88 protein-coding genes and 1 pseudogene are annotated in these 112,327 nt (G+C 59.5%); 58 read left to right on the top strand and 31 right to left on the bottom strand.

Annotated elements, in window-relative coordinates; all coding sequences use genetic code 11:
- The 3 genes from Q0J85_RS03595 to Q0J85_RS03585 form a co-directional block, all read left to right on the top strand.
- On the top strand, positions 1-1,114 hold a 1,114-nt coding region (locus Q0J85_RS03595; RefSeq protein ID WP_294478309.1), incomplete at its 5' end, for a DUF1559 domain-containing protein.
- 9 nt (positions 1,115-1,123) lie between these two features.
- Positions 1,124-4,360 (top strand): hypothetical protein, encoded by a 3,237-nt coding sequence (locus Q0J85_RS03590; RefSeq protein WP_294478308.1) that lies wholly within the window; start codon positions 1,124-1,126, stop codon positions 4,358-4,360.
- A 129-nt stretch (positions 4,361-4,489) separates the two neighbouring features.
- The gene (locus Q0J85_RS03585) at positions 4,490-5,338 is read left to right on the top strand and encodes a discoidin domain-containing protein (RefSeq protein ID WP_294478307.1); all 849 of its coding nucleotides are present in this window, start codon (positions 4,490-4,492) and stop codon (positions 5,336-5,338) included.
- Between the two features lie 59 nt (positions 5,339-5,397).
- Here the strand turns inward: Q0J85_RS03585 and Q0J85_RS03580 are convergent, their stop codons facing one another.
- Entirely contained in the window at positions 5,398-6,678 is a 1,281-nt protein-coding gene (locus Q0J85_RS03580; protein WP_294478306.1) for an FAD-dependent oxidoreductase, read from the bottom strand.
- A 138-nt stretch (positions 6,679-6,816) separates the two neighbouring features.
- On the opposite strand from Q0J85_RS03580, the gene Q0J85_RS03575 reads away from it, so the two are divergent.
- Entirely contained in the window at positions 6,817-7,713 is an 897-nt protein-coding gene (locus tag Q0J85_RS03575; protein WP_294478305.1) for an AraC family transcriptional regulator, read from the top strand.
- A gap of 14 nt (positions 7,714-7,727) precedes the next feature.
- On the opposite strand, the gene Q0J85_RS03570 is transcribed toward Q0J85_RS03575, so the two are convergent.
- The 3 genes from Q0J85_RS03570 to Q0J85_RS03560 all read right to left on the bottom strand — a co-directional run bounded on the left by Q0J85_RS03570 (position 7,728) and on the right by Q0J85_RS03560 (position 13,408).
- Positions 7,728-9,365 carry an ABC transporter substrate-binding protein gene (locus Q0J85_RS03570; RefSeq protein WP_294478303.1) on the bottom strand — a complete coding sequence of 546 codons (1,638 nt, stop codon included), beginning with the start codon at positions 9,363-9,365 and terminating at the stop codon, positions 7,728-7,730.
- A gap of 312 nt (positions 9,366-9,677) precedes the next feature.
- Positions 9,678-10,379: a type II secretion system protein gene (locus Q0J85_RS03565; protein ID WP_294478302.1), complete on the bottom strand. Its 702-nt coding sequence runs from the start codon at positions 10,377-10,379 to the stop codon at positions 9,678-9,680.
- A gap of 212 nt (positions 10,380-10,591) precedes the next feature.
- Positions 10,592-13,408: a hypothetical protein gene (locus tag Q0J85_RS03560; protein WP_294478301.1), complete on the bottom strand. Its 2,817-nt coding sequence runs from the start codon at positions 13,406-13,408 to the stop codon at positions 10,592-10,594.
- A gap of 273 nt (positions 13,409-13,681) precedes the next feature.
- Here Q0J85_RS03560 and Q0J85_RS03555 point away from each other — a divergent pair, with 273 nt between their 5' ends.
- The 8 genes from Q0J85_RS03555 (at position 13,682) to Q0J85_RS03520 (ending at position 25,130) form a co-directional block, all read left to right on the top strand.
- A complete protein-coding gene (locus Q0J85_RS03555; protein WP_294478300.1) occupies positions 13,682-14,590 on the top strand; it encodes a helix-turn-helix domain-containing protein in 909 nt (302 codons plus the stop codon).
- A 143-nt stretch (positions 14,591-14,733) separates the two neighbouring features.
- Positions 14,734-15,771: an ABC transporter ATP-binding protein gene (locus tag Q0J85_RS03550; protein WP_294478299.1), complete on the top strand. Its 1,038-nt coding sequence runs from the start codon at positions 14,734-14,736 to the stop codon at positions 15,769-15,771.
- 13 nt (positions 15,772-15,784) lie between these two features.
- A complete protein-coding gene (locus tag Q0J85_RS03545) occupies positions 15,785-17,368 on the top strand; it encodes an extracellular solute-binding protein (protein ID WP_294478297.1) in 1,584 nt (527 codons plus the stop codon).
- Positions 17,369-19,039: an iron ABC transporter permease gene (locus tag Q0J85_RS03540; protein WP_294478295.1), complete on the top strand. Its 1,671-nt coding sequence runs from the start codon at positions 17,369-17,371 to the stop codon at positions 19,037-19,039. It begins immediately after the preceding gene.
- A gap of 46 nt (positions 19,040-19,085) precedes the next feature.
- Complete coding sequence (locus Q0J85_RS03535) at positions 19,086-22,157, top strand: glycosyl hydrolase (RefSeq protein WP_294478292.1); 3,072 nt, start codon at positions 19,086-19,088, stop codon at positions 22,155-22,157.
- A 3-nt stretch (positions 22,158-22,160) separates the two neighbouring features.
- The gene (locus Q0J85_RS03530; RefSeq protein ID WP_294478290.1) at positions 22,161-22,982 is read left to right on the top strand and encodes a helix-turn-helix domain-containing protein; all 822 of its coding nucleotides are present in this window, start codon (positions 22,161-22,163) and stop codon (positions 22,980-22,982) included.
- A gap of 226 nt (positions 22,983-23,208) precedes the next feature.
- Entirely contained in the window at positions 23,209-24,705 is a 1,497-nt protein-coding gene (locus Q0J85_RS03525; RefSeq protein WP_294478289.1) for a hypothetical protein, read from the top strand.
- Positions 24,702-25,130 (top strand): hypothetical protein, encoded by a 429-nt coding sequence (locus tag Q0J85_RS03520; RefSeq protein WP_294478288.1) that lies wholly within the window; start codon positions 24,702-24,704, stop codon positions 25,128-25,130. The genes Q0J85_RS03525 and Q0J85_RS03520 overlap by 4 nt, the downstream gene beginning before the upstream one ends.
- A 25-nt stretch (positions 25,131-25,155) precedes the next feature.
- Here the strand turns inward: Q0J85_RS03520 and Q0J85_RS03515 are convergent, their stop codons facing one another.
- Both Q0J85_RS03515 and Q0J85_RS03510 read right to left on the bottom strand, forming a co-directional pair.
- Complete coding sequence (locus tag Q0J85_RS03515; RefSeq protein ID WP_294478287.1) at positions 25,156-25,740, bottom strand: L-threonylcarbamoyladenylate synthase; 585 nt, start codon at positions 25,738-25,740, stop codon at positions 25,156-25,158.
- Positions 25,737-27,359, bottom strand: coding sequence for a sodium:solute symporter family protein (locus Q0J85_RS03510; RefSeq protein WP_294478284.1), 1,623 nt, complete (start codon positions 27,357-27,359; stop codon positions 25,737-25,739). Before Q0J85_RS03510 ends, Q0J85_RS03515 begins: the two co-directional genes overlap by 4 nt.
- A gap of 194 nt (positions 27,360-27,553) precedes the next feature.
- On the opposite strand from Q0J85_RS03510, the gene ispH reads away from it, so the two are divergent.
- A complete protein-coding gene (gene ispH / locus Q0J85_RS03505; protein WP_294478282.1) occupies positions 27,554-28,483 on the top strand; it encodes a 4-hydroxy-3-methylbut-2-enyl diphosphate reductase in 930 nt (309 codons plus the stop codon).
- Complete coding sequence (locus Q0J85_RS03500) at positions 28,480-29,058, top strand: hypothetical protein (RefSeq protein ID WP_294478279.1); 579 nt, start codon at positions 28,480-28,482, stop codon at positions 29,056-29,058. Before ispH ends, Q0J85_RS03500 begins: the two co-directional genes overlap by 4 nt.
- A 19-nt stretch (positions 29,059-29,077) precedes the next feature.
- On the opposite strand, the gene Q0J85_RS03495 is transcribed toward Q0J85_RS03500, so the two are convergent.
- Positions 29,078-30,406 (bottom strand): ADP-ribosylglycohydrolase family protein, encoded by a 1,329-nt coding sequence (locus Q0J85_RS03495; RefSeq protein ID WP_294478278.1) that lies wholly within the window; start codon positions 30,404-30,406, stop codon positions 29,078-29,080.
- A gap of 111 nt (positions 30,407-30,517) precedes the next feature.
- Here Q0J85_RS03495 and Q0J85_RS03490 point away from each other — a divergent pair, with 111 nt between their 5' ends.
- Positions 30,518-31,387, top strand: coding sequence for an AraC family transcriptional regulator (locus tag Q0J85_RS03490; RefSeq protein WP_294478276.1), 870 nt, complete (start codon positions 30,518-30,520; stop codon positions 31,385-31,387).
- A 73-nt stretch (positions 31,388-31,460) separates the two neighbouring features.
- The gene (locus Q0J85_RS03485) at positions 31,461-32,960 is read left to right on the top strand and encodes a carbon starvation protein A (protein ID WP_294478275.1); all 1,500 of its coding nucleotides are present in this window, start codon (positions 31,461-31,463) and stop codon (positions 32,958-32,960) included.
- A 54-nt stretch (positions 32,961-33,014) separates the two neighbouring features.
- Here Q0J85_RS03485 and Q0J85_RS03480 read toward each other — a convergent pair whose 3' ends face one another.
- On the bottom strand, positions 33,015-33,854 hold the full coding sequence (locus tag Q0J85_RS03480; protein ID WP_294478273.1) for a TIM barrel protein: 840 nt from the start codon (positions 33,852-33,854) through the stop codon (positions 33,015-33,017).
- 194 nt (positions 33,855-34,048) lie between these two features.
- On the opposite strand from Q0J85_RS03480, the gene Q0J85_RS03475 reads away from it, so the two are divergent.
- The 7 genes and pseudogenes from Q0J85_RS03475 to prfB all read left to right on the top strand — a co-directional run bounded on the left by Q0J85_RS03475 (position 34,049) and on the right by prfB (position 42,382).
- Complete coding sequence (locus tag Q0J85_RS03475; protein ID WP_294478271.1) at positions 34,049-35,341, top strand: homoserine dehydrogenase; 1,293 nt, start codon at positions 34,049-34,051, stop codon at positions 35,339-35,341.
- 22 nt (positions 35,342-35,363) lie between these two features.
- The gene (locus Q0J85_RS03470; RefSeq protein WP_294478270.1) at positions 35,364-36,773 is read left to right on the top strand and encodes an aspartate kinase; all 1,410 of its coding nucleotides are present in this window, start codon (positions 35,364-35,366) and stop codon (positions 36,771-36,773) included.
- A 4-nt stretch (positions 36,774-36,777) separates the two neighbouring features.
- A complete protein-coding gene (gene zupT, locus Q0J85_RS03465; protein ID WP_294478269.1) occupies positions 36,778-37,596 on the top strand; it encodes a zinc transporter ZupT in 819 nt (272 codons plus the stop codon).
- A gap of 38 nt (positions 37,597-37,634) precedes the next feature.
- Positions 37,635-39,362 carry a proline--tRNA ligase gene (locus tag Q0J85_RS03460; protein ID WP_294478268.1) on the top strand — a complete coding sequence of 576 codons (1,728 nt, stop codon included), beginning with the start codon at positions 37,635-37,637 and terminating at the stop codon, positions 39,360-39,362.
- Between the two features lie 111 nt (positions 39,363-39,473).
- Entirely contained in the window at positions 39,474-40,679 is a 1,206-nt protein-coding gene (locus Q0J85_RS03455) for a hypothetical protein (RefSeq protein ID WP_294478267.1), read from the top strand.
- An 18-nt stretch (positions 40,680-40,697) separates the two neighbouring features.
- Positions 40,698-41,261, top strand: a pseudogene (gene nifU, locus Q0J85_RS03450) (Fe-S cluster assembly protein NifU); the annotation flags it as partial.
- Positions 41,262-41,290: 29 nt separating this feature from the next.
- Entirely contained in the window at positions 41,291-42,382 is a 1,092-nt protein-coding gene (gene prfB, locus Q0J85_RS03445; protein ID WP_294478312.1) for a peptide chain release factor 2, read from the top strand.
- 99 nt (positions 42,383-42,481) lie between these two features.
- Here prfB and Q0J85_RS03440 read toward each other — a convergent pair whose 3' ends face one another.
- Positions 42,482-42,865: a hypothetical protein gene (locus tag Q0J85_RS03440; RefSeq protein ID WP_294478265.1), complete on the bottom strand. Its 384-nt coding sequence runs from the start codon at positions 42,863-42,865 to the stop codon at positions 42,482-42,484.
- Positions 42,866-43,067: 202 nt separating this feature from the next.
- Between Q0J85_RS03440 and Q0J85_RS03435 the strand changes: the two genes are divergently transcribed.
- Together Q0J85_RS03435 and Q0J85_RS03430 are read left to right on the top strand one after the other, a co-directional pair.
- A complete protein-coding gene (locus Q0J85_RS03435) occupies positions 43,068-44,216 on the top strand; it encodes an aldo/keto reductase (RefSeq protein ID WP_294478264.1) in 1,149 nt (382 codons plus the stop codon).
- A gap of 5 nt (positions 44,217-44,221) precedes the next feature.
- Complete coding sequence (locus tag Q0J85_RS03430) at positions 44,222-46,213, top strand: hypothetical protein (protein WP_294478263.1); 1,992 nt, start codon at positions 44,222-44,224, stop codon at positions 46,211-46,213.
- A gap of 78 nt (positions 46,214-46,291) precedes the next feature.
- On the opposite strand, the gene Q0J85_RS03425 is transcribed toward Q0J85_RS03430, so the two are convergent.
- From Q0J85_RS03425 to Q0J85_RS03410, 4 genes are read right to left on the bottom strand one after another with little or no spacing between them, the layout of a single operon-like run.
- Positions 46,292-48,322: a 2Fe-2S iron-sulfur cluster binding domain-containing protein gene (locus tag Q0J85_RS03425; protein WP_294478262.1), complete on the bottom strand. Its 2,031-nt coding sequence runs from the start codon at positions 48,320-48,322 to the stop codon at positions 46,292-46,294.
- A 33-nt stretch (positions 48,323-48,355) separates the two neighbouring features.
- The gene (locus Q0J85_RS03420) at positions 48,356-50,266 is read right to left on the bottom strand and encodes an NADH-quinone oxidoreductase subunit NuoF (RefSeq protein ID WP_294478261.1); all 1,911 of its coding nucleotides are present in this window, start codon (positions 50,264-50,266) and stop codon (positions 48,356-48,358) included.
- 26 nt (positions 50,267-50,292) lie between these two features.
- Entirely contained in the window at positions 50,293-50,814 is a 522-nt protein-coding gene (locus Q0J85_RS03415; RefSeq protein ID WP_294478260.1) for an NAD(P)H-dependent oxidoreductase subunit E, read from the bottom strand.
- A 58-nt stretch (positions 50,815-50,872) separates the two neighbouring features.
- Positions 50,873-51,526, bottom strand: a complete 654-nt coding sequence (locus tag Q0J85_RS03410; protein WP_294478259.1) for a redox-sensing transcriptional repressor Rex — start codon at positions 51,524-51,526, stop codon at positions 50,873-50,875.
- Positions 51,527-52,121: 595 nt separating this feature from the next.
- On the opposite strand from Q0J85_RS03410, the gene rpmF reads away from it, so the two are divergent.
- From rpmF to Q0J85_RS03395, 3 genes are read left to right on the top strand one after another with little or no spacing between them, the layout of a single operon-like run.
- Complete coding sequence (gene rpmF / locus Q0J85_RS03405) at positions 52,122-52,301, top strand: 50S ribosomal protein L32 (protein WP_294478258.1); 180 nt, start codon at positions 52,122-52,124, stop codon at positions 52,299-52,301.
- A gap of 33 nt (positions 52,302-52,334) precedes the next feature.
- On the top strand, positions 52,335-53,384 hold the full coding sequence (plsX, locus tag Q0J85_RS03400) for a phosphate acyltransferase PlsX (RefSeq protein ID WP_294478257.1): 1,050 nt from the start codon (positions 52,335-52,337) through the stop codon (positions 53,382-53,384).
- 58 nt (positions 53,385-53,442) lie between these two features.
- Entirely contained in the window at positions 53,443-54,432 is a 990-nt protein-coding gene (locus tag Q0J85_RS03395; RefSeq protein WP_294478254.1) for a beta-ketoacyl-ACP synthase III, read from the top strand.
- 78 nt (positions 54,433-54,510) lie between these two features.
- On the opposite strand, the gene Q0J85_RS03390 is transcribed toward Q0J85_RS03395, so the two are convergent.
- On the bottom strand, positions 54,511-56,556 hold the full coding sequence (locus tag Q0J85_RS03390) for a hypothetical protein (protein WP_294478252.1): 2,046 nt from the start codon (positions 56,554-56,556) through the stop codon (positions 54,511-54,513).
- A 174-nt stretch (positions 56,557-56,730) separates the two neighbouring features.
- On the opposite strand from Q0J85_RS03390, the gene Q0J85_RS03385 reads away from it, so the two are divergent.
- Together Q0J85_RS03385 and Q0J85_RS03380 are read left to right on the top strand one after the other, a co-directional pair.
- The gene (locus Q0J85_RS03385; RefSeq protein WP_294478251.1) at positions 56,731-57,006 is read left to right on the top strand and encodes a hypothetical protein; all 276 of its coding nucleotides are present in this window, start codon (positions 56,731-56,733) and stop codon (positions 57,004-57,006) included.
- The gene (locus Q0J85_RS03380; RefSeq protein ID WP_294478250.1) at positions 56,990-57,862 is read left to right on the top strand and encodes a radical SAM protein; all 873 of its coding nucleotides are present in this window, start codon (positions 56,990-56,992) and stop codon (positions 57,860-57,862) included. The genes Q0J85_RS03385 and Q0J85_RS03380 overlap by 17 nt, the downstream gene beginning before the upstream one ends.
- A 6-nt stretch (positions 57,863-57,868) precedes the next feature.
- On the opposite strand, the gene Q0J85_RS03375 is transcribed toward Q0J85_RS03380, so the two are convergent.
- From Q0J85_RS03375 to Q0J85_RS03360, 4 genes are all read right to left on the bottom strand, one after another.
- Positions 57,869-59,218, bottom strand: coding sequence for a hypothetical protein (locus Q0J85_RS03375; protein ID WP_294478248.1), 1,350 nt, complete (start codon positions 59,216-59,218; stop codon positions 57,869-57,871).
- Positions 59,215-61,785: a DUF2339 domain-containing protein gene (locus Q0J85_RS03370; RefSeq protein ID WP_294478246.1), complete on the bottom strand. Its 2,571-nt coding sequence runs from the start codon at positions 61,783-61,785 to the stop codon at positions 59,215-59,217. Before Q0J85_RS03370 ends, Q0J85_RS03375 begins: the two co-directional genes overlap by 4 nt.
- A gap of 112 nt (positions 61,786-61,897) precedes the next feature.
- On the bottom strand, positions 61,898-62,620 hold the full coding sequence (gene radC, locus Q0J85_RS03365; protein WP_294478244.1) for a DNA repair protein RadC: 723 nt from the start codon (positions 62,618-62,620) through the stop codon (positions 61,898-61,900).
- Entirely contained in the window at positions 62,605-63,816 is a 1,212-nt protein-coding gene (locus Q0J85_RS03360; RefSeq protein WP_294478242.1) for a class I SAM-dependent RNA methyltransferase, read from the bottom strand. Before Q0J85_RS03360 ends, radC begins: the two co-directional genes overlap by 16 nt.
- 177 nt (positions 63,817-63,993) lie before the next feature.
- Here Q0J85_RS03360 and Q0J85_RS03355 point away from each other — a divergent pair, with 177 nt between their 5' ends.
- The 4 genes from Q0J85_RS03355 to Q0J85_RS03340 are packed head-to-tail and all read left to right on the top strand — an operon-like array spanning position 63,994 to position 69,260.
- Entirely contained in the window at positions 63,994-65,115 is a 1,122-nt protein-coding gene (locus Q0J85_RS03355; RefSeq protein ID WP_294478240.1) for a DegT/DnrJ/EryC1/StrS aminotransferase family protein, read from the top strand.
- A 9-nt stretch (positions 65,116-65,124) separates the two neighbouring features.
- Positions 65,125-67,170, top strand: a complete 2,046-nt coding sequence (locus tag Q0J85_RS03350) for an ABC transporter ATP-binding protein (protein ID WP_294478238.1) — start codon at positions 65,125-65,127, stop codon at positions 67,168-67,170.
- Positions 67,160-68,446, top strand: a complete 1,287-nt coding sequence (locus tag Q0J85_RS03345; RefSeq protein WP_294478236.1) for a Mur ligase domain-containing protein — start codon at positions 67,160-67,162, stop codon at positions 68,444-68,446. Before Q0J85_RS03350 ends, Q0J85_RS03345 begins: the two co-directional genes overlap by 11 nt.
- Positions 68,436-69,260 (top strand): MBL fold metallo-hydrolase, encoded by an 825-nt coding sequence (locus tag Q0J85_RS03340; protein WP_294478234.1) that lies wholly within the window; start codon positions 68,436-68,438, stop codon positions 69,258-69,260. Before Q0J85_RS03345 ends, Q0J85_RS03340 begins: the two co-directional genes overlap by 11 nt.
- On the opposite strand, the gene Q0J85_RS03335 is transcribed toward Q0J85_RS03340, so the two are convergent.
- From Q0J85_RS03335 to Q0J85_RS03320, 4 genes are all read right to left on the bottom strand, one after another.
- Positions 69,236-69,358: a hypothetical protein gene (locus Q0J85_RS03335; protein WP_294478233.1), complete on the bottom strand. Its 123-nt coding sequence runs from the start codon at positions 69,356-69,358 to the stop codon at positions 69,236-69,238. The genes Q0J85_RS03340 and Q0J85_RS03335 overlap by 25 nt on opposite strands.
- A gap of 178 nt (positions 69,359-69,536) precedes the next feature.
- Positions 69,537-71,087, bottom strand: coding sequence for a basic amino acid/polyamine antiporter (locus Q0J85_RS03330; RefSeq protein ID WP_294478232.1), 1,551 nt, complete (start codon positions 71,085-71,087; stop codon positions 69,537-69,539).
- Between the two features lie 60 nt (positions 71,088-71,147).
- Positions 71,148-72,827 (bottom strand): hypothetical protein, encoded by a 1,680-nt coding sequence (locus Q0J85_RS03325; RefSeq protein ID WP_294478231.1) that lies wholly within the window; start codon positions 72,825-72,827, stop codon positions 71,148-71,150.
- 13 nt (positions 72,828-72,840) lie between these two features.
- Positions 72,841-74,274, bottom strand: a complete 1,434-nt coding sequence (locus tag Q0J85_RS03320; protein WP_294478230.1) for a hypothetical protein — start codon at positions 74,272-74,274, stop codon at positions 72,841-72,843.
- A 72-nt stretch (positions 74,275-74,346) separates the two neighbouring features.
- Here Q0J85_RS03320 and Q0J85_RS03315 point away from each other — a divergent pair, with 72 nt between their 5' ends.
- Positions 74,347-74,670, top strand: a complete 324-nt coding sequence (locus Q0J85_RS03315; protein WP_294478229.1) for a hypothetical protein — start codon at positions 74,347-74,349, stop codon at positions 74,668-74,670.
- 52 nt (positions 74,671-74,722) lie between these two features.
- Positions 74,723-75,499 (top strand): tyrosine-protein phosphatase, encoded by a 777-nt coding sequence (locus tag Q0J85_RS03310; RefSeq protein ID WP_294478228.1) that lies wholly within the window; start codon positions 74,723-74,725, stop codon positions 75,497-75,499.
- Between the two features lie 12 nt (positions 75,500-75,511).
- Here Q0J85_RS03310 and Q0J85_RS03305 read toward each other — a convergent pair whose 3' ends face one another.
- Positions 75,512-76,267, bottom strand: coding sequence for a helix-turn-helix domain-containing protein (locus tag Q0J85_RS03305; RefSeq protein ID WP_294478227.1), 756 nt, complete (start codon positions 76,265-76,267; stop codon positions 75,512-75,514).
- Positions 76,268-76,452: 185 nt separating this feature from the next.
- Here Q0J85_RS03305 and Q0J85_RS03300 point away from each other — a divergent pair, with 185 nt between their 5' ends.
- The 12 genes from Q0J85_RS03300 to Q0J85_RS03245 all read left to right on the top strand — a co-directional run bounded on the left by Q0J85_RS03300 (position 76,453) and on the right by Q0J85_RS03245 (position 89,135).
- On the top strand, positions 76,453-77,160 hold the full coding sequence (locus Q0J85_RS03300) for an SDR family oxidoreductase (protein ID WP_294478226.1): 708 nt from the start codon (positions 76,453-76,455) through the stop codon (positions 77,158-77,160).
- A gap of 14 nt (positions 77,161-77,174) precedes the next feature.
- Positions 77,175-78,197, top strand: a complete 1,023-nt coding sequence (locus tag Q0J85_RS03295) for an alcohol dehydrogenase catalytic domain-containing protein (protein WP_294478225.1) — start codon at positions 77,175-77,177, stop codon at positions 78,195-78,197.
- Between the two features lie 4 nt (positions 78,198-78,201).
- The gene (locus tag Q0J85_RS03290; protein WP_367274591.1) at positions 78,202-78,963 is read left to right on the top strand and encodes an SDR family oxidoreductase; all 762 of its coding nucleotides are present in this window, start codon (positions 78,202-78,204) and stop codon (positions 78,961-78,963) included.
- Between the two features lie 5 nt (positions 78,964-78,968).
- The gene (locus Q0J85_RS03285) at positions 78,969-80,021 is read left to right on the top strand and encodes a glycoside hydrolase family 88 protein (protein ID WP_294478223.1); all 1,053 of its coding nucleotides are present in this window, start codon (positions 78,969-78,971) and stop codon (positions 80,019-80,021) included.
- Positions 80,022-80,038: 17 nt separating this feature from the next.
- A complete protein-coding gene (locus Q0J85_RS03280) occupies positions 80,039-80,701 on the top strand; it encodes an RraA family protein (RefSeq protein ID WP_294478222.1) in 663 nt (220 codons plus the stop codon).
- A gap of 3 nt (positions 80,702-80,704) precedes the next feature.
- On the top strand, positions 80,705-82,726 hold the full coding sequence (locus Q0J85_RS03275) for a heparinase II/III family protein (protein ID WP_294478221.1): 2,022 nt from the start codon (positions 80,705-80,707) through the stop codon (positions 82,724-82,726).
- On the top strand, positions 82,723-83,898 hold the full coding sequence (locus Q0J85_RS03270) for a hypothetical protein (protein ID WP_294478220.1): 1,176 nt from the start codon (positions 82,723-82,725) through the stop codon (positions 83,896-83,898). Before Q0J85_RS03275 ends, Q0J85_RS03270 begins: the two co-directional genes overlap by 4 nt.
- Positions 83,895-84,476: an acyltransferase gene (locus tag Q0J85_RS03265; RefSeq protein ID WP_294478219.1), complete on the top strand. Its 582-nt coding sequence runs from the start codon at positions 83,895-83,897 to the stop codon at positions 84,474-84,476. The genes Q0J85_RS03270 and Q0J85_RS03265 overlap by 4 nt, the downstream gene beginning before the upstream one ends.
- An 80-nt stretch (positions 84,477-84,556) precedes the next feature.
- Positions 84,557-86,428, top strand: coding sequence for a right-handed parallel beta-helix repeat-containing protein (locus Q0J85_RS03260; protein ID WP_294478217.1), 1,872 nt, complete (start codon positions 84,557-84,559; stop codon positions 86,426-86,428).
- Between the two features lie 14 nt (positions 86,429-86,442).
- Positions 86,443-87,213 (top strand): AraC family transcriptional regulator, encoded by a 771-nt coding sequence (locus tag Q0J85_RS03255; RefSeq protein ID WP_294478215.1) that lies wholly within the window; start codon positions 86,443-86,445, stop codon positions 87,211-87,213.
- Between the two features lie 99 nt (positions 87,214-87,312).
- Positions 87,313-88,389, top strand: a complete 1,077-nt coding sequence (locus Q0J85_RS03250) for a Gfo/Idh/MocA family oxidoreductase (RefSeq protein ID WP_294478213.1) — start codon at positions 87,313-87,315, stop codon at positions 88,387-88,389.
- Positions 88,390-88,391: 2 nt separating this feature from the next.
- The gene (locus tag Q0J85_RS03245; protein WP_294478211.1) at positions 88,392-89,135 is read left to right on the top strand and encodes a sugar phosphate isomerase/epimerase; all 744 of its coding nucleotides are present in this window, start codon (positions 88,392-88,394) and stop codon (positions 89,133-89,135) included.
- Positions 89,136-89,609: 474 nt separating this feature from the next.
- On the opposite strand, the gene Q0J85_RS03240 is transcribed toward Q0J85_RS03245, so the two are convergent.
- Positions 89,610-90,461 carry an AraC family transcriptional regulator gene (locus Q0J85_RS03240; protein WP_294478209.1) on the bottom strand — a complete coding sequence of 284 codons (852 nt, stop codon included), beginning with the start codon at positions 90,459-90,461 and terminating at the stop codon, positions 89,610-89,612.
- Positions 90,462-90,541: 80 nt separating this feature from the next.
- Here Q0J85_RS03240 and Q0J85_RS03235 point away from each other — a divergent pair, with 80 nt between their 5' ends.
- The 5 genes from Q0J85_RS03235 (at position 90,542) to Q0J85_RS03220 (ending at position 95,567) form a co-directional block, all read left to right on the top strand.
- Positions 90,542-91,309, top strand: coding sequence for an SDR family NAD(P)-dependent oxidoreductase (locus Q0J85_RS03235; protein WP_294478207.1), 768 nt, complete (start codon positions 90,542-90,544; stop codon positions 91,307-91,309).
- A 19-nt stretch (positions 91,310-91,328) separates the two neighbouring features.
- Positions 91,329-93,575, top strand: a complete 2,247-nt coding sequence (locus Q0J85_RS03230; protein WP_294478206.1) for a pyruvate formate lyase family protein — start codon at positions 91,329-91,331, stop codon at positions 93,573-93,575.
- Positions 93,576-93,578: 3 nt separating this feature from the next.
- Positions 93,579-94,496, top strand: coding sequence for a glycyl-radical enzyme activating protein (locus tag Q0J85_RS03225; protein WP_116885713.1), 918 nt, complete (start codon positions 93,579-93,581; stop codon positions 94,494-94,496).
- Positions 94,497-94,527: 31 nt separating this feature from the next.
- Entirely contained in the window at positions 94,528-94,725 is a 198-nt protein-coding gene (locus tag Q0J85_RS15425) for a transposase domain-containing protein (protein ID WP_367274590.1), read from the top strand.
- 170 nt (positions 94,726-94,895) lie between these two features.
- On the top strand, positions 94,896-95,567 hold the full coding sequence (locus Q0J85_RS03220; protein WP_294478204.1) for a hypothetical protein: 672 nt from the start codon (positions 94,896-94,898) through the stop codon (positions 95,565-95,567).
- Positions 95,568-95,641: 74 nt separating this feature from the next.
- Here Q0J85_RS03220 and Q0J85_RS03215 read toward each other — a convergent pair whose 3' ends face one another.
- From Q0J85_RS03215 to Q0J85_RS03190, 6 genes are all read right to left on the bottom strand, one after another.
- Positions 95,642-96,217: a SagB/ThcOx family dehydrogenase gene (locus Q0J85_RS03215; protein ID WP_294478202.1), complete on the bottom strand. Its 576-nt coding sequence runs from the start codon at positions 96,215-96,217 to the stop codon at positions 95,642-95,644.
- Positions 96,218-96,306: 89 nt separating this feature from the next.
- Positions 96,307-96,564 (bottom strand): hypothetical protein, encoded by a 258-nt coding sequence (locus tag Q0J85_RS03210; RefSeq protein ID WP_294478199.1) that lies wholly within the window; start codon positions 96,562-96,564, stop codon positions 96,307-96,309.
- Positions 96,565-96,839: 275 nt separating this feature from the next.
- Positions 96,840-98,633: a glycoside hydrolase family 36 protein gene (locus Q0J85_RS03205; protein ID WP_294478198.1), complete on the bottom strand. Its 1,794-nt coding sequence runs from the start codon at positions 98,631-98,633 to the stop codon at positions 96,840-96,842.
- A gap of 192 nt (positions 98,634-98,825) precedes the next feature.
- Positions 98,826-102,284 carry a beta-galactosidase gene (locus tag Q0J85_RS03200; RefSeq protein WP_294478196.1) on the bottom strand — a complete coding sequence of 1,153 codons (3,459 nt, stop codon included), beginning with the start codon at positions 102,282-102,284 and terminating at the stop codon, positions 98,826-98,828.
- A gap of 122 nt (positions 102,285-102,406) precedes the next feature.
- Positions 102,407-103,123 (bottom strand): prepilin-type N-terminal cleavage/methylation domain-containing protein, encoded by a 717-nt coding sequence (locus tag Q0J85_RS03195; RefSeq protein WP_294478194.1) that lies wholly within the window; start codon positions 103,121-103,123, stop codon positions 102,407-102,409.
- A gap of 126 nt (positions 103,124-103,249) precedes the next feature.
- Positions 103,250-104,251, bottom strand: coding sequence for a LacI family DNA-binding transcriptional regulator (locus Q0J85_RS03190; protein ID WP_294478192.1), 1,002 nt, complete (start codon positions 104,249-104,251; stop codon positions 103,250-103,252).
- A gap of 292 nt (positions 104,252-104,543) precedes the next feature.
- On the opposite strand from Q0J85_RS03190, the gene Q0J85_RS03185 reads away from it, so the two are divergent.
- From Q0J85_RS03185 to Q0J85_RS03175, 3 genes are all read left to right on the top strand, one after another.
- Positions 104,544-106,853 (top strand): glycoside hydrolase family 95 protein, encoded by a 2,310-nt coding sequence (locus tag Q0J85_RS03185; RefSeq protein ID WP_294478191.1) that lies wholly within the window; start codon positions 104,544-104,546, stop codon positions 106,851-106,853.
- A gap of 80 nt (positions 106,854-106,933) precedes the next feature.
- Complete coding sequence (locus Q0J85_RS03180) at positions 106,934-107,824, top strand: EamA family transporter (RefSeq protein ID WP_294478190.1); 891 nt, start codon at positions 106,934-106,936, stop codon at positions 107,822-107,824.
- Between the two features lie 69 nt (positions 107,825-107,893).
- On the top strand, positions 107,894-109,840 hold the full coding sequence (locus Q0J85_RS03175) for an acetylxylan esterase (RefSeq protein ID WP_294478189.1): 1,947 nt from the start codon (positions 107,894-107,896) through the stop codon (positions 109,838-109,840).
- 66 nt (positions 109,841-109,906) lie between these two features.
- On the opposite strand, the gene Q0J85_RS03170 is transcribed toward Q0J85_RS03175, so the two are convergent.
- Positions 109,907-110,650, bottom strand: a complete 744-nt coding sequence (locus Q0J85_RS03170; RefSeq protein WP_294478174.1) for a TrmB family transcriptional regulator — start codon at positions 110,648-110,650, stop codon at positions 109,907-109,909.
- Between the two features lie 193 nt (positions 110,651-110,843).
- Here Q0J85_RS03170 and Q0J85_RS03165 point away from each other — a divergent pair, with 193 nt between their 5' ends.
- Positions 110,844-111,746, top strand: a complete 903-nt coding sequence (locus Q0J85_RS03165) for a hypothetical protein (RefSeq protein ID WP_294478173.1) — start codon at positions 110,844-110,846, stop codon at positions 111,744-111,746.
- An 88-nt stretch (positions 111,747-111,834) separates the two neighbouring features.
- Positions 111,835-112,203 carry a hypothetical protein gene (locus Q0J85_RS03160; RefSeq protein WP_294478171.1) on the top strand — a complete coding sequence of 123 codons (369 nt, stop codon included), beginning with the start codon at positions 111,835-111,837 and terminating at the stop codon, positions 112,201-112,203.
- Positions 112,204-112,327: the final 124 nt, after the last annotated feature.

The raw sequence follows: 112,327 nt of genomic DNA, 5'->3' as shown, positions 1-112,327 counted from the left end.
GCCCGGCAGTACAAGAGAGGGGTTCGGGGGAGAGAAAGCGGCTCGTAAGAGCGCGTCTCTCCCCGTACCGACCATCCCTCAAACAACCAATCAGCCGATCATCGCCGCGCAACAGAGTCTCCGCTCGGCAAGCGGCGAAGTGGAGCAAAAACGCGAATGGGTCTTTCCGCAGAAAAGCGGGAAGAGCCGTTCGCGTTTTTGCGGCTCTTTCTCCCCGTGCCGGCCGACCGCAGCCGAGTCCGACTCCGACCCGTACACGGCACCGGCACCTTGCCGGACGCAGGGGGTGCGGGGGGCGGCGGACACGCCCCCTGCCTCCCACGGCCACGCAACGCTCAAAGCCCACGGCCAGGCGGAGAGAAAAGCCCACGGCCAGGCGGAGAGAAAAGCCCACGGCCAGGCGGAGAGAAAAGCCCGCGGCTCTGTGACGAAAAAGGCGGCATTTACGCTCATCGAGCTCCTCGTGGTGATTGCGATCATCGCGATTCTGGCGGCGATGCTGCTGCCGGCGCTTTCGCAGGCCCGGGAGCGGGCGAGAGGGGCAAACTGCCGGAGCAATCAGAAACAGATCGGAACCGGGCTGACATTTTACACGTCGACCTGCAACGATCACATCACCTATTCCGGCCGCTCGTCGACTCACTGGGCGTGGACGGTGCAGCTGGCTCCGTTCGTCGGCTACACGACGAACACGAGCGGAGCCATTGACGACCTGAACTCGAAGAAAAAGGTGTACCATTGTCCGTCGAGCACGCAGGAGGCGTATGTGGCGGGGGATGATCTTCAGCGGTACGGCCAGTCGAACAGTTATGCGCAGAACAGCAGTCTGGACATCACCTATTTTTCCGGTGACACGTCGCTGGACGGTTACGGCCGCAAGATCACGACGATCAAATCGCCCTCGCAGGCGGGTTATCTGCTTGAATCGACGGCGGCGCCGACGCCGTGGTTCTGTTTTGAGTTTCCGGACTGGGCACAGCTGGTGCACAACGGCAGCATGAACATTCTCTATCTCGACGGGCACGTGGATTCCGCGAACCGCGCGGAATGGGCGAAGCTCTCCTACATCGATGTATGGGTCAAGGAACTTTACCCGTTCTGGTCGCATTACTGAGGGGAACGCATGAAAATCATTAAACTGTTTTACGCGCTGCTGCTCGGCGCCGCAACAGCAGCCCCGGCGGCGGAATATGCCGGGCGGGAGCATCTGAACGAGTGGACTTTTCAGCAGGAAGCCAACGGCAGGAAACAGGATGGAGTCCTGATTCTCACTTCGGCGGATTCAAAACTTACGCCTCTGGCGAGCGCGGGAGGAATCCGGCTGCAGAACGGCCGGACTTACATTCTCACCGCACAGGTGAAAGGGTCGCCGGGAAGCAGCTTCCGCGTCTACGTTGAAAATCCGAAAAAGTGGGAAAACAAACTCATCGGCCCGGTCACCGGCGATGGAGAATGGGGGGAGATTCGCGGTTCATTCACTTTTCACGACGTGGAAGAGGCTCCCTCGCATCTGGTCTTTCAGCTGCTCGGCCCGGGGACGGCCGAACTGCGTTCGCTGACGATCGAGCCCGTGCCGCCGGAAAAACCGGGGGAGCCGCGGGAATATCTCGGGGAAACGGTCTCGCCGGACTGGAACATCCAGCCCGCCGGCAAAGGCCGGATCCGGGATGGGCGGCTGCCCCTGACAGCTCCGGGAACAGCCGTGCTCGGCGAGCTCAAAACGAAAGATATGCAGCCGTATGAATGCGTCGTCCGGGTGCGCAGCACTCCCGGGACACATTACCGGATCTATGTCGAGAACGCCTCGAACGGAGTCTGGCAGAACGCCATGATCGCGGAGGCGGATGGAGCGGAGGGGCCGGCCCGCCGATTCCGGGCGAATTTCGCATTCCGCAAGCCGGAAGCGCCCTCCTATCTCGCCTGCCAGCTGACCGGGACCGGAGAACTGACACTCGAAAGCGTGCAGCTGACCGAGCTCGAACCGGTGAAACCGGGCAATCTCCGGAACGGGAATTTCGCGCGCGGTTCGGCGTCGTGGGATCTCGAGGAGGCGGGCACGGTCCGGGACGGAGAACTGCACGTATCCGTGCCGGAGGCGGGGACGGTCCGCCGGGTCCGCCAGTACGCGATCCCGGTCGAATCCTCGAAACGTTACTGCATCTCCTACCGCGTGCGCGGAACGGGGAAAGGTGATGCGAACGGATTTCACTGGTTCCGGGTTTATCCGGAGGGGGTTCCCGCGGGCGGCTCCGAAAAGCAGTTTCAAAGCTGCATGAATTATCCGCAGAACAAAAGCATCGAATTTGTCGCACCGCCCCGGGTTTCGACCGTGACGCTCGCGATTGAGACGCGCGGACCGGCAGAGGTCGCGTATTCCGACTTCAAGCTGGTGGAGGTGCGCGAGCAACTTGAACCGGGGTCGATCCGCCTGGACCTGCCGTTCGCCTACCGGAACGGGATTTTCGCGACCACGCCGGATCGGGAGATCTCCGGGACAATCGAGGTCAACCACCCCGAGGCGGCCGGCTGGACGCTGACGGCCGACGGGAAATCCGTTCCGCTCGATGACAGGGGACGATTCCGTTTCACGCCCCCGGGGAAGCCGCATTTTGAACTCGAGCTGACGCTCTTCAACAAGGCGGGACAGGTGATCGGGAGAAGTATGAAAACCCTGCGGGTATACCCGCACCGCCCGAACGAGGTCACGTTCACCCGCGAGGGATACCTCGTCGTCGGAGGGAAACGGTTCTTCCCGATCGGCCACACGGAGACGACCGGACGAGGCGGTTACGACTTCGAGTTCCGGGAGTTTGCCGCCGCCGGATTCAACACGGTCGCCATGCAGACGACGCCGGAGATTCTCGACACCGCACAGAAGTACGGAATCCGGATTCTGCGTTCGCTCCCGCTCGCAATCGGCGGAGAAACGCCGGAACAGCGTACCGCAATGCGCGCGCTGCTGCGGCGTGACATCGAGGAACAGAGCTCCCACCCGGCGCTGCTCGGCTACTTCGGAGCGGACGAGCCGGCCTGGGTCGGGATTCCGTTCGAGGGACTCCATGAAGTGTACGAGCTCGTGCGCGCCACCGATCCGTGGCATCCGTCGTGGATCAACGAAGCGCCGGTGGTGACGAATCTGCGCGATCTGCGGCGCTATTCTCAGGCGGCGGACATCGGCGGAATCGACATCTATCCGGTGCCGGAGGGGGGAGCGCACGGTTCGCTCGAGGAGGATCGCGGACTTTCGGCGGTGGGGAAATACACTGACATCTACCGCGAAGTCGTCGAACATCGCAAACCGGTCTGGATGGTGCTACAGGCGTTCGCCTGGGGACAGTGTCACAATCCGGATCTGCCGCCGGAAGAGGCGGTCTATCCGACCTGGGAGCAGAGCCGTTTCATGGCCTACAACGCGATCACGCACGGAGCGACCGGGATCATCTATCACTATCTGCCGTACGCGAAAGTGCTGGGGGAAAAGTTCTGGCGCGATCTGCGCCGGGTCACGCGCGAACTTCATTACGCCTCGGAAATCATCACGGCCGACACGGTCGCAGATACGCCGATCCGGACCGGAAGTCCATCGATCCGCTTCCTGCACAAGCAGATTGCGGGCGAAGATTATCTGATCGTCGTCAACGAGGGGACGACTCCCGTCACGGCGGAATTCTCACACTTCCCGGTCCGGACGGCGGAGCTGCATGTGCTGCTCGAGGATGACCGGAAGATCCCCGTGCGGGATGGAGTTTTCCGGCTCGACCTGCCGGCGCGCGGAGTGGCGCTGCTCTCGCGCCGCCCGTTCGCACCGCGGGAAACGATCTACGCGGAGGAGGGAATGCGCCTCTACAACGCACCCGCCGAAGAGGATCCGGTCAGTGCGCTGCTGAAACAGGGGAGCTGGATCTGGCGCCGTTGCGGGAAGCCGGCCGGGTCCCGCAGCTTTTTCCGGCGCACATTCGACGGCCGGGGAGTCGCCCGGGCGGAACTTTATGTCACGGCGGACGACTTCTACCGGTTCTCGCTGAACGGGAGAGCGGCCGGAAGCGACATGCCGGGGGAGTATCTGCGCAGCGGCTGGAGCTCGATCGAACGCTATGACCTCACCCCTCGCCTGAAAGCCGGAGAGAATCAGCTCGAATTCGAGGCATGGGACGGCGGCGCGGTGCCGTGCGGATTCCATGCCGTGCTGAAACTCACGATGCAGGACGGCAGCGAACGCATTGACGGAAGTTCCGCCGTATGGGAATCCGCCGCGAAGTCGACCGGTCCTTACGGGCCGTCCACCGTCATCGCCCCGTTCGGAGATCCCCCGTGGGGACGTCGACTCATCGTGCAGGAGGGGAAAATGCCGGAGGAATGACTCCCGTGATCCCGGAGCGAAGCGGGGTAAAAGAGGAAAATGAAACACTTTTTACTTCGGTTCTCTTGACAAAAAAGGAAAAATTCATTATATTGAATGAAGACACAAAGATCTGGGAAAGGAAGTATCATGAACAATATGGTCTATCTATTTCTGGCCTTGGCTCTCACCGCGACTTGCGGAAGTTATGTGAACGCCGCGGAGAATCTTGCAATCGGAGCGAAAGCGACTGCCAGTTCCGTGGAAAGAGGGGACTGCTCTGCGACCAACGCCATCGACGGCCGCGGCAACACCCGCTGGTCCTCGAAGCGCGGCGACAACGAGTGGCTTCTGGTGGATCTCGGCTCACCGAAGACCGTCGCGCAGATCCAGCTTGACTGGGAGGCTGCCGCAGGCAAGGAGTATTCGATTCAGTTTTCCAACGACGGGCAGAACTTCACGGACGTCTATACTGTGACCGACGGCAAACCCGGCGCCCGGGAATACATCCGCATCAAACCGCAGGAGACCCGTTATATCCGGCTTCTCGGGAAGAAACGGGCGACCCGCTACGGCTATTCGCTCTGGGAGATGAAAGTCTTCGCCGAACATGACAGCCTGGTCTACGGCGCCACAGTCACAGCGAGTTCCACCCAGGGAAATTACAAGCCCCAGAACGTGATCGACGGCCGGGACACCACCCGCTGGTCTTCAAACCGCAACGACAATGAATGGATCATGCTCGACCTCGGAGAGGATAAGAGCATCGGCAAAATCGTACTGAAGTGGGAAGAGGCCGCCGGCAAGGAGTACTCCGTCCAGGTCTCGTCGGACGGAGAGAACTTCACGGAAGTGTTCCGCAAGACCGACGGAAAGAAAAAAGCGACCGAGACGATCGTCATCGATCCGGTGACCGCGCGATTCGTCCGCATTCAAGGCATCAAGCGTGCGAGTACCTACGGCTATTCGCTCTGGGAAGTCGAGCTCTATTCCAAATAGAAAGTGTCGCCAGAGGAGGGCGTCGGAATTCCGGCGCCCTTTTTTTCTGCCGGGCGACGTTACAGAGCCGCTTTCACCTGCGCATACGGGACGAGGGCTGCGGGGAGATTCTCCCGGGCGGCGAGAGCGGCGAGGACGCCGGCGGCTTCGCCGAGCGGCACCATGTTCCCGGTGACGCGGTAGCTCGCGTGCGCAAAGAAATCCCCGCTGATGCAGCGCCCGGTGAAAACCAGATTCGGAACATCCGCGCTGATGAGCGCACGCAGCGGAATCTCATACGGCTGAACCTTGTACGGATAGCGGTCGAATCCGCGCTCGAACGACGGGGTCAGGGCGTGGACATCGATTCCGGCGGCCACCCTGCAGACGGCGTCGGGCTGACTCCGCCCGGAAATCAGATCCTGCAGGGAGATCCGGTAAAGCCCCTTGAGCCGCCTCCCCTCCCGCACGCCGATCCGTTCGGACGTCGCGGCGATGGTGAGCTGTTTCCAGGCCGGGCCGCTGCGCCGGAGCGCCTCGACCTGGCGATGAATCTCGCGCCGTGCGCACATCACGGCGCCGGTCAGATCGTCCGCGTCGCTGCCGGATACGCCGCATTCGTGGTTCGCCATCAGCAGAAACAGCTCCCCGGAGAGCGCGAAGAGCGACGCATCGTGATAACTGGGTTCGGCGCCGTTCGCGGTCAGCAGATCGTGCAGGTTGCCGACCGCCTGCGCCCGCGGCGTATAGCCGTTGACAAAAGGTGCGATCTCGGCAAGGCGGACTCCCGTAAGCAAAGCGAACATCGACATCGGCTGAAGAAGCCCCCGTTCCGGGTCGCCCGCCTCAAACGAACAGCCCGCCAGAGCGCCGAGGTTGCCGTCGCCGGTCGCATCGACGAACACTTTTCCCCGCCATGCCTCCCGCCCGGACGCGGATTCAGTAATCACGCCCGCGAGCGCTCCGTCCGGCCTGCGGAGAACGCCCGCGGCCATCGTGTAAAGCCGCACTTTGACACCCGCCGCCCGGCAGAGCTCCTCGAGCAGCAGCTTCATCGACTCCGGCTCAAATGCGAACGACCCGGAACAGGGAGGAGATCCCGCCGGACCGCGTTTCGCCAGTTCCGTCTTGAGCTCGGAAAGCAGCGAGCTTTCCGGCTTCCGATGATCGATGATCCAGCCGAGCAGTCCGGCCGTCCACATGCCGCCGAGGCAGCCGTTCTGCTCGATCAGCACCGTTTTCGCGCCGAGCCGGGCGGCGCGGAGCACGGCCGACACCCCGGAGGGGCCGCTTCCGCAGACAATGACATCATACTCCCCCCGCACGGGAATCCGCCGGGAACTCTCCTGGACATACTCCATACCACCTCCGTTTTCGCCGTCTGTTCCGGAGCCGCAGCGGGCTCCGTCATGCCGGGAAACAGCATAGACCCGAATCCGGAGTTTGACAATTTCAAAAACGGTTATATTTTTATCTGAAAACGCTGAAATGGTGAAATTATGGAATTTTTCAAGCTTCCGGACGATCCGGGCCGTCTTTCGCGTGCGGAACGGATTCTGCGCGCGATCGAAGCGCGCTGTGCCATCTCACTGACCATACACGACCGGCAGGGGAAACTGCGCGGTCCGGACGGCGCTCCGCTCCTGCCGGGGCGTCATCTGCACCCGCACGAGTGCTGCGCGCGCGGCCGCTATCAGCTTCCGCACTGGAATACGCAGTGCGTCCGGGAGTGTCTGACCGAGACGGAGTCCCGCCTTGCGACGGACCCGGTTCCTCATCTGAAAACCTGCTGGAAGACGCTCACCGAACTCGTCGTGCCGATCGTCCGCGGCGGCGTCTGCCAGCTGACGATATTTGCCGGAGTGTTCCGCTCGGCGGAGGAGGCGCCGGAGGAGCTGCCGGAGTGGTTCCGGGCGCGATACCGGACCCTGCCGGCGCCGGATCCGGAGGAGCTCGCCGAACTGGCGGAACTGCTGCGCGCGGCAGGATTGACTCTTCTGGAGGAGGCCGAACTCCGGCCGCGGTGTCCGGCGGGACGCGACCGGAGGCTCAACACGATTGCGGACTATATCCGCAGACACGCCCACGAGAAGATTTCACTGAAAACGCTCGGAGCAGAGCTCTGCCTCTCCCCCTCCCGCGCGGGACATCTGATCCGGGAGCTCTGCGGTCGGACGTTTCGCGAACTTCTGGAGGAGGAGCGCATGCTCCGCGCGAGAACCCTGCTGCTCGGCAGCGATCACAAACTCGCGAAGATCGCGGAATCGACCGGTTATCCGAACGAGTTCTATTTCAGCAGGGTGTTCACCCGGTACTGGGGGATCACGCCGGGACGTTTCCGGAGTCATTTTTCCCAGCCTCCGGGCGGAGTTCCCCTGTCCGTTTCCCGGGAGTGAAGCGTTTTCCTCTTCTATTCTCCCCGGGGACTCGGTTCTTCGAGCATTCCCCGGTCGTGATAATACTTTCGATAAAACGGATTTCTGATCCATTCGGCCGGGATCTTCTTCCCCTCTTTCTTGCAGGCATCGATCTTCTGCTGCAGCGCCCAATCTTCCTCCCACGCTTTCCGCATCGCGGGATTCGCCTGTTTCGAGATTTCGATCTCGCTGTTGTAGCGTGTTTCGATGTATTCGAGCGTCTCATCCAGCGAAGAGCGGTCGTTGAAGTAACGGTTGATGCCGTTTTGAAGCCAGTTCGTCGAACCGGTCTTGACGTAGGGGCTGAAGTATTTCGGCAATCCGATTGTGCAGGCCAGGGAGAATTCCCGTTCGCTGCTGTCATGCTCGTTCGGTCGCGTCAGAGCGATCTCTTTTATTTCGGAGCTCACTACAGTCGGATTCGGCGGCAGCCCGTCGGAGTTCTCCACGATGTACTGATTGTAAGCCTTGCTCGCCAGAAACTGGAGAAACAGTTTCGTCAGTTCCGGATGCCTGCTGCCGCGATAAGGCATCGCCGCACGAACCGAAAGCGGTTGATTCTTGTACTCATACATCGGCAGCTGACTCAAGCTGAACTGGATCGTCATGTTCCGGGCCGCCTGCACCTCGCGAAACCGGATCAGGCAATATCTGCCCATGACGACCATCGCATACCTGCCGGAGATGAAATTCGACAAGTCGCCGCCGCCGAAACCGGAATCGACATTCATCGAAGCGACGTCCGCGGCACTCGGCGCGATCCGATCCACAAAGGTCCATTTATGGAAGAGGCGGATCGCGTCTTTGAGCGCATCGTTGTTCGCAATACAGCGGGTCATGGTTTCGTTGTAGACGTCAAACCCGCGGCTGCGGGAGATGCACACCGCCATCGCCACACCCCAGGAGCTGTCCAGCGTCTGCAGAAAAAAATACTCCTGCCGCGGAAGTCCCTCGTTCGCTTTCCGGACGTATTGCTTCCCCATCTTCTCGAACTCTTCCGGAGTCCACTCCAGCGGCGGCCGGTCAAATCCGAATTTCTTCAGGGTGGACAGATTGATCCACAATGCGTCACAGGCGCTGTTGCAGGGATACGCATACTGCCTGCCGTCCATGCCGCATAAGAGCCTGGCCACGCCGGGATAGGTGTTCTCGAGTCCGTAACCGTTCTTTTCCGCATCTTCGGTGATGTCCATCGCCACGCCGAGCTGGGAGTAGCCGAGCACCTCGCCGGTGTCGAACACATCGCCGGCCATACCGGAAACCGCCTGGATGAGCGTACTCTGGTTGTTGGCCGTTTCAAGCTGCACATCGCCGTTCGGCTTCGGCGAGCCGGGCTTGACATAATGGGGATCACCGGGCTTGAGCGGGGCCCCGGCCGGGCCGTACGCCTCGTTCAAAGCGGCAGCCTCCTCTTCCGTGTAGGTCATCACGTTTCCCTGCGCATCCCTCAACACATGGCCGTTCTTCACGAGCCACTCCCGGAACAGCATGATCTGCTCTTCCCGTTGCGGATTCGGGTCGGTCCGCCAGGTGATGACCGGGACTTCCGCAACCCGGTCGCGGCTTGTGAACATCGTGTAGAATGATGCGGCCACAAGCAACAGCAGAATCGTGATGAACAACTTTTTCATTTATGCAGGGTCTCGTTGATTTGTTTTGAGTGACGTCCACTGGAACTGCGCGGCCGGTATTCCGGGTTTCGCTCCCTCCCCCCGGAAACCCGGCGCGGCGCTGTGAAGTGGCGGGATGCCGTCTGACACTCCACCGTCAAACGGCATCATCTTTCCTGATTCCGGCGTCCTGCGGATCATCGCGATCGACAATCCGGCCGGGAGAGAGGCCGGGCACGGGCGGCGGGGAAGGCAAACTGCGTTGAGACAGAATTCGCAGCAGCTCCACTCCCCCTGCCGCGGCGGCAAATCAGGTCGTTCAACCGCACCGCGTCACTCAGTGATGAAGTTGAGGATATCGGTGTGATAGGTTTCCTTGAGTTTGCCGATGGAGGCGGCGGAAGCGTGGCCGTCCCCCCAGGCGATCGTCACATTGTCGCCGTGAATCATCGCGGGACAGCCGCCCCACGACCCGCTGGTGATGTTTCCCCACAGCGGATAGACCTGATAGTGCATCTCGGAATGGCTGGCCGGAATCCGGTTGTCCAGCAGGAAAACGAAGTTCGACGGCTGCATCGCTTTCGACAGATTCATGCAGAAATACCCGTTGGAATAGGAGTATCCCGCGGTCCTGCCGCTGTCGTAATTCACCCCGCCGATCACCCGGAAAGCGTTGTAGTTTACGCCATACCCTCCCCAGCAGAGATAGGGGAAACCGTCCGCATCATAATTGGTCGCATTGTGCTTCTTGTAGGTCGAAGTCGGGCAGTAGAAGGAATCCCAGTCCCCGATCAGCCCCGCCGAATAAAGCACGTTCAGATAACCAAATCCATTTGAACTGCGCGACATGATGATGGTGTTGTACTCACCGTAATAGAGCTGAACCGCGGTCATGGACTGCTTGATGTTGTTCAAACAGGCGCTTCCCTTGGCACGTTTGCGCGCCTGATTCAACGCCGGCAGCAGCATCGAGGCGAGAATTGCGATGATCGCAATTACAACGAGGAGCTCGATCAAGGTAAAATGTTTTTTCATGGTGGCACTCCTTTTTTTCTGTCCGGTCACTTTTTTTCTTTGAACCGGCTGTGTTGTCCTGAGTGAATTTGCTTCTTCCCGGGGGAAGTCGGCGGGGCTTCCCCGGTTTCCGCCGCCGGGCCAGAGGACACCGCCCCCGGGTCCGTCCCCCCGGGAAGCGCCCCGGGTTCTCGGTTCCGACGGATTGTAATTTCGGGATCACAACAACTCCATTATTTCAATTCCTGATAAAGTTTCAGATCGTCAAGCCAGAGAAAACTCCCCTCGTTTTCGCCCTCCAGATCGATCATGCAGATGATCCTGTTGGTCTCTTCGGGTATGATCTCGGCGGGCAGGGTTTCACTCCACTCCTGCCAGGTGCCGGAGAGGGGCAGCTCGATGTTCTGCGCAGCCGGGAATTTGATCGGGCTGTTGGCGACCGGATTGCCGGTTCCGGCAGCGATCCAGGTTCCCAACCAGCGGTTGCCGTGACAGAACGCGATCGAAAAACGCAGCGAATCCCCCTTGACGAGTTTCCCTTTGAACCGGGCGGAGAAGTGCAGATCCGCGTTCCGCTTGACTTTCCGCAGGGAGTAAAAACGGGCTCGGGCGTGAAAAGGTCCGGTGAACTTCACGGCTCCCGGCGCGGCGGCCCCCTCTTTCCCGTCGATTTCGCAGGGGCTGAACCACTCGAAATTCACTTCCGCAAGGTTTCCACCGTCAAATCCTCCATCGCGGATGTAATGCCGCTCTCCAACCGCGACGAAGAGCAGCGATTCGCCCGTCTCGCCGTCCGGGGTGCGGAATGCGAGTTTCAACATGCCGGAACCGCGCGTCTCCCCGGCTTTCAGCCGGATGACGCAGCGCGCCTCTTCCCGGACCAGAACGGCCTGAGCCGGAAAACCGTCGCCCGGCAGAAGCCGCACTTCCGATCCGGCGGGCAGATTCAGTGCGATCTCCCGCTCTCCGCCGAACGCGAGCTCCACATCGTTCACCGGCAGAACCGCCGCCGCCCGGCGTTCCCGCATGGAACGCGCCCGGGCGCTCCGGGCATTTTCCGCCATGCGGCTGCTGCCGATGAGATAGACGGGATCTTCCCCGAATTCAATCTGGAGTTCCTCCGCCCGCCCGGACGAGAGAGGATTGCCGAAGAGATCGAAGAGCGCGATCTCCTCCTCCGGCGCGCAGCCGAACGCGGTCGCCGGAACTTTTTCCGCCCGGAGACTCCACACGATCGCCCCCGGCCCGGAGAAAGAAACCTGCCGCAACGTACCAGACGGCTCCACATATCCGAGACACTCCCCGCCGTCGAGCAGCCGGGCGAACGCCGCCAGAGCCGCATAGGAGAGTTTCGGCTGAAAACCGAGATAACAGATCCCGTTGGCGGTATCCCACCGGGCATTTTTCTCATAGGCGTCCCGGGCATCGTAACTGCAGAACCAGAACACTTTCCCCTCACGGCCGCCAAACGCAAGGCACTGCGCGTAATTCATGGCCACGGCGCGGGCCTGCCACGCCTCTGTCGCCTTGTTTTTTCCGGAAAACTCCGGCATATCATCATGGCCGCCGGTTCCGAGTTCGTTGAACCACTGCGGTTTCCCCAGAAAACCGTAACGATCCAGAATCCGCTGCCGGGCCATTTCGCCGCCGGTGAAACCGGAAGCCGCGGCATAGGAGTGCAGAGTGACGACATCAGTCCACTGTGCGACCCCGGCCTTTCCCCCCTCCTCCAGCCAGCCCATCTCGCAGTTGGAGTGGGAAAGCGTATGAATCCGGATCGCCGGGTCGATCGCCTTGAGTGTCTCGTAAGAACGGCGCACGAGTTCCGCATAATATTTCCCCGTGAGTTCGGGGTTGTGATTGGCCATCAGGTCGGGTTCGTTGTGGACCTCGTACTCCCGGATGCGCCCCCGGTAGCGGGTTGCGAGCATCTTCAGCCACGCTTCGTACTGCCGGAATCCCTCCTCGTCAAGGACGCCCGTATCCACATGCTTTCCGAGGTATTTCGGAATGCCGTAGAGGATGTACGCATAGTTCTGATGGTGCGCCTCAAGGCGGCGCATCATCCGGTCGAGCGGTTCGAGGTGATACTCACCCGGCCGCGGAGACTGCCGGTTCCAGGAGTTTTCCCAGTGCAGCCAGGGGCGGACCCAGCGGATTCCAGCGCGGGCGAACATCGGCAGCTGATAGGTCCAGTAGGGAACCTGCTGCTGAAAGACGTTTATCCCCATGAAAGAGCGGTCGGGATCGAGCTCTTTCGGCTCCGGAATCCGCATGATGCGCAGCGTGTCGCTCCTGTCGCCGCAGCGGGCGTCGACCTGAAAACCGCCGAAACGGTCGATCGGAAGAACAATCCTCGTTTCCGGCGCCGCCGAGGGCGGCAGCGTCCGCACCAGGAGCGGTTTGCCGGTATGATAATCTTTCACCGACAACTCAAGCTGCGGAATTGGGACGCCGAACGAAACGATCCGAAGTTCGACCGGCTCCTTTTCCGTAAAAATCGATCCGACCCGGTCGGTCTCGAGTTTGAAGAGGCCGTTTCCATCGGATTGCAGCAGCAGGGAGCGGGATTGATCGGCCTGCTTCAGGTAGAGTGCCGCAACGACCGGTCCGGTGCCGTCGCCGACGTTGCCGAGTTCGATATCGGTCATCTCGCCGACGATTCTCCCCTGGTCGCGCCGGAGCGTCAGTTTCGCGGAGAGCACCCCCGCCTTGCGGATCGTCCAGCGGAATTCATCGCCGGTGGACTCCGGTTCGAGTGTCAGAAGTTCGCTGTGCGCGTTCTCCCCGGGGAATTCCGAATGATCGAGCAGAATCTCCAGTTGCGTCCCGGCCTCAAGCCGTGCGCCCGGAGCGGCAAAAGCCACCGGTCCGGGATGCTTGAGCTCATCGCCGAGAGCGTAAACGAACACCCATTTCCCCCGCAGGGAATCGAGCAACTCCACGAGCAGCGGTTGATTCGGACGCGGCAGATCCGCCGGAACCGGTGCGGCGAAAATCCGCACCGCGGCCAGAAGCGCGCCGATCATGACTGGAATTCTGAAATTCATATTTTTCCTCTCCTGTTCTTATCTGTTCTCTTTTTCCGACGGCCGGGAAGGCACGATCAAAGTCAACCGTAAATCTGCGACAACGCTGATTTTGATCGGTCAATTCCGGATTTCATCGAGAAATCCCGGATTTTTCCGGACCCCGATCCTCACACTCTCGCAGTCTCTCAATATAAATTATAGCAAAATAAAAGGTCATTTCCTTGAAAAAACTGACAAAAACAGGTATTTTTACGACACTAAAAGAATTCTAACAGAGAAACGGGGCTGAAAATGGGACGGGATGAATTGCGTTCGCGCATTCACATGCGCATTCCGATGTTCATGCACTTTGCGGCTGACGGGCCCGGGGTCTGGCTCGGATCGCGCAAATATTTCAGCCGGGAGGAGCTCGTGCATGAGCACGACTTCTATGAACTGGTGCTGGTCCGCTCCGGCTTCGGAATTCACGTGACGGAACGCGGAGAGTACCCGATCATCCACGGGAACGTCTTCCTGGTCGGGCCGGGCAGTGCGCACAGTTACCGGGACATGAACCATCTCGAGATCATCAACGTGCTCTATGTGCCTGAACGGCTGCAGTTCAATATGCTCGACCTGCGGAAAGATCCGGGCTACCGGGCGCTGTTCGGCGAACAGACCGACTGCAGCCGGAAATTCGCGGAGGGACTGATGCTCAATCCGAATCAGATGGCCGTGGCGGAGCGGATTCTCGAAGAGCTCAAGAGCGAACAGTATCAGCAGTATCCGGGCTGGATGTTCGCGATGAACACCGGATTCATGCAGTTCGTGCTGCTGCTGAGCCGGGCGGCGGCCGTCGAGAACGGCATGGAAGTTCCTTTCGCCCGCATCGGTCACGTCCTCGACTACATCAACCATCACGATATCGAGACGCTCCAGATCGCGGAGATCGCAAACGGCTGCGGCATTTCGGTCCGGACTCTGGAACGGCTGTTCGTACAGGCTCTGCACTGCACTCCGGTGGCTTATCTGATGGAGAGACGCCTGCTCCGCGGGGCGGAACTGCTGCTCTCGACTGACAACACGATCTCGGAGATCGCACTCGTCTGCGGATTCTGTGACGGCAACCACTTCAGCAAGATGTTCAACCGCAAATTCGCCATGCCCCCGAGCGAATATCGCCGGAAATTCGCCGGCAGACACAGCAGTTCCCGACTCTGAACGGATGGACGAATGCGGAAAACGGCGGAATCAACTGGATTTTTCCGCTTTTGTCGGGTATATTGTAAGAACGTGTGTGACAAACCAAACAATGCGCCGTTCCGGGACATCCGGACGGACGGCGCACGTCGGAAATCTGAATCATGACCAGTGTGGAAATCAGAGGGATCACGAAATCCTACCAGCCCGGAGTCCCCGTGCTGAAACCGCTCGATCTCATCGTGAATCCGGGCGAGCTGTTCTTTCTGCTCGGCCCCTCGGGCTGCGGCAAGTCGACCCTGCTGCGCATCCTCGCCGGACTCGTCGAGCCGGACGCGGGATCGATCCGGTTCAACGGCACCGAGATCACGAAACTTCCGCCCGAAAAACGGCGCGCGGCGATGGTGTTCCAGAACTATGCGCTCTGGCCGCACCTCTCCGTTTACGAGAACGTCGCGTTCGGCCTGCGCGCCGCAGGGGAGAAAAAATCCGATATCGACCGCGAAGTCAAAGCCGCGCTCGAACTCGTCCGAATGGCGGAATATGCCGACCGCAGAATTCCGTCACTCTCCGGCGGCCAGCAGCAGCGCATCGCGCTCGCGCGGGCACTCGCGGTGAAACCCGCACTGCTGCTGCTCGACGAACCGCTCTCGAACCTCGACGCCCGGCTGCGCGACACCATGCGCCGCGAGATCCGCCGCATCTGCAAGGAGCGGCAGCTCACCGCGATCTACGTCACGCACGACCGTCAGGAGGCGCTCAGCATGGCCGACCGGCTCGCGGTCATGGATCAGGGAGTCATCCGCCAGATCGATACGCCCGAAAAAGCCTACAGCGCTCCGGTCGAAAAGTTCGTCGCCTCATTTCTCGGGGACGCGAACTTCATCGAGGGGGAGCTCGACTCCTCCGGAGCGTGGCAGACGCCGTTCGGCGTTCTCGCGTGCGACGGCTCCGCCGGGAAACCGGCGGGAACGCTCTGCGCAATGATCCGCCCGGAACGCATCCGCATCAGCACCGAACCGGGGAAGAACACCATCCCCGCCGTGCTCGTCAACCGGAGCTTCACCGGAGAGAGCTGCGAATGGGAGTTCGAGGCCGCGGGCCGGAAGATCGTCGTTACGGAGAGCGCCCCGCCCGGGCGGAAGCTCGGCGAGACATTCCAGCTCGTCCTGCCGCCGGATCAGTTGATCGTTTTGCAGTGAGGAACAGCGGAATATGATCCGGAAAATTCTGACAGCCGCGTTGCCGCTTCTCGTGCTGCTGGCGATTCCGTTCTTCCTGCGCCCGAAGCAGGAGGCCGGAGCGAAAAGTTCCGGCCCGGCCGACAAGCTCGTCATCATCTCCGCCCACAACGAATCGATCCGCCACGAATACGAGCAGGCGTTCCGCAAGTTCTATCGGGAAAAAACCGGCCGGGAGATCGAGCTCGACTTCCGCTCCCCCGGGGGGTCGTCCGATATCGTGAAGTACATCGCCGATCGCTTTGAGGCGGAATTCCGACGCGAATTCGAGTCCGATCCCGCCAACGGCGAGTGGAACGACGAAATCGCCGGGCGGTTCGCCGAACCCGGCGTCGAAAACGATCCCGACGCCCCCGCGGAGGTGAAGAAAGCGCGCCGGCTCTTCCTCAACTCGAACGTCGGGATCGGAATCGACCTCATGGCGGGCGGCGGCACTTTCGATATGCAGCGCCATGCGAAGCGGGGTTTTGCGGTCGACGGCGGCGCGCAGAAGCGTCACCCCGAATACTTCAAACCGGAGATCATCCCCCAGAGTTTCGGCGGGGACGAACTCTACGACAAACAGGGACGCTACTACGGCGTCGTGCTCTCGACTTTCGGCATCTGTTACAACAAGGACCGGGTTGCGGAACTCAAAGACCCGACTCCGCCGAAACGGTGGGCCGACCTCGGAGAACCGCGCTTCTTCAACACGATCTCCCTCGCGGATCCGTCGAAATCAGGCTCGGCCAACAAATGCTTCGAGGTGCTGATCCAGCAGTGCATGGCCGACTCCGGCAGCCCGGAAAAAGGGTGGGAAGAGGGGTTGAACACCATCAAGCGCATCTTCGGCAATGCGCGCAACCTCACCGACTCCGCGGGCAAGATCCCGCGCGACGTCGCCGCCGGGAACGCCGCGGCCGGAATGGCGATCGACACCTACGGCTTCACCGAAAAGGAGTGGAACGAACTCCAGTTCGACGGCAAACCGCATTTCTTCTACGTCGCCCCCGAGGGAGGCACCGCCGTCTCCGCCGATCCGGTGCAGATGCTGCGCGGCGCGCCGCACCGCGAGGCGGCCGAACTCTTCATCGATTTTCTGCTGAGCCCCGAGGGGCAGAAGCTCCACGCATTCAAGGTCGGTGCGCCGGGGGGACCGGAGAAGCACGCCTTGCGCCGCCCGCCGATCCGGCGCGACCTCTACAAGCCGGAGTATCGGAAATACCGTTCCGATCCGGACTACAATCCGTATGAGTCGGGTGCGAGTTTCGTCTACCGCCCGGAGCTCACCGGGCCCTATTACAGTCTGCTGCGCATTCTGATCCGCTGCATCGCGCTCGATCCGCAGCCGGAGCTGCAGCGCGCATGGAAAGCGATCATCGACGCGGGCGGGCCGGAAAAAGTGCCGCAGGCGATGGCGGCGTTCAACCGCCTCCCGTTCCCCTACTCCGAAATCGCCGCAGAGAATGCGAAACTGCACGGGAGCGCAGTCGAAGTCGCGGCGCTCTGCCGCAAATGGAGCGATTCCGCCCGGGAGAACTACCTCGAGGCCGAACGGCTCGCTCTGGAGGGCAAATAAATGGGAAACCGTCTGATACAATATCTGCTGCTCGCGCTGGTCATCGTGTTTCTCGGAGCATTTCTGCTTGCGCCGATCTTCACGGTGGTTGAAGTGGGTCTCGACTGGCGGCTGCTCGCGGAGGTGTTCAGCAACTACATCTACCGCGAGGGGTTGCTCAACAGCTTCAAGATCGCCGTGGTGACGACGTTTCTGGTCTTTCTGATCGCGTTTCCGCTCGCGCTGGTCTACAACCGCTATGAATTCCCGGGGAAAGGGTTGTCCCATCTGCTCGTGATGATTCCGATGATCCTGCCGCCGTTCGTCGGGGCGCTCGGATTTCAGCAGATTCTCGGTCATTACGGAGTGGTCAACCGGCTGCTGGCATACTGCGGGATTCCGGCGGTCGACTTTCTCGGCGGGCCGGGGAGATTCTGGTCGGTCTGCCTCATTGAGGCGCTGCACCTCTATCCGATCCTCTATTTGAATCTGGTGACGGCGCTCGGCAATCTCGACCCGGCGCTCGACGAGGCGGCCCGGAATCTCGGGGCGTCGCGGTGGACGCGGTTCCGCCGGATCACATTCCCGCTCATGAAGCCGGGCATCCTCGCGGGGGGCAGCATCGTGCTGGTCTGGAGCTTCACGGAGCTCGGCACGCCGCTGATGTTCGGATACAACCGCGTGACCGCCGTGCAGATCTTCAACGGGATCATGGAGCTCGAGAGCAATCCGGTTCCCTACGCGCTCGTGGTGGTCATGCTTTTCTTCGCGGCGGCGATGTATCTTGCCGGGAAGTTCGCGCTCGGGAAATCCGCGCTCAATGCGACGGTGAAAGGGACCGCCGGAGCCGGGACCGTCCGCCCCGCCGGATGGCGGAAATTCGGACCGACCGCCCTCTTTGCGCTCGTGACGTTCGTGGCGGCGCTGCCGCACATCGCGCTGGTGCTGACGGCGTTCTCGCTCCGCTGGTACAACACGGTTCTGCCGCGCCATTTCACACTGCTGCACTTTGAAAACGCGTTGTCGAACAAGATCGTGCTGCCGAGCATCGTGAACAGTTTGAACTACTCGCTCCTTGCGATGGCCATTGCGGTTGCGGCGGGGGTGCTGGTTTCGCTCGCGGCGGTGCGCTGGAAACTGCGCGGGAGCATGATCGCGGATCTGCTTGCGATGCTGCCGCTGGCGGTGCCGGGAATCATCATCGCGTTCGGCTACCTCGGGATGTCCGTGAAGTTCGGGTTTGCGGCGGCCTATTTCAATCCGGTCGAGAATCCGTTTCTGCTGCTCGGAATCGCCTATGCGGTGCGGCGGCTGCCGTATGTCGTGCGTTCGGTCTCGGCGGGACTCGAGCAGACGCCGGAAGAGCTCGAGAACGCCGCGCGCAGCTTCGGAGCGACCGCGTTCGCGACGTTGCGGAAGATCACCCTGCCGCTGGTGTTCGCGAACGTGATCGTCGGAGCGCTCTTCGCGTTCAGTTTCTCGATGCTGGAGGTTTCGGACTCGCTGATTCTCGCACAGAAAGCGGAGTTCTATCCGATTACGCGCGCGATCTACGATCTCTCGCAGATCCTCGGCTCCGGCCCGTTCATCGCGTGTGCGTTCGGGGTCTGGGCGATGCTGTTCCTCGCGGCGGCGCTGGCCGCGGCGGGCACGCTGCTCGGAAATAAGATCGGCACCATCTTCAAACTTTGATCAGTTATGCGGATAAGAAAATCCATCATATAAAGGAATCATTCAAATGGCGATCACCAATCTCGATTTGAACAACCCGCCGGCGGAGTACCGCCCAATCCCATTCTGGAGCTGGAACGACAAGCTCGAACCCGAAGAACTGCGCCGCCAGGTGCGTGAGATGAAAGCGGCCGGACTCGGCGGATTCTTCATGCACGCACGCGGCGGACTCCGCACGGCATACCTCTCCGACGAATGGATGGAGTGCGTGAGAACCTGCCTCGACGAAGCGGGAAAATGCGGCATCTCCGGCTGGCTCTACGACGAAAACGGCTGGCCGAGCGGATTCGGCGGCGGCCTCGTGAACGGACTCGGCGTGAAGTATCAGCAGAAATATCTGCGTTATGAATTTCTCGACGCGGCCGACCTCGAGGCGGAAGAGCGCACGAACACGATCTCCTGGTACGATGCCGCGACGCTCGAACTGCTCGGCGAAACCCTGCCGCCCGGAACGACCGGAAAACTGCTGCGCTGCTACTATGAGGTCAATCCCTACTACGTCGACAACCTCGATCCGAAAGTTGTGCGGGAATTTCTCAAGGTCACGCACCAGCACTACTACGAAAGCCTGCCGGAAGAGCTGCTCGCACACCTGAAAGGGATCTTCACGGATGAGCCGCAGCTCTCCCGCAAGGGACTGCTCTGGTCGTTCGTACTCGAGGAGGAGTACTGGAAAGCGTATCACTGCGAACTCCTGAAAGAGCTGCCGATGCTGTTCCTCGGCACGGCGGAGAGCGATGCGGTGCGGATCCGGTTCTGGAGTCTCGTCGCCCGTCTCTTCTCGGAGAACTTCATGAAGCAGATCCGCGACTGGTGCGACGAAAAGGGGTGGCTGCTGACCGGACACCACGTGCTTGAAGAGACCTGCCAGGCGCAGATTTCGAGCAACGGCTCGATCATGACGCAGTATCAGCACTACCATATTCCGGGCATGGATCACCTCGGGCGGACGGAGCCGTCGCCCGTGGCGATGGTTCAGCTTGTCTCATCGGCGATGCAGTTCGGGCAGAAACAGATTCTCTCGGAGAGCTTCGCGCTTTCGGGCTGGAACATCAACTTCTTCGGGCTGCGGTGGATGTTCCAGCAGCAGTTCGCGCACGGAGTGAATCTCGTCTGCCCGCATCTCTCGAGCTACACGCTGCGCGGGCTGCGCAAGCGCGACTATCCGGCCTCGCTCTTCGTACACCAGCCGTGGTGGAACGACTACAGGAGCGTGAACGACTACTTCGCCCGCACCGGGATGCTGCTCGCGGAGGGGAAAGCCACGACGGAAGTTCTCGTGCTGCACCCGCTCTCGTCGGCCTGGTGCCACTACACCGGCGACGAATCGAATCCGGCACTGAAACACTACACCGACACGTTGACACGCCTGACCGTCGCACTCGACGCGCACCAGATCGCCCATCACTACGCCGATGAACAGATCGTCGCGGCGAACGGCAGCTTTGAAAAGGGCAGAATCCGGATCGGGCTTCAGAGTTACGACTTCGTTCTCATCCCGCAGATCGCGAACCTCTCAAAGCCGATGCTCGAACTGCTGCGCCAATTTGCCGCGGCGGGCGGGCGGATTCTCACGGTCCGCAACCGGCTCGAACCCGGGAAGCTCACGATCGACGGGGAACCGGCTTCGGCGGAGGTCCGGAACTTCTACCGCTCGCTCCCCGCGTTCGATTCCGAAGCGGCCGCCGCTGACGCAGCTGCGGCGGAACTCGCGGGACGCCGCACGATCGCGACCGAAAACGGTGCGCCCGCCACGCAGATCCTGAGCACGTTCCGCGATCTCGCTGATCTCGACGGCCGCCCGGGGCGTTTCTTCTTTGTGGCGAACAAGGCGTACAACCAGCCGTGCCGCGTGCATCTCGAGCTGCCGCGCAACGGCGGACGGCAGGTGGAACTCATCGATCCGGCGACGGGGAGTTTCTCGATTCTGTCGGGGGTGCATCGGCACGGTGAATATTTGAGTTTCGATTACGCTTTCGCACCCGGAGCGGCGGCGATGTTCTTCGTCGCGGGGCATCCGGCGAAACACGCGCCGTCGGTCACGGTGGAAGATCCGTTCCAGGCTCCCGCAAAGAAGCTGCTCTCGAGCGAATTCACGCTTGCTGCCCTGCCGGAGAACATTCTCACGCTCGACCGCTGCCGCTACCGGGTCGACAACGGCGGCTGGATCCGCGATGACGTGAGCGTGATTCAGGGGCGGCTGCTCGCGCTGAAACGCGACTGCGAACTCGAGATCGAATATGATTTCGACCTCGACGATGATTTCGACCTCGCGACGCCGCTCTCGATCGCGGTCGAGACGCCGGAACTCTTCACGTTCGCGCTGAATGAAGTGCCGTTTGCGGCACAGGTTTCAGGGTATCTCTTCGACCGTGCGTTCGAGCGCATCGCCCTGCCGGGGAATCTCAAAACAGGGCGAAACGTCATCTGCATGAAGATGCACTATCATCAGGACGAGGAGGTCTACGCCCGGCTTCAGCGCGCACTCAAATTTGAAACCGAGTACAACATGCTGACCTACGACACGGAAGTCGAGAGCATCTATCTGTGCGGAAACTTCACCTGCCGTCACACGGGGCGGGTCGAACCGCTTCTGCGCGGAGCGGAGCGGCTGCACGGAACATTCTCGCTCGGCCCGGGAGCGGTGGGGAAGAGCATCCACGCGGACGATCTCGTGACGGCGGGATATCCGTTCTTCGCGGGGAAAGCCGTACTGCGCCGGGAGTTTGAACTGACTGCGAACGAGGCGGAATCGATCCGGCTGCTGCGTTTCGTGCCGATCGGGGCGAACTCGTACCGGATTCGCATAAACGGTGACGAGGCGGGCTTCTGGAGTTACGGTTTTGCGGCATTCCGGATCGATCAGCTGATTCACGCGGGCCGGAACACGCTCGAAGTCGAGCTCGTCACCTCTCTGCGCAACATGCTCGGCCCCCATCACCTCGCCGAGGGGGAAAGTTACGCGGTCAACACGCTTTCGTTCAACCGCGAAGCCAACCCGATCGGCTGGCCGGCACCGGTCTACCATCCGGGCTACTGCATGGTGAAACTCGGCATCGCGGACGTGGAACTGGTCTGATCCATGGATGAGGGGAACGGCAGACTCGAAGAGGCGCTCGCGGCGCTGGAGCGGGAACTCGCGCTGCCCGTGACCGTCATCGACAATGCATTCTTCCTGAATCGGAAGAACATCTTCGAGCACAACCGCCGCAGCCACCGCAAGAATCCCGCCTGCGAGGCGGGATTCTGCGAGCGCTGCGTGCGCCACTGCCGTTACGCGATGAACAGCCGCTGCGGCCGGGAGTCCCGGCCGTTCCTCGCGGTCTGCTGGAAAGGGCTCGCCCAGATCGTCGCTCCGCTGCGGCACGGAAACATCCACTACGGGATGCTCTACCTCGGGCTGTGGCGCGCCGGAGAACCGGAAAAAGGCACGGAAGCGGAACTGCCGCCGGAGTTCTTCCGCAGCAGAGACGAACTCGCACCGCCGCCGGAACGGCTGCCGGAACTGCTGCCCCTCGCCCGACTCTGTGCCGACGGGCTCGTGATGCACCTGCTCCGGACGCGGCTGCTCGACACCGTCCCGGACGAACGCGGAGCCCGCATCGCGGCGTTTCTGCGCGAACGCTGCGCCGGGCCGATCGGGCTCGATGATCTCGCAACCGAGCTCGGGCTCTCGCGTTCCCGCACGAGTTTTGCGGTAAAAAAGCTTTTCGGGGAGAGTTTCTCCCGGCGGCTGCAGGCCGAGAGAGTCGAGCGCGCGCAACACTATCTGGCCGGAAGCAGAGCGAATCTCCGCCGGATCGCGGAGGAGTGCGGATTCAGTGACGAATTTCATCTCAGCCGCGTATTCAAGGAGCACACCGGTCTCACGCCGAGTGAATTCCGCCGCCGCCATCAGCAGTGATCCGCAAAAAATTCTCCACGCCGCTTTTCCCGGGAGAAAGCGCCGCTCGCTCATAACGGCGAACACCGTCCACACGTTGACTCCGCCGCACAGGGGACGGGGATTGTTCCGACCGGCTGCGGAGAAACGGGTTTTCCGGATTTTTCCGGAGCGGAGACTTGCTTTCCGGAGGGAATCGCATTATACTGATAAGAGACCGCGTTTTTTGCGGCTGCAGGAGGTGTCCATGATCCGAAGCATTCCAGTAGCGCTGTTCCTCATCCTCGCCCTGCCGATGGCTGCCGCCGCGGCTCCGGGCGAGGAGTCGGCGACGCTTACGATTGAACCGCGGAAGACGATCCGCGTCTTCGACGATGCCCTCCTCGGGGTGAACGACTCGTGGCCGGAATTGACCGGACTGAACCGATTGACCGGGCCGGCTCCACTGCTGCGTCCGAAGTGCGGGACCATCGGCATCGTGGCGTCACAGATGCGCCCGACGCTGTTCCGCATGGCAGGAGTCGACTCGCAATTTCTCGACTGGAAGAAAAATCCCGGCTCCGGATACGCCGTCTCCGCCCGGGCCGGAACTTCGCGGGTCGGGTTGCTCCGCCACCTCGCCTCCATCCGGCGGCAGAACCCGGATGCCGGGTACATCTGGACGGTCAACATGGTGCGGAACACCCCGGAAGATGCGCGCGATCTGGCGGAATTCCTGGCCGGCGGCTCCGATACGCTGTGGGGGAAACTGCGAATCGATCTGGGATGCCCCGAGCCGATGCCCCCCGCCATTTGGGAGCTCGGCGACGAACTCGATTACAATTACAGCCGATTCGGGTCGGCCTCCGCCTGCGCCCGCGAGTGTCAGCGTTACATCTTCGCGATCCGGAGCGTGATTCCGGACGCGCGGTTCGCCGTTCCCGCCGTCACGGCCCCGTGGACGGAGCGGTCAAAAGGGAAACTTCCGGAATTCAACCGGCTTTTGCTCGATGCACTGGCCGGGGAGATCGACTTTCTCTCGTTCCACCCGTATCTGCGCGACCTGCCGCCGGCCGTTGCCGAGCCGTACTTCGATCTCCTCGCCCGGGAGATCGCCGACTCCCGGAATCCGGGAATCCGGCTGCTCGTGACGGAACCGGCTCTGCCGCTATCCGGAACGTCCGGGAATTTGCAGGCACGCCGACTCCGGAGCGAGTCGCTCGCCGGCTGCCTCGAGGAGGCGGAGTGGTTTCTCTTTCTCCTGAATCGTCCGGAGGTGGGTGCGGCGACGCTCTTCCATCTTCCGCCGGGAATCCGGGGGATGACCGCAACGGCCGGAGCACTCCCGTATGAGACGGGGACCGCAAAACTCTACCGTTTTCTGCGGAGAATTCCCCCTGACTCGGAACTTCTGCGCAGTACGCTCTCGGGCGATGCCGCCACATTCGGCCGCGGGCAGACGCTGGGTGCGGCCGCGCTGAAATCCCCGGACGGGAAAGAACTCTATTTGCTGTTCAACAATCTCTCTCCGGACACTGCCCGGCCGACCGTCCTCCGGTTTCTCCGGGAACGGGAGTGGCAGCTGGAGAGCGCAGTCTGTCTCTCCGCACCGGAACTCGCCAGCCGCAACACGGAGACAGAACAGCCCATTGCAGAAACAGTTCTCCCGACGGCTCCCGGCGAGCCGCTTTCAAAATTGACGATTCCGCCGAAAAGCCTCGTACTTGCAACCCTGAAGCGAATGACAAAGGAGGAAGGCAAATGAAACTGTTCGCCAAAAACGCCATGATCGTCGTATTCTGTCTGGCCGTCTGCGCTGCGTTCGGACAGGAGAACTCCACCCGGCGCGACAGCACCGGACGCACCGTCGGCAGGTCGACCACCAACGGCAACCGTACCACTTATTTCGACGGCTCCGGGCGCGTTTCCGGGAGATCCACCACAAATGGGAACAACACCACCTATTACGACTCCTCCGGAAGAGTCTCCGGCAGAGCCATCACGAACGGAAACACCACCACCTATTACGACTCCTCCGGGAAAGTCTCCGGCAGATCCACCACGAACGGGAACACCACCACCTATTACGACTCCTCCGGAAGAGTCTCCGGCAGATCCACCACGAACGGCAGCACCACCCGCTATGTCGACAAATCCGGACGCTCCAGAGGCAGCAAAACCACCCGTTGAAACGGATCACACAGGAGGAGACCGTTCAGATCCGCAGCGCCCCCTGGCGCAGCACTTTCGGAGTCGCGCCGGTCGCGTCAACCACAGTGGAAGCGAGCGCGTCCGGAGCGATCGGACCGCCGTCAACCGCGAGCGGCAGTTCTCCGGAGAGTTCCGCGAGTGCGGCCTGAACCGTCAAGGCGTTCGGATGCCCCGAGTGATTCGCGCTCGTTTGCGCGAGCGGGCAGTTCATCCGGCGCAGCAGCGCGAGCATGAACGGATGATCCGGCACCCGGAATCCAACCGTCCCGCCGTTGCGCAGAGGCGCGATGATCGTGATGGGGCCCGGGCAATGTTTGACCGCAAGCTCCGCGGGCAGCCCCTCAAGAAGCACCCCGCAATCGGCGAGCCGGCGCCACTCCGCGACGAACCAGCCGAGCGGCTTCGTCGCGTCGCGGTCTTTCAGGTCGTAGATCCGCTGACGCGCCGCCGCGTCGTCCGCCCGGCAGACGAGCCCGTAAACCGTTTCCGTCGGCACAAGCACAACCGCGCCGGGACGGGAGAGCGCCTCGCATGCGGCGTCGACCGCCGCTTCAAGCCCGGCTGCTGCCAGATCGAGAACCGGTGTCATTCCTCCTCCTCATCCGGCTGATCGAGCACCCAGTGCGGAACCCGCTCCCCGATGTAACAGCAGGTGAACGCCACCGCACCCGCGATGAATCCGTAAACCGCTCCGACCGTCAAACTCCGGTCGAGATCGGAATTCATCAGCTCCGTGAAACTCATGCCCGAGCCGCTCGAATCGACAAACACGTAGGCGAGCCACACGCCGGTCGAAACCGCCATCGCCGCCCAGGCCGCGTTTTTGCTCGCTTTCGGGACGTAAAGCGCCGTCACAACCGGGATGAAGATCACCACGAGCTGCGACGCCCAGCTGTTGATCATCAGACTGTAGATGCTTTTGACCCCCCACGCGAGCAGAAGCGCGATAAAGGTCAGGAACACAGTCGCGAACCGGGTCATCAAAAGCAGCTTCTGGTCGCTGAGGCGCGGCCAGATCGAACCGATCACATTGTTGCAGAGCAGCGAGGAACCCGCCAGAAGTGAACTGTCCGCCGAACTCATGATCGCCGAAATCAGCGCGGCAAGGAAAATCGTCAGAACAATCGGATGCAGTTTCCCGAGAATGATGATCGCCATCTGCGGCAGGACCTGGTTCGACAGCGTCTCGGAGTCCTCCGAAGTCGCGATGCCGTATTTCGCCAGCACCGTGCGCGCCGCAAATCCGATCGTGATCGGCACGAGACCGATCGCCGCATAGAAGAATCCGGACATGACCGCGCTCGACACCGCGATCTTTTCGTTGCGGCTCGCGAGCGACCGCTGAATCAGATCCTGGCCGACCATGCAGCCCAGACCCATGACGATCCAGCTGCCGATGTAGTAGACGTAATCCGAAAAGACGAACGGCAGCACTTCTCCCGTTTCGGGGTCGACCGCGTGCTTCATACCGAGCGAAAGATCCGCCGCACTCAGCCGAGAGGTCATTTCGTTCCAGCCGCCCGCCTCAAAGACCGCGCCGGGAACGATGATGAACAGTCCGATGACGATCAGTGAAACCTGTACTACATCGGTCAGCGTCACAGCCCACATGCCGCCGGCATAGGTGTAGATCAGAACCACCCCGGCGCCGATGAGCGTCCCCCAGGTTGCGTCCATTCCGGTGAGAATATGCAGGATCGTACCGATTCCGAGCATCTGCGCGCCGAGCCAGCCGATGTAGACCGGAATCATCCAGAGCGAGGCGTAAACTCCCGCCCATTTTCCGTAGCGCCGTTCGATGATGTCGGTGACGGTCAAACACTTGAGCCGCCGCAGAAGCCCGACGATGAAAATACCCGCGAGCACAAGGCTGATCGACGCCCCGAAAGGATCGGCCAGAACTCCGCCGATGCCGTCCTGATAGACGGTCGCCGCAACCCCCATGCTCGACCCGGCGCCGAACCAGGTTGCCAGAAGTGTCGCGGTCGCCATCCAGAGCGGCAGTCGCCGCCCCGCAACCAGGAAGTCGTTCATCCCCTTGACCCGCCGGCTGCACCAGAAGCCGATGCCGACCAGCACCGAGAGGTAGATGATGATCCCGACCCACAGAGTCACTTTCGTGCCCTGAGAGAGCATGGAGCTTCCCGCTCCGCTGCTTTCCGCCGCTGCTTCGACCAGAGGAAGCGCCTCACCGAAAAAATGGAACATCTTTTCCGTCCTGTTTTTGAAAAAGTTCAAAAAAAACGCCCGGGTGGAAACGCAACGGCGTTCCGCCTGATACGGTACAGCGATATAAACTACTCGACACCGATGGATAATTCAATCTCACAACTGCAAAAAAACATTTTTTTTCGCAGTTCCGCCCGCTTGAAAAAATCCGGAAAACGGAGTATGATAGAGCCATGAATCAGGAAAAACGTGTTTTTCTCGCCTCTCCGCATGGAATGTGCGCAGGGGTTCGCCGGGCTCTTGAGACCGTCGAGATGGTTCTCGACCGTTTCGGGCCGCCGGTTTACGTGCTGCATGAAATCGTGCACAACAATTTTATCGTGAATGATCTGCAGCAACGCGGCGTTCGTTTTGCGGAAACCTTGGAAGAAGTTCCTCCCGGGGCGGTGCTGCTGTTCAGCGCGCACGGGGTCTCCGCAGCCGTCGAGGAGCAGGCGCGCAGCCGGAATCTGCGGATCGTCGACGTAACCTGCCCGCTCGTGAAACGTCTGCATCACTGCGCCGGAAAAGCTCGCGACGTTCTCATTCTGATCGGCCACCGCGGCCACCCGGAAGTGGAAGGCACCGTCGGCAGATCAGGAGCAAAATACACGTTCGTGGTCGGCAGCACGGCGGAGGCGGAGGCCCTGACGCCGCTCCCCCCCGGCAGCCGCATCGAACTCCTCGCCCAGACCACGCTGAACACCGAGGAGGTCGGCCGAATCGAGGCGAAACTGCGCGAGCGTTATCCGCAGCTCGAATCCGCGGCAACGGTCTGTTACGCGACCACCAACCGCCAGAGAGCCGTACGCGCTCTGGCTGGCAAGTGCGAAGTCATTCTGATTATCGGCTCCCCGCGCAGCTCGAACTCCAACCGGCTGCGGGAAGTCGCGGAACAGGCGGGGGTGAAAGCATTCCTGATCGAGAACGCCGGAGAGATCCCGGCGGAAATCATCGCGAAAACCGCGACGATCGGAGTCAGCGCCGGCGCAAGCGCCCCGGAATCGCTCGTCGAGGGCGTGCTGGAGCGTCTCCGCGCCGCAGGCTTCCGGGTAGAAAACGAGAACTGTGCCGCCGACGAGAGTACGGCATTTTCCATCCCCCCGATACCGGAGAAATCATGAAACACATCCCAACGATGCTGCTGGCGATCCTGCTCCTCTCCATGCTGCTTTCAGGTTGCGACAACCAGGAGACCCGTGGAGAAGCCCGCATCACAGTGAATTACGAAATCGACCGCAAATTCCAGTGGTCTCCGGAAGAAAACAGATTTTCCGGAATCATTCTCGTCCGGGACAATGCGACCACCCGGGGCGTGCCGCTCTCCTCCAACTCCTACGGCATCATGTTCGAGCTCAGTCCGGGGGAGAGAACCACGATCGTCACGAAATCTTCCGAAGAGGGAGGTTACTACAACGAAGAGTTTGCCGGTCTGCCGTTTCAGTTGCCGCATCTGATGGCCCGGCAGTCGCCCGACACGTTCCAGGAGCTTTTCGACTGGGACGTCCGCGCCGCATGCGAAGTGGAGCTCTCCCCGGAGCCGATCGACGGTCGATATTACCTCATCTTCAGCTGCTACGACGTTCAGGCGACCTGGCTGTTCAGCACGAGTTTTGAACTGTTCCACGATCGGCCGATCCGGGACGAGCAGTTCGTTCCGTTCTCCGCGGGCACTCAGGAGTTCGACCGGCTCCGCTGATCTTGCGGAACGACGCAGCTCACCGGTTGCGGATTTGTTTCCAGACGGCGAGCGTCCGCTCTGCAAGTTTCCGCATGCGGCAAGTCCCCTCCCCGATAAACTGCGGCTCCACCGTGTCATTCTGCCGCTCCGCCAGACGGCTGACCGGATTCAGAATACCGGTGATCGAACCCGCGGTCGCTCCGTTGCAGTCCGTGTCGGCCCCGCCCATCACTGCGAGAGCCGTGTTGCGGTCGATCGTCGAATCCCCGTAGAAGAGTGCCATCAGCACAATCAGCAGATTATTGATCGAGTGAACCCACGAAAGCGTCCCGTAATGCCGGTCGATCTTCTCCATGAAGGACTCCCAGTCCGCGCACTCTTTTCGCCATTCGAGAGCACGCCGGACCGCTTCGGCAATGCGGCAGTTCGCCGGAATTTCCGAGAGACCGATCTCGACGAGCCGCACCGGATCACTCTCGACGAAAGCGGCGCTGATGAGGGCGGCGACGAACATCTCCGAATAAATTCCGTTTTTCACGTGCGTCCAGCTGCCGTCCCGGTAGGCGAACTCCGCCGCGAGTTCCGGATTCCCCGCCGCGGCGTAGCCCCAGAAATCGGCGCGGATCGCCGCGCCGATCCACTCCCGGTACGGATTGTTGTGCCGCCGGGTGAATTCGGGAGTCGCGATGCTCGGGGCATACCCGCTGCACCGCGGGTGAAGCATATTGTAGTTCAAAATCGCCTGAGTCTCCGCCGTGCAGATCGCGTTGTAGGGGAGATGGCTGTTCCAGCAGTTCGCAATGTCGTCCCAGCGGAAATCCGCCCCTTTCTTCTCCATCACGCGCAGTCCGATGAGTGTGTAGTGAATATCATCGTCCGGCTCCATGCAGCGGATATTCTCCCGCTGCGAAGCGGGAGCCCAGAGCCTGGAGTCGCCGCCGCGGAAGAAGTCATTGAGCTCCCACTCGCCCCGGGCAATCAGGAGCGTGCGGATCCAGTCGCGCGTTTTCCCCTCAACCGGCCTGCCGAGGGCACAGCCCACGCAGCGGCCGCGCCAGGCACCGTGGAACCGTTCGAGCATCTCGCCGTCGGAGAGATTCAGAGAGAGAACGCGCGGTCCCGCCGGACGCAGCCGACGGATCTCATCGAGCTCATCGGGTTCCTCATACGGCCACTCCGGCCGCATCGGCAGCCCGGTCAGCTGTGCGGCGACCTCTTCGATCCGCGCCGCCCACGGCTCCTTTTCCGCCACAAGCGTCTCCACTTCTTTGCGGAGAGAGTCCGGAACCACGCGACCTTCCTGCTCAAGTTGAATGAGTTCCTCCCGCAGAAGTTCCAACGGGGTCTGCCAGCCTGAAATCAACATTCTACGATCTCCTTCTTGTTTTCCCGGTCTGTGTTCTTGTCTTTCTCCCGGTCTCGATTTATAGTATAATGGGCGATCACGATTTAAACCAGATAAAAAAGAGCAAAAACCATGCAGAATCGACCAAATTATGCGATTCAATTTCTGTCGCAGGCACCGGGGGGAACATTTCCGCTGAGCATCCATGATCATCCGCGTCATCCGGCCCGGGAGATCGACTACCTGCACCGCCACGACTGCCTAGAACTGGGCCTCTGCCTTGAGGGAGAGGGTGTTTTCGTGGTGGAGGGTAAAATCATGAATTTCCGCCGGGGAGACTACTCCGTGATCGACCCGACGGAGGCGCATCTTGCCACGAGCGCCGCCGGGACAACTTCGCACTGGGTGTGGTACTATCTCGATTTCGAACGGATACTGCTGCCGCATTTTCCGGATCTGGACCTTCGCTTTCTCCCGGCGCTCCGGGGGGCGGGATTCCGAAACATCCGGGACGGCGGAACCGATCCGCGCGGCAGCCGACTGCTCGAAGAGCTGTTCCGGGCCGAAGAACAGGAGGAACAATGCGCACTGGTGCTGCTGCTGGCGCTCCATTTCAGAAAACAGTTCGGGGAAACCGTTCCGCATCTCCACCCGGAACGGAACGCCGGCGAATTTGAACGGGTGGCCCCCGCGATCGCCTATTTCAGCCGGAACTGCGCAGGGACGGCCACCGTAACGGCCGCCGCGCGGCTCTGCTGCATGAGCCTGACGAACTTCCGCAGAGTGTTCCGGCGCGAACTCGGGAGCTCCCCGCAGGAGTATTTGAACAAGCTGCGCATCGGCATGGCGCTGGCCGAACTGCGCAGCGGCCGATCCTCGATTTCAGAGGTCGCCGCACGCTGCGGATTCCCCTCGCTTTCATGCTTCAACCGTCAATTCCGGAAGCAGCAGGGATGCACACCGCGGGAGTTCCGCCTCGATTCCGGAAAACGCAAACAATAACTTGCATTGGAACGGAATTCGAAGTATATTAATGAGTTTCGTTCAGAACAAGTCTCAAATCGAGGGGGTTATCATGCTGCTGTTTCTGATCGGGATGGCGATACTCGTCATCGGCTACTTCACCTATGGAAGACTCGTTGAAAAGATTCTCGGTCCGGACGATCGCCCGACCCCCTGCCAGACCTGCTGCGACGGCGTTGATTACGTCCGGCTTCCGCACTGGAAGAACATGCTCATCCAGCTGCTGAACATCGCCGGCGTCGGTCCCGTGATCGGCGTGATCCTCGGGATCAAGTTCGGAGCAATCGCATTCCTCATCATCCCGATCGGCAACATCATCGGCGGCTCGGTGCACGACTTCGTCGGCGGCATGATGTCTCTGCGCCACAACGGGGCGAACCTCCCGGCGCTGATCCGGATGAACACCGGGAAGGCTTTCTACTGGATCTTCTCGGCATTCATGATCCTCCTGCTGCTGCTTGTGGTGGCGGTGTTCATCAACATTCCGGCGAAACTCATCGACGGCTTCTGGCCGGAGAGCACCTATCTCTGGTACATCGTCGGGCTGATCTTCCTCTACTACATCGCCGCGACGCTCTTTCCGGTGGACAAGATCATCGGCTTGATCTACCCGTTCTTCGGGGCGCTGCTGATTCTCGGGACGTTCGCGATCTTCGCGGTACTGATGTACCACGTCTGCAAAAATCCGTCGCTGCTGCAGGAGTCTGAGGCATTCCGGGCCGGGATGCTGACCCCCGCCAACAACAGCCCGATCCTGCCGATGCTGTTCGTCACGATCGCCTGCGGGATTCTCTCCGGTTTCCATGCGACCCAGTCGCCGATCATCGCCCGCACGATGGCGCACGAAAATCAGGCGAAGTCCAGCTACTATGGAATGATGGTCCTCGAGGGCGTGATCGGCATGATCTGGGCCGCCGCGGGACTCGCGATCTACAATCTCTTCCCGGAACTCATGAAAATTGACGCGACCACGGTTCTCTCGAAAATCACGACCCATTTCCTCGGCTCCTGGGTCGGAGCGCTCACGGTCATCAGCGTGGTGATTCTCGCAATCACTTCGGGCGACACGGCAATGCGGAGTCTGCGGCTGAGTCTCGCGGAGATGTTCAACATCCCCCAGAAACCGATTCTGAACCGTTTTCTGCTCTGCGTGCCGCTCATCGTGATCGTCACTCTGCTGCTCTGGTGGTCGAATCAGAGTGTGGAGACTTTCAACCAGCTCTGGGTCTACTTCGCGTGGGGCAATCAGGTGCTCGCGAGCTGCACCTTGACCGCGGGCACGGTCTGGCTGTTCCGCCACGGCAAACCGGGATGGATCACGGCGGTTCCGGGTGCGTTCATGACCTTTATCGTCACGACCTACATTCTCTGGATCTCGCCGGCGCACGGCGGGCCGCTCGGCAAACCGCCGGTCGGATGCGGTCTGGAGCTCCGTACCGCCTACATTCTGGCGATTCTCTTCTGCCTGGTGACGACCGGCTGGAGCATCTGGTACGGACGTAAACTGAACCGGATTGAACATCCGGCGACGATTGCGGAAGAGACGAAGTAACCATCCGCACGACATCAGGACCTCCGGGGGATGACTCCCGGAGGTTTCGTTTTTTCAGAATCCGGATGCGGGATACGCGACCCGGCAGGCGCGTTTGTACGCTTCGGTGAGATATTCGATGGAGGACAATTTTCCGTAGCAGTCGTTCTCGTGGCGGTCCGGCTTGCTTTTCCGGTTCAGTTCGAAGGTGAAAGCACCGTCGTAACCGCAGCGATTGAGACGCGCCGCAATCGCCTTCCAGTCGGCGACGCCGTCGAACGGCAGCAGATGCAGATCGTCGAGCCATGTGATCCGCCCGTCGAAATCGCGGATTCCGAGGTTGTCGTTCAGATGGGTGCAGACCAGATGTTTTCCATAAAGCGCAAGCAGATCGCGACTGCGGTTGTAACACATTTCGTGCCCCGAATCCCAGCAAAATCCGACACAGCCGTATGCGTCGGCCAGCGGCATGAGAGCGGCCAGGTACTCCTCTCCCTCAGTGTTTTCAAGCGCCAGCGTGACGCCGAGACGCTCCGCTTCGCGCGCGATCCGCTCGAAATTCGCGACACCACGCTCATTCGGAGTGTGATCCTCAAAACCGATGAAGGCGTGCGCAACCATGATCGGGACCTCCTGTTCGGAGCAGGTGCGCAGACATGCGAGCAACTCCGCGACGGCGGCCTCGGCGCCATCGCCCTCCTTCCACATGTCGGCGGCCCGAAGAAAAGGAGCGTGGATCGACTGATAAAAAAGTCCGAGCCGGTCGGCGAGTTTCCGCCACGCGCCGATCGGAGCATCGGGCGACCACTCGGTAAAAAAGCCGTCGAATCCCGCCTGCCCGATCGATTCGATCAGTTCGGTTTCCGTACCGCCGAATTCCACATTGACGCCGAGACAGAGTTTTCGCTTGTACATAAAATCCCCCCGTGATGTTTTCCATTCCTGCCGATCCGTGTAAAAGATACATCTGCCCGCCCGTAAGTCAAGGCGGAAGAGCGGATTTTCACCAAAAAGCCGGGAGGATGTATTTACAAAACAGCTTCGGAGTGCTATATTGTCGTTTTGACGTAAGTTTGCTGTAAACATCTCACAGGACGAGGAAACAGAACGTGAAAGAAGTCAAAGTCGCAATCATCGGATTCGGCACGGTCGGAGCCGGAGTCGCGGAGAATATTCTGAAAAACGGCGAAGTGATCGCCAAACGCACCGGCGTGAAGCTCGTTCTGACCCGCATCGCCGATCTCGACATCACGACCGACCGGGGTGTCGCCGTGCCGAAAGAACTGCTGACCACCAATGCCGCCGAGGCGATCGAATCGGCCGACATCGTGGTCGAGCTCATCGGCGGAACCACCATCGCGAAGAAGTTCATTCTCGACGCGATCAAAGCGGGGAAACATGTCGTCACTGCGAACAAGGCGCTGCTTGCAATGCACGGGGAAGAGATCTTCGACGCGGCGGAAAAAGCCGGTGTCGACGTCTGCTACGAAGCGAGCGTGGCGGGCGGCATTCCGATCATCAAGGCGTTGCGCGAAGGGCTCGTCTCAAACCGGATCAACCGCATCTACGGGATCATGAACGGAACGTGCAACTACATCCTGACCCGGATGGAAAACGAGGGCGCCGACTTCGATACGGTTCTGGCCGACGCGCAGAAACTCGGGTATGCAGAGGCGAATCCGTCGCTTGACATCGACGGCTTCGACACCGCGCACAAGACCTCGATCCTTGCATCGCTGGCATTCGGGCGCTGGTTCGGGATGGATCCGGTTCACGTGGAGGGAATCCGCGGACTTGAGCTCGCCGACCTGCAGTATGCCGATGAACTCGGCTACCGGATCAAACTGCTTGCGATCATCAAGCTGATTGACGGCAAAGTGCAGATGCGCGTCCATCCGACGCTGATTCCGAAGAGCACACTTCTGGCCGGAATCTCCGATGTGTTCAACGGGGTGATGGTCGAGGGTGACACGGTCGGCCAGACGCTCTTCTACGGGCGGGGAGCGGGACGCAGCGCGACCGCGAGTGCCGTCGTTGCGGATATCACCGATGTGGCGTTGAACATCGTCAACGGTTCGGTGCGGCGGATTCCGGCATTCCGTCCGGGCGAGCAGTTCGACGAAGTCGTATCGATCGACGAGGCCGCGTCACGCTACTATCTGCGTTTCATGGTCAAGGACTGCCCCGGCGTCCTTGCGTCGATCACGCAGATTCTCGCGGAGAAATCGATCAGCATCTCGAGTCTGATCCAGCATGAACGGCGCGACGCCGACGGCGTGGTTCCGCTCGTGATCCTGACCCACAAGGCTGTTGAAAAGGAGATCCGAAGCGCGCTCGGCGAGATCGACACGCTTTCGATCAACCACTCCCCGGTCAAACTCATGCGCATCGAAGACATCTAAGCTACAGGAATTCATTCAGGAAATGGGACAGCATACCGTAGAAAAGATCGGCGGGACCTCGATGACCCGCTTCGGCGAGCTCATGGATAACATCCTGATCGGCAACCGCAAGGGAGATGAGCTCTACAATCGCATCTTCGTGGTTTCCGCTTACGGCGGCATTACGAATCTGCTGTTGGAAAATAAGAAAACCGCCGCCCCGGGAATCTATGCGAGTTTCGCGGCGGGCGACCGCATCTGGGAGAACAAACTCGAAGAGACCCGCAACACGATGATCAAATTGAACCGCTCGTTCGAGGAGCTCGGGCTCGATCAGACCGCGGCGGACGACTTCGTGAACGAACGCATGGACGGCGTGAAGAACTGTCTGCGCCACCTCATGCAGCTGCGCAGCTTCGGCCACTTCCACCGGGAGGATTATCTTCCGGCGGCGCGCGAACTTCTGAGCTCGATCGGGGAAGCGCACAGCGCATTCAATTCGACGCTGATTCTGCGCGAACGCGGCGTGAACGCGGTGTTCGTCGACCTCTCCGGCTGGCGCGATCAGGATACCGGCTCGATGGAGGAGACCATTATGAGTCATCTTGCGGGGCTCGACTTCGCGAGCTGCATGCCGATCGTGACCGGCTATGCGAAATGCAAAGAGGGCGTCATGGCCAAGTTCGACCGCGGCTACAGTGAAATCACGTTCAGCAAGCTCGCAGTCGTCACCGGTGCGCGCGAGGGGATCATCCACAAGGAGTTCCATCTGTCGACCGGTGATCCGAAACTGATCGGTCAGGACAAAGTCCGCACGATCGGCCACACGAACTACGACATCGCCGACCAGCTCGCGGATATGGCCATGGAGGCGATTCATCCGAAAGCGTCGAAAGCGATGGAGCTCGCGGGGATTCCGATCCGCGTGGCGAATGCGTTCGATCCGGGCAATCCCGGCACGCTGATTTCGCGCGACTATGTTTCACCGACGCCGCGCGTGGACATGATCTGCGGACGCCGCGACGTGCTCGCGATCGAAGTATTCGATCCTGAAATGGTCGGCGAACCCGGATACGACTACAATGTGCTCGCGAGTTTCGCGAGAAACAAGATCAGCTATATCGCCAAAAACACAAATGCGAATACGATCACCCATTTCGTCTCCGAAAAGGCGAAAGGGATCGACCAGTGCCTGAAAGAGCTCAAGGAGCAGTTCCACGGTGCGCGGGTTTCGACGCGGGAAGTTGCGATCGTCAGCGTGATCGGCACGAACATGAAGATTCCGGGTTTTCTGCACCGCGCGGCGAAAGCGCTCGCCGAGGAGCACATCAACGTGCTTGCGCTCGATCAGTGCATCCGGCAGGTGAACATGCAGTTCATCATCGACCGCAACGATTTTGAAAACGCTCAGAAAGCGCTGCACCGCGAACTTGTGGAGAACGAACGGAAGTAACCCCATGGAGCTGCTGCCGGGATCGGAATCGGTATGGGGCGCATTGCTCCTGACCACGCTGGCCGGAGCGGCCACCGCGGCCGGGGCCGGTGCGGCTTTTTTCACCCGGCGCACCAACACGAGATTTCTGTCGGTGGCGCTCGGACTCTCCGGCGGGGTGATGATCTACATCTCGTTCGTTGAACTTCTGGCGGGGGCGAATGGGTCGCTGCGCGAAGCGTTCGGCGGGAGAACGGGAGCGCTCGCGGCGATGGCGGCGTTTTTCGGCGGCATGCTGCTGGCGGGAATCATCGACCGGCTCGTGCCGGAACCGGTGAATCCGCATGAGACGAAATCGCTCGAAGAGATGAACGGCCAGGCTCCGCCCGACAGTGCGAAACTGCACCGGGCGGGCATCCGCTTCGCGGCGGCGATCGCGATCCACAAATTTCCGGAGGGTCTCGCGGTCTTTGCGGCGAGTTTGAGCGGAATCGAACTCGGGATTCCGGTTGCGCTCGCGATGGCGCTGCACAATATTCCGGAGGGAATTGCGGTGTCGGTGCCGGTTTACTTCGCGACCGGCAGCCGGGCGAAAGCGTTCTGGTATGCGAGTTTGACCGGGCTGGCGGATCCGGCCGGGGCGTTGATCGGGTATCTTGTGCTTGCGCCTTTTCTGACGGACGTGCTGCTTCAGATCATTTACGCGGCGGTGGCGGGCGTCATGGTGTTCGTGACTTTCGACGGACTTCTGCCGATGGCGCACAAATATGGGGAAGAGCACTGGTCGCTCTACGGACTCGTGGCCGGCATGTTCCTGATGGCCGCGGGCCTCGCGATTATTTGAGAAAAAACAACCTTTGCGGAAGGATTGAAATTATGAGAATGAGTCAACTGGTGGGGCGTCGGATCAAGGAGGATCCGAAAGACGCCAAGACGGTCAGTCACAAATTCCTGATCCGGGGAGGATACGTGCGCCCGGTTTCTGCCGGAATCTATTCGCTGCTGCCGGTCGGCAAACGGATCGTCGCGAAAATCGAAGCGATCATCCGCGAGGAGATGGACCGGATTGACGGGCAGGAGGTTCTGATGCCGGTCGTGCTGCCCGCGGAGCTCTGGCAGGAGTCGGGGCGCTATGAGTCAGTCGGGGCGGAGCTGCTGCGGTTCAAAGACCGCAACGACAAGCCGATGCTGCTGGCGATGACGCACGAGGAGGCGATCACCCATCTCGTCCGCACCGAGATCAACAGCTACAAGCAGCTGCCGGTCATGCTCTACCAGATCCAGACCAAATATCGCGACGAGGCGCGCCCTCGCGCGGGCCTGATCCGCGTGCGCGAATTCACGATGAAAGATGCGTACAGCTTCCACACCGACCAGGCCGATCTCGAGCAGTATTACGTCCGCTGTCACGAGGCCTACGTCCGGATTTTCCGCCGCCTCGGCATGAAGAACGTCCTCTCGATCGAGGCGAATTCCGGCATGATGGGCGGAAAAGTATCCCATGAATTCATGGCGATCTGCGACTGCGGCGAGGATACGGTCATCACGAACTCCGACAACTCCTACCGGGCGAACCGCGAGATCGCGGTCGCGGCGTGGAAGTTCGACAAGGGCGAGCCGCTGCCGCTGGAGAAAGTGCACACCCCCGGGATGAAAACGATCGAAGAGGTGGCGGGTTTCCTCGGCGTCGGCGCGGAGAACACCGGCAAGGCGGTATTCTATCAGGACGCGCACACGGGCGAACTCATCTTCGTGCTGATCCGCGGCGACTTCGAGGTGAACGAGACGAAGCTCGGCAACGCAGTGAAAGTTCCGGAGCTGAAATTTGCGGATGACGCGGCGATTCTGGCGGCCGGTGCGGTACCGGGCTTCGCGAGCCCGGTCGGAATCGACGGGAAAAAAGTGCGGATCGTGGTCGACCGTTCCGCGGCGGAGTCCGGCAACCTCGTGGTCGGCGCGAATGAGACCGACTATCACTACCGGAATTTCAACTTCGACCGCGATATGGCCGGAATCGACTTCATTGTGACGGACATCGCGACTGTGCGTGAGGGGGATCCCTGCCCGCTGACCGGCGAGCCGCTGATCTTCTCGCGCGGGATCGAGGTCGGCAACATTTTCCAGCTCGGAACGAAGTACACCGAAGCGATGCACTGCGACTATCTCGACCGCGACGGCAAGTCGCATCCGATGGTGATGGGCTGCTACGGAATCGGCGTCGGCCGCGCGATGGCGGCCGTGATCGAGCAGTCGAACGACGACTACGGTCCGATCTGGCCGCTGTCGATCGCGCCGTATCAGGTGGAGATCTGCGCGCTGAATCCGGAGAAGAACGGCGTCGGCGACGTATGTGAAAAGCTTTACGCTGATCTGCAGGCCGCCGGCGTCGAAGTTCTGTACGACGATCGCGGCGAAAAGGCCGGTTCGATGTTCAGCGACGCGGACCTGCTCGGAATTCCATTCCGGATCGTGGTTTCGCCGAAGACGCTCGCTGAGAACCAGGTTGAATTCAAGATCCGCGGCAGCCGCGATGCAGAACGTGTCGCCGTCGATGCCGTCGCGGAGCTTCTGAAGCGGAAAATCGAGGCGGAGATGGAGAAATACCGCTGAGACGCGAAAGAAAACGCCCGGGAGTGCTTGAAAACCTCCCGGAAAAATCATATATTGTTGAAACCGGCTGACCGGCCGGAAGAAACTTTGAACCGTAGAAAGAGAGAGCGGATGAACGGCAGAATGGGGAAATGGTTCGGAGCGATGCTGCTCCTCATCGCCGCCTGCGGGGTGCATGCGGTCGAGGGGAAACTCGTCGCCACGCTCTCCCGGAATCAGGAGGATCAGTGGGATCACATTCTTCCGAACCGGCCGCCGCACATATCGACCGTCAACCGCGTAGTGCCGGGCCAGCCGTTTTCGATCTGTCTGTACCTCAGTGATTTCGCACTCAAAGACGGGACGGCCGACGTGACGGTCGATCTCGAGCAGGTGGATCCGGACGGGACGAGAAAGACACTCGGGAAAGATCTTGCCGCCTGGCGGGGAAAAAGCGACGGGAAAGGGGTGTTTCTCTCGACCATCAAGCTCAAGGCGGTGATGGAAGAGAAAGATCGACCCGGGGAATACCGGATGATCGCCCGGCTTCGTGACCGCAGCGACGGTTCGGAGAAACTCCTGGAGTGTTCCTGGCTGCTGACGGCATTGCCGAAACAGTTTCCGGCAGTCAATTTCAAACAGTGCAATGAGGTATTGACCAACTACTACCGCTCGCCGCAGCCGGAGCTGCTGCCGGGAGTGCTCGAGTGCTGTCTGCGGGAGCGGCCGGGGCTGAATGAAAAGACGCTGTCGCTCTATTACGGGCTCGGGCTGCTGTTCCGGATGAATCCTCAGCTGCACGGGGAACTGCTCCGGATTGCGGCGGAGCAGCAGACGGAGGAGAACCGCCGGGCCGTCGCCGCGGTGATCCACTTTCTGGGAAAGGAGACGGAGGAGAAACTGCGGCCGGAACTCGACGCGGAAACGCGCCGGGAGCTCGACGGACTCGCGTCATTGCCTCAGGAAATTCCCGGAGAGATCCGAAATGCCGGCGAACTCGACCAGTTGTGGTTTGCGTTTTTCGCCACGGGCAACGTGGAGCCGATCCGCCGCCTGGTCGGAGAGTTGAACCGTCCCGGTGAGATGCTCACGCCCGATGAGTTCAGGGCGAAAAAGGAAAAGGGCGGGACAACGCCCGGCGATTTGCCGAAACTGATGAATTTTCTGATCTGCGCGGCCGCCAACTGGTCGCTCAGCTCCAACGCGAAACAGCATCCGCTGGTGAGGTATTACCTTGAAGCGATGCTGGCGCGGGGGGAAATCAAACATCCGCGTTCCGCCGGTCTGGTCGGAAAGATGCTGCGGAACGCATCGACACCGGAGAAATCCGGAAAATAGAAGAGAGGGTACTGTATCATGTGGAACTATACTGATAAAGTGATGGATCACTTTCTGAATCCCCGCAACGTCGGGGAGGTCGAAAATCCCGATGGCGTCGGCGAAGTCGGCAATGCCGCCTGCGGCGACGCCCTGAAACTGACGTTCAAACTCGATGATCAGGGGCGCATCGCCGACGTGAAGTTCAAAACGTTCGGCTGTGCGAGCGCGATCGCTTCGAGTTCCGCCCTGACCGAACTGGTCAAGGGCATGACGCTCGAAGAGGCGGAAAAGGTCACGAATCAGCAGATCGCCGATATGCTCGGCGGACTGCCCGAGGCGAAGATGCACTGCTCGGTCATGGGCATGGAAGCGCTTCAGAAAGCGATCAGCAACTACCGCGGCGAGGCGAGCCCATTTGAGAAAGACGCCGCCGACCATGAAGGCCGGATCGTCTGCAAGTGCTTCGGCGTGACCGATGTGAAAATCCTGAAAGTCGCGAAAGAGAACCAGCTCCACAAGGCCGAGGATGTGACGCACTACTGCAAGGCGGGCGGTGCCTGCGGTGCCTGTCTCGACGACATCCAGCATCTGCTGGACGATATGTGGAAACTGGAGGCCGCCAAGAAATGATGAGCATCGACGAACTGCGTCAGGCCGAGGGAGAACTCAAGGGGCGGATGAGCCATCTGCACGATTTTCTGCGCATCGACGAGCGCAAAGCGGAGATGGCCGAGCTGGAGAAGATCATGTCGGCGCCCGACTTCTGGAATGACAAGGAGTCCGCGCAGAACACGGTCGGAAAACTCTCCGCCTGCCGGAATCTGCTCGAGCCCTACCGGAAACTCGAGTCGGAGGTCGAGGATTACTCGGTCTCCGTCGAACTTGCCGGGGAGGACGAGGAGTTTCTCAAGGAGGCGGAGATCACCTACCGGCGGCTGCTCAAATCGCTTGACCGCATGGAGATTATGAGCTTTCTCTCGGGCAAGTTCGACCGCAACAACCTCTATTTTTCGGTTCACGCCGGAGCGGGCGGCACGGAGTCGTGCGACTGGGCGAACATGCTTCTGCGCATGTACCGCCGCTACTTCGAGCGGCGCGGCTGGAAGGATGAGGTCATCGATCTCCAGCCGGGCGAAGAAGCCGGCGTGAAGAGCGCAACGCTGCACGTCACCGGGGATTTTGCCTACGGCTACATGAAGGGGGAAAAAGGGGTGCACCGGCTTGTGCGCATCTCACCGTTCGACAGCAACGCGCGGCGGCACACGAGTTTCGTCTCGGTCGACGTGTTCCCCGAACTCGATGACGACATCGAAATCGAGATCGACGAAACTCAGCTGCGCATCGACACCTACCGCTCCAGCGGCGCGGGCGGCCAGCACGTCAATACGACCGACTCTGCGATCCGCATCACCCACCTGCCGACCGGAATCGTGGTCTGCTGCCAGAATGAACGCTCTCAGCATAAGAATCGCGCCACTGCGATGAAAATGCTGAAAGCCAAACTCTACGAATACGAAGAGGAGAAGCGGCGCAACGAAGCCGACGCAATCCGTGGCGAAAAGGTCGAAAACGGCTGGGGCAGCCAGATCCGCAGCTATGTGCTGCAGCCTTATCAGATGGTCAAGGATCTGCGCACCGAGGTCGAAACCAGCGATACCGCGGGCGTGCTCGACGGCGAGATCGATGAATTCATCGAAGCGTACCTGAAAGCGAAAAAGTAAGGTGGATTCCTCTTACAGAATCCACCGCGACAGAGCCGCACGGGGCGGCGAAATCGCCTGACCGGACAGCCCGGGAAACCGGGCTGTCCGCGTGAAAACTCACTGAATCCGGGCGAGCTGGAGTTCTTCGAGCGTAACTTTGCGGCCGACCTGTTCGGAGATTGCTCTCTCGATCGATTCCCGATCCATCCGGTCGATATGGACGGCGACCATCTCCGAATGTTCCTGCGTTTCGACGGCAGAACGTTTCTGCACCTCGGATTTGGAGAAGTAAATCGTGTTGTTGCTGAAATCGATGATCAGAGCAACCGCTCCGGGGACGATCCCGAAGAACAGGCCGCAGCAGTCCAGAATCAGGACGACCGGATCAACCTCGGTTGATGGAGTGGCATCTCTCCGCTCCGGATGAAACAGCGTTCCGCAGCCGGAAAACACGAACGCGACGACCCCGACCAGAATCAGGGTGATGGATTTCTTCAACATTTCCTACCTCCCATCGTTGAAAAAAATACGAACCATTCCCCGACATGGGAAACAGTCGCCACAGTTTCATATATTCACGCCGGCCAGAAAATCAAGCTTTCCGAAAAAATTTCGGAAACTCGTTTTTTCCGTCGGAAAAAACTTGCACTCCGGGCAAAATGCGGTTATACTTCTCCGACGCAAAATATGGAGAACAATTATCATGCAATACCGCAAATTCGGCAACACCGGTTTTGAAATTTCCGCGCTCGGCTTCGGAGCGATGCGGCTGCCGGTGGCGAACATGCCTTTCGACGGCCCGGAACCCGATCTCGAACCGGCCATCGATCTGCTCTGCCGCGGGTTCGAGGCCGGAATCAACTACGTCGACACCGCCTACTTCTATCTGAACGGCTGGAGCGAAATCGCGGTCGGCCGCGCCCTCAAACGCAACCACTGGCGCGACAAGGTCCACCTCTCGACCAAACTGCCGCTCGGGAATATGAAATGTGCAGACGACTTCTTCCGCATTCTCGAACACCAGCTGCGCAAACTCGACACCGATCACATCGATTTCTATCACCTGCACGGGATCGGGGAATCCGCACTCGGCGGCCCGATCCGGGAATACCGGATCTTTGAACAGGCGGCAAAGGCGCGCGACCGCGGCATGATCCGCCATTTGAGCTTCTCGTTTCACGACCGGCCCGAGGCGATGAAAACTCTGATCGACACGGGGGAATTCTCTTCTGTGCTCTTTCAGTACAATTTGCTCGATACCGCCAATGAGGAGATGATCGCCTACGCGGCGGAAAAAGGACTCGGAACGGTGGCAATGGGACCCGTCGGCGGCGGCAGGCTCGCGTTCGCCGGCGGAGTTTTCGAGGACGCACTCGGCGGCAAGTTCACGACGCCGGAACTCGCGCTGCGGTTCGTACTGTCAAACCCGCACCTCAACTGCGCGCTCTCCGGAATGGGCAGTCGCGCGATGGTCGACGCCAATACGCGCGTCGCCTCCTCCGCCGCCCCCCTCTCGAAAGAGGAACTTGAAGCTCTCGCCAAAGTCCGGGAAAGATGCGCCGAACTGCGCAACGTCTACTGCACCGGATGCAACTACTGCGGCCCGGTCTGCCCGAAACATGTCGCCATTCCGGCGGTGCTCGAGGCCCTGATCTACGATCGCGTCTATGGATTCCACGAGCACGCCCGGGAACGTTACCGGCGGATCGGCTCCAATCCCGGGAAAGAGGAAATGAACGCCTCCGCCTGCGTCCGATGCGGACTCTGCGAGACGAAATGCCCGCAGAAACTGCCGATCCGGAAGCACCTTGCGGAAGCACTCGCACTCTTTTCCGAACCTGCGGGAAAGTGATTCCGATGAACGAATTTGAACAGGGTATGATCGGGGCGCTCCTCTCCGGGACCTACCTGGCCGGCCAGCTTCCCGTCCTGCTGGCGGCCGGCCTGTGGGCGAAACGGTTCCGACCGATCAACTGGTTTGAATTCGCAACGGTCGGCTGCACTCTTTATATCCTGCTTACGACGGCGATTACCGGCGGGCTGGGATTGATCGGCTGTCTCTCGTCCGGGTCGCTTTTCGTAGCGGCCTGGTGTCTAGGCGGGGTTGCCTGGGTCACGGAACGGGAAAAGCATTTCCCTCCCCTGCCGCGACGAAAATGGCAACTGCCGGAACTCGGGATTCTGTTGTTTGCCGGCGGGCTGGCCCTCTATCAGTATATGGCGTTTCTGCTGCTGCCTCCGGTCGGGACGGATGCACAGATCTACCACCTCTATTATCCGGCACTCTGGCTGACGCAGGGCGGCATCGAACGGGTCACACAACCGGGGCTCATGACCTCCGCTTATCCCTGCTACGGCGAGCTCGTCTACGCCTGGCAGATGGGTGTCGCGGAGAGCGATTTCTTCGCCAAGAATTTCCAGTTCTTCTTTCTGCTGACCGCCTGCTGCGGTTGTGCGGCCGGTCTGAAAGCGGTCGGATTCCGCCGGATCGAAGCGATGGCCGCGGCCGCTTTGCTGGGCTGTTCCGGCGTGATTTTCCGCAATGCCGCCGTATCCAATACCGATCTGATGGTCGGAGCAGCCATTTTATGCGGAGTGGCTCTCTTCTGCTGCGGTGCGTCCCGGAAACGGTCCGCGATGATCGTTCTAGGCGGAATCTGTTTCGGGTTCGCGGCCGGAACCAAGTATCTCGGACTGCTGCTCGCGCCCCCGGCCCTCCTCTTCTTCGGCGCATTGCTCTGGAAATTCAAACCGTGGTGCCGCCGCAGCATACTGCTCGCGGCGGCGGCAGGATTTCTGGCGGCGACGCCCTGCTTCATCGCGAACTGGATCGAGACCGGCAATCCATTCTATCCGGTCAACCTCGGCTTCGGGGCCTCCATGTCGATCGATGCGCCCCCGGTCGGCTGGAGTTTTGCGGCCTGGAAGTTTTTTGTCAACGACAACCAGAACAATCTCAGCATCGGCAACGCCCTGATTCTTCTCGGGGTCGTCTTTCTGGCGGGCGTGCGGCCGCTCCTGACGCTCCGGCGCAAAGGAGCCGCAGCCGTTCCGTTCTGCGCGACGGCATTTCTCGCGGCGGGGACGGTGCTGCTTTTCCTGATCGAACTGAAATTCTATCCCTCGATGACTCAGCCGCGTCAGATCATTCCGGTGGCGATGCTGGCGGCCGGCTGCAGTGCCGCCCTCTTCCGGACTCTGCGCAACCCGTGGGGAATCCTGACGGCTGCGCTCCTCCTGGGCTTCTTCTCCTCATGCGCCCACCTGGATTACCTCAGGCACGGAATCCAGATCCTGCTCTGGGGAGCGGCCGTCGCGGCGTTCTTTGTCGTTGCAAACCGTCTCAAGAAAAAATGGCTGTGCGCGGCCTTTACAGCCGTGGTACTAACGGGGCTCGGAATTTATGCGGGACTCCAGTTCGCGCGCGCCAACGCCGCAGCCTCCGCCCTGCGCGGAGATCTCATCTCCCGGGAGGATGAGGAGTGCCGCCGGAAGCTTGAACAGCTTGCTCCGAACGGAGCGGTGATCGCCTATTGCGGAGCACACTACTATCAGCAGCTCGGCGGCCAGTGGCAGAACCGGGTGCTGTCCATTCCCGTAACCGAGTCCGGGAAAACCGGGAATCACGACTATCCGGACTGGAGTGCGATGCGCACGCCCGCCGCCTATGAAACCTACCGGCAGCGGCTGTTCGATCATGGTGTCGACTTCCTGATCTGTGACACCCGGACGTTCGCAGCCCCCCGCCCGGAGATCGAAGTGGAGTGGGCCCTCGCCCATCCGGAGACCTTTCAGCCGCTGCTGATCCGCAACGGCTTCTACTGCTTCGCCGTCCGGAAATCACAGTAGCGGCCTTTTCCCACAAAAAAAAGCGGCCGTGCGGCGCGGTTTTCCACGCAGCACGGCCATCTCGAGAGTTACCGGAAATTACCGGGAAAACGCATTCTCAATCGCGCGCTTGACTTCGGAGAACGTAATCTCCACCGAATCGTTGCGCGGAATCACCACGTCGCCGACGGTCACGGAGATCGTCCCGTCCGCCTCCGGACGCGAACTGAACGCCGCATCGACGTTCACGCTGTCCGCCCAGTTCTTCTCTTTCACGAACGCGACCACGCGCCCGAGCAGCTCCTGGCCGGGGCAGTGGCTCTGCTTCGTGCAGATCGTCACGCAGATCGGGAGCGCATCCTCTTTCTTGCTCCGCAGAATCGGGCTCTTCGCGTCGAAAAGCTGGCTGCGGTTCTGATAATGCGTATGCAGCCGGGTGTGCGCCTCATGCGAACCGGGACGGCCGCCGAAGCTTTCAGCATAGCACTTGTCCACCCAGTAGTTGTCCTGCGGCTTCTGAACCTGACGGCCCTTGTCGGTGTCGTACAGTCCGGCAGCACGCTTCTGACGGAAATCCTTGTCGTGCGAAATCGGCTGGCCACCGCCCGCCACGCAGCCGCCCGGACAGGCCATGACTTCGACGAAGTCGTAAACCGCTTTGCCCGCTTTCATCTCTTCGATGAGCTTGCGCGCATTGCCGAGACCGTGGACGACCGCAATGCGCAGCTTCTTGCCGGCAACTTCGAGCGTCGCCTCCTTGCGCGGAGCGAGTCCGCGGGTCATCTTGAAGTCGATCGGACTCATCGGGTCTCCGGAGATCTTCTCCACCGCAAACCGCAACGCCGCCTCCATCACACCGCCCGTGGCGCCGAAAATCACGCCGCCGCCGGTCGAGAACCCGAGCGGCATGTCGAACGCCGACGGCTCGAGCTCGTTCATCTGGATACCCATTGACTGGATCATCTGGGCGAGTTCGTTCGTCGTGAGCACGTAATCGACATCCGGACGGCCGTCCTGCTGGAACTTCGGCAGCTGCGCCTCAAACTTCTTCGCCGTACAGGGCATGATCGAAACCACCACCAGGTTCTCCGGCTTCACGCCGAGCTTGGTCGGCAGCGTCTTGCGGGCAACCGAACCGAAGATCGCCTGCGGCGAACGTGTCGTCGAAATGTTCGGGAGCAGCTCGGGATAGTAGGTTTCCGCAAACTTCACCCAACCCGGGCAGCAGCTCGTGAACATCGGGAGAACGCCGTTGTTGCTGATCCGGTCAAGAAACTCCGTCGCCTCTTCAAAGATCGTCATATCTGCCGCAAAGCAGGTGTCGTAGATCTCGTCGAAACCGAGAATCTTCATGGCCGTCACCATCTTGCGGGCGACGTTTTCTCCCATGCCGAAGCCGCCGAGCTTCTCACCGAGAGCCACGCGGACCGCCGGAGCGACCTGCGCGACCACGATCTTGTCCGGATCGTAAATCGCATCCCACACCTGATCGATGTTGCTCTTTGCGACAATCGCACCGGTCGGGCAGACCTGCGCGCACTGGCCGCAGTTCACGCACTCGACTTCCGCAAGCTTGCTGTCGAACGCCGGAACCACCCGCGCATTCGATCCGCGGCAGGCGAAATCAAGCGCGCCGACCGACTGCACCTCGGCGCAGACCCGCACGCAGTCGCCGCAGAGCACGCACTTGTTCGGATCGCGAACCAGCGACGGACTCGAATCGTCGATCGGCAGATCTTTCACAGTCTGCTTGTAACGAACCTCGTGCACGCCGAGCTTGCGGGCGATATCCTGCAGCGAACAGTTCGCACTGCGCTGGCAGCTCGGGCACTCGCGCTTGTGGCTCGCGAGCAGCAGTTCAACGTTGATTTTGCGCATGTTGCGGATCGCTTTCGTATCCGTGAAAATCACCATGCCGGGCTCGGGTCTGGTCGAGCACGAAGCCATGATGCCGCGCCCTTTCACGTCCACAAGGCAGAGACGGCACGCACCGTAAATCGACAGCTCCGAATGGTAGCAGAAAGTCGGAATATCGATGCCCGCTTTGCGGATCAGCTCGAGCAGATTGCGCTCGCCCGCGATCTCGATCTCGCGGTTATTGACAAACAGCGTCTTTTTTTCTTCACTCATTTTATTTTATGCTCCAGGGCTGTGATTGATTATTTAGAGGCCGATGATCGCACCGAACTTGCAGGCCGCCTTGCAGGCGCCGCACTTGATGCACTTGTCCGCGTCGATGACGTGAACTTCCTTGATCTTGCCGGTGATCGCTCCGACCGGGCACTTGCGCGCACAAGCTGTGCAGCCTTTGCATTTGTCGGCCAGAATTTCCGGACGCGCGAGCGCCTTGCATTCGCCGGCGGGGCAGCATTTCTTGAGCACGTGCGCCTCGTACTCCTCCCGGAAGTAACGCAGCGTCGAGAGCACCGGATTCGGCGCGGTCTTGCCGAGGCCGCAGAGCGACCCGAGCTGAACCGCTTTGGCGGTCTCCTCAAGCAGCTCGAGCGTGTGCCGGTCGGCGCGCCCCTCGATGATGTCGTCGAGCAGCGCGAGCATCTGGCGCGTGCCCTCCCGGCACGGAACGCATTTGCCGCACGACTCGTTCTGCGTGAACTGCATGAAGAAACGCGCGATCTTCACAATACAGGTCTGCTTGTTCATAACCACCAGACCGCCGGAACCGACCATCGCGCCGACGCTCTTGAGAGAATCGAAGTCGAGCGGCAGATCCAGCATTTCCGGAGTCAGACAGCCGCCGGAAGGCCCGCCGATCTGTACAGCCTTGAAGTCGTCATTCGTGATCTCGCCGGCATTGTTGGTCACGCCGCCGCCGATGTTGTAGACGATTTCGCGCAGCGTAGTGCCGAACGGAACTTCGATGAGTCCCGTGTTCGCAACGTGACCGGTCAGCGCGAACGTCTTCGTGCCCGGAGACTTCTCGGTGCCGACCGCCTTGTACTGCTCCGGTCCCTTGTAGAAGATACCCGGAACCGATGCGAGCGTCTCGACGTTGTTGATGACCGTCGGCTTGCCCCAGAGTCCGCTCTGGGCCGGGAACGGCGGCTTCGGCCGCGGCATACCGCGCTTGCCTTCGATCGACGCAATGAGCGCGGTCTCTTCGCCGCAGACGAACGCGCCCGCGCCTTCCATCACCGTGACCCGGAAGCTGAAATCACTGCCGAACAGATGATCCCCGAGCACGCCGATCGCCTCGGCGTCCTTCACCGCGGCCCGCATGCGCTCAACCGCGAGCGGATATTCGGCACGAACATAGACATAGCCTTCATCGGCGCCGATCGCGCGCGCCGCAATCATCATACCCTCGATGACGGAATGCGGATTCCCTTCCATGACCGACCGGTCCATGAACGCGCCCGGGTCGCCCTCGTCGCCGTTGCAGATGACATATTTCTTATCGTTCTGCGACGCGAGCGTGAACTTCCACTTGAGTCCGGTCGGGAAACCGCCGCCGCCGCGGCCGCGCAGACCGGAATCGATCGCGGTCTGGCAGACCTCCTCGGGTTTCATCTCGAGAATCGCCTTGCGCGCACCGAAGTAACCGCCGCGGGCGATATATTCGCGAACATCGCCCGGTTCGATCCGGCAGTTCGCAAGCACCACGCGCTTCTGACGGTGGTAGAACGGGATCTCGGCATCGCCTTTGCAGCGGCAGTTGCCGTTCTTGTGGTCGACGTAAAGCAGCCGCTCAATGATCTCGCCATGGCGAAGAGTCCGCTCGACAATTTCCGGAACGTCGGCAACTTTGACTTTCGTGTAGAGGATGTCGCCCGGCTCGATATGGAGAAGCGGTCCCATCTGGCAGAAGCCCTGGCAGCCGGATTTCGAAATGTAGGTTTCATCCTTCTTGTTCTCTTCGGCCTTGACCTCAAGGGTCACATCGATTCCGGCCTTTTCAAGCTCTTTCGCAAGAGCATCGCGAACGTCGAGAGAGCCGTTGGCGACACAGCCGGTGCCGCCGCAGATGATGATGCGGCGCTTGACGTTTTCATAAGCCTTCTTGTAATCCGCTGCGATTTTTTCAAGATCGACGGTTTTAACGGTAGTGGTACTCATTTTCTCTGTTCTCCGGTCGGGGGGTGTTACAAATTGGCGGCCGCAGCCTTCTCTTCCGCAAGAATCTGGTCGATGATTTCATCAGTCTTGTCCGGAGTCATCTGGCCGTGAACCGAATCATTGACGAGCATCACCGGAGCAAGCCCGCAGGCGCCGAGGCAGCTTACGGTTTCGATGGTGAAGAGCAGATCGTCGGTCGTGCGCTTCTCATCGGAGAGCTTGAGCTTCTCGTAGAGCGCATGCAGAATGCTGTGAGACTTCTTCACGTGGCAGGCGGTACCGTCGCACAGCTTGATGATGTACTTGCCTTTCGGCTGCATCGAGAAGTGCGCGTAGAAAGTCGCGACACCGTAAACGCGCGACGGCGGCACGCCGATGCTCGTGGCAACGTAGCTGATCATGTCCTTGGAGAGGTACTTGTAGACCGCTTGAACCTCCTGGAGAATCGGAATCAGCCGTCCTTCGGAGTAGTTATTCTTCTCCAGAATCTTGTTTACCGCGGCGAGATGGTCGATCATCGCCTGGGTGGTTTCCATGGTTTCCTGCATTTTGGCTCCTTGTACCTTGCACTGTTCTGTTATGTTGACGAATGTTTATCGATTTCCTTCAATCCTGCGCGTCCTCTTCGACGAGCTTCCGGCTCATCTTGACCGAGAGTACCGCGAGTCCGCCGGCGATAACTTCGCGTTGAACGATCACATCGTCCGGCACTTTCAAACTGACGTTGGCGAAGTTCCAGATCGCCTTGATTCCGCCGGCGACCATCCGGTCCGCAATATCCTGGGCCTGGTCTGCGGGAACACAGATGATCCCCATCCGCACCTGAAGCCGCCGGGTCAGCTCTTCGAGCCGGTCAATGTCGAACACACTGCGGCCGCGCACTTCTGTACCGATTTTCATGGGATCGGCATCGAATGCGGCGATGATCCGCAGCCCGTACTCCTCAAACCCCTCATATCCCATGAGGGCGCTGCCGAGCGCGCCAGCTCCGACCAGAACCGCTTCGGAGACATTGTTCCAGTTCAGATACCGTTTGATCGCATCAATCAGTTCACGCACCTTGTAGCCGACGCCAGGCTGACCGGAAACCCCTGTAAGTGCAAGGTCCTTGCGAATCACAATCTCACCGAGATTCATGTAACGGGCAAGCTCCGGCGTCGCGACGATCTCGACTCCGGCCTTACGCATCTCAGACAGCTTATAAAGGTAGGTGGGCAGTCGCCGAACCGTCGGCAGCTTCGGAACCTTCACTTTCGCCATTTAAATCTCACTCTCCTGATTAGATGCGTATAACCCGCCCGTTCATGATACGGGCTGACCGGATTTCCCCGGCCAGCCAGCTTTTCCGCGACACTCTGATTCGTACAACCGCACATTTAAAATATCACCATTCAGCCGAATGTCAAGGTGTTCGGGACTTTATTATCGATATTTTTTTATCGATTTAAGATAAAGACCGGTCCGCCAGATGATTAGAAAAGATGAGCTGCAGGGGGAATTTGTGCTCAGACCTCCCCGGAAACAGGAGATGCGCAATGATTTTGCGCCCGGATCAGGGGCCGGTGCGGCGGGTTTCCACAGCGTTGCGCCACAGCCGCGCCGACACAGAGATCCGCAGAGTGTACCGGCCGGTCAAGCCGGGCCAAAGAAGCGGAGCGGGAGGCCCGGACAGCCCCGAAAACGCGGAATTTCCGCTCCGAAATCCGGGGGGTAACTCGTTCTCATTTGTGTTTTTATCGATAAATATGCACCATCCGGTCTTGAAAATTTTGTGAACAGTGATATATTCTAAATTCTGTATGAAATCGGATAGTGACGAAAAAACAAAAAATCAACGATTCAAGGAGTTGTTAAAATGGCTGTTCCGAAAAGAAAAACTTCCCGCATGAAGAGACGTCAGCGCAAGGCTGCGAACCGTTACGAAGGTGTGCAGGCGAATTTCTGCACGAACTGCTCCGCGCCGGCTGCGCCGCACCGGGTCTGCCCCTCCTGCGGCTGCTACAACGGCAAGCAGATTCTGAACGTCGAAGCGTAAGTTCGCCCTGAATCGGGGGGAGATCGGGAGCAGATGAAGATTGCGGTAGACGCGATGGGCGCGGACTACGGCCCGGGTCCGGTGATCGAGGGCGTGGTCATGGCGCTCTCCGACTATCCGGAAGACGAGTTCGTGCTGGTCGGGCACTCCGGTAAACTGCCGTTTTATCTGGAGAAATACGGGATTGCCGGTCATCCCCGGATCTCGATCGTTCACGCCGAGACGGTGTGCGAAATGTCGGAACCGTCCACGACGGCACTCCGCGCCAAAAAGAACTGCTCGATCACCGTCTGCGCCCGATTGCTGAAAGAGAAAGCGGTCGATGCGATGGTCACGCCCGGTCATACCGGCGCGACCGTGGCGGCGACCAAGGTGCTGGTCCGGACACTGCCGGGCGTGGATCGTCCGGCCCTGGCCGCGAGTCTCCCGACGCAGAACGGGAAGAGGTTTCTGCTCGTGGACGCGGGGGCAAACATCGAATGCACCCCGATCAATATCGTTCAGTTCGCAATTCTCGGCGAAGTTTATGCGCAATACCTTTTCGGACTTGATACGCCGCGGGTGAGCCTCCTTTCGGTCGGCGGTGAAGACATCAAGGGGAACGATCTGACCAAGGAGTCGTTCAAGCTGCTGGAAAAGCGCAAACAGCTGAATTTTGTCGGGAATGTGGAAGCGAACGTGATTTTTGAAAATGTCGCTGACGTGCTCATCGCCGACGGTTTTTCCGGAAACGTAATGCTCAAGGGAGTCGAGGGGCTCGCGAAGTCCGTCATGTTCTGGCTCAAGCGGGTTCTCTCCAAAAATGCGTTGCGGATGACCGGTGCAATGCTGGCAAAGAACGCCTTTATCGAACTCAAATCGTTCGGAGACGCCGATGACATCGGCGGAGCTCCGCTGCTCGGGCTCAACGGGATCTGCATCATCGGACATGGCTCATCGAGCCCGAAAGCGGTCCGCAGCGCAATCCGGGTGGCCTGCGAATGCGTCGCATTCGGATTGAACGACCGGATCGCGGCACGCATCAATGAGACCGGCAGCAACACCGCCGAACTGGAGGAAGAGTTGGCGGCAGAAAAAAAGTAGCGGCCGGGCGGCACGTCCACCGGCCGGCGGAAGATCAATCTCAGCACAAGGAAGTGACATGAGCATCAGGATAGCAGGAACCGGATCCTATGTTCCGGATCGGATTTTAACCAACGCGGATCTCGAGAAAATGGTCGAGACTAGTGACGAGTGGATCCGCACCCGCACCGGCATCGAAGAGCGTCACATCGCCGCGCCGGATCAACCCACGAGCGACCTCGCCTATCACGCGAGTTTGAAAGCGTTGGAAATGGCCGGAATCACCGGCGCGGATCTCGACGCGATCATTGTGGCGACGATCACGCCGGACTATGTGTTTCCGAGCACGGGCTGTGTGCTGCAGGACCGTCTCGGGGCAAAAGGGGCGTTCTGTTTCGACCTTGAAGCGGCCTGTTCCGGATTGCTCTATTCGCTTGAGGTCGCCTGTGCCCTCATGAAAACCCACCCGAACCGGTACAGGCATGTGCTGGTGATCGGAGCGGAAAAGCTCTCCTGCATCACGGACTGGACGAATCGCAACACCTGCGTGCTCTTCGGCGACGGCGCCGGAGCGGTTCTGCTGGAGAACGACGGAACCGATGAGCCGGACTGCCTGGTCGCAAGCGATCTGCACTCCGACGGCGGTTATGGTGAAATCCTCAAGATGCCTGCCGGCGGCAGCCGCGCACCCGCGAGCAACGAGACGGTCGAAGCCCGCGAACACTTCATCCACATGGAAGGCAAAGAGGTGTTTAAACTCGCGGTGAATGCGATGGTCAATGCGGGAAAAAACGTGCTGGAAGAGGCCGGGATCACGCCGGACGAAGTCAATCTGGTCATCACGCATCAGGCGAACAGCCGGATCATCTACGCGGTCGCACCGCGGCTCGGCGTCCCGGATGAGCGGGTGTTCCTCAACATCAACCACTACGGCAACACCTCGGCGGCGTCGATCGGGCTCTGCCTCGACGAAGCGGTCCGCAGCGGGCGCATCAAAAAGGGGGACAACGTTCTTCTGACCGCGTTCGGCGGCGGCCTCACCTGGGGGGCGATGCTGCTCAAATTCTGAACAGGTATTTCCCTGTAACGGCAATCAGGCGACGGAGAGAATCCGCCGCCTGATTTTGTTTTCGGCGAAACGGCGCCGTCACTCGCGGATCGGCAACGTGCAGGAAACCTCCTCCCGGTTTTTTTCTCCCGCACCGGGGCAGCGCACCTGAATCGCCGGGAGGAGTTTGAACACTTCGCGGCTCTCCCAGCGGAACGTATTGGGAGGAGCGCCCGGCAATCCCGTCAACCTCCGGCGCGAGAAAATCCGGTGGCGGCACGGAAACATTCCGAATTTGTATTCCATCGTCCCGGAACCATACGGGTCGGGCGGCAGATGGGGAAGCGTCTCCGGCAAAGAGCCGTACCGCCGCCGGGAAAGCTCCACCCGGAGCATCACCCGCAACGCCCGGCAATGGGCCTGGAGTTTCCGGAGGGAATGCGACAGAATCCTGTCATCAGGGGCGATTGCGCCGCTCAGGAAAAGCGGCGGACTCTGAGACTCCGGATTGAGAAGCAGTCGGGCAAGGTCCGCTTTCTCCCTCAGACCGTACCATCGGAGCTGCGGCAGCAGAAACCGGGTTGCGTTCAACGGAAACGGATTGCTCCCGTATGCACTGAAATTCCCATCGGCAAAGAGGTCGCAAAACTCCAGAGCGCAGACCGCCTGACTGTACCGGAAACGTTCCAGCTGCGACTCCAGCGCGAGTTCCATCTCCTCCATCTCGGTTGCGAGGCACTTCAACTCCCCGTCCGTCAGAATTCCGGATGCAAGCAGCATTCGGAAGCCGGTCAGTCGCAGTTCAACCAGATCAACCGGAAAAAACGCGCCGGTCTGCAGCTCCCGCTGCAGAAATTTCTCCGTAAGCCGGAGAGAGCGGTAAGCCGCAAGCGCCTCTTCCCGGTTTTCATCGACCAGAGAAAAATAGAGCCGCCAGAGTTGGAGTTTGAAAAAGAGTCGGCAATCCTGCTCCACCCCCGAACCGGTCCCGTGAAACCATCCGCCGCGCCGGGTCAGACGCGCCTCCGGGGGAATCGGCCCGGCAAGCAGCGCCTCCCATTCGTCCAGCGCGGGAGCGTGCCGGTTGAACCGTTCCCGCCAGAGGACAAGATCAGCTTCCGACATCATCACACAGTCGGGTACGATGTTGAACTCGGTCCACTCCTCGTTCTCCTCATCATCGCCGGGATGAAATGGAGAAGCCGCGTCGCACAGCTGTTTCCAGCGTTCCAGCCAGACCGGATCCGGTGGTGTTTCGCTGTCGCAACAGGTCTCCGCCAGCGCCTCCACCGTCACCGGCCGACCGAAACGGCGTTCAAGCGCCGCGATTTCGCGCGACACCTCGCGTCCTGCAACCGCCGTCAAAATGCAGAAAAGGAGAAAGACCGCACCGGAAACGCCCCACCAGAACGCCACGCCCAATCCGAACAGCGCGCGCAGATGAACGCCATTGCGCCGTGCGAAAAAGAGCGCAGTCAAGATGTACCAGACGGCGAGAAAAAACAGAGCGGCGGCCTGCCAGAACATCCAACCGAACCCGGAAATTCCGAAGATCCCCGAAACAGCCTCCTCCGATCCGTGGAATCCGTACCCGCCCCGAAACAGCATCGCGTCATAATAGCAGAGCGGAATCAGCACCAGCGCGCTCCCGACGCACCAGGAGAGAGCCGCGCCGAGCGCGCTCTTCCACCGGTCCGCACTGTGAAAGAGCGGCAGGACGGCCGGAAAAAACGCGAGAAAAATCCACACGGCAACCCATGCAGGGACTCCGATTCTCCACAAAAACAGCGAGAGGACGATCCAGATCACCCAACACCCGAACGGGGAAAGAGGAGCGCGCGGGGCGAACTTCCGGAAAAACGCAAGCGTTGTCCATACGTAAAAAATGACGAAAGCCAATAGAATCCCCGCCCAGCCCGCGAGAACAAGCCGGCCGCCCCCGTCGAGATACCCGAGCCAGTTCCGGAGAGAGGCGTCGCCTCCATAACGAAGCGGATTTTCCAGACTGACGCCGCAGAAGCCGAACATAAGAATCGCGAGTGATCCGAGAAGATAACAACCGCAGAGCAGCTGCGTCAATGCGTAAAAAGCGCCTCGTGCCGAAACATCCGGGAACAGAACTTTCCGCTTAATCGACCGCCACATTTCAGCGAACTCCCGTTTACGGAACACCGTCTCGACAATAAAATAAATGCAGAAAATCCGGTTGTCAAATGTCTTTCTGCAGATTTTTCCGACAACAAAAGAGAATTTCCACTTGAATTTCCAACAAAAAAACGCTATCATGTCTTATACAATCATCAGCGGAGGGAAAACGCCATGAAATACCAGTTGAACAAGGCCGACCGGAACAGGCAGAAGCGGCTTGCCGCCGCGATCCGCAAAGGGCTGCCGCTCACCGGATTGCTCGCACTGCTCCCGCTTGCGGGCGGTTGTGGGGAAGGCATCGCCCCTCTGGCGGGGGACATCGCGCCGGAGCAATCGACCGAAACAGCCATCATTCGAGGAGAAATCGCCCCCGCCCCCCTGGCAGGAGTGCCTCCGAGAAAACCTCCGACGGAACCCTCCGCAGGAAGCGATGAAGAATCCCGCTGAGACAGAGCGCCCGAACGGGAAAGCGCCCGACTCCGGTACGCTGCCGCCGCATCTGATTCTGGAGCTCACGCGCCACTGCAACTTCCGCTGCCCGTTCTGCTACTGCGTCTGGCATGAGTTCCCGGAACTCGCGAAGCGCGATCTGCCGACCCGCGCGTGGAAGCGGATCATCGACCGGGCGCTCGCAGGCGGCGTGAAAAGTCTGCTCTTCACGGGCGGCGAAATCCTCCTGAGGAGCGACGCGGAGGAACTTGTGCGCTACACGCGCGAACGGGCGCCCGGATGCGACCTCTCGCTCTTCACGAACGGCTCCCGGATGACCGAGGAGAGGCTGAAACGGTTCCGGAAACTGCGCGTGCGCCTCAGCACGAGCCTCCCTGGATTGCGCACCTATGGGGCGATGACCGGGACGCGCCGGAGCTGTCTGCCGGTTCTGGAACTGCTGGCGCGCGCAAAAGAGCTGCGCTGGCCGTTCGACGTAAGTTTGACGGCGACCAGAGTCAACGCGCCGGAGTTCGCCGACCTCTTCGCCGCGGCCGCAGTCGCGGGGGCGCGCACCATACAGGCCGGAGCGATGATGCTTGAGGGGCGCGGCCGCAGTCGAACCGATCTCGCGCTGACGCCGCAGGAGTGGAACGCGCTGAAAGAGCAGATCCGCGCCCTGCCCCGCGGGAAAACCCGTTACCAGTTCTGCGATGAGATCCTCTGCGAATGCCGTGACCAGCCGTCGGAATATCTCGCTCATTACGGTCGCCCGGACGCCGTCCCCTGCCCCGCGGGGAAAACGTTCGGCGTCATCGGGCCGAACGGGAAATTCCGCCGATGCCTGCACACAGTGAATGACGCGCTGTGGTAAGGCGGATCAATTGTCGTCCCGCGACTTCTCCACAAGGCCGATGTTCCGCACGATAAAGACAATCAGCACCAGGGCCAGCAGCACGGTCGCCGCCGGAAAGATCCATTTCGAAGAGAAAAACCAGGAATTCTCCTCCTCCGACTCCCGAAAATCAGGCGTATCCAACTGCGGGCCGCATTGGTATTCGTTGAACTTCAGCGTCGCCGTATTGATACCGGAAAGCGTCCGTCCGAGATCGTAATCACCGGGGGCGACACCGTTTCCTCCGTAACAGAGTTTCGCCGGGATATCCGCCGCAAGCGTAACGAGCCGGTAAACCGGGCCGTACCCCTTGAGCGTGAGAGTTTCGAGCGGCGGATTGTCCCCGTTCCGGATCGTGATCCGGCAGAGTCCGAGCCGCTGTTCGCCGCCAAATGAAATCGCCGTCGTGCGGCGGGTGTATCCCGGAATCGAAAGGCTCTCAAGCCGCGCATGTTTCTTCAAAGTGCCATCGACCGTCTCGAACGTCGCCTCGCGGCTGAAATTCGTGCTGGAACTCAACAGTTCGAGGCGCGTCATCGGAATCCTCCGGCAATCAAACTCGATGACGGTACATTTCGTTTCCGGATCGTTCGCCACGCTCCGTATCTCCGGCTCGAACGACTGTTCAACGGCGCAGGCAGAAACATTTACGCTCTTCTTCACGCTGAGATCGATGCCGTCGATCTTCAGCTCCCGGAAGAGCACTTCGCGTTCCTCTTTGCGGTTCTCCGGCGTCTCTCCCTCCGTAATCCGGCGCAACGGGGAGACGTAATCCTCTCCGTAGTTGTCGATCTCGATTCTCAGCACCCGGTAGCATCCTGCGGAGAAATGGAACGAAACGCGCCGCAGCGCAATACGCGGATTGCGGTCGAAGAACGGAGACTCCCGCACAAGTTCATGCCACGCGACATTATCACGCCCCGAAATCGTCACGCGTTTCTCGAAATCCCGCTCGTTCGTCCGAATGGTGAGCGAGTCGACCCGCGCTCCTTTTCCATCCCTGCCGACACGGACGAAGATCACCGCCTTACGTCCTTCCAGCTTGAACGAAATAACCTGGCACGGCACCGGTTCGCTGCGCAATGTGCTGCCACTTTCGAACAGCTGTTCGGATTTGAACGGAAGCTCCCGCCCTGCCGCAGAGTAGAGCCGCATGTCACCAAGCCCCGAAATCGCCGTCCAGACAGCGTTATTGAGCCGGACGGAATTCAGCTGTTTCGTCACCACCTTCTCCGGCGGAACGAGTTCCGTAAAAAAACGGTAATCCTCCGGAGAGGCCGCCTGAAGTGCGCTGCAGAACACCAGCAACAACACATAAAGCAATCGTTTTCTCATTTCTCCGCCTCCTCCTTTTCCGTCTCCTCCCCGTCCGGCCGAAAGAGCTGTTCGACCCGCATGTAGGCGAACGCCCCGACAAAGAAGAGCAGCCCCATCGCCAGAAACGCAAGCACCCGGTAAAGCGACGGCAGCTTTGCCATATCAAGCAGAATCGCTTTCACCGCCACCACAGCGAAAAGGGAAAGCCCGCAGTAACGCATCGCCCGCTGCCGGAAGCGAATCCCGCCGATCAGCAGCAACAGCGCGTAAACCGCCCAGAGCACGGAGAGCCCGCCTGCCGCAAACTCAGGCACATAGAGCGTCAACCCCTGATACAACTCCACGCTGCTGTAACCGAACCAGAGCACACCGCCGGAAACAGCGAAAAATCCGGCGAAATTCCGAGACTCTCCCTCCCGGGCAAAGAGCCGTTTCGCCGTCCACGCGAGTCCCGCACTGTAAAGCAGAAACGCCGCCAGCCGGAATCCGCAGTCGAGCGGATAATCGATTTTCTGCCCGAGCAGTGCCAGCCGGACAAGATCCGCCACCGCCGCGATTACCAGTGCCGCCATCCAGCCGCCCAGCGTCCTGTTTCCGCTCCGGCGGTAGCGGCAGAACAGGAATCCGAGGGTACCGAGATAAAGCACGGCAGAGAGCGTGACCCGAAGCACCGGCGCAAAAACCGGGAAGTTCTCAATCTCGATCCGGAAGAGGGCAAAGAGGAAAATCGCCGCTCCCCAGAAAAATACATTGACGATCTCACCGTTCAATTCCGTGCCGAACGGTTCCGGTTCGTTCGTGCCGACCACTTCGGGCCGATGGCCGTCGGTTCCGCCGCCACGCTTCAGGATGAAATATCCAGCAGCGAACGCCAGCGCACAGCTGCCGAGTGACACAAGGCGGTCGAGCATCCCCGGCCAGTAGTTGTCCGCCTGGATGAACGTCAGTTCCCTGAGCATCACGACTGCATCGAAAGCCGCCACCGCATGGAGGATGAGCGCGAGCGTCGTCAGGAACCGGCTGCCGCAGCGCGAACCTAGGTAGAGCATCGCCACGGCCTGAATCGCCCACGCCGCCACGATCCAGTGGCCGGAGAGCAGCAGCGGGAACGTCAGCGCCACCGCAAACGAGGCGAATACCAGAAGCGCGAGGTAGAGATTCCGGTCACGCACACGGAATTTCACGCACGCCAGGAACTCCACCACAAACACCAGCGCCGCAAAGAGCGAGACTCCGGCCCCGTAACGCGAATCGGGGAAGCTCTTTTCGACTGCCCATATCGCGGTTATGAGATAGAGCGTCGCATTCGCAGCGAGCAGCAGGACTTCAAGCAGCGTGATCTTTTTCCGGTGCACGAGCGAATAGAGCAGCGGCAGCAGCGAAAAGAGCACAAAGAGCCCGCTTGCAAATCCGACCGTCTGCCCGAAGTCCGCCCGCGACAGCGGATCGTAAAACTTGTGTACTGCCCCCAGAAAAATCCCGTAATTCAACAGAAATGCGATGAAATTCAGAATTCTCCAGTTGCGATAAAACGCCAGGAAGAGCGCCCCTGCCCCGATGAAGACCAGATAAGCGAAGAGTTCCGGCAGATGTTTTGAGCCGGTCGAAAGCAGAATCGGCGTGGCGTATCCGCCGATCACCGCCACGAGCGCAACAAAGAGCGAATTCTGCCGCAATGCGAGCAGCGCCCCGGAAATCGTGATGAGGATCATGAGCGGGAACGCCGCCGTGACCGGCAGGAACTTGTAGATCGACGCCGCCGCGAAAATCGCGAAATAGAGCGTTACAATCCCGACTCCGGAGAGTCCGAAGCCGAGCAGCCGGTAACGCTCCGACTTCACCAGCCGGCAGCCGACGCCGACCACGGCAAGCCCGATGAGAATCACCCCCGCAATGCGCGCCTGGGGTGAAACCAGATTGTTGTCATGGGAATACTTGACGAAGAACCCGATCCCGATCAGCAGCAGAAGCACAGCGCAACGGACCAGCCAGACCGTCGCGACCGCATATTCGACCGCGACCCGGCGCGGCCGGAACTCCTCGCCGACAACGATCCAGCTCCAGATCTTCTGCAGCGCCTCCCCTGCACGCCGTTCGAATTCGGACGGATGAAGCTGCGGAATCGAAGCGGTTTCCGATTCCGGTTTCGGAGCAGATTCCGGCGCAGGTCTTGGCACAGGGCTGGGCGCAGGAGCGGCCTTCGGTTTCGGCTCCGGGGCGGTAAAGGAGGAGGCGAGCTTTTCGGCGAACACCGCCGCTGACCTCGGCTCCGGTGCGGAGACGGAGATGGTTTTCGGCACGGCTGCGGAAGCGGGAGAAACCGGCGGCTTCGGCACAGGCGCACAAACAGGAGCCGCCCGCGGCGGGGTGGAAATTCCCGGCAATGGTTTCGGTTCCGGTTTCGGTTTCGATGCGGCCACGGAAACGGACGGGCGAAACGCCCCCTGCCGCTCCAGTTGTTCAAGCCGTTCGGCGAGCTTCCCCACCGCTTTGCGGCAGGAATTGACTGCAATCACGTTCACAATGAGCAAGACAAATCCGCCGAGGAGAAAAAACAGGAACAGCAACACAATAAAAACTTCCATTCTATCACCTCCCGCACATCGAATGCACTTAAAATCCCCGACATGTTCCCGAATTACTGTATCATGGCAAAATGGATTTGCAACCCGGAAAGTCCGATTCAGCCGAACGCGATCAGATCTGGGCTTCGAGCCGCTTGAGCATACCGTTGCCGCGCAGACTCAGGCAGGCGGTCGGCGTCACAATCAGATGATCGACCAGCCCGACGTTGATCGTCCGGAGCGCGGCAAGAATCCGCCGCGTGGTCTGAAGATCCCCGTCGGAGGGCATGCAGATTCCACTCGGGTGGTTGTGCGCGGCAATGACGGCGGTCGCACCGGTCCGCAGACACTTCTCGGCGATTTCGCGCGGGTAGACCGCCGCCCGGTCGACCGTCCCCGGAAACACCTGAAAATCCAGAACGTGATTGTGACTGTTCATGAAGATCACCATGAACGTCTCCTTGCGCCCGCCGCCGAGCTTCATGCGCAAAAACCGTTCCGTCGCGGCAGAGGAGTCCAGCACATCGACATCCCGGATCTTCTGCTCAAGGTACTTCGAGCAGAGCTGACGGATCAGCAGCACCAGCGTCGTTCCGCTCGGCCCCATCCCGTGCCGATCGAGCAGATCCGCCGGGGTCGCGTCGAGCAGTTTCTCAAGCGAGCCGTAGGTTTCAAGCAGCTCTTTTGCCAGCGGCTTCACATCGCGCCGCGGAATCGCGTAGGTGAGCAGCAGCTCGATCGCCTCGTAATCCTGAAGCCCGTCGAGACCCGCCCGCAGGAAACGCTCCCGCAACCGTCGGCGGTGGCCGTCCGTATGCTTTTTCTCCGGCCCGGCCATGCTCAGTTCCGCACCCATTCCGTGAAGAGTTCAAAGTGTTCGGTCCGCGGAAACATATTCACGACCTCGAGTTTCCGCAAGACAAAGCCTCCCCGGATCAGCCGGGCCGCGTCGCGCGTCCAGGTCGCCGGATGGCAGGAGATGTAGACGATATTCCGCAACGGACTGCCGCAAAGCTCCTTCATCGCTTTCCCCGAGAGCCCGGTGCGCGGCGGATCGACCACGAGCAGCGTCGACCCCGCATCCTCTGCACCCTGCCGCCCGGAGTCCGCGAACGCCTCGGCCGCATCCCCCGCAATGACCCGCGAGGAAACGGGATGGAATTTCCCCAGATTATATTTCGCCGCCTCCGCCGCCGCACCGTCCGACTCCACCGCGAGAATCTCCGGCACGCCGCGACTCGCGGCCGCGCACCCGAAGAGACCCACCCCCGCATAGAGATCGATGACGCGACGCGGTTTCACCCGCTCCACCACTTCGAGAAACCGTTCGACCAGACGCGCACCGCCCGCCGGATTCACCTGAAAAAAACTCCCGCACGGCACCGAAAGCTCCCCGAACGCAGTCTTCTCCCGCAGCCAGGTGAGATTCTTCGCAGGCGCATTGCGCCAGAACTTCACGCCGTCGCGCTCCGTGCGGCGGAACGTCACGCTCATCCCCTCGTGCAGAGAGTGGAAGAACCCCTTGTCCGCCCGCAGTCGCGCAAGTTCCGCATTGATCTCCGGATGCGCCAGCGGGCACGCCTCGATGTCGGTCACGGTCGTGTTGTCCGCCATGACGTAACCGAAAGAGGTTTCTCCGCGCACCTTGTGCGCATGCAGCACGATCTTGTTGCGGTAGCCGAACGGCGGCTGCGGCGCGAACGGCTCCATGACCGCAGATTCCTCACATGCGACTCCCGCACTCTTCATCATGTCGAGCACCTGGCGCTGCTTGAGCTGAGTCTCATACGCATAATCGGCATGCTGATAGCAGCAGCCGGGACAGCGCCCGAAATAACGGCAGCCGGGCGCGATCCGGTGCGGGCTCTTCGAGCCGAAGCGGACCACTTCCGCCCGGGAAAAATTCTTCTTTTCCGCCGTGATCCTGCCGATCAGCTTCTCGCCCGGCAGCGTTCCGGGCAGGAAAATGACCTCTCCGCCGACCCGGGCGATTCCGTCGCCACCGAGCGCGCAGGTTTCGACTTCACACTGAAATTCCGTACCGATCCGCATTTGTTCATCCCCGTATTCCGGCGCTTAATATAGCCGGAGGTGCGGCAAATTGCGAAAAAAAAATCAAAAAAAAGGTGAAAGATTGCGGAACCGGGGCTATATTATGCCAGAGTTTTCGTATCGCAACTCCCCGAGTCGGGAGTTCTTCAGTTACATTGAGCGTAAGGAGATGAGAATATGGCGGTTCCGTTGCTGGATCTGAAAGCGCAGTACGCGACGATCAAGGAGCAGGTGCTCAAGGAGTTTTCCGAGATCGCCGACTCCCAGTATTTCATCCTCGGCCCGAAGGTCGAAAAACTTGAAAAAGAGGTCGCGGCCTACTGCCGCAGCAATTTCGCGGTCGGCGTCACGAGCGGTTCGGACGCGCTCATCATCTCGCTGATGGTCGAGGGAATCGGCCCCGGCGATGAGGTCATCACCACGCCGTTCACCTTTTTCGCGACGGTCGGTGCGATCGTCCGCGTCGGTGCGACGCCGATTTTCGCGGACATCGACCCCGTGACCTACAACATCGACCCCGCGAAGATCGAGGAGAAGATCACCGCCCGCACGAAAGCGATCATCCCGGTCCACCTCTTCGGCCAGAGCGCCGACATGGATCCGATCATGGAAATCGCGAAAAAACACAACCTCATCGTCATTGAGGACGCCTGCCAGGCGATCGGTGCGGAGTACAAGGGACGCCGCGTCGGCTCGATCGGCGACTACGGCTGTTTCTCGTTCTTCCCGAGCAAGAACCTCGGCTGCTTCGGCGACGGCGGCATGGTCACATGCAACGACCCCGAAAAAGCGAAGCTCCTCAAAATATTCCGCAACCACGGCCAGAGCGGCACCTACATGCACGACTACGTCGGCGGCAACTTCCGCCTCGACGCCCTGCAGGCGGGCATCCTCTCCGTCAAACTTCCGCACCTCGACTCCTGGAGCGAGGCGCGCCAGCACAATGCGGCGGAGTACGACCGGCTTTTTGCGGAAGCGGGTCTGCTCGACAAGGTGTCGCTCCCGAAAAAAGCCGCCTATCCGGTCCGCCACATCTACAACCAGTACTGCATCGAAGTCGCGGACGGAAAGCGCGATGCCCTCGTCGCTCACCTGCGCGGGATCGGCATCGGCTGTGCGGTCTACTACCCGCTCTCGCTGCACCTGCAGCACTGCTTTGCCGCACTCGGCGGGAAAGAGGGGGATTACCCGGTCAGTGAAAAAGTGACCGGCCGGATCATGGCGCTGCCGATCTATCCGGAATCGACCACCGCCCAGCGCAAAGAGGTCGTTGACGCGATCGCGGCCTTTCTCAAATAAGGAAGCGGAATGGGACGCAGAAGCGGCAATGAGGGCGAATTCAAAGCCCAGAGTTACTTCCGGCTGCTGAAATACGCCCGTCCTTACTGGTTTCGGCTCTCGGTCGGCATCATTTCGGGGATTCTCGTCGGCGGCTCACTGCTTGTGAGCCTGCTGATGGTTCCCCGCCTGGTCGGTGCCGTCGAGCACGGAACCGGCAGCGGAGAGGCGGCCCAATTCGAGAAAGAGGCGCAGGACGTCGTCAAAATTCTCGAACAGCCCGGGCTGACCCGCGAGGAGAGGGAAAAAGCCGTCCAGGATCTGCTGCACCCGGTCGACAACGACCCGCAGCTGACCAAGATGTTGAACGAAGCGCGCAGTGCGGCGGAAAAGTATGGACTTCCGTTCTCCGTCGAGGGGCGCGAAATCGTCGTAAGCTGGCCGTGGAAGTTCCGATTCGAGGCGGTCGGCCCGGGCGGCCGGCTCGCCTGGCAGATCTTTGCGGTCTACGTCTTTGTCTTCATCATCGCGTGGACGGTGAAGAATCTCGCGACGTTCATCAGCAACTACTACACGCACTGGGTCGGGGCGAAAGTGGTCGCGGATCTGCGCGACAAGATCTTCGACAAACTCGTGAATCAGTCGTTGCAGTATTACGGAAAGATCGACATCGGGCATCTCATCAGCCGCTCGACGAACGACACCTCCGCAATCGAAAACGCGGTATCGAACTCGGTGGCGGATCTCACGAGCGCGCCGATCCAGATTTTCGCCTGCCTCGTGGCGATTCTCATGGCGTGCCGGGAGTACGAGAGCTACTCGCTTGTGGTGATTCTGCTCATCGGCGTACCCGTGATCTTCCTGCCGATCCATTTCCTCGGGCGTAAGATCCGCCGGGTCTACCGGAAGAGCTTTGCCCGCATCGCGGAAGTGTTCTCCCGCATGCACGAAGTGTTCACCGGAATCCGGCTCGTCAAGGCGTATAACACCGAAAAGATGGAGATCGAACGGTTTCACAGCGAAAACCGCCGCTACTTCAAGCAGGTGGTGCGGGCACTGCGCTTGCAGCTGCTGCTCTCTCCGGCGATGGAAGTCGTCGCCGTAATTTCCACGCTGGTCTTTTTCGTCTACTCGTACAGCCAGGGGGTCTCGATCACCGAGATCGCGGCGCTGCTCGCACCGGCGTTCATGGCCTACCGTCCGATCAAGGATCTGTCGAAAGTCGTGACTTCGATCCAGCGGTCGATGGCCGCGGCGGACCGCTACTTCGAGCTCATCGATACGGACACGTCGCTTCCGGAAAAACCGAACGCCGTAAAACTCAATGAGTTCCGGGACAGGATCGAGCTCGACCACGCCGAATTCTCCTATGAGGAACGCAAGATCATCGATGATGTGAGCTTTGAAATTCCGAAAGGCCAGATGGTCGCCGTGGTCGGCGAAACCGGGTCCGGGAAAACCACCATCGCGAATCTTATCGCCCGCTTCTATGACGTGACGGGCGGAGCTGTGAAGATTGACGGCGTCGATGTGCGCGATTACGAGATCGCCTCGCTGCGCCGGGTCATCGGCGTTGTGAACCAGGATGCGATCCTCTTCAACGACACGATCGCGAACAACATCGCCTACGGCTGCCCGGAAGCGACGCGCGAAGAGATCATCGAAGCGGCGAAACTCGCGAACGCCCATCACTTCATCGTCGACGGCCGCCACGCCGAGGGGTATGATACGGAGGTCGGCGAAAAAGGGTTCCGGCTCTCCGGCGGTGAAAAGCAGCGCGTGGCGATCGCCCGCGCGATTCTGAAGAATCCGCCGATCCTGATCCTCGACGAGGCGACCAGCGCACTCGATACCGTGACCGAAAAACTCGTGCAGGAGGCACTGAACCGGGTCATGGCGAACCGCACGGTCTTTGCGATTGCGCACCGGCTTTCGACGATCCGCAACGCGAACAAGATCATCGTCCTCAAAGACGGCAGAATCGCCGAGGCCGGCACGCATGAAGAGTTGATGAAAAACGAGTCCGGTATCTATTTCCGGCTCTACAACACGCAGTTTCAGCTCGATGAAGAGTAACCGCCTCCCCCATCACATTCACTTTGTCGGCATCGGCGGGGCCGGGATGGCTCCGCTCGCGGAGATCATGCTCACGCGGGGAGCGTCGGTCAGCGGAACCGACCGCGAGTCGACCGGAAAAACCGCGCATCTGGCCGCGCTCGGAGCGACGGTCCACGTCGGACACGACGCGGAGTTCCTGCCGGAAAACACGGAACTGGTCGTCTACTCCTCCGCCGTCACGGCGGAGAATCCGGAGCGGAAACGGGCCGCGAAACGCGGAATTCCACAGCTCCGGCGCGGCGAATTTCTCGCACGCCTCGCGGCGCTCTACCGGAGGCCGGTTGCGATTTCCGGATCGCACGGAAAAACCACCGTCACGGCGATGCTCACCCACATCCTCGTCCACGCCGGGCGGGAACCGGGATTCCTCATCGGGGCGGCGGTAAATGGCGGCGACTCCGCCTCGGCGGGCACGGGGGACGATCTCTTCATCATGGAGGTCGACGAGTCCGACGGCACCCACACGTTTGTCCATCCTTATCTCGGGATCGTGCCGAATATCGAGGACGACCACAGCTGGAGTGTCGGCGGAGAGGAGCAGCTCTTTGCAAATTTCCGGAAATTCGCGTTTCAGAGTGAACATCTGCTCTACTATCCCGGCGAGCACCCGGATGCACTTTTTGCGGATCATCCAGCGGCGACCCGGCTCGATTTTCCGGGACCGGGCGCATACGGCGGGCGTTGGCTCGGCTTCCAGGCACGCAACGCGAAACTCGCCGTTGCGGCGGCAGCTCTGCTCGGAGTCGATTCCGGAGAGGCGGAAGAGGCCCTCACGAGTTTCGCGGGAGTCGCGCGCCGCATGAGCGCGCACTGCAACTCTGACACGCTGACCGTGATCGAGGATTATGCGCACCATCCGACTGAGCTGGCAAATTCGATCGAGGCGCTGCGGCTCGCATATCCGGAACATCATCTGCGGATCGTCTTTCAGCCGCATCGCTACGCGCGGCTGCACAAATATCTGCCGCAGCTGGCGGCTGAACTTGCGAAAGCGGATTCGGCCATCGTCACGCCGGTTTTCGCGGCGTGGTGCGAAACGGGCCCCTCCGGCGGAGCCGACCTCGCCGCAGCAGCGGGGGAGCGCATCCGCTATCTCGACGGCAGCTGGGAGGAAATCGCACGCACGGCACTCGACTATACCGGCGAACGACCGCTGCTGCTCGCGGTGATCGGGGCGGGCGACATCGAGCAGATTTTCCGCCACCTGCCCGGGAGTCCGGCAGATGCCAAATGACACGCTTGCCCGAATGCGGCTCGTTCTGCTCGGAACCGGAGCTGCCGATTATGACTGGAACCGGTTCGGGGAACCGGGCGTACGCGGCAGTACCAGTTCTCTCCTGAACGGGCACATTCTCATCGACTGCGGCGTGACAGGACTCCGGAATCTGCAAAGGAACGGCATCGACTTCGGAGCGGTCGACGCACTGCTCGTAACCCACTCCCACGGCGACCATTTCCAGCCGGAACAGATTACGGAACTCGCCCGGACGCCGGACCGGACAAAACCGCTCCGGGTTTACGCCTCGCCCGAGGCGCTCGCACAGCTGCCGGCGACCGGGGATTTTGAGAAACGCGAACTCGCACCGGGACTCCATTTTCAGCTGGGCGAACTCAATGTGACCGCGCTCCCCGCGAACCACCTGACCGATTTTCCAACGGAGCAGGCGTATCACTTTCTCTTCGAGAGCGCGGCCGGAACGCTGCTCTATGCGCTCGACGGAGCGGGACTCACAAAACCGGAGTGGCTGCTGATCGACGGAATCAAATTCGACTGGATCGTGATCGACTGCACAATGGCGGAAGAGGGCGACTGGCGGATCTTTGAACATAACGACCGTACCGTGGTGCGCCATCTGCTCGCGACGTTCCGCAACCGCGGCATGATCGACGAAACGACCCGGGTCGTGCTGAATCACCTCGCCCGCACCCTCTGGCCGGAAGACGCGAAAGCCATTCAGGCCAAAGCCGCCGAAATCGGTGCGGAAGCGGCTTGCGACGGCATGACGCTCGAACGCGAACGCCGCTATTCCGCCCCAGTCGGCGTTTGAGAAAGAGAGAGCCGCCCCGGCGACTCACCCGCCCGCAACGCAAGTCTGCGCAGCTCGTCCCCGTGAATCATGAGCACGGGGATGCCGTGTTGTTTCATGCTCGCTCCGCCGTCGGACTTTTGAACGTCAACAGCGGGCGGAACGAAGCGAGAACCCGGATCAATCCCGCAGCCTGGAGAGCCGCGATGACCGACTCGATCTTCTTTACGGGCCTCCGGCGTCTCCTCGAATCAAAACCACCGGATGAACCGGGGGTTTTGATTTCCCGGGGGACAGCTATTTTCCGTCATGTTCGATGGTCTGGACCTCGTCTTCCGCCCAGTGCGCCCATTTGTGGAACCGCTTGTCGACCAGCGGAGTCTGAACGATCATCACAATGATCGAAATCACGGCGATTACGGCCACGGCGATCGCTCCGATCATCTCTTTCCGGGTAAAGACGCGGCGATCAGTCGCCGCCGCATCATCCGCAAGCGCGTTCTTCCGCCCCCAGATGAAGACGGGAATCCCGATCAGCAGGAAGACGAATGCGAACATGAGATAGCGCAATCCCGCCGAATAGATCATCCAGAGAGCGAAGAGCGACCCGGCAGCGCCGCATACGAGCGCGTAACGCGCGCCGACCTGCATTCCGGCGGGGTATTGTTTCGTCACACAGATTTTCCAGAGATAGAGTGTACACGCCAGATAGGGCGGCAGAATCATCACCGAGGTGATCGTCAGCATCGTATTCCAGGCGTTGTTCGCGAAGTAGACGAAGATCATCGCAAGCTGCATGACCGCGCTCGTGACAAAAAGCGAAACACTCGGCATGCCTTTGGAGTTGACTTTCCGGAACATGCGCGGGAACGTCCCGTCCAGCGCGGCCGCATACGGAATCTGCGCGATCATGATCGTGAATGCGAGCCAGCTCGTGAGCAGCGCGACGATCACACCGAGATTCATCAGAATCCCGCCCCACGATCCATGCACCACATCCTGCAGCAGCGGCGCGGTCGATGGATTCGCGAGATCCGCGAGTTGCGGCTGGTACATCCGCCCGAACGGCAGAACCGAGAGCAGGACATAGATCGCCAGACAGACCAGAAACCCGAGCACCGTCGCCCGACCGACCGCCGCCGGGCTTTTCGCCCGGGAGGAGACCACCACCGCCCCCTCGATGCCGATAAACGCCCAGAGCGTCACCGGCATCGTCGACCGCACCTGGTCGAAGAGCGACCCGAGCGGCTTGATCCCATGCTCCGGAATCGTCTGATTTCCAAGCACGTCGGTCGAAAAGAAAATCCACCGGAACGCGAACAGCATAATCAGAATGAAAAGCGCGATCGGCACAAGTTTGCACACCGTCCCGACCGTATTGATGAATGCCGCCTGCTTCATCCCGGCCAGCACCGCGAAATTCATTCCCCAGATCACGATCGATCCGCCGATGATCGACCAGAGGTTGTTCCCCCCGGTGAAGACCCCCGGGAAGAAATAATTCAACGCATCCATGAGCAGCACCGCAAATCCGACGTTGCCGAAGATGTTGCAGAGCCAGTAGGCCCAGGCCATCTGAAATCCGGCAAACCGCCCGAATCCGAGCCGCGCATAGGCGTAAATTCCGGTGGAGGCGTCCGGACGCGCCGCGGACAAGGCCCGGAATGTGTTCGCGATGAAAAACATTCCGATCCCGGTGATGATCCAGGCGATGATCACGGCCATCAGTGCGGCACTCTGCGCCATGTTCTGCGGCAGGCTGAAGATTCCCCCTCCGATCATGGCGGAGACGACGAGAGCGGCAAGCGATATGACGCCGAGTTTTCTGTTATCATTCGATTCCGACATTTTTTCTCCCCTTTCGCTGTTACGCGCCCCACTCCCGGGAGGCGTCGATGGTTGATATGCCTATGGAACCTGGTAGGATCTGCTCTTGGCGGGTTGTCCGGGCTTGTCCGGCTGCGCGTCCCACTCGCATTCGCCGACCACAATGAGCTCCGAACTCTTGATCGACTTCGACTCGGTCGAAAACAAATAGCCGATCCACGGAATCGATTTCAGGAGCGGAATCCCGGAAGAGGAGGTCACCTCCTCCTGCTTCCGCAACCCGCCGATCACGAACGAATCCGTTCCATACGGCAGACTGACAACCTGGCCGACCACACTGTTCTCCGAGATACGCGGCGTGCCATTGGATTCAAATCCGATCAGACTTGAATTGGAGAGTGAAACCGTGAACCGCGTCTCGGCCAGATTCACCGAGGCGTTCTCGATGTTCATCGAAAATCCAAACCCCGAAAACGCCTCGACCTCCTGTCGGTCACCTTTTCCGACCGGGACCTCCTCCTCCGAGGAGCTCGTGAAGTTCCGGCCGACCAGCGCCGACAGCAGTTCGTACGGCCCGACCCCCATATCGGAGGAACTCTGCGCGTCTCCCGCCGGCGTCGAACTCTTGACGTAAAAGATCTGCGTCTTGCGCTCAAGCAGCGCCGGTGTGTTGTTCCGAATGCACAACTCCCCGGTATGTGCGATCTTCGCCTCTCCTCTGCTGACCAGAAAATCGAGATACCGGGTGTTCCACTTCGGATTGAAATTGTAGAAACTCGTGCGTTCAGAGCCGGTTCGCCCCATGGCTCCGCCGTAAACCGCCGACCAGTTGTCCCGATAGCGGCCGCCCGCACTGAAGAAATCAGCCCCCTGATTGTTCTTCCACGCTTGAAAATCCACGCCGATCTTGTCGTCGTTCTCACTGTAGAGCTCGTAGACCCGGATCCGCAGTCGCACCTGAGGAATCGGAACGTCATAGAGCCGCAGCATCTTCTCGATGTTCGACTGCGAATAGTTCGTCACGTCGAAAACCAGCCAGTTCAACGCGGGATCGTAAGCGACCAGATCCTGCCCCTGCCAGAGTTCCGTCACATCCGTCACATTCATGCCGACATTCTCGATCATCGGCATGAGATTCCGGGCGGGAACGAATTTCGGGATGTAAAAGAAAGTCTGTGTCCCCAAATTCGCGCCCATCTGCGGCTTGTCGAGGAACTCAATGAGCGAGTCGAATCCCATTCCATTCTCATGATCCCGGAACCGGTACTCCTCGGCGCTGACGATCAGAAGTCCGGTGCCGTCGACATATTTCAGACACTCCACGGCGGTGTTGCTGCCGAGCTGCAGAGCCGGATTGTAACCGGGCTGGGCGTTCACCGGAGTCGTGAGCTCCGCCGAACTCGTCGTCGCGATATAAGGAGGTGTCGTCGTATTGCCCGGGTAAATCTGCTCGAGCGCCGTGTTGCCGACCCGCTTCGACTGCACCATCTGACGCAGATAATCGCGAATTTCGTACGGATCGACGTGTCGAACGAGATAGGTTCTGGTGACGACCCGCGGATCGTTGTTGTCCCTGACGAAATGAACCGCTTCGGCATCGTCCCGAACCGGGACCTGCAGATGAACTTCGACCCGCGTGCTGTCATAGCCGCCGGTGTTGCCGAAGTTCGAGTCCCGCGGCGGTGCAGGAACTTCGCCGGCGGCAAAGATTCCGCTGACGGCGGCGAAGAGCATCGGGAAAATCCATGCAGTTTTTTTCATGGCCGCACCTCCCTTATTTCAATTTCCGGAGCACGCCGCTCTTTTCCCGCAGCGGGCTCGTGTTCAGGATTTCCGCGGTCACGGTGAGACAGACATGGGTCTTTTCCTCGCTCGTGGTCGTCGTGCTGAAGAGATATTTCAGAATCGGCACATCGGAGAGAAACGGCACACCGATGGTCTGTTCGACTTGTTCCTCCTTTTCCCAGGTGGCGAGCAGTTTCTCGACGCCGAGATCGATCGCGACGTTGCCCTGCAGCTGAGTTGTCTCGACGAGTTCCGCCCCGTAGTTGTTGCGTTCCACGACGCTGGCGGCCTGCACGTCGTATCCGAAAACGAGCGTGCCGGGAACTCCGTCGTAAGCTCCCGGGGTGTAATTCGGAATCTCGAAATCGACCTCGGAGCCGCTGTGCAGACAGGCGATCGGCGTCACGATCTTCAAATAGACCTGATTGAGCCCGGCCTGAAGTACGGCACTCTCCGTCACGCTGCTCTGGTCGTTGTTGCTCTTCACGATGTTCTGAAGTTGCGGATTGAAGAAGATCTCGTAACTGTTCTCATCGGAGTTCGCGACCGTGAGGGTGGCGCTGTTCCGCAGTGTCGCCCTGCCGCTCTGTTCGAGCACCCGGATGAAACTCGCATCGAACTGCGGCGCAAAGAAGAATCCGCCGAACGGCCCCGATGCCGCCTGCAGCGCGGCGCTCCCTCCGGAGGAGAGGCTGAATACGTCAAATCCCACCTGAAAAAGATTCAACCCCGGTCCGTTCTTCCAGGCGAGGTATTCGATTCCGAGATCGCGCAACGTGCTGTCGCGCACCTCGTAAAGCTGGAACGTCAAAGTGATCTGCGGCGCGGGACGGTCGAGAAACGCGAGGAACTGATAGATGAACTCCGAATTCGTCGCATTGTCTTTCCAGTAAATCTGGTTTGAATTCTGATCCCAGCCGTAGACGGAACCGTAAGGCCCCTCATTGATGAATGCGTTCACAATGATATTAACAAGATCCTGACCGGAGCGGTATTTCGGCTGATAAACCGCCCGGGTGATGCCGGTTCCCCGGATGATGTCGCCCGGGACTTTGCCGTCGATCGTGACGTTGCGGTCAGCCATCTTCACAAAGGCATCCACATACGGCATCATGCCGACGGGACAGGTCACGGTCAGAATCTGCTCGTTCTGCGACCCGTATTCGATGCAACTCACGGAAGAGTTCATGTTGTACCGTTTGATCATGCCTGCGACAAACGGCATCAGATCGTTCGACTGGGCATACTTCAGCACATAGATCTTGGAAACCATGTAGTCCTGCGCATCGTCCTGCACAAACCGCAGAAGCTGGACTCCGGATTCAGATCCGCTCCCCTCCTCCCCGGGAGCGGCGGCGACATGGCCTGCCAACAGCGCCGAAGAGACCAGAACCGTCAGCGCCAATCCGGGTGAACCTCTCATTCCCCACCTCCTCATCCTTAAAATTCCGGCCGGAAATGCGCCGAACCGCGGCGGTTTCACTGGCCGATCGGATTGTTTCACGGCATCCCGGTGCCACGGGGGCGGGGCAGAAACGCAGGCTCCCGGGCGCGGATCAAAAAGAATCACTCCTCCTCGAAATTCTTTTCCATCCCAGGTTTTGTAGCTTCTGATATCAATAGAGATCCGTTTCCCGGTTTTGTCAAGTCGCATCTGCAAAAAAACGATAAAATTCTATTTTCTGCAGAAAAACAGAGAAAAGATAAGGAAAAAGAAAGATATCACTCTAAAAAAGTGGTATTTTTATTACCATTCTCTATCCGCGGTCCGGCTGAGACGACCGGAAACATCCCGGAAATTTTTCCGGTAGCGGGTTGACAAATCCGGCTTTCGATGTTAGGTTGTCAGGGAGATATCCCGGGGAGAGCAGATGATGAATACGGCAGCGGCCGAATTTCCGGCCGGAGAAGTTCCACTCCAGACAGCGAAACGCTTTGCCGCTCCGATCACGGTGGCAGGCATGTTCAATGTTCGCGACTTTGGCGGGCTGGAAACGGTTCCGGGACGGCGGATCAAACCCGGCAGGGTGTTCCGTTCCGACGACTTGAGCGGACTGACCAGCCGCGGCAAAGCCGCACTGGAAGAGCGCGGAATCCGGACCGTCGTCGATTTCCGGGGAGACGATGAAGTGCGTCTCGCACCGGACCGGCTTCCCGACACGGTTCAACGCACCGTGCGACTGCCGATCGAACCGGGGAACGTCCTCGAACTGACCCGGCTGACCTGCGAAACCGCCCCGGAAATGATGTGCGAGCTCTATCGCGTCCTCGCGCGCGATGCGCAGGAGATGTACTGGGAGTTCTTCCGGCTGCTGTCGAATCCGGAAAATTCGCCGCTGCTCTTTCACTGCTCGGCGGGGAAGGACCGCACGGGATTCGCCGCGGCGCTGTTTCTGCTCTCCCTCGGAGCGCCACGCGAGACGGTGCGTCAGGACTATCTGCTCTCCGCCCGGCTTGTGCGGGAAAAATACCGCAGCGCGATCGAGGCGGATGAGCGGTTCGCTTCGATCTACACGGTTCGCCCGGAATACCTCGCCGCCGCGTTTGAAGTCATCGACAGAGAGTTCGGCGGAACGGAGCACTACCTGCGGAACTGCCTCGGCATCGACACCGCGCTCATGCGGGAACTCTACACGCAGGCGGAATAACCGCAGCGGCGGTCAACATCCGCCCGGAGTCCGGGAAAGCCGGCCGGCCGCGGCACGCACTTCGCTTTCGATCCGCAGCCGGTCGCCCTCCCGCAGCTGACTGACCGGCACACTCGCACCGATCGCCGCGACCAACCGCCCGGACGGCTCGAGGATCGCCCCGGAGATCCGGAGAAAAATATCCCGGTCAAACGGCGAAACTGCAATCTTCGTGTGCCGGATCTCCTCCAGACAGGCATCCAGAGCGGCACGTTTCTGCCAGAGCATGAGGCCGAACTCCGAAAACGGCCAGCGTTCGTTCTGGATCAGAAAACTCTCCTCATCCGCAAATGCCAGCCCGATCAATCCGGCCGCCGTCGCGTAAGGGTGCATGATCTCCCGGTTCAGGCGCTGAATCACTCCGGGCCGCTCGAAGCTGATCCGGAACGTCTGTTCGATCCCCTGTTTTCCCGCCAGCCCGAACACCACCGTCCCGCGCGGCACCCGCTGATACAGCAACAGGAGTTCCGGTTCGGCCAGCTGTTCCAGCGGCGACCCCGGCTGCTGTCCGGCAAGCCGCAGCAGCTCCGGCCCGAAGAAGAAACGCATATTCCGTTTCTCCAGAAATCCCCCCGCAGTCAGCGTCCGGACCAGGTTGCTGCAGGTCGGAATTTTCAGCTTCAGCGCCGCGGCGATCTCCCCGAGCCGCATCCCGTCCGGCGATTCCCCCACGAGCTTCACGATATCCATCCCGCGAACCAGAGCGCCGACCAGATCCCCGTTTGCCATTTCGCCTCCGTTTTTTGTTTTTTCATCTCTCCAAACCCAATATATTTCATCAATGATGAAATTTCAATTAACATTGATGAAAAAACATCTATTTTGCGAGGAAGCCGTATTGACATTCCCGAGGGAGTCAGGTATAATTATGGAGAAAGGGAACTCAAATCATTCAGGTGAAACGGAGAGTGAAAATGAGCATTGCAGGAAAAACGGCATTCATCACAGGCGCCGGCAGCGGCATCGGGCGGGCGACGGCGCGGACGCTGGCAGCGGGGGGAGCCCGCGTCTACTCCCTGGGTCTGAAAGCGGACGAACTCGAGTCGCTCGCGGCGGAACTCGGCGACAAATTCGCATTCACGGCGGGGAACGTCGCCGACGAATCGACGGTCAAAGCGGCGTTCGCGGATTGCGTGGCGAAGTTCGGCACGGTGGATTTCCTCGTGAACAACGCGGGGGTCGGGATTCCGACGCCGGACCTGGCCGAAGCGGATCTCGCCGTGTTCCGGACGATGTTCGACGTGAACGTGACCGGAGTTTTCCTCTGCACGCGGGAGGCGCTGAAGCTCATGAAGCCGAAGAAATCGGGGCACATCGTCACGCTGATCTCGATGGCGGGACAGCGGACGAATCCGGGCGCACCGCTCTACTGCGCGTCCAAATTCGCCGCGCGCGGCTTCTCCGGCGGCCTCGCCGATCAGGCGATCGCCCATCACATCAAGGTGACTGACGTGAATCCCGGTCCGGTCGACAGCGCCTACTGGGGCGACCGCAAAGTCCCGCGCGAAAAGTTTCTGAAACCGGCGGACGTCGCGAACGTGATCCGTTTTGTTCTCGACCAGCCGGACTACATGATGATCCGCGAGATCAATTTCGACAACATCAACTTTCTCATCAAATAGGAGCAATCTTCATCATGAAAGCGGCCCAGTATCTCGGCGCGCGCCGGATCGCGTACAATGAGATTCCCGACCCGGTTCCCGGCCCCGGTGAAGTCGCCGTGAAAGTCGCCTACTGCGGAATCTGCGGCACGGATCTCCACATCTTCCACGGCAGCATGGACAGCCGCGTCCATCCGCCTCAGGCGGTGGGACACGAGGTGAGCGGTACGGTCGCCGCGGTCGGTCCCGGCGTCACGGGGTGGCCGGTCGGAACGCCGGTCACGGTGCGCCCGCTCGACAACTGCGGGAACTGCGGAACCTGCCGGCGCGGCTACACGCACATCTGCGAAAAGCTCCGGTTTCTCGGAATCGAAACGCCGGGAGGCTTTGCGGAGTACTGGGTGGTTCCGGCCCGGCTTCTGCACCGGCTTCCGGACGGGATGCCGATGCAGCTTGCGGCGCTCGTCGAACCGCTCGCGGTCGCCTGTCACGACGTCCGTCGCGGCAGGGTGCAGCCGGGCGAAACGGTCGTCGTGAACGGCGGCGGTCCGATCGGCATGCTCGTCGCGCTTGTCGCGCGCAAGGCGGGCGGAGAGGTCACGGTTGTGGAGATCAATCCGTTCCGGCTCGCCTTCGCCCGCGAGCTCGGATTCAAGACGATCAACCCGAAAGAGACCGACGCGGCCGAAGCGGTCCGCGAGGCGACTGGCGGCAGCGGCGCGGATGTCGTGTTTGAAGTCTCCGGTTCAGAAGCCGGAGCGCTGGCCATCACGGCGATGGCACGGCCGCGCGGCCGGATCGTGATCGTGGCGATCTATCCGAAACCGGTTCCGGTCGATCTGCACAAGTTTTTCTGGAAAGAGCTCGAACTGTGCGGCGCGCGCGTCTACGAGAAAGAGGACGTCGATGCGGCCGTCGCGCTCGCCGCCTCGCGGGAGCTGCCGCTGGAGAAGCTCATCACGAAAGTATTTCCGCTCAAAGAACTGCAGCAGGCCATGGAGTATCCGGAGAGTGCCGGAAACGTCATGAAGATTCTGATCCAATGCACGGAGGAATGAAATGATTCTCGACAAATTCAAACTCGATGGAAAAGTCGCCCTCGTCTCCGGCTGCCGGCGCGGCATCGGGCGCGGCATCGCGGTCGGTCTCGCGGAAGCGGGCGCGGATGTGATCGGCGTGAGCGCCCAGCTCGAACCCGACAGCGAAGTGGAACGCGAGATCCGCGCACTCGGCAGAAACTTCTATCCGTATCAGTGTGACTTCTCGGACCGCAATGCGCTTTACGCATTCATCGCGCAGGTCAAACGCGAACACCCGAATGTCGACATTCTCTTCAACAACGCCGGTTCGATTCTGCGGAAACCCGCCGTCGAGCACCCGGATGAATACTGGGATAAAATCATCGAAATCAATCTCTCGGCACAGTTCATCATGACCCGCGAATTCGGCCGGGAGATGATCGCACGCGGCTGCGGCAAGATCGTCTTTACGGCCTCGCTTCTGAGTTTTCAGGGCGGCGTGACCGTTCCCGGGTACGCCGCCTCGAAAGCGGGGGTGAAAGAGCTCGTGATGGCTTTCGCGAACGAGTGGGCCGGAAAAGGCGTGAATGTGAACGGCATCGCTCCGGGATACATCGCGACCGACAATACGCAGGCGTTGCGTGAAAATCCGGAACGCAGCCGCCAGATTCTCGAGCGCATCCCCGCGGGACGGTGGGGCACGCCGGAGGATTTCAAGGGGGTTGCCGTCTTCCTCGCCTCGGCGGCGAGTGATTATGTGAACGGTTCGATCTACCTCGTCGACGGCGGCTGGATGGGGAGGTGACTCCGATGAACCGGGTTGATACCGCCGCAGTCGCCGGCAGCGTGCTCGAGAAGCACTTCGCGCTCGTTCCTCCGGAAAAATACCGGTATCCGGAAGTTCTTTCGTTTCATGCATTCGCGAAGCTCGCGCTCGATCGCAACGACGCGGTTCTTCTCGACCGCTGCCTTGCGCTCATGAAGCCGCTCCACACGGGGAAACTCACGCAGACGTTCGGGGCCTACGACTTCTATCGCCTCGGCGGCAGCGCGTTTGCGCTGCTCGTGGCGGCGGGGAAACTCCCGGAAGAAAAGGAGACGCTCCGGAAAAGCATCGACGAATGGCTCGCGGCCGGGCCGCGCTGTCGGGAGGGATTTCTCGGATCACAGAACCCGAACCATCCGACGACGCATGTCTGGATCGACATGGTCTTTGCGACCTGCCCGTACCTCACGCTCGGCGGTCTGGCCCTCGACCGGCCGGAGCTGCTCGACGAAGCGGTCCGGCAGCTTGAACTCATGCGCGATTTCTTCCGGGATCCGGCGACCGGACTCTACCACCAGTCGCTCGGGAAGCTCGGGCCGGACCGCCTCTCCGACGATTTCTGGAGTCGCGGGAACGGCTGGGGACTTTTCGGACTGGCGGAGAGTTACCGCTTTCTGCCGGAGACTCATCCCGGCCGGGGAGAGATCGGCCGAATCCTTGCGGACCACCTGACCTCCTGCTGCGACGTTCAGGACGGCAACGGGATGCTGCACCAGGAGATGAGCCGGGAGGATTCCTATGTCGAGACTTCCGGGACGGGGCTTTTCCTCTTCGCGCTCGGCGTCGCGCTCGAAACCGGGCTGCTGCCGGAACGTTTCCGGGAGAATCTGCTGGCGGGCCTGCGGGGATACCTCGCCTACATCGGGCTGGACGGCTCCGTGCATAACTGCTGTTGCGGCTGTCTCTGTCCCGGAGACGGGAGCAAGGAGGCGTATATGCAGCGTCCTTATGCGTTGAACGACCCCCACGGCTTCGGTCCGGCGGCGCTCGCATTCGGACAGGCTGCAAAGATCGGAATCGCCGCGATCGGCGGCTGACAGAAAGGAAATGAATCATGACTACTTATCCCGTCCCAGTCGCGGAAATGCGCGAACGTTATCTGAAGCTCTATTCCGGCGCGGTCAACGATATTCTGAGATTCGACTACAGGATGCACGCCGCCCTGCCGTCGGAATTCGCCCCGCTCGACCGCAGTATGAAACTCGCGGGACAGGCGTTCACGATCAAGGGAGCGCCCGACATCACCACCGACGGAGAGTTTGAAATGCGCGCGCAGATGCTCGAAGCTCTCCCGGAGGATTCCATCGTCGTCTGGGACTGCACCGGAGACCGCATCACCGCCCAGTGGGGGGAAGTCATGACCATGGCCGCAATGCGGGCCGGCTGCCGCGGCGCGCTCGTGAACGGAATCCGGGACACGGATGCGATCCTCCGGCAGGGATTCCCGATCTTCAACATCTACCGCAGCAACGTCGGCATGCTCGGGCGGTTCCGCATGTACTACTATCAGAAGCCGATCCGGATCGGCGAGATCGTCATTGAGCCGGGAGACTGGATCTTCGGCGACATCGACGGCGCGATCCGCATTCCGGCCGATATCGCGTACGATGTTCTCCTCAAAGCCGAGAAACTGCTCGACCGGGAGGTGGGAATCCGCGGCATGGTCAACTCCGGACTGCGCCCGACTGAAGTCGTCAAAAAGGGAGGATATTTCTAAACCATGGCTTTCTTTCTGACCGAAGCGGAACGTTCCGGAATCCGCGCGTTCCGATCCGACCCGGTCTACTCCAACCTATACTGGGGACTCCTGAACCGGGTGAGAAAATATGCCGCCTCCCCCTCGCTCGAATGCGCCGGGACCGACACGGAGTGGCCGCACCATGTTCTGGAGTATCTCACCGACGCCGCGCTCGTCTGCGCCGTCGCGCCCGAAGAACGTCTGAAAACCCGGCTGCGCCACGCCGCGCTCGACGTGGCCGAACTGCCGCTCGACGACTGGATCGGGCCGTTCTTCCGGGATCACACGGCGACTCCGCCGCGCGGCCACCTCGAAACCGCCCACTACGCGGCGGGACTGGCCATCGTCGCGGACCTCGTGCCGGAACTCTTCCGCGCCGAAGAGGCCGAAATCATCCAGGGAGCGCTGCGGGAAAAAGCCGTCCCGCTCTGCCGGGAGTGGCTCAGGTGGAACGATCGTCTCATGAACTGGCGCTGCATTCTGCTCTCCGGACTCGCCGTCGCGGGGGCGGTTCTCCGCGATGAAACCGTCCTCGACGAAGTGAGCGAAGAGTACCGGTTCTGCCTGAACGCAGTCCAGCCGGACGGCAGTTACGGCGAATCGCTGCAATACTCGAACTACTGCTTTCGCGGATTGATGCTGACGTATGAAGCGCTGCTGCGCAGCGGGCGCAACCCGGGCGATATGCCGTATGCAAAAGCGGTCCGCTGGTTCCGCCACAGCCTGCTCTACAACAAGCCGCTCTCCGGCTGGGGCGGGCATCCGCGCCCCCGGTCGCTGAATTTCAACGACAGCGCCGCACTCTTCGGGCCAGATCCGGATCTGCTCATGCACATCGCCGTCCGCGCCGGAAAAGAGATGCCGGCGGAAGCCGCAACCGCCCGGGAGCTCTTCGATGAACTCTACGCCGCGACTCCGGCGCAGGGGCCGTTCGACCGCAGCAGCTTCGGATTCCTGAACCGCTACGGGTTCCTGAGCGTCGTGCTCTATCCGCAGAGCGCAGCCGCCGCCCCGGAGAAAGCGGGAGGGGAACCGCCCTGGGCCGCTTTTTCCAACGGCGACCGCATCGCCCGGAACAGCTGGGAAAATCCGCGCACAATCCTCGGATTCCGCGCCGGATCGGAGTACCTCAACGCACCGGGACACCTGCACGAGGATGCGAACAGCCTGATTCTCGCCTATGCCGGGGAACGGCTGCTCGTCGATCCCGGTCACTGCTGCTACCGCAACTGGCTGCATCACTTCGATCTGGCGGCGGGCAGCCACAACACGTGCGTCTTCCGCTGCGGCGGAACGGAGCTCGGCCAGAAAGGGACTCCGGGCCGCCGGATCGGCCCCGGCCGGACGCTGAGTCCCGCCCTGCCGCGCGGCGGACGGCCGCTTCTCGCGGGACGGTGCGGCAGCGTAACCGTCTTTGCCAACGACGCCGCCGAAGCCTATGGCGCGCCGATCCGGCGTTTTGAACGGTTCGCGCTCCTCTGCGGGGAGCACGTGCTCTTCCTCGTCGACCGGATCGAGAGCAGCGAACCGGTGACCGCAATCTGGAACTGGCTGCTCAACAATCGCGACGGGGAACTCGAATGGAAACTTCTGCCGCCCGACCGGCTCGTGGCGCGGCGCGGACCCGCCGGGATGAAGCTCTTCCACATCGGCGCGGCGGACGATTTCCCGCAGGGACCTTTTTACGGTCACGTGCACGATGCGTACCATCCGCTGCCGGGGCAGAAAGGGGAAGGAGCGCCGGGCAGCGGTCTGCAGTTCCGCTGGCTGGAGCGCTCCGACCGCACCTCGCGGCGCGTCGTCCACGCGATCGCTCTCGACGACTACGGGCCGGTCACGCAGTGGCATCTGCAGACCGGCGCGGCAATCGCCCTGAAAGGGAGGGCTGAAGAGTGGGCACTCGCATTCGGGGACTCCGGGGAGATGCTCGTATCGGAAAAAAATTCGGGAGAATCCGTCCGCGTGGTTGAAACGGCGGAAAAGTGGAGTATGTTTCCGGCATGAAAATCCTGCGCACAATAAAACTGCCGGGGCTGTGGGCACTGCACAGCTACTACACGCTGCCGCCGTGGGCGCCGGACAACTCCGGGCGGCTGCTGCTCGCGGGGGTGGACCTCGCGACGCGCGAGGGAGAAGTGTTTGTGGTCGGGAAAGACGGCGAAATCGAAGAGCGCTTCGGCCGCCATGCGGTCGAGTCGGACTTCTTCCACACCGGGTTCTGGCAGAGCTGGAGTCCGGACGGGCGCAGCGTCTACTTTCTGAACGGTTCGCTGCGTCATCCGCAAATCACCCGCCGCGAACTCGCGACCGGGCGGGAATGCTCCATCGACGGCGCGATGGAGGGGGCGCCGCCGGACGGGGAGCCGATCGTCTCAGCCCTGATCGGCATGCTTTACGCGGCCGGCTACGGGACCGGGGTCTACAATCCCGGGCTCAGCCCGGTTCCGTTTGAAGAGCGTGACCGACACGGGGTGTTCGAGTACGACCTTGCCGCCGGGAGCGCCGAACTCCGGCTCAGCGTGCAACAGGTGCTCGATCTGCATCCGGACCGGGAGAAGCTGCTCCGGCTCGACCGCGAACTGGCGGAACGCAACGGCACTCCGACCGGACTCACGCTCATGTGTTACTGTGTGCGCTGGAGCCGTGACGCGCGGCGAATGATGTTTCACTTCGGCAACCACTGTGTCGTCAAAGAGCGCGGGGAACCGAAAATCCTCTATCTTTTCACCTGCAACCGGGATTTCACGGATCTGCGTCTGGCGCTCGATCTCTGCGACGGCGGCGTGCACTGGAGTTTCCATCCGGACGGGGAGCATCTCGTCGGGTACGCCCGGAACGTCCTCTCGTCGGTCGGGATTGACGGAACGGGATTCCGGCAGCTGTGCGACGCGCGTGGCGGCGGCCATCCGAGTCTCTCTCCGGCGGATCCGCTGCTCGCGGTCACCGACACCTACAACGGAATGATCGAATTCTGGGACATCGGGAAAAACCGGAAAATCGATGAGGCGTTCTTTCCCGCCCTGACGCCGGGGAAAGAGGCTTATCGTCACGGACGCAACGAGTTCCGAGTCTGTCATCACCCGGTATTTTCGCCGGACGGGCGGAGGGTGCTCTTCAATGTACTGGAGGATGAATTGAGTTATCTGGTTGAAATCGAACCCCCGGTGCGGCGATGAGCGTCCTCGGAAACATTCTCTGCCGCGGCAACACCTGGCCGGTCGGACGGACGCTCACGGCGCGTTTCGCGCGATGGCTCGGGCGGCTGCTTGCGCTGCGCCACCGGAACGTCGAGCTCGCCCGCTCGGTCATGATCGCTCCGGACGCGCGTGTGAATCCCCGCGACGGCAGAATTGCGATCGGGGAACGCTCCCTCCTCGCCTCGGGCGCGATGGTCGAGGGGGAAGTCACGATCGGGGACGACTCTTCGGTCCAGAACTACACGATCATCGTAGGCTATCCCGGCAACGGAGCGGTCCGCATCGGCAGCAAAGTCCGGATCGCCGCCCACACCATGATCGTAGCGACAAATCACGTGTTTGCCGATCCGAATCGTCCGATTCACGGACAGGGGTTGAAACCGGAACCGATTACGATTGAAGATGATGTATGGATCGGGGGGAATGTTTTCATCACGGCGGGAGTCACCATCGGCAGCGGCTCGGTCATCGGGGCGGGGTCGGTGGTGACCCGGTCCATTCCGCCGCGGAGCGTCGCGGTCGGCGCTCCGGCCCGGGTCATCCGCCGCCGGGAGTGAGCCGAATTCCGGATCGGGCTTGACTTTCCGTTGCAGAAGCGCTATTTTCGTTTCCATACAGAAAATCGGCAGGTGTTCTCATGAAAAAAATTCCGCTCATGCTCGCGGCCGGAATTCTCTCGGCCGGGTTGTTCGCCGCAACGCTGCACGTGGCTCCAGACGGCGACGGGGAATCCGTGTTCCGGACCATCGGAGCGGCCGCGATCCGGGCGCAGCCGGGCGATGTGATTCTCGTCCGCCCCGGCGTCTATCGGGAACACATCGCACCGGAACGCGGCGGCGAGGCGGGAAAACCGATCGTCTACCGCGCCGCGAAAGCAGGAACGGTGTTCGTCCGCGGCAGCGAAATCTGGAGACCGGAACTCACTCCGGTGGCAGGACAAAACAACGTTTTCACCACTCCGACACCGGACGACGCATTCTTCGGAGATTTCCCGAATCCGTTCAAACGCAAGCTGAATGCGGGCAGCTCCGACAAAAAAGAACCCGCCCGCCCTGCCGACAGTGCGCTGCTGCCCTACTCGCTCGGGCAGATTTTCTGCGATGAACGGGAGCTGCGCCAATCGCAGACGGTCGAGGAAGTAGACCGGGTACCGGAGAGCTGGATCCTCTCGCCCGACGGAAAGAGTCTCCGGCTGCACATGCCTCCGGGATATGACCCGAGCCGTTCACAGCTCGAGCTTTCCGTGCGGGACCGGGTGTTCGCTCCGGCGCGACGCGGGCTCGGCTACATCGAGATCGAGGGTTTCATCTTCGAGCACTGCGCAAATCAGGCACCCTTTCCGCAGCTCGGGATGGTTTCGACCCGCAGCGGTCATGACTGGGTGATCCGCAACAACGTGATCCGCCATGCCAAAACGGTCGGCCTCGACGTCGGCAGCGAATACTGGCGCACCGATCTGCTGCCGAAAACCACACCGGAAGACCGGAAACTGCTGCGCAAAGGCGGACGCCACCTCGTCACCGGAAACCTCATTGTCGAAAACGGTCTCTGCGGCATCGCCGGATGGAGCTGCCGCGGCGTGAAGATCATCGGCAACACCATCGAACGCAATAATTTACTCTCTCTGACCACGAGCGAATGCAACTGGGAGGAGTGGGCCGGAATCAAACTGCACGAAGCGGATGAGGCGCTTGTCGAAGGCAATCTCGTCCGCTTCAACGGCGCCCATGGGATCTGGTTCGACAACGGCTACAATCAGGCGCGCATCACGCGGAATTTCGTTTTCGGCAATGTCGGGACGGGGATATTCATCGAGCTCGGCGCTGGCAACATCCTCATCGACAATAACATCGTGGCGAATACGACGCCGTTCTTCGGGCCCTATCCGGGACGGGGGATCTACGCGCACGACGCCTCCGGCGTCCGGATCTGCCACAATCTCGTCGTCGACAACAAGGCCGAGGGAGTCTACATGCAGAACGTCACCGACCGGAAATATCACGGCAAAATCGTCGAGACCTCCGATGAACTCGTGGTCAACAACATCTTCGCAAACAACGGCGGCGGCGTGAGCCTGCCGTTCCCGGAGAAACGTTCCGGCAACTGCGTCACGGACCACAATCTCTTCGTCGGCGACGTGAACTTCCGGTACAGCGCCGGAACCGCCTGGGAACAGATTCTCGCCGCAGTGAAACCGAAGCTGACCCCGGAAGAGCTGTTTCGTGCGGAACTCGTCCGCGGCTTCGCCCCCGCCGTGTGGCCGAAAGTGTCCGGCCGCGAAGAGGGATCGATCTTTCTTCCGCAGCGCGAATTCCAGATCCGGATCAAACCGTTTGAACCGTCGATCTACATCCGGAACGTCTCCGGGAAAACCTTTGTGTTCGAGCCGGTTGCGGGAGTGGAGCGGGATTTTCTCGGTCAGCCTTACGGGAAAACCGTCCAGCCCGGTCCGTTTCAGGATCTCAGCAGCCGGACCGATTACCGGCTGCTCTTCCCGGTCCGGAGATGAAAGGCGGTGGCGGGATGGATTATCCGATCGACTATCCGGTCAAACTGCTGAATATTCACACTTCCAGTTTCGATGGATTCTATTCCTACCCTCGTCATTACCAGAAATTTCCGCAACTCTATCTCGTACTGGAGGGGAAAGTTTTCTATGAGGCGGACGGCGAGGAACTCACATTGACCGGCGGCAGCGGCGTCTGGGTTGCGCCCGGTTGCCTGCGGGCTCCGCGCGCGGGATCCGATTCCGGGCGGAAACTCGTCGGCATTTTTCTCGCCCGGCAGGAGCTGTTTCCCGACTCGGCGGGGATCCGGCGGATCACCCTCGACGGGTCGGGTCGCCGCGACGCAGCGGAATGCGCCGATGCCGTCGAACGCGGCGGTTCCGGCGCAGTGATTCAACTGCTGTTCAACCGCCTCTGCTACACGCTGGAGGCGGCTCTCTTCGAGCCGCCTCCCCCGCACGATCCGCGGCGGGAGCGGGAGGAATCGACGGTCCGCGCCCTCGAGAGAATCATGAGTGCAAATTTAGGCAACCCGCTCTCTTTCGAGGAATTATGTCGTCTCGCCCATCTCTCGCAATCGAGTGCGGGGAGGAGTTTCCGCCATCGGCTCGGAGTCTCACCGATGGAGCATTACCGCAGAATGCGCCTCGAACGCGGAGCGGAACTGATCCGATCCGGGCACAGCACGGTCTCGGAAGCGGCATTCGCGACCGGATTCTCCTCTTCGCAACATTTCGCGACGGCATTCCGAAACTGTTTCGGGAAAACCCCGACGGAACGGAATTGACCGGATTTTATACAGAAAAGAGCAGTTCTTGAACGAAATTCCCGATTTTTCCGGTTATATTTCGTCAGTTTTCCATACATGAAACTGGAGGATGAAGCCATGGATCCAATCAAAGTCGGAATCATCGGATTCGGCCGCAGCGGATGCAACATCCATGCCGACGCAATCGCCCGGATGCCGGAACTGTTTGAAGTGTGTGCGATCTGCGACCTGCTGCCGGAACGACGCACGCATGAGGCGTTTCCGCACGCGAAACCGTATGCGGACCATCGCGAACTGCTTGCGGACCCTGCGGTCGAACTTGTGGTGGTTGCCCCGCCGAACTGTTACCACGCCTCTTTCGCCGTCGAAGCACTGAACGCGGGCAAACACGTGCTGTGCGAAAAGCCGTTCGGCTTCACCACCGCGGATGTCGATGCGATGATCGCGGCGTCGAAACGGGCGAACCGCATTCTGCAGCCCTTTCAGCAGCGGCGCTATGAGGAGGATTTCCGCAAAGTGCTCGAGATCTGCCGCAGCGGCAGGCTCGGGGCCATCGATTTCATCCGCATTTCGTGGGTCGGATTCAGCCGCCGCTGGGACTGGCAGACCTCCCGCCGGTTCGGCGGGGGTCAGCTCTATAACAACATGCCGCACCTCGTCGATCATGCTCTCGAACTCTTCGGAGAGAGGAACCCGGCAGTCTGGTGCACGATCAACAACGCCCTTTCCAGCGGAGACGCCGAGGACGAAGTTCACCTGATTCTGCACGCGCCGGGAGCTCCGACCGTGGAAGTCGAAATGGCGGCGACTGCCGCCTATCCGCTCGACCGCTGGTATGTCTGCGGAACGGCCGGCGGACTGCGCGGCAACGCAACTCATCTCGAATGGAAGTGGGTCGACTGGAGCAAAATGCCGGAACGCCCGCTCGATCTCCATCCGACAGCCGGGCGCAGCTACAACAGCGAAACCCTCGAATGGCACAGCGACAGCTGGGATGCGGAACAGCAGAGCGACGCGGGTGCCGGCGCCGCGCCCGCGCCCAAACCGGTCATGGCTCTCTACTCGGGCCTCTACCGGGCCATCCGGCAGGGAGCGCCTCAGGAGATCACGCCGGAGCAGGTGCGCCGCCGCGTAGCCGTCCTTGAACAGTGTTACCGCATGAATCAAATCCCGTTTCCGAAAGGGACCCGCTGAAAATGGATTCTCTTACCGCTTATCTCGGAATTAAGACCTATTCGTTCCGCTCCATCCCGGCCAACCCGGATGTCGCCGCAGCCGTGAAAGAGTGCGGGGTACGCACGGCGGATCTCTCCGGATGCCATGTGAACTATGCGAAACCGCGGAGCTGGCCGGATGTGATTGCGGCTTACCATGATGCGGGAGTTCGCCTCTCCGGCATCGGCGTGGTGGGATGTTCGCCGGACGAAGAAAAAAACCGTCCGTTCTTTGAATTCGTCCGGCTGGCGGGATGCGGTGTCGTGAGCGTCACGTTCCCACCGGAAGAGCACGAGATGACGCTGAAAATCCTCGAGGCGCTCTCGGAAGAGTACGGATTGCGCGTCGCGATCCACAACCACGGCGGCTATGACTGGCTCGGCAACTCGACGATTCTGCGCTATATCTTTGCGCGCACCTCATCCCGGATCGGGCTCTGCCTCGATACGGCGTGGTGCATGCAATCGGGTGAAAATCCCGTTGCCTGGCTCGAAGAGTTCGGCAGGCGGCTTTCCGGAATCCACTTCAAGGATTTCACGTTCGCCCCCGACGGGACGGCCCGGGACACCGTCGTCGGCGAGGGAGCGCTCCATCTTCCGGAGCTGCTCGCCCGGTTTCGCGCGCTCGATTTCTCCGGCAGCGCGGTTGTGGAATATGAGGGTGACGATCCCGTCGCCGCTTCCGCCGCCTCGGTGCGGAACATCCTCCGGCTCTATCCGGAATGAACCACTCTCCCGCCTCGCTTCAACCGGCCGCCCGCGCGGCCGTTTTTTGTTTTCAATGCCGGAGAAATCCTTTTCCCGGTGGAAAAAAATAGTTTTTTGAAGAGAGAATGCCGTCTGGTGCTCAAACGCCAGATGGCATCACCTTTCCTGTTCTAATCTTTTCAAAACTCTATCGCCGATATTTTCCTTTACCATGGGGCTCACTGGGCATACACGCCGCAAGCCGCCGAAAAGTGCTGAAAGAGTTTCGCGGCGAATGGTTCGGCGCTCACATTACCTATCCCGGAAAGTACCGGAATCCGTAAAGGGACTCCGCCGCCGGAGCGATTGAAATCGCTGAAAAAGAGATTCGGACGCATCTTGACGGACTGGTTCGGCAGTCCAGCGAGGGATACGTTGCATACGGGAGGCTCCGCCAAGTCACGTTTGTCGTCTGTAATCGCTCAGGAACAAATGTGCGCAAAACTTCGGACACTACCGAGCAGAGTGAAGCATATTTCTTTGTTTGAAAAAAGTGCGATATTCAGTTGGAGAACGGCCGGTATGCTTTTTCATGAATCGAGAAAGATAGAATTCCGAACTGAAAGCAAGTTTTCCCGCCACCTCTCTCAAAGTAATTGACGGATCAGCAAGAAGAGCCATTACTTTCCGCAGAAGTATATTGGTCAGATATGTTTTTGGTGTTAGCTTAAACCTGTTTTTGAATCTTCTGCGGAAAACATCCGCATTCATTTCCATTTTTTCAGCCAGTGATTCCACTGTCATTAACGCATTGCATTGTTCAGAAATAAACGGCAGCAATCGGTCTAAAATCGGATCGAATTTTTGCATTTCACTCTCGGTTCCTTCCGGCCAATGTTTCAAAAAGAAATCCAGCAGCAAAGCGCGGATGCGGCAAACTTGCCGCATTGCATTTTCATCCTGCCAAATCCGGGCCATTTCCTGAATCATTGCAGAGGCGTCTCCTTCAAGGCATTGAGAATTTTCCGAATTGAAAAGATCTATCCCTGGAAATTTTTCAAAACCAACATGAAATGTATAATACATAATTCCAGGTTGGAGACAGTAATCAGCCGCTTGCCCGCTTGGAATAAAATAAAAATGATTTTCCTTCAGAATACGGGAAAAACCAATTCCGTTGTCGATAAAACTCTCTCCTGAATTATCGCTTTCAAATACAAGAACCAAAATATTGTAAGGGAAAACGCATCTGTCATGAAACGACAGGCGTTCTTTGCGGAGAAGATGCAGAACAATCATGTTCGATGCATTGAACAACGAGAGATGACTTTTATCTTCAATGTCGGGAAAGTGCATGATTTCCATTATAAAAATCCATTCCTTTTGCCTTTTTTTGATATATAATAATATACAAAGAAATTACAAAAAAACAAAGAGCGGTTCAAATGAAAAAAAATGATCTTGACTTTACCGGAAAGACAGCAATCGTTACCGGAGGAAGGCGCGGTATCGGGCGGGCCATAGCGTTGGCGTATGCCGAACATGGCGCAGAAGTGGCAGTCATTGCAAAGAACCATGATGGAAGCGGGATTCTTGCCGATCTGGAAAAAACAGGAACGCCGGGACATTATTTTTCATGCGACATCGGTGACGAATCGTCACGCCGCGGCTTAATCGCCGAAGTCGTGAAACAATTGGGAGGACGGCTTGATATTCTGGTGAACAACGCAGGAATGCAATTCTATGAAACCATAGAAAACTGTACTGAAGACAACTGGAAAAAAAGCGAAGCGCTTATGCTGGATGCTCCCTATGACTTTTCCAGGCAGGCGATCCCCTTTATGAAAGCCCAACACAATGGAAAGATAATCATGATCTCGTCCATTTGCGCCATACGGGAAGGCGGTGCAAATTTCGGCTATGGAGTCATGAAAGCCGGAGTTGCCGCCATGGCTCGCTGCATGGCGAATTCGCTTGCTCAATACAACATTCAGGTCAATGCGATCGCTCCCGGTATTATTCGTACTGATCTGACAGAGCGGCAAGGTTGTTTTGAGGATCACCGTTACAAGTCCGTTATTCAGAAATATCCGGCCGGACGTCTGGGAGAACCGGAGGAAATCGCCGGAGTCGCTTTGTTTCTCGGCAGTAACTTGAGTTCATTTATGGATGGGCAGCTGTTGGTTGTAGATGGCGGCTTTTCCGGTAATTAACAGAAATATGGAGTTTTTTATGAAATACGCAGAAATCAAGCGGGAATGGGGAAACTACTATCGTGGGATATCATCCCATTGTGTCTCAAGGCCGTTCAACCCTCTGAAAAAGGAGATGGACGCTTTCGCGGAGGCCAATCCCGGTCTTTCCCCCATGATGCTCAAGGCCGGACAATATGAAATCATCGCCGATAAATTCATACCGGTTTTGCTGCCGCATAATCCGTTTTTCTTTGAAACCGGTCTGAAAATGGCGGAATATGATGGCTGCGTTAATCTGAGTTCCGGCGGCTGGTTGTATTTACGCAATGTGGCGCTGTATTCAGATTCTCCGGAAAAGGCCGCAGATTACAGGCGGTACTGCTATGGCGATTTGATCGGTCTGCATCTGTCGTACGGGCCGTACTATGATTACGATCACCACTGTTTCCCGTTCTCCAACATGCTGGAACTGGGATTGTCCGGTATATTGAAGCGTCTTGAAGAGGGGCGCGCCGGAAATACGGAACCGGAAAAAGCCGAATTCTATGAAGCCGCCCGGCGCGGCATTCTGGCGGTTCGGAAAATCGCCGAAAAGTTTGCCGCCGCCGCAGAGGAGAAACTCGCCTCGGCCGAATCTCCGGAGGAAAGGAAAAATCTGGAACGGATACGGACGGCCGCACGCCGGATACCGTGGAATCCGCCGCAGACATTTTACGAAGGCCTGGAATGCCTTTGGTTCTTCCATGAGCTCGGCAGTGTTCTCGACGGCATCGGCATGTCCGTTCTGGGGTCTCCCGACCGCCAGCTTATCCGGCTTTACCGCCGGGATATTCAGGAGAAACGCCTGACTGAAGCGGAAGCCTACGAACTGATCTGCCTGTATATGCTTCAGACGGACAGCAAACTTGATTTCGACCGTCCGATTGAGGGGCAGTTCAACGCCGGAGAACAGGGAGACACGCTGATTCTTGGCGGTCTGGATGAGAGCGGCAATGATGTGACCAATGAACTCACCTTCCTTTTTCTGAAGGCGCATCGCGAATTGAAACTGACCTATCCCAAAATTCATATCCGTTTCAGTTCCAGGACGCCGGCAGTTCTGTTCCAGGAGGCGGCCAAAGACTTTCTGGCCGACCGGAACGTGCTGTCGTTTCTGAACGACGACATTGTCATCCCGTCCCAGATCATGGCGGGCAAAACGCCTGAAAGCGCAGCAAGGTATGTGGCGGGCGGCTGCTGGGAGAACATTCTGGAGGGATATGAGCACAGTCAGGGCGCCAACAGCTATTTCAGTCTCGGAAAATGCGTTGATCTGAGTATCCATGAGGAGAATGAGGATGAAAAGTCACTTGAACTGCCGTTCCGGAAACTTGACGGCGCCACTTCGTTCGAGGGGGTCTATTCCATTGTAATGGATAATATAAAACTGGCGCTGCATCAGCTTTTCAGCATCCAGCAGAAATATGGCGCTCTGTGGACGCAGGTCAATCCCTGTCCGTTTTTCTCCGCCTGTCTGAACGGCTGCGCCGAAAGCGGCCGGGACTATTCCGCGGGCGGAGCATGTTACAGTCCGCATGGCATTCCGTTCACCGGGGTTGCGGTACTGGTAGATTCCCTGCTCGCGCTGAAGACGATCTGTTTCGGAGAAAATCCCGTTCCGCTGCCGCGCCTCCTCGCAGTGATCCGCAATGACTGGCGTGATGCGGAGGCGCTGCGCTGCCGGGCTATGGCTTCTCCGCATCTGGGCGACGGCAAGGGGGAAGCCGCACGGTTGACGGCTCGCATTCTCAATGACCTGGCGGATTATGTCGCCGGTTTCCGCAACGAATTGGGCGGAATATATCAGTGCGGGCTCTACAGTTACCGTGATATCATCGACTGGGCGAAGGTCACCCGGGCGACACCGGATGGCCGCAGAGCCGGAGATTTTCTCTCGCAGGGACTGACCCCGGCGCGGACGCACGCCGATGCCGTAACGCAGGTATTCTCCGACACGGCGTCGTTGCCGCTGCTCCGCTTCCCGGCCAATTCCGTGCTGACCTTGAGCCTGTCGAAGAACGGTCTGACGGAGGCGCTGCTGAGCGGGTTCCTGAAAGCGTGGGTACTTGTCCGCGGAAGCGGTATGCTGCAGCTGAACTGCATCAGCCGGGAAGAGCTTGAGGATGCGCAGAAAAATCCGCAGAATCATGCTTCGCTGATTGTCCGGCTCTACGGATATTCCGCAAAATTCATCACGCTTTCAGAAGAAAAGCAGCGTGAATTCATCTCCCGCAACATATACTGAGAGATGCCGCCTGATATGACCGCTGCTGATACAAAAATCTTTGATATCGGACACTTCTCCGTGCATGACGGGCCGGGCATCCGCACGACTGTGTTTCTGAAAGGATGTCCTTTACGGTGCCTCTGGTGCCATAACCCGGAATCGCAGTCAGAAAAAAGTGAAATATTCTTTACCCCGTCCCGGTGTGTGGGCTGCGGAGCGTGTTTCACTGTCTGCCCGGCGTCATGCCACCGCATGGAAAACAAGATGCATCTCTTTGACCGGAAACGATGCACGCAATGCGGGATTTGCGCCGCAAACTGTCCCGCCGGCGCCCTTGAGTTGTGCGGCAGGCATCTTTCACCGGAAGAAGTCATGGCGGAAGTTCTGAAAGACCGGGTTTTTTATGAAACTTCAGGCGGCGGCATGACGGTTTCCGGCGGGGAGCCGCTGGCGCACTTCGATTATCTGTTCCACCTGCTTTCACTGGCCCGGAAGGAGAAAATCCATACCTGCGTTGAAACATCCGGCTATGCTTCGTTCGAGCATATCCGCGCCCTGATTCCGCTGGTCAGTCTGTGGCTGTGGGATTTCAAGGCTTCCGAAGCGGATCACCGCAGGCTTACCGGCGTGGAGGCGGAGCGGATCCGCGGCAACCTGCGAAAGCTCGATGCGTGCGGCGCGCCGCTGGTTTTACGTTGCCCATGGATTCCGGAGATCAACGATTCCTCCGCTTACAGCGAGGAACTTCTTGAAATCTCGGCAGAGCTGAAAAGTGTCAGGAGAATTGAAATCGAACCCTACCAGCCATTAGGAGAGGACAAATATAAGCGTCTGGGACGGCCATTGCTCTGTGAAGCGAAATTCCCTTCAAAAAAGGCGAGCGGGGATTACCTGAAATTCCTTCAGAACCGGACAAACATCCCGGTCGTCGAGGGGTAACAACAAGCCGTCCGAACGCCTCACCTGGAACATCCGAAAGAACTGCCTCTTTGCCGGAAACGAAGCCGGTGGGCAGCGTCTCGCAATCCTGTATTCATTCGCTGCAACATGCAAAGCGAACGGCATCTGCTTTCGCAAGTGGCTCGAAGACGTTCTGCCGCGTTTGAATGCCACTCCGGTAGAGCAGATTGATTCTCTGATCCCAGAGGCAAAGCAAAGTTGTCAATAAGCTCAGGCTCATTATTATGAAGAGAGAATGCCGTCTGGCGCTCAAACGCCAGACGGCATCATTTTTCTCCTGGCTCTAATTTTTTCCAAAGCTCCACCGCGATATCCCCCTCACCATGGGGCTCACTGGGCATATACTTCCACCCGTATTATCACGGATACCCCATCTCAGTGATTGACAACTACTTGAATGTTATTAGAGATGACATTGCCTCAAGCTCGAACCCCGGAATCCGGATCTTCATTTCCGAACACGGGACCTGGCCCGGCGGCGAACCGGGGCCTTGGAGCAACTCGTGGTACAAAACGCATGCCCTGCAGGGATGTCTTGCCGTCAGCGAATGGTTCAACCGCATGTTGGCACGTCCGGAAGTCGGCGCAATGACGATGCACGCCTGTTCAAGCGGCCCGTGGGGAATGTTTTACCCGGATCCATACAGTGGGAAAGTCTATGCAACCGGGCTGGCTGAGCTCTTCAAGTTCTATAAGCTTGCTCCATTTGGCGGGGAAGTGATCGGCCATGAGCTGCACGGAGAGGGGAGTGCCTTTGACGGGCAACTTTCCCTCACTGCCGTTGCTGTCGAGCAGAACGGGAAACGGTATGTCATCCTGACCAACCGGCTGCCCGACACCGACCGGAAACTCTCGCTCGATCTCGCAGGAGGGACAGTGGAACATATTTACACGCTGACCGCCGACTCCGTCTATGAAGTGAACACCTATGTGGACAAACCGATCGCCATCCACTATCGCAAAGGGAAACCGGAGGATACACAAAGTGTCCGACTTCCAGCCGGCAGCGTCACGCTCCTGGTCTGCAGTACAAAAGCGGAAGAGCATTAGAACAATAAGAATACCCGCCCCGGAGCTTTGATCATATATCATGGCCGGGGCGGGATTTTACATTCGGAAAGGTCTCATTCCGGGAAGCCGACCGCCTGGACGTAGAGAATTTTCTCTTTGTCTTTCAGATTGAGCAGCGGCTTGTAGTCTCGTTCCCGGAAACTGCCGCGAAAGACCGTCGCAAGTTTCTCCGAGGCGCAGAAGAGATAGACGTTCTGGCCGACGAATCCGCAATCCACGTGGCAGAGACGCTCCGGCAGCTTCCCGAGGTCCGCAACGTAGACGAGCATGAGCGGAGCGTCGCCTGCCCGTTTCTCCGAGGTCTGCACGAGCTTGTTCGCCGTCGCGTCATAACGGAACGTCCCCTCCGGAATGCAGACGTAGAGCGTGATCTCCTGCTGATTGCGGGCAGTCGGAGCCGTCCGTTTGCCGTCGGCGCGATTCACGCCGAGCGCGGACCACAACAGGTTCGAGAGCATCTCGCGCGAAAGCGGTTTGCTGCTGAACTTCCGATCCGTACGCCGATTTGCCAACGCCTCCTGCAACGGCATTCCGCCCGTGGTCTCCGGCTTCGGCAGCTCGATGTCCGCAGCGGAAATCCCCCCCGCGACGGCAAGCGCGGCAAGACATGTCAAATTCTTGATTTTCATAAAGTTCCTCCTGTTGTTCAAAACCCGTCACTCCTGGAACGGTTTCGGAAACTCTCCGACCGTCCCGTTCTCCTGTCACAAACATCACTTCAGAAAGGACAAGTTGCGGCATCGTGACCGATCGAGAGCCATCCTGCATTCCCTCTCGAACCCGTGACACCGTTTCCCGTCCTCCCCCGGTCGAATGAGGAATCCACTTCATCCGAAGCGGGATTCTCCGTTGCCCGGCAGGAGGGCTCTCCGTACCCGCACCCGGTTTCCGGCAGGGTCGGAATCCGCGTCGCGGCAGAGACTCCGGCATCGGGCTTCCGGGAATCGTATCCTACTCGCATCCATGCAGATCGCATTGCATGTCGATATTGCATTTCACGCCATGCCGGTTGCCGCCCATATTTCCGCAACTGCCGCAGCACCCGGGGACCGGTGTCCGCAAGCCGTGAATAACTTCAATCCAATCCGGCAACGTGTTTACTTTATACGTTCATCCCGGAGTTTGCAAGTCCGGACGCGGGGCGGACTGAGGCTTTTTATACGGAAAACGGCCGTTGCACCTCATCGGAATCGATTTGTGCAATCTCTGAAGAGATAAATTGAGAGTCATGAACCAACGACCGTTCCGATCTCAGCTCAATCCGCTGGACGAGACCGGTTCAAGGATCGCATAACTCGTTGATGGAACAGGGATATCCAACACTCCACACGGATATGTCTCTTCCCGCAGCATTCTCCCGGACAGCTCGAAGATCCGCACTGTGGTCGCGGGGAATCCGGAGCGCAGCAGAATGCCGTCCCGGCAACTCGCATTGACCAGAACAAGTTTTCTGCAGCAGAGGGGAAATTCAATGAACTGGTTTTCCGCGTAAACCGCAATCAGCGTCTCGTCTCCAAGCGTGCAGGAGACCAGCGGGTAACATTGTTCCGGATGCCGGGCATGCAACCTCCCTCTCTGAAGAATCTCCCGATATTCCCGTGTGAATTTCAGATAAGCAGCCAGCGCAAGCCGGGACTCCTCCGGCAGATCCGCCAGCCGTACCGAGATTTGCGGAACGGAAAAAAGAGTGTTCAGCAACTGCCGCAGAATCACCACAGGTTTTTCCTGAGAGTTCCAGATCATCATGTCGGAATGAATTGCCGTTTGAGTTGAGATCAGCCGCAAGTCAATGGTGCGCATGCGATTCTGAAATTGGTCACCCGGGCAATCCTGTGCCCGGAGAATGTTGCAGCAGCGCCGGGCGGCAGGACCGCAGTAAAATTGCCGGAATTCGATGAGAACATCCTCCCGGATCGCACGCAGCTCCGTGTAAAGCTCGTCGAGCAGATGATCGATCGCGGCTTCCAGAGAATGAGAATCCCGTTCCCCGAGGCCGGTCTCCTCCATCGGGTCTTTTCTGCCGAACAGGTGCATCTGATCGATAAAATCCACTTTCAACCCCGCAAGCCCGTAATCCCTCATCAGCCTTTGGCAAACTCCGATCAGATGGCGCCGAACCTCCGGGAAACGGGGGTCGAGGATGCCGAATGTATCGGTCTCCACCAGATATTTTCCCGCGAATTTCCGGTAGACAGCAGGGCGTTTTCTCCCGACAAACGGAAGTCCGATCCAGAGAAGACAATTCATGCCGTATCGACCGCAGCGCGTGACGAATCCGGCAAGATCGGGGAATTTCTCCGGATCCGGCAGCCACTCTCCGGTATTGGAGATGTCGTCTCCGCCCCCATCACCGGCACATTGCCAGCCGTCGTCAAGAATGACGGTTTTCAAACCGGCGGCCGCAGCGAATGGAAGTTCCTCCTCCAGTTTCGCCTGAGAGACCCCTTTCTGAAACTGATACCAGGTGGAATAGACCGGCAACCCGGCCGATTCCGGCACCGGGGCGGCCGGATCGTTCCGGCTCTGCCACCGGGACAACTCGTTCACGATCGTGTCGTATTGCAGCGCCCGCCGATCGAACCGGATTTCAAAGGCGAATTCCCGCTCCGGATCGGACGCAGTTGTCTGAAAATACAGTTTGCACTCGATCGTCGTCTCTCCTACGCCGCAGGAAGCCAGAACGCTTCTGCGACATTCGGAACAGGCTAGGGCAAAACGATTTATCCCAGCCTCATCCGCAAACACGTAAAGCAGCTGATTATGCGTTATGGAGTACGGAGTTTTCCCCCCGTCCTGCCAGTACGGGAAAAAGTGATGGCAGTCATTCCCGTTTTTGCGGGGATGCCATTGGATCTGCATATCCCGCCACGGGAGCTGAAATTCCAGCTGAAATGCGGGAAGCCGCTCCGGCCGGTCGCGGTGAAAACGAAATCCGGCAACGCAGACCGTTTCCGACTCGGGGGAACAGGTGTAATCGCACGTCCAACCGGCATCCCTTTTCAGGCCGGTAAGTTGAATATCGAACCATGGAGTCTGATAACGCATAAGGAGATTCTTTCATCAGAAAAAGGATTAAACGAACAGGACGTTTCCGGAGAGGAGAACGTCCCAATCTGATTTTCCGGCAAACAGTTTCCTCCCAGCCGGATGGTTTCCCATCCGGACTGCCGGGGGGAGGAAACAACGGAGCGGAACAACGGAGGGAACGCATCCCATTCATCCGCTCCGCCGGCTGTCTTATTTCGCCGGAGTGAAACGCAGCAGACGATTTTCCAATGGTCCAAGCGTCATCTCGGGAGTCGTCTTCTGCTCCCGAATCAGATCGAACCACTCGCCGTCACCGGACAGCTTCGCCTGAATCGTTGAGAACGTCGCATGGTTGATGACGCTCACCAGCCAGGAGCCGTCCCCCGCCGGAACCGCCCGGAAGAACAGATCTGCCGGCGCCCCGTTGCTTTCCCCCGCAAGGCGGAACGGCAGCGGCGGAATCGTTTCGTCGATTCGTTTCGTCAACACCTCCGGCGAGAAATCGTCGCAGCGTTCGATCGGGAACTCCACTGCCGCGGGGTTGCCGAACTCATCGAACCGCAAACTCTCCTGATCCGCGATAATCCGTCCGCCCTGCCGGACAAACCGGGCCATGCCTTCCCGTGCCGCCCGGGAAACATGGGTGGCGCCGCGGAGGAACAACAGCCGTGTTTTGCCGAAAGCATCCGAAGCGAGCTGCTTTTCCGAAAGCGTCCGCACCCGGCGTCCGGTATAGCAGAAATTCTGATAGGCGCTGTGCAGACGGGCGGTATATTGCCGATTCTGCAGGATTGACGTCGGGCTGTAGAAGAGTGCGACTTCCGGTTTGTACAGGAAGAACTTTTCCAACTCGGGAGCCAGACGCATTCCATCGAGTTCCGCCCGGGCCTGAGCCGCGAGGTTGCCGGGACGATGATAGATTCCGCCGTTGGCCCCGCTGTTCGGATCCTTCTTCCACTCCTGATAATCGATCTCCTCATAGAGCCATGTCGTAAGCGTACTGGCTCCGGTGATGTAATGGTAGAAGATTCCGGTATAAATGTGCTGGTTGGGTGTCGGACTCCGGAACCCGTCCGGAATCAGATGGGTTTCCGAATCGACCACGGAAACCGGTTTGGAGGATATCTGGATTTCATGCGTCAACCCAAGCTTGACCCAATCATTCTGAAAATCATGAAAGAAATAATTGTCGTTGCCGTTATAGTCGCTGAATTCGGCGAACAATTCCGGATCGACTCCCGTTTTGGGATCAAAAGTCGAGCCGAACACCATGATCTTGGAGTGCAGCGGGACTTCCGGCCAGAGCGCCCGGATCTCCTCCGCCTGCATCCGATGCCAGTCAGAGAACATCTTGCGGACGAATGTGTAAAATTCAAACCGGGCCGCGGGATTGTTCGACACGGCGTCGAGCAGCGCCTCCACATCCTTGAAATTCTGCCTGGCGATCTGGTTGAAACGCTCAATCGTACCGTATTTCTCAGTGAAATAGCGGGTGAACAACGTACGGGAATAGGGATTCTCCGGAGTACAGGAGCTGTAGATCGGTTCGTTGGTCAGGCATATGCTGTGGATCACACTCGCATACGGACTGCTTTTGATGCGGGGAATCACCGTCCGGAGATAGCTTTTGAGAATCTCAATCATCTTGGGATGCATGATCTCATATCCGAGGAAACCGGATGCGTTTTTGGCTTTCACCTCCGGATACGTCTTAAACAGCCATCCGGGCATGACATGCGGCGAAAGCAGCAGACAGAGACTGACGTTGTTCTCCCATGCCGTTTTGAAGAACGGCAGATATCGTTTTTCAAACGCGGAAAAATCCGACTCGCCCTCTTTCTTCGGGAAAATCTGCCACGGACAGAGCTCGATCTGAACCGTGTTGGCTCCGATGTTCTGAAATTTTTTCAAATCTTTGTCGATCTGCTCAAAGTGGCCGAATCCGACACAGACCATCGGACGTTCGGACTGTTCCCGGCCGTCGCTGCTCACGGCCCGGGCCACCGGCCATCCGTTGCGCTGACGGATTTGCGAAGAACGATAGGACCAGGTCGCCGGAAGCTTCTCCCCGGCGAGAAGCCTGGTCAGAGTTCCCTCCATGCGGGTCAGAGCCTCCACAGTTTCGGGCATTACGAGGTCGATTTCCCGCGCATAGAACATTTTCTCGTCCGCATCTTCCGCATTTCCGGAGAGTTTCGAGAGCCGTTCCAGGCTGAAGTTCAAGATGTTCAGAGGAGCACTGACGTAGGCGCTGCGCTCGCGATCTCCATAGTATTCGTCGAATTTACGGTTGATTTCATTCAACTTCGCAACGGCGTCATCCAGCCGCAATTTCTGACGCTGAACGAAAGAGTGATTGACACCGGACACGGAGACCACCGGGCGGTCGTTGATGCGAAACGCCAGGGTGTAAGCGCCCTCCGGAAGTTTGGCCAGAGGGATTTCATAGGGGATCCGCAGCAGATCATCGGGTTTCACCGCTTCAACCATGCCGAGTTGAACAATCCTGGCCGCTCCGGATGCATCGGTCATCTCCGCCGAAAAGCGGAGAGTTCCCGTTTCGCCGATGGCGAACAGTTTTCCGAAAAGCACGGAAGGATACCGTTCATTTTCCGAACGCAGGAGCACTCCGGGCTCGCCGCGTTTGACGAGCTCGGCAACTTCGGCGTCTGCCGAAGTCCACCGGTCGCGCTCCCCGCCGGAAAAGCGAAGCGGGGCAGGTTCAATCGCAATTTTATCAAGCGAGCAGTCCGACATGGCATTGAAGATCACGTTGAGCCCCATCATTCCGTCGGCGTCGCAGTCATCCGGCGCAATAAATTCGTACGTGTAATCGCGCCACTGCGTGCTGACCAGCTCGAAGCGTACCCGCTGCTTCCAGCTTGCGCCGATTCTGACCTCAGGCGTGTGCCCCGTCCCCCGGGCACGGATTTTCAGCAAATAACTGTTTCCCGGAGTCAACTTGATCTTTTGATAGAGCGCACCGTAAACACCATCGGCGGCGAAATCATAATTTCTGATGGTGAGCACGCCTTTCCCGTCGAGGCCCGCCCCGAGATTCACATTACGGTTGCGGCCGATCTGCCAGCAAGGAACATTTCCGCCGCGCACTCCACAGAAATCGCCGTTGCGCACAATCGCGTCCGGCATGGGAATGATTTCCACATCATCGAGCTCGACTCCGTCAGCCCGATCTTCTGTGATCAGGCACAGTTCGCAACTCTCCGGTGTATTCATCAAATCGGCCGGAACCCGGAGAAAGAACGAGAAAGTCTGCCACTCCTCTGTGATTCCGTTGATCGGGAAACGGATCTTCCAGTTCTTTCCCAATGCCCAGGTCAAGGCTCTCGGCTCTTTTCCACGAACCCGGAAACGGAACATGTAATCCGTGTCTGGTTTCAGCGGTACAAGCTGATACAGCTGACTGTACACATTCGGCACGGCTTTCCCGGAGGGATTTGTAATCCGGAGCAGACGTCCGCCATCGGCCGCATCTTTTTGAACGGAAAACCTGCCGGGAGAGTTCCGGTGAAAGAGCATCCCCCATCCGTCCGGCCTCCCCTGAGCGTCTGTCTGTTCAAACGAACCGTTGGAAACGATCGGGGCGCCCCAGCTCACGGATGCCGTTGCAAACACCATGAACCACATTGAGAAAAAACGCATCTTCATCCTGTTCCTTGTGATATGATTGCCGGGATGTTATGATTCAGAAATTCTTTTCCCCTCACCGGAAAAGAATTCGGAAAAAAACAGTTCCCGGCAGTTTTGAGTATTGTGTATTCGGAAGCGGGTCAATATGTACTCACCACCTCGAAATCGCCGTTCACCACCTTTTTCACCTGCATCGGGGAATTGTACAGCTCCTCTTTGGCGAGATTCTCCACGTGACCGTCTGCCATGCCGACATTGGTGCGGTTCTTGTGAGCCAGAAAAATCCGGCCGTCTTCCACTCCTGCACCGCTCTCAGTGGGACTCCACTGCCACCATGGGCCACCACTTTTGGAGTTAACTGAATCGGCGATAAAGAACGTTTCTGATGGCGCTTTAAGCCGGTTGGGCAGGATATAATCCCGTTCGCCATCCAGCGTCAAATAGCATTTTGCGCCCAGAACGCTTTTTTTGTCCTCGTATTCATTATCGCAGCCGGGGCGGATCATTCCATAATTGCTCCCGTAAGGGTTGACGTTTTTTGGGAATGGTCCGGACGGACAGAACAAGGTATTAAAGGTGGTGGCACCTTTCCATGGCGACCCCGCATAGAATTTATCTGTGATGATCAGATTGCTCCATATATCAGCACCACCAGCAGATCCCCAGGTCACGAACGCGAACACCTTGTAGTCATTCGAGTAGAAAATATGCGCCATCACCACCTGTTTCTGGTTACTGATGCAGTTCGTGCGATTGGCGGCTTCTTTCGCATTGTTCAATGCCGGCAGCAGCATGGCTGCCAGAATCGCTATAATTGCAACAACAACAAGCAACTCAATCAATGTGAATTTTTTCATCGTGAATTCTCCTGACAGTTACGGGATAAAATGAGTGAAGAGGAAACAAACGGGACGACATGAGAGTTGTTCGCAGTGGCCAAAGGCCAAACCTCCTTTCTGTATGGAACTCTTGTCATTTTTTAATTATCTTCCGATTGGAGCTGTCGAATTCCGGATCACCAGTTCAGGGATGATCGTAACAGGTTCCGGCAGCGTCTCTTCCGGTATAATGGCGGCAAGAAGAACGTGAACAGTATGCAATGCCAGACGTTCAACAGGCAGATCCAGCGTCGTCAGGGGCGGGAACATCTGTTGAGACATTTCCGTATTGTCCCCTCCCACGATGGAAAGTCGATCCGGAATCCGAATTCCGTGATTGTGAGCCCAGTGGTACAACCCGGCGGCGACAGCATCGTTGCCGGTGAAAACTGCCGTAGCGGAGCTGGAAAACACGGCTTCGGCGATCTCCAGCCCACCGGCAACCGTTCCCTCGTGCAGGGTGAAAATCAGAGACGGATCATGCGGGCAGAACTCCCACTGCAAATAAACGTCGAGACACGGATCCACCGGACAGCTTCCCGCCCGTTTCCCGATGGAGACAAACGCGATCTTCCGATGCCCCAGCTCGCGGAGGTAGGAGAGCGCATTGAGCAACCCCGTGGAGTAGTCCAGAACGAGCGGAGCTTCGGCGTGACGCAGATAAGTGACGCATGGCACGCCGCGGGCAAGCTGCTTCGCCTCATCGGGTTCCAGACCGGGCAGGAAATTCAGGATTCCATCCACCATCCCTTCGGAGAATTTGGCAATCAGCTCACGGCCCCGATCCATATTCTCGGTTGTCGCAAGAACCGTCTGCAGGGAATAACGCTCCAGTTCCTTGCTGAAGATCTCGAGCAAGGCGGTGGTGTGCGGATTCTTCAAATTTTCCACCAGCAGGCCGATCAAACCGGTACGGCGGGTGTTCATGATTCTGGCGGCGAAATTCGGACGGAATCCCAACTCTTCAATGGTCGACAAAATCTCCGCGCGCAACTTCGCATTGATGGGACGTTTTCCGCTGAGTGCATGGGAAACCGTGGTCTTGGAAATCCCCAGATGCCTGGCGACGTCTGTCATGGTCACATGATTTTGACTGATCGTTTTCACTGTCCAACGCTTACCTTGTGATTCAGCTCCTCAGAATGCAAACCGGTTTGCAAACTCTGCTAATATTATAGCAAACCGGTTTGCATTTGTCAAGAGTTGTTTGATTTTTTTTTCAGATTTCAGATGATTTTGCGGGAAGAGCGGTATCGCGCGCCACGTCATACCGCAGGAGAAAACCGGAATGCTCCTTTGCGAAAACAGAACGCCGCAGCCGGAAATCCGGGTAAAAAAACCGGCAGCAACACTTGAAGAATCCGTTTCGGGGGTATATCGTTTAGTTGAGGAGGCTCTTATGACACACGATCAGCATCTCTTGTACTATCGGAAACCGGCCTCGTGCTGGAATGAAGCCCTGCCCATCGGGAACGGACGCATCGGTGCGATGATCTCCGGCGGCATCGAAACGGAAACTGTCGAACTCAACGAAGACACTCTCTGGTCAGGTTATCCCCGCAAATACCCCGACACCGACTATTTCAGGGAACGGAATCAGGCACGCAAACTGCTCGAGGGGAAAAAGTTCTACGAGGCGGACCGCTTTATCTCCGAAAAGATGCTGCACAACGAGAGCTGCGGCTATCTGCCGGCCGGATCGCTGAAACTCGAATTTCCGGACGCCGTCACCTCACCCGACTATCGACGCGAACTCGACCTCGACCGGGCGGTCGCCTCCACCCGGAACAGCGGAATGAGCTGCGACTGGTTCGTCTCCGCCCCGCACCAGGTTCTGGCGATGCACGGCAGCGGCGGACTCAGCTTCACCCTGCGGCTCGACTCCCCGCTTGAACACGAGTGCGGCTGCGACGGGATCGACCTCTTTCTGAACGCGATCTGCCCGATTTACGCGCGGCGCGAAACCGTCCGGCAGACCGATGAAGATGGACGTTCCGGCCTCCGGTTCCAGATTCGCGCCCGGCTCGTAACACAGGATGGAACAATTTGCACAGAAAGGAATTGCATCCGTTTCAACGGGTCCGGCCCCGTTCTGCTGCTCGTGGCGATCCGCAGCGATTTCTCCGCCTGGAACCGGGAGCCGGACGGGGTATTCCCGGCAGACCGCTGCCGGGAGGATCTCGACCGCGCCGCAGCGCTCTCCGCGTCGGAACTGCTCGAAGCGCATCTGAGCGAATACCAGGCTCTCTATCGCAGATCCTGTCTCGAACTCCCTGCAACGGAAGAGGATCTGCTGCCGACCGACGAACGCATCGCCCGGTACGCGCAGTCGGAATCCCCCGCTCTCGCGGCGCTGCTCTATCAATTCGGCCGGTATCTGCTGATCAGCTCGAGCCGCCGGGGGACCCAGCCCGCGAACCTGCAGGGAATCTGGAATCCTCACGTACTGCCCCCCTGGGGCTCCAACTACACGACCAATATCAATCTGGAGATGAACTACTGGGCGGCACTGCCGGCGAACCTCGCGGAGTGCGCCGAACCGCTGTTCCGATTCATCCGGGAAGTCGCGGAGGCCGGAAAAGATTGCGCCGGAGAGTATTACCACGCCCGCGGCTGGTGTCTGCATCACAACAGCGACCTCTGGCGCTTCTGCGTCCCCGCCTGCGGTCAGGCCCGCTGGGGATACTGGCCCGTCGGGGGACTCTGGCTCTGCCGCCATCTCGTCGAGTATTTCCGCTACACACGCGATGAGGATTTTCTGCGCGAATGGTATCCGATTCTGCGCGGCAACGCGGAATTCGCGCTCGACCTGCTCGTGCAGAATCCGCACGGCGAACTTGTGACCAGCCCCTCGACTTCACCGGAAAACGGCTTCATCGATCCCGTCTCCGGAGAGGTCGCAACCGTTTGCGGCGGAGGAACAAGCATGGATCTTGAACTGATCCGGGAAACGTTCCGGGATTTCATCGCCTGCACCCGCATTCTCCGGAAAGACGACGAACCGCTGCTCCCGGAACTCGAACAGGCGCTTCCGCGTCTCTGCCCCATCGAGATCGGCAGCGAGGGGCAGCTCCTCGAGTACGACGGCGATTATGAGGAGTCGGAAATCCATCACCGCCATCTCTCCCACCTCTACGGCGTTTATCCGGCGGATCTCTTCACTCCGGAGAATGATCCGGAACGGTTTGAGGCCGCCCGGATCTCCCTCATCCGGCGCGGCGACCGCAGCACCGGATGGGCGATGTGCTGGCGGCTCGCTCTCTGGGCCCGCTTCCGCGACGGCGGCAGAACCGGAACCATGCTGCGGGAGTTCCTGCAGCCCGTGGATCCCGCAGCGAAAATCAGCTGCGGTGCGAACGGCGGCATCTACCCGAATCTCTTTTCCGCCCATCCGCCGTTCCAGATCGACGCGAATCTCGGCGTTCCGGCGGGGATCGTCGAGATGCTCGTGCAATGCCACCGTCAGGCAGATGACGGAGTCATGGTCGTCGATCTGCTGCCAGCCCTCCCCGCGAACTGGACCGCGGGAAAACTCACCGGCGTGCGGCTGCGCAACGGAATTTTTCTCGATCTGGTCTGGCGGGAGAGTCGCGTCGCCGGAATGCGCATCCGGGCACTGAAGCCGGTCATGGTTGAACTCCGGGCGCCGCGGTTCACCCGGCGTATCGAGGTCGGCGTGCGGGAGCAGTTTATCGCCGCTTATCAATAAATCTCCGGAAGAAACCGGAATCCGGGGAGGAAATTCCGGGAAACATTGTGGTATATTATCTCTTTACAGGAGAATCATCTATGTTTTTCGGAATCCTCGCTGGTTTTTTCAGTGCATTTTTGCAGTCGACCTCTTATGTTTTTTCGCGCCGTTTCGTGTTGAAGCACCATGATCCGGGGCGGCTGGTGGTCTGTTCTCAGGCGGTCATGTGCCTCTTCGGCCTGATCACTCTGGCGGCGACGCTGCCGTTTGTCCAGATCCCGGTCACGGGGGAATTCTTCACGCTGCTGGCCGTATTCGTTGCGGCGAGCAACATCGGCTACTTCTGTTTTTTCCGGGCATTGCACGAGATTGAAGCGTCGCGCCTGAGTTCGCTGCTCGGACTGAAGATCGTCGTTCTGGCCATCGTCAGCGTCACGCTGCTGCATCAGCCGCTGCATGGACTCCAGTATCTCGCGGTCCTGCTTTCGGCCGTGGCTGCAGTCGGGATGAACTTCACCGGCGGACCACTGACCCGGCGCGGCTGTCTCTTCCTGCTGCTGACGCTGCTCTCCTACGCGGCAGCCGACCTCGTTGAGACGAGAATGATTCAACTTCTGCCGGGGGATCGGCTCTTCCTCAATTCGATCGCGGTGACCGGTGTGGCATTCACCGCGCTCGGGGCGGTGTCGAGCCTTGCGTTTTTCCGCATAAAGTGTTCGCGCGCATGTCTGATCGACGCTGTCCCCTATGCCGTCGCCTGGTATCTGGCGATGATCTTCCTTTTCGCCTCGTTCGGAGCGATCGGAGTGCTGTTCGGCAACATCATCCAGGCGAGCCGGGGACTTATCTCCGTCCTGCTCGGCGTGCTGCTGCTCAAAGCCGGACTCGACCAGCTCGAACCGAGAGTCGGCGCAAAGGCGTGGATCCGCCGCACGATCATGGCGGTTCTCATGCTTGCGGCGATGACGCTCTACTCTCTGGCGAAATAATCGTCGGGAACACTTGCATTCAAACCGTTTCTGCAGTATTCTTATGAAAGACAACCAAGGAGGTCATCCATGAAATTTTCCTGCGGATTCGCGACACTCGCACTGCTCGGGAGCCTCTCGCTCCAGGCCGAGGTGCCGGAACTTCTGGAACTGGTACCGGAAGCAAAAGGGTACGAACTCATCGCCAAACTCAATCCGACCCGCTGGGCCGCGGACGGATACCAGATCGACCGCACCGAAATGCTCTCCGGAGACCTCAAGCGGGTGGGCTACCTGCTGAAACTCACCGGGAACGACGGCAGTATGAAGTGGGTGTTCACTGCGATGGATCCCTTTGCGGACACGGCGGTGAAAGTGGCCGTTCCGTATCCCGGGTCTCCGACGTTTCAGACCTATGTGACAAACCTCGAAGTTGCAAGCAACGTCGAGGGCGTCAAGACCGGCACCTTTGAAAAAGGCAACGTCGAATTCTGGGGATGCAACTACGCTCCCGGCAACAGGAGCAAAATCCCCGGCGCCAGTGACAAGTCCTTCGACTTCGGCGACACCCCCACCGGAGAGGCCAGTTACGGCTCGATGCAGGTCCACAATTTTCAGGAGAAACAGACCGTCTTCGCATTCAACAAACTCCGGGAAAACCGGAACTGCGATCTCGGCATCGGCAACAATCCACAGGGGAATCCGGACTGGACGTTCTCCAGTTCCGGGAAGAACTATAAAAATGCCGAACTCTACATCGTCGGCAAATATGAAAATCTCAAGATCACCGAAGTCGTTGCGCTCAATCCGGTCAATGTGCGCGTCGTCGGCACCACCGACAAGAATCCGCTCAGCTACGCCCCCGGCGAAACGATGACGTTCACCATCACCACCGAACTCGGCGGCCAGAAGCCGACTCTCGACTACTTCCTCGACTGGAGTCGCAGCGGTGACGACGGCAAGACCGAAAAAGGGCGCGCCAAAGTGACCGGCGAGCCGCTCATCATCAAAACCTCAATCGACAAACCCGGATTCGTCCGCATCATTGCCAAGCTCGTTGACAAAAACGGAAAGACCCTGTATACAAAAGGGTTGTGGAACAATCAAACGGCCATCACATTCGAGGGAGGCGCCGGAGTTCAGCCGGAAAAACTGACCGCCGGAGCGGAGGAGCCTAAGGATTTCGACGCATTCTGGCAGAAGCAGAAAGCGCGCCTCGCGGCCGTCCCGCTGAAGTATGAGATGAAGAAGATCGAGCCCAAAGCCGGGGCCACTCCGAAAGCGGAGGTCTACGCCGTCACCATCGACTGCGCCGGACCGCGTCCCGTGACCGGCTACCTCACGATCCCGGTCGGCGCGAAAGAGAAATCGCTGCCGGCGCAGGTCAACTACTTCGGTTACGGCGTCGGCGCCCACCGCCCGCCGCATGACGGGCCGGCAGACCGGATCAACTTCAGCATCAACGCTCACGGTTTTCTGCTGAATCAGCCCGACTCCTATTACCGCGAGTTCTCGAATAAAATCAAATCGAACGGACACGGCTATGCGTTCGACCCGAAGCAGAATTCCGATCCCGAAACCGCCTACTTCAACGGGATGGCGCTGCGGGTCATGCGCTCGCTCGAATTCCTGAAGCAGCTGCCGCAGTGGAACGGCAAAGATCTGATCGCCTCCGGCGGCAGCCAGGGCGGACTCCAGACGATCTGGGCCGCAGGGCTCGATCCGGATGTGTCGCTGGCCAAACCGAACATTCCGTGGTGCTGCGACCTGAACGGCTCCTCGAAAGGACGTATCCGCGGCTGGTTCCCCGGTTATGTCGATGAACTCGCCTACTACGACGCGGTCAATCACGCCAAACGGATCAAATGCCCGGTCGAAATCACGCGCGCCGGTCTCGGAGACTACACCTGCCCGCCCTCCGGCGTTGCGGTGCTCTACAACGCGATCAAAACACCGAAAAAGATCCGCTGGTTCCAGGGCTCGACTCACGGATTCGTCCCGAAAAATCCGCAGATCTTCACCCAGGAAAGCAAGTAACCCATTCCGGCACAATGAACAGCGAGGGGGGGAGCACACACTCCCCTCCCTTTTTTTGCCGGAACATCAAGGTTCGACGGCGATCTCCCACATGCAGTTCCAGATGGTCTTGAGCAGAAGCGACAACTCGCGGCTCTCGATAATCATCGCGTAGTTTTCTTTCCTCGCTGAAATGACGGCGACGCGATCGTCGTACAGGTATAATCCGGCTGAATTTTCGAGAATCGGTTTCGGCAGGTAACGGACCCGGCGCAGATTGCGCTCCCCGCCGCGCATGTACTCGAGCTCGTCCTCCGCTCCGCGAATGCGGATCGCGTTCGACCAGATGCCGCGGCTGATCCGTTTGCGGTAGTAATCGTTCAGATGTTCCTCACTCGAATTCTGGATCATCTCACGAACGCCGCCGAAGTAGAAGTATTCGCCGCTCCGGACATTGAGCAGTTCCTCGTCCACAACCTCCATTCCCTCCGAACCGAGGTAGACCCGAACTCGCGGACGCCGTTTTCCGCCGCCGTACAGCGCCTGAAGATCGGGCAGCAGCTCCTCGAGCGTCCGGCGCCGCTCCTCCTCCGCAAGCCGCAGATGATCGGGATCTTCCGCCGAAAACCGTTTCCGGCCATTCTCCGACGTCTCCGAAATCAGTCGCCGCTCTTTCAACACGTCGAGCACGTCGTAGACCGTCGGATGTTTGAACCGGGTCGCTTTCGCAATCTCGATGGCGCTCGCGCTGCCGAGTTGCAGCAATGTGAGGTAGACTTTCGCCTGCCGTCCATTCAAACCGAGTGTTTCGAGCTGATCGATGATATTCATTCCGCCTCCCCGCATATGTCGTAAAAAATCGACATCATTTTTCTGAAAAAATCAAGTTGAAATCAATGTATTTCCCCAATATACTATATCTATCATTCGATTTCAATCGACATATTGAAACAGAGAGGAGTGGAGAGATTAACATGTTTCGATTCAAAAATTCGGCCGCCGCGCGCCCGGAGGACCTGATCCCATGACATTCGGCGCATTTCTGCTTGTTTTCGGTTCGGTCTTTCTGCATGCCGGCTGGAACTTCCTCAGCAAGAAAAAGATACCATCTCTGGCGTTCTATGGGCTCATGAGTTCGACGTCGGCGCTGCTGTGGCTGCCGTTCTTCTTCTGCTCCGGACTGATTTCGGCGGGATTGCCGCCGGTATTCTGGCTGATCTGGCTGGGGAGCGTGGGATTTGAATTTCTCTATATCAGCGGATTGGCGCACGCATACCGGACGGACGACATCAGCCTGGTTTACCCGCTTGCCAGGGCGCTGCCGGTCATAATGACCGCGCTTATCACACTCGGCTTCGGCTACGGCCGCCCGCCGGGGATGGTCGCCCTGACCGGCATGGTGATCCTGAGCGTCGGTTGTGTGCTGATGCCGCTGATGCGCTGGAATCAGTTCCGGCTTGCAAGTTACCGTTCTCCCGCACTGAAATTCATCATCACAGCGGCAGCGGGGACCACCGGATACACGATTCTCGACAGTCTCGCACTCAAGGTGATCTATCGTTCGCTCGAACACCCGGGCTGGCTCGATTTGTGCGCCTATTTGTTCCTGATCGAAGCGGGGCTGGCCGCTTCGCTTCTGACCGCCACGGCAGCGATTCCCGCTGAACGCGGAGAATTCCGGAAGCTCTTTCTCAAGTCAAAAAGCCCGGTATTCTCCGGACTCTTCGCCTCGACGGCCTACATTCTGATTCTCTTTGCCATGGAGCGGGTCAGCAACGTCAGTTATATTCAGGCATTCCGCCAGATGAGTCTGCCGCTCGGGGTGCTTGCGGGGATCTTTCTGCTGCATGAGAAACCCGGAAAACCGCGCCTTGCCGGAATCGCGCTGGTCATCACCGGACTGGCCGTCATCGCCCTCGGGAGCTGAACAGCCGCCCCCATTTCGCATACCCTACTTAGACATCGTCAGGAATGCAAATTGAATTGTTTTCCATGAAGTCGCCCGGGAGCGGGTATTGTTTGGCATCGGACAATACCGGGACATGTTCAATCAGGTTCCGGCGCTGCCGTCCTGTGGCGGTTGCAATGGAAATCGGCAGGGTTCATTCGTGTGGCAATTTCCCGGACATTATCGGGGAGAGTTCGTTAAAACTATTTATGTTGAGACCGATATACCTGAGCAACGTTTTGTTCGTCTTGAGCTTCGGGGGGAAGCGCAATCACTGATTGAAATCAAGCCGGCTTCTCCTTTTTATGCAGGAAAATTGAAAGCTGATCATGAATACCAGTTTCAGTTTGAACTTTTGCCAACTCGGGATAACATTGAATTATCTGTCACGGCTGACTCAAACTGCCGATTGATGCGACACGGAGCAAATGGATAGCGATTTGCACACTGACTCCGAAAGCTGACAGCATGATCATTGAAAAGAAATCACAGCCATCCCATAGGAAAAGAAAAAGTTGAAAGATGATGGTTCTGGATGCAACTTATATTTCAGCAAAAAA

The sequence above is a fragment of the uncultured Victivallis sp. genome, from assembly GCA_944389935.1.
Lineage (GTDB): Bacteria > Verrucomicrobiota > Lentisphaeria > Victivallales > Victivallaceae > Victivallis.
The sequence above is the reverse complement of the archived record's forward strand: the minus strand, read 5'-3'. Positions and strand labels throughout refer to the sequence as shown.

Coding starts and splice junctions, on each gene's coding strand:
- Q0J85_RS03590 (WP_294478308.1), top strand. CDS start 1,124: ATGAAAATCATTAAACTGTTTTACGCGCTGCTGCTCGGCGCCGCAACA.
- Q0J85_RS03585 (WP_294478307.1), top strand. CDS start 4,490: ATGAACAATATGGTCTATCTATTTCTGGCCTTGGCTCTCACCGCGACT.
- Q0J85_RS03580 (WP_294478306.1), bottom strand. CDS start 6,678: ATGGAGTATGTCCAGGAGAGTTCCCGGCGGATTCCCGTGCGGGGGGAG.
- Q0J85_RS03575 (WP_294478305.1), top strand. CDS start 6,817: ATGGAATTTTTCAAGCTTCCGGACGATCCGGGCCGTCTTTCGCGTGCG.
- Q0J85_RS03570 (WP_294478303.1), bottom strand. CDS start 9,365: ATGAAAAAGTTGTTCATCACGATTCTGCTGTTGCTTGTGGCCGCATCA.
- Q0J85_RS03565 (WP_294478302.1), bottom strand. CDS start 10,379: ATGAAAAAACATTTTACCTTGATCGAGCTCCTCGTTGTAATTGCGATC.
- Q0J85_RS03560 (WP_294478301.1), bottom strand. CDS start 13,408: ATGAATTTCAGAATTCCAGTCATGATCGGCGCGCTTCTGGCCGCGGTG.
- Q0J85_RS03555 (WP_294478300.1), top strand. CDS start 13,682: ATGGGACGGGATGAATTGCGTTCGCGCATTCACATGCGCATTCCGATG.
- Q0J85_RS03550 (WP_294478299.1), top strand. CDS start 14,734: ATGACCAGTGTGGAAATCAGAGGGATCACGAAATCCTACCAGCCCGGA.
- Q0J85_RS03545 (WP_294478297.1), top strand. CDS start 15,785: ATGATCCGGAAAATTCTGACAGCCGCGTTGCCGCTTCTCGTGCTGCTG.
- Q0J85_RS03540 (WP_294478295.1), top strand. CDS start 17,369: ATGGGAAACCGTCTGATACAATATCTGCTGCTCGCGCTGGTCATCGTG.
- Q0J85_RS03535 (WP_294478292.1), top strand. CDS start 19,086: ATGGCGATCACCAATCTCGATTTGAACAACCCGCCGGCGGAGTACCGC.
- Q0J85_RS03530 (WP_294478290.1), top strand. CDS start 22,161: ATGGATGAGGGGAACGGCAGACTCGAAGAGGCGCTCGCGGCGCTGGAG.
- Q0J85_RS03525 (WP_294478289.1), top strand. CDS start 23,209: ATGATCCGAAGCATTCCAGTAGCGCTGTTCCTCATCCTCGCCCTGCCG.
- Q0J85_RS03520 (WP_294478288.1), top strand. CDS start 24,702: ATGAAACTGTTCGCCAAAAACGCCATGATCGTCGTATTCTGTCTGGCC.
- Q0J85_RS03515 (WP_294478287.1), bottom strand. CDS start 25,740: ATGACACCGGTTCTCGATCTGGCAGCAGCCGGGCTTGAAGCGGCGGTC.
- Q0J85_RS03510 (WP_294478284.1), bottom strand. CDS start 27,359: ATGTTCCATTTTTTCGGTGAGGCGCTTCCTCTGGTCGAAGCAGCGGCG.
- ispH (WP_294478282.1), top strand. CDS start 27,554: ATGAATCAGGAAAAACGTGTTTTTCTCGCCTCTCCGCATGGAATGTGC.
- Q0J85_RS03500 (WP_294478279.1), top strand. CDS start 28,480: ATGAAACACATCCCAACGATGCTGCTGGCGATCCTGCTCCTCTCCATG.
- Q0J85_RS03495 (WP_294478278.1), bottom strand. CDS start 30,406: ATGTTGATTTCAGGCTGGCAGACCCCGTTGGAACTTCTGCGGGAGGAA.
- Q0J85_RS03490 (WP_294478276.1), top strand. CDS start 30,518: ATGCAGAATCGACCAAATTATGCGATTCAATTTCTGTCGCAGGCACCG.
- Q0J85_RS03485 (WP_294478275.1), top strand. CDS start 31,461: ATGCTGCTGTTTCTGATCGGGATGGCGATACTCGTCATCGGCTACTTC.
- Q0J85_RS03480 (WP_294478273.1), bottom strand. CDS start 33,854: ATGTACAAGCGAAAACTCTGTCTCGGCGTCAATGTGGAATTCGGCGGT.
- Q0J85_RS03470 (WP_294478270.1), top strand. CDS start 35,364: ATGGGACAGCATACCGTAGAAAAGATCGGCGGGACCTCGATGACCCGC.
- zupT (WP_294478269.1), top strand. CDS start 36,778: ATGGAGCTGCTGCCGGGATCGGAATCGGTATGGGGCGCATTGCTCCTG.
- Q0J85_RS03460 (WP_294478268.1), top strand. CDS start 37,635: ATGAGTCAACTGGTGGGGCGTCGGATCAAGGAGGATCCGAAAGACGCC.
- Q0J85_RS03455 (WP_294478267.1), top strand. CDS start 39,474: ATGAACGGCAGAATGGGGAAATGGTTCGGAGCGATGCTGCTCCTCATC.
- prfB (WP_294478312.1), top strand. CDS start 41,291: ATGAGCATCGACGAACTGCGTCAGGCCGAGGGAGAACTCAAGGGGCGG.
- Q0J85_RS03440 (WP_294478265.1), bottom strand. CDS start 42,865: ATGTTGAAGAAATCCATCACCCTGATTCTGGTCGGGGTCGTCGCGTTC.
- Q0J85_RS03435 (WP_294478264.1), top strand. CDS start 43,068: ATGCAATACCGCAAATTCGGCAACACCGGTTTTGAAATTTCCGCGCTC.
- Q0J85_RS03430 (WP_294478263.1), top strand. CDS start 44,222: ATGAACGAATTTGAACAGGGTATGATCGGGGCGCTCCTCTCCGGGACC.
- Q0J85_RS03425 (WP_294478262.1), bottom strand. CDS start 48,322: ATGAGTGAAGAAAAAAAGACGCTGTTTGTCAATAACCGCGAGATCGAG.
- Q0J85_RS03420 (WP_294478261.1), bottom strand. CDS start 50,266: ATGAGTACCACTACCGTTAAAACCGTCGATCTTGAAAAAATCGCAGCG.
- Q0J85_RS03415 (WP_294478260.1), bottom strand. CDS start 50,814: ATGCAGGAAACCATGGAAACCACCCAGGCGATGATCGACCATCTCGCC.
- Q0J85_RS03410 (WP_294478259.1), bottom strand. CDS start 51,526: ATGGCGAAAGTGAAGGTTCCGAAGCTGCCGACGGTTCGGCGACTGCCC.
- rpmF (WP_294478258.1), top strand. CDS start 52,122: ATGGCTGTTCCGAAAAGAAAAACTTCCCGCATGAAGAGACGTCAGCGC.
- plsX (WP_294478257.1), top strand. CDS start 52,335: ATGAAGATTGCGGTAGACGCGATGGGCGCGGACTACGGCCCGGGTCCG.
- Q0J85_RS03395 (WP_294478254.1), top strand. CDS start 53,443: ATGAGCATCAGGATAGCAGGAACCGGATCCTATGTTCCGGATCGGATT.
- Q0J85_RS03390 (WP_294478252.1), bottom strand. CDS start 56,556: ATGTGGCGGTCGATTAAGCGGAAAGTTCTGTTCCCGGATGTTTCGGCA.
- Q0J85_RS03385 (WP_294478251.1), top strand. CDS start 56,731: ATGAAATACCAGTTGAACAAGGCCGACCGGAACAGGCAGAAGCGGCTT.
- Q0J85_RS03380 (WP_294478250.1), top strand. CDS start 56,990: ATGAAGAATCCCGCTGAGACAGAGCGCCCGAACGGGAAAGCGCCCGAC.
- Q0J85_RS03375 (WP_294478248.1), bottom strand. CDS start 59,218: ATGAGAAAACGATTGCTTTATGTGTTGTTGCTGGTGTTCTGCAGCGCA.
- Q0J85_RS03370 (WP_294478246.1), bottom strand. CDS start 61,785: ATGGAAGTTTTTATTGTGTTGCTGTTCCTGTTTTTTCTCCTCGGCGGA.
- radC (WP_294478244.1), bottom strand. CDS start 62,620: ATGGGTGCGGAACTGAGCATGGCCGGGCCGGAGAAAAAGCATACGGAC.
- Q0J85_RS03360 (WP_294478242.1), bottom strand. CDS start 63,816: ATGCGGATCGGTACGGAATTTCAGTGTGAAGTCGAAACCTGCGCGCTC.
- Q0J85_RS03355 (WP_294478240.1), top strand. CDS start 63,994: ATGGCGGTTCCGTTGCTGGATCTGAAAGCGCAGTACGCGACGATCAAG.
- Q0J85_RS03350 (WP_294478238.1), top strand. CDS start 65,125: ATGGGACGCAGAAGCGGCAATGAGGGCGAATTCAAAGCCCAGAGTTAC.
- Q0J85_RS03345 (WP_294478236.1), top strand. CDS start 67,160: ATGAAGAGTAACCGCCTCCCCCATCACATTCACTTTGTCGGCATCGGC.
- Q0J85_RS03340 (WP_294478234.1), top strand. CDS start 68,436: ATGCCAAATGACACGCTTGCCCGAATGCGGCTCGTTCTGCTCGGAACC.
- Q0J85_RS03335 (WP_294478233.1), bottom strand. CDS start 69,358: ATGAAACAACACGGCATCCCCGTGCTCATGATTCACGGGGACGAGCTG.
- Q0J85_RS03330 (WP_294478232.1), bottom strand. CDS start 71,087: ATGTCGGAATCGAATGATAACAGAAAACTCGGCGTCATATCGCTTGCC.
- Q0J85_RS03325 (WP_294478231.1), bottom strand. CDS start 72,827: ATGAAAAAAACTGCATGGATTTTCCCGATGCTCTTCGCCGCCGTCAGC.
- Q0J85_RS03320 (WP_294478230.1), bottom strand. CDS start 74,274: ATGAGAGGTTCACCCGGATTGGCGCTGACGGTTCTGGTCTCTTCGGCG.
- Q0J85_RS03310 (WP_294478228.1), top strand. CDS start 74,723: ATGATGAATACGGCAGCGGCCGAATTTCCGGCCGGAGAAGTTCCACTC.
- Q0J85_RS03305 (WP_294478227.1), bottom strand. CDS start 76,267: ATGGCAAACGGGGATCTGGTCGGCGCTCTGGTTCGCGGGATGGATATC.
- Q0J85_RS03300 (WP_294478226.1), top strand. CDS start 76,453: ATGAGCATTGCAGGAAAAACGGCATTCATCACAGGCGCCGGCAGCGGC.
- Q0J85_RS03295 (WP_294478225.1), top strand. CDS start 77,175: ATGAAAGCGGCCCAGTATCTCGGCGCGCGCCGGATCGCGTACAATGAG.
- Q0J85_RS03285 (WP_294478223.1), top strand. CDS start 78,969: ATGAACCGGGTTGATACCGCCGCAGTCGCCGGCAGCGTGCTCGAGAAG.
- Q0J85_RS03280 (WP_294478222.1), top strand. CDS start 80,039: ATGACTACTTATCCCGTCCCAGTCGCGGAAATGCGCGAACGTTATCTG.
- Q0J85_RS03275 (WP_294478221.1), top strand. CDS start 80,705: ATGGCTTTCTTTCTGACCGAAGCGGAACGTTCCGGAATCCGCGCGTTC.
- Q0J85_RS03270 (WP_294478220.1), top strand. CDS start 82,723: ATGAAAATCCTGCGCACAATAAAACTGCCGGGGCTGTGGGCACTGCAC.
- Q0J85_RS03265 (WP_294478219.1), top strand. CDS start 83,895: ATGAGCGTCCTCGGAAACATTCTCTGCCGCGGCAACACCTGGCCGGTC.
- Q0J85_RS03260 (WP_294478217.1), top strand. CDS start 84,557: ATGAAAAAAATTCCGCTCATGCTCGCGGCCGGAATTCTCTCGGCCGGG.
- Q0J85_RS03255 (WP_294478215.1), top strand. CDS start 86,443: ATGGATTATCCGATCGACTATCCGGTCAAACTGCTGAATATTCACACT.
- Q0J85_RS03250 (WP_294478213.1), top strand. CDS start 87,313: ATGGATCCAATCAAAGTCGGAATCATCGGATTCGGCCGCAGCGGATGC.
- Q0J85_RS03245 (WP_294478211.1), top strand. CDS start 88,392: ATGGATTCTCTTACCGCTTATCTCGGAATTAAGACCTATTCGTTCCGC.
- Q0J85_RS03240 (WP_294478209.1), bottom strand. CDS start 90,461: ATGGAAATCATGCACTTTCCCGACATTGAAGATAAAAGTCATCTCTCG.
- Q0J85_RS03235 (WP_294478207.1), top strand. CDS start 90,542: ATGAAAAAAAATGATCTTGACTTTACCGGAAAGACAGCAATCGTTACC.
- Q0J85_RS03230 (WP_294478206.1), top strand. CDS start 91,329: ATGAAATACGCAGAAATCAAGCGGGAATGGGGAAACTACTATCGTGGG.
- Q0J85_RS03225 (WP_116885713.1), top strand. CDS start 93,579: ATGCCGCCTGATATGACCGCTGCTGATACAAAAATCTTTGATATCGGA.
- Q0J85_RS03215 (WP_294478202.1), bottom strand. CDS start 96,217: ATGAAAATCAAGAATTTGACATGTCTTGCCGCGCTTGCCGTCGCGGGG.
- Q0J85_RS03210 (WP_294478199.1), bottom strand. CDS start 96,564: ATGCGATCTGCATGGATGCGAGTAGGATACGATTCCCGGAAGCCCGAT.
- Q0J85_RS03205 (WP_294478198.1), bottom strand. CDS start 98,633: ATGCGTTATCAGACTCCATGGTTCGATATTCAACTTACCGGCCTGAAA.
- Q0J85_RS03200 (WP_294478196.1), bottom strand. CDS start 102,284: ATGAAGATGCGTTTTTTCTCAATGTGGTTCATGGTGTTTGCAACGGCA.
- Q0J85_RS03195 (WP_294478194.1), bottom strand. CDS start 103,123: ATGAAAAAATTCACATTGATTGAGTTGCTTGTTGTTGTTGCAATTATA.
- Q0J85_RS03185 (WP_294478191.1), top strand. CDS start 104,544: ATGACACACGATCAGCATCTCTTGTACTATCGGAAACCGGCCTCGTGC.
- Q0J85_RS03180 (WP_294478190.1), top strand. CDS start 106,934: ATGTTTTTCGGAATCCTCGCTGGTTTTTTCAGTGCATTTTTGCAGTCG.
- Q0J85_RS03175 (WP_294478189.1), top strand. CDS start 107,894: ATGAAATTTTCCTGCGGATTCGCGACACTCGCACTGCTCGGGAGCCTC.
- Q0J85_RS03170 (WP_294478174.1), bottom strand. CDS start 110,650: ATGAATATCATCGATCAGCTCGAAACACTCGGTTTGAATGGACGGCAG.
- Q0J85_RS03165 (WP_294478173.1), top strand. CDS start 110,844: ATGACATTCGGCGCATTTCTGCTTGTTTTCGGTTCGGTCTTTCTGCAT.